This is a genomic window from Croceitalea dokdonensis DOKDO 023 (genome assembly GCF_001306415.1).
In the GTDB taxonomy this organism is placed as follows: domain Bacteria; phylum Bacteroidota; class Bacteroidia; order Flavobacteriales; family Flavobacteriaceae; genus Croceitalea; species Croceitalea dokdonensis.
On record NZ_LDJX01000006.1, the window covers coordinates 1 to 115,343 of the forward strand.

At 42.1% G+C, this 115,343-nt stretch carries 93 protein-coding genes, 2 tRNA genes and 1 pseudogene (1 of these 96 running past the window's edge); 54 read left to right on the plus strand and 42 right to left on the minus strand.

Translation table 11 applies throughout. The features are described 5' to 3' along the window. Positions 1 to 30: 30 nt before the first annotated feature. Positions 31 to 104: transfer RNA gene (locus I595_RS12675), tRNA-Ala, on the minus strand. Between the two features lie 53 nt (positions 105 to 157). Beyond that, a complete protein-coding gene (locus tag I595_RS12680; RefSeq protein ID WP_054559817.1) occupies positions 158 to 955 on the minus strand; it encodes a universal stress protein in 798 nt (265 codons plus the stop codon). 53 nt (positions 956 to 1,008) lie between these two features. On the opposite strand from I595_RS12680, the gene I595_RS12685 reads away from it, so the two are divergent. The 6 genes from I595_RS12685 (at position 1,009) to I595_RS12715 (ending at position 5,747) form a co-directional block, all read left to right on the plus strand. Next, positions 1,009 to 1,509, plus strand: a complete 501-nt coding sequence (locus I595_RS12685; protein ID WP_054559818.1) for a GNAT family N-acetyltransferase — start codon at positions 1,009 to 1,011, stop codon at positions 1,507 to 1,509. Positions 1,510 to 1,513: 4 nt separating this feature from the next. After that, positions 1,514 to 2,854 (plus strand): MATE family efflux transporter, encoded by a 1,341-nt coding sequence (locus I595_RS12690; protein ID WP_054559819.1) that lies wholly within the window; start codon positions 1,514 to 1,516, stop codon positions 2,852 to 2,854. 200 nt (positions 2,855 to 3,054) lie between these two features. Next, entirely contained in the window at positions 3,055 to 3,822 is a 768-nt protein-coding gene (locus tag I595_RS12700; RefSeq protein WP_054559821.1) for an enoyl-CoA hydratase/isomerase family protein, read from the plus strand. Positions 3,823 to 3,856: 34 nt separating this feature from the next. Beyond that, positions 3,857 to 4,333, plus strand: a complete 477-nt coding sequence (locus tag I595_RS12705; RefSeq protein WP_083467600.1) for a DUF4199 domain-containing protein — start codon at positions 3,857 to 3,859, stop codon at positions 4,331 to 4,333. A gap of 186 nt (positions 4,334 to 4,519) precedes the next feature. Further along, on the plus strand, positions 4,520 to 4,942 hold the full coding sequence (locus I595_RS12710) for a DUF3592 domain-containing protein (protein ID WP_054559822.1): 423 nt from the start codon (positions 4,520 to 4,522) through the stop codon (positions 4,940 to 4,942). Positions 4,943 to 4,979: 37 nt separating this feature from the next. Beyond that, positions 4,980 to 5,747, plus strand: a complete 768-nt coding sequence (locus tag I595_RS12715) for a UDP-2,3-diacylglucosamine diphosphatase (RefSeq protein WP_054560073.1) — start codon at positions 4,980 to 4,982, stop codon at positions 5,745 to 5,747. A 481-nt stretch (positions 5,748 to 6,228) separates the two neighbouring features. Here the strand turns inward: I595_RS12715 and ppdK are convergent, their stop codons facing one another. Next, positions 6,229 to 8,955, minus strand: a complete 2,727-nt coding sequence (ppdK, locus tag I595_RS12720) for a pyruvate, phosphate dikinase (protein WP_054560074.1) — start codon at positions 8,953 to 8,955, stop codon at positions 6,229 to 6,231. Between the two features lie 865 nt (positions 8,956 to 9,820). Between ppdK and I595_RS12735 the strand changes: the two genes are divergently transcribed. The 3 genes from I595_RS12735 (at position 9,821) to arfB (ending at position 13,462) form a co-directional block, all read left to right on the plus strand. Next, a complete protein-coding gene (locus tag I595_RS12735; protein ID WP_054559825.1) occupies positions 9,821 to 11,974 on the plus strand; it encodes a prolyl oligopeptidase family serine peptidase in 2,154 nt (717 codons plus the stop codon). A 71-nt stretch (positions 11,975 to 12,045) separates the two neighbouring features. Next, complete coding sequence (locus I595_RS12740; protein ID WP_054559826.1) at positions 12,046 to 13,023, plus strand: ABC transporter ATP-binding protein; 978 nt, start codon at positions 12,046 to 12,048, stop codon at positions 13,021 to 13,023. A gap of 34 nt (positions 13,024 to 13,057) precedes the next feature. After that, entirely contained in the window at positions 13,058 to 13,462 is a 405-nt protein-coding gene (gene arfB / locus I595_RS12745; protein ID WP_054559827.1) for an alternative ribosome rescue aminoacyl-tRNA hydrolase ArfB, read from the plus strand. Here arfB and I595_RS12750 read toward each other — a convergent pair. The 4 genes from I595_RS12750 to I595_RS12765 form a co-directional block, all read right to left on the minus strand. Continuing rightward, positions 13,459 to 13,830 (minus strand): SnoaL-like domain-containing protein, encoded by a 372-nt coding sequence (locus tag I595_RS12750; protein ID WP_054559828.1) that lies wholly within the window; start codon positions 13,828 to 13,830, stop codon positions 13,459 to 13,461. The genes arfB and I595_RS12750 overlap by 4 nt on opposite strands. 87 nt (positions 13,831 to 13,917) lie before the next feature. Continuing rightward, positions 13,918 to 14,361 carry a 3-oxoacyl-ACP synthase gene (locus I595_RS12755; protein WP_054559829.1) on the minus strand — a complete coding sequence of 148 codons (444 nt, stop codon included), beginning with the start codon at positions 14,359 to 14,361 and terminating at the stop codon, positions 13,918 to 13,920. A gap of 7 nt (positions 14,362 to 14,368) precedes the next feature. Further along, positions 14,369 to 15,712: a sensor histidine kinase gene (locus I595_RS12760; protein WP_054559830.1), complete on the minus strand. Its 1,344-nt coding sequence runs from the start codon at positions 15,710 to 15,712 to the stop codon at positions 14,369 to 14,371. Further along, on the minus strand, positions 15,712 to 17,076 hold the full coding sequence (locus tag I595_RS12765) for a sigma-54-dependent transcriptional regulator (RefSeq protein ID WP_054559831.1): 1,365 nt from the start codon (positions 17,074 to 17,076) through the stop codon (positions 15,712 to 15,714). Before I595_RS12765 ends, I595_RS12760 begins: the two co-directional genes overlap by 1 nt. A 307-nt stretch (positions 17,077 to 17,383) precedes the next feature. Here I595_RS12765 and I595_RS12770 point away from each other — a divergent pair, with 307 nt between their 5' ends. From I595_RS12770 to I595_RS12830, 13 genes are all read left to right on the plus strand, one after another. Next, positions 17,384 to 18,727, plus strand: a complete 1,344-nt coding sequence (locus I595_RS12770) for a TolC family protein (RefSeq protein WP_054559832.1) — start codon at positions 17,384 to 17,386, stop codon at positions 18,725 to 18,727. Positions 18,728 to 18,735: 8 nt separating this feature from the next. Beyond that, positions 18,736 to 19,986 carry an efflux RND transporter periplasmic adaptor subunit gene (locus I595_RS12775; protein WP_054559833.1) on the plus strand — a complete coding sequence of 417 codons (1,251 nt, stop codon included), beginning with the start codon at positions 18,736 to 18,738 and terminating at the stop codon, positions 19,984 to 19,986. 58 nt (positions 19,987 to 20,044) lie between these two features. Continuing rightward, positions 20,045 to 20,740 (plus strand): ABC transporter ATP-binding protein, encoded by a 696-nt coding sequence (locus tag I595_RS12780; protein WP_054559834.1) that lies wholly within the window; start codon positions 20,045 to 20,047, stop codon positions 20,738 to 20,740. Positions 20,741 to 20,798: 58 nt separating this feature from the next. Further along, positions 20,799 to 21,584: a GIN domain-containing protein gene (locus I595_RS12785; RefSeq protein WP_054559835.1), complete on the plus strand. Its 786-nt coding sequence runs from the start codon at positions 20,799 to 20,801 to the stop codon at positions 21,582 to 21,584. 40 nt (positions 21,585 to 21,624) lie between these two features. Beyond that, entirely contained in the window at positions 21,625 to 24,024 is a 2,400-nt protein-coding gene (locus I595_RS12790; RefSeq protein WP_054559836.1) for an ABC transporter permease, read from the plus strand. Between the two features lie 314 nt (positions 24,025 to 24,338). After that, complete coding sequence (locus I595_RS12795; RefSeq protein ID WP_054559837.1) at positions 24,339 to 26,717, plus strand: ABC transporter permease; 2,379 nt, start codon at positions 24,339 to 24,341, stop codon at positions 26,715 to 26,717. A gap of 31 nt (positions 26,718 to 26,748) precedes the next feature. Beyond that, positions 26,749 to 29,181 carry an ABC transporter permease gene (locus tag I595_RS12800; protein WP_054559838.1) on the plus strand — a complete coding sequence of 811 codons (2,433 nt, stop codon included), beginning with the start codon at positions 26,749 to 26,751 and terminating at the stop codon, positions 29,179 to 29,181. A gap of 18 nt (positions 29,182 to 29,199) precedes the next feature. After that, positions 29,200 to 31,587, plus strand: coding sequence for an ABC transporter permease (locus tag I595_RS12805; RefSeq protein ID WP_054559839.1), 2,388 nt, complete (start codon positions 29,200 to 29,202; stop codon positions 31,585 to 31,587). Positions 31,588 to 31,745: 158 nt separating this feature from the next. Next, positions 31,746 to 34,130, plus strand: coding sequence for an ABC transporter permease (locus tag I595_RS12810; RefSeq protein WP_054559840.1), 2,385 nt, complete (start codon positions 31,746 to 31,748; stop codon positions 34,128 to 34,130). 123 nt (positions 34,131 to 34,253) lie between these two features. Continuing rightward, entirely contained in the window at positions 34,254 to 36,665 is a 2,412-nt protein-coding gene (locus I595_RS12815; protein WP_054559841.1) for an ABC transporter permease, read from the plus strand. A 49-nt stretch (positions 36,666 to 36,714) separates the two neighbouring features. After that, the gene (locus I595_RS12820) at positions 36,715 to 39,075 is read left to right on the plus strand and encodes an ABC transporter permease (RefSeq protein ID WP_054559842.1); all 2,361 of its coding nucleotides are present in this window, start codon (positions 36,715 to 36,717) and stop codon (positions 39,073 to 39,075) included. A 48-nt stretch (positions 39,076 to 39,123) separates the two neighbouring features. Beyond that, entirely contained in the window at positions 39,124 to 41,538 is a 2,415-nt protein-coding gene (locus I595_RS12825) for an FtsX-like permease family protein (RefSeq protein WP_054559843.1), read from the plus strand. A 15-nt stretch (positions 41,539 to 41,553) separates the two neighbouring features. Next, on the plus strand, positions 41,554 to 42,219 hold the full coding sequence (locus I595_RS12830; RefSeq protein ID WP_054559844.1) for an ABC transporter ATP-binding protein: 666 nt from the start codon (positions 41,554 to 41,556) through the stop codon (positions 42,217 to 42,219). 4 nt (positions 42,220 to 42,223) lie between these two features. Here the strand turns inward: I595_RS12830 and I595_RS12835 are convergent, their stop codons facing one another. From I595_RS12835 to pdxA, 12 genes are all read right to left on the minus strand, one after another. Then, complete coding sequence (locus I595_RS12835) at positions 42,224 to 43,492, minus strand: hypothetical protein (RefSeq protein WP_054559845.1); 1,269 nt, start codon at positions 43,490 to 43,492, stop codon at positions 42,224 to 42,226. A gap of 118 nt (positions 43,493 to 43,610) precedes the next feature. Then, the gene (locus I595_RS12840) at positions 43,611 to 44,435 is read right to left on the minus strand and encodes a LytTR family DNA-binding domain-containing protein (protein ID WP_054559846.1); all 825 of its coding nucleotides are present in this window, start codon (positions 44,433 to 44,435) and stop codon (positions 43,611 to 43,613) included. A gap of 105 nt (positions 44,436 to 44,540) precedes the next feature. After that, positions 44,541 to 45,653 carry an NAD(P)/FAD-dependent oxidoreductase gene (locus tag I595_RS12845; protein WP_054559847.1) on the minus strand — a complete coding sequence of 371 codons (1,113 nt, stop codon included), beginning with the start codon at positions 45,651 to 45,653 and terminating at the stop codon, positions 44,541 to 44,543. Between the two features lie 15 nt (positions 45,654 to 45,668). Then, entirely contained in the window at positions 45,669 to 47,081 is a 1,413-nt protein-coding gene (locus tag I595_RS12850) for a hypothetical protein (RefSeq protein WP_054559848.1), read from the minus strand. A 2-nt stretch (positions 47,082 to 47,083) separates the two neighbouring features. After that, complete coding sequence (locus I595_RS12855) at positions 47,084 to 48,952, minus strand: hypothetical protein (protein WP_157449744.1); 1,869 nt, start codon at positions 48,950 to 48,952, stop codon at positions 47,084 to 47,086. A 7-nt stretch (positions 48,953 to 48,959) separates the two neighbouring features. Continuing rightward, positions 48,960 to 49,649, minus strand: a complete 690-nt coding sequence (locus I595_RS12860) for a hypothetical protein (protein WP_054559850.1) — start codon at positions 49,647 to 49,649, stop codon at positions 48,960 to 48,962. A gap of 166 nt (positions 49,650 to 49,815) precedes the next feature. Continuing rightward, positions 49,816 to 51,171, minus strand: coding sequence for an acetyl-CoA carboxylase biotin carboxylase subunit (accC, locus tag I595_RS12865; RefSeq protein WP_054559851.1), 1,356 nt, complete (start codon positions 51,169 to 51,171; stop codon positions 49,816 to 49,818). 86 nt (positions 51,172 to 51,257) lie between these two features. Beyond that, positions 51,258 to 51,740: an acetyl-CoA carboxylase biotin carboxyl carrier protein gene (gene accB / locus I595_RS12870; protein WP_054559852.1), complete on the minus strand. Its 483-nt coding sequence runs from the start codon at positions 51,738 to 51,740 to the stop codon at positions 51,258 to 51,260. A gap of 23 nt (positions 51,741 to 51,763) precedes the next feature. Then, positions 51,764 to 52,759: a beta-ketoacyl-ACP synthase III gene (locus tag I595_RS12875; RefSeq protein WP_054559853.1), complete on the minus strand. Its 996-nt coding sequence runs from the start codon at positions 52,757 to 52,759 to the stop codon at positions 51,764 to 51,766. 170 nt (positions 52,760 to 52,929) lie between these two features. Beyond that, entirely contained in the window at positions 52,930 to 53,130 is a 201-nt protein-coding gene (gene rpmF / locus I595_RS12880; protein ID WP_054559854.1) for a 50S ribosomal protein L32, read from the minus strand. Positions 53,131 to 53,136: 6 nt separating this feature from the next. Next, a complete protein-coding gene (locus I595_RS12885) occupies positions 53,137 to 53,670 on the minus strand; it encodes a YceD family protein (RefSeq protein ID WP_054559855.1) in 534 nt (177 codons plus the stop codon). Positions 53,671 to 53,776: 106 nt separating this feature from the next. Further along, positions 53,777 to 54,832 (minus strand): 4-hydroxythreonine-4-phosphate dehydrogenase PdxA, encoded by a 1,056-nt coding sequence (gene pdxA, locus I595_RS12890; RefSeq protein ID WP_054559856.1) that lies wholly within the window; start codon positions 54,830 to 54,832, stop codon positions 53,777 to 53,779. Between the two features lie 49 nt (positions 54,833 to 54,881). On the opposite strand from pdxA, the gene I595_RS12895 reads away from it, so the two are divergent. Then, the gene (locus I595_RS12895; RefSeq protein ID WP_054559857.1) at positions 54,882 to 55,472 is read left to right on the plus strand and encodes a riboflavin synthase; all 591 of its coding nucleotides are present in this window, start codon (positions 54,882 to 54,884) and stop codon (positions 55,470 to 55,472) included. A gap of 66 nt (positions 55,473 to 55,538) precedes the next feature. Here the strand turns inward: I595_RS12895 and I595_RS12900 are convergent, their stop codons facing one another. Together I595_RS12900 and I595_RS12905 are read right to left on the minus strand one after the other, a co-directional pair. Further along, a complete protein-coding gene (locus tag I595_RS12900) occupies positions 55,539 to 56,627 on the minus strand; it encodes an acyltransferase family protein (RefSeq protein WP_054559858.1) in 1,089 nt (362 codons plus the stop codon). A 10-nt stretch (positions 56,628 to 56,637) separates the two neighbouring features. Beyond that, entirely contained in the window at positions 56,638 to 58,449 is a 1,812-nt protein-coding gene (locus I595_RS12905; RefSeq protein ID WP_054559859.1) for a sodium:solute symporter family protein, read from the minus strand. Positions 58,450 to 58,521: 72 nt separating this feature from the next. Between I595_RS12905 and I595_RS12910 the strand changes: the two genes are divergently transcribed. From I595_RS12910 to I595_RS17430, 4 genes are all read left to right on the plus strand, one after another. Further along, a complete protein-coding gene (locus I595_RS12910; protein ID WP_054559860.1) occupies positions 58,522 to 59,361 on the plus strand; it encodes a cyanophycinase in 840 nt (279 codons plus the stop codon). Continuing rightward, on the plus strand, positions 59,355 to 60,119 hold the full coding sequence (locus tag I595_RS12915; protein WP_054559861.1) for a sulfite exporter TauE/SafE family protein: 765 nt from the start codon (positions 59,355 to 59,357) through the stop codon (positions 60,117 to 60,119). The genes I595_RS12910 and I595_RS12915 overlap by 7 nt, the downstream gene beginning before the upstream one ends. 44 nt (positions 60,120 to 60,163) lie before the next feature. Continuing rightward, positions 60,164 to 60,394 (plus strand): CDGSH iron-sulfur domain-containing protein, encoded by a 231-nt coding sequence (locus I595_RS12920; RefSeq protein ID WP_054559862.1) that lies wholly within the window; start codon positions 60,164 to 60,166, stop codon positions 60,392 to 60,394. Between the two features lie 165 nt (positions 60,395 to 60,559). Beyond that, positions 60,560 to 60,736, plus strand: a complete 177-nt coding sequence (locus I595_RS17430) for a hypothetical protein (RefSeq protein WP_157449745.1) — start codon at positions 60,560 to 60,562, stop codon at positions 60,734 to 60,736. Positions 60,737 to 60,967: 231 nt separating this feature from the next. Here the strand turns inward: I595_RS17430 and I595_RS12925 are convergent, their stop codons facing one another. Further along, complete coding sequence (locus I595_RS12925) at positions 60,968 to 61,366, minus strand: response regulator (protein ID WP_054560075.1); 399 nt, start codon at positions 61,364 to 61,366, stop codon at positions 60,968 to 60,970. A gap of 6 nt (positions 61,367 to 61,372) precedes the next feature. Then, a complete protein-coding gene (locus I595_RS12930) occupies positions 61,373 to 63,166 on the minus strand; it encodes a sensor histidine kinase (protein ID WP_054559863.1) in 1,794 nt (597 codons plus the stop codon). 266 nt (positions 63,167 to 63,432) lie between these two features. Here I595_RS12930 and I595_RS12935 point away from each other — a divergent pair, with 266 nt between their 5' ends. Beyond that, positions 63,433 to 63,798 carry a DUF7009 family protein gene (locus I595_RS12935; RefSeq protein WP_054559864.1) on the plus strand — a complete coding sequence of 122 codons (366 nt, stop codon included), beginning with the start codon at positions 63,433 to 63,435 and terminating at the stop codon, positions 63,796 to 63,798. 7 nt (positions 63,799 to 63,805) lie between these two features. On the opposite strand, the gene I595_RS12940 is transcribed toward I595_RS12935, so the two are convergent. The 7 genes from I595_RS12940 to I595_RS12970 all read right to left on the minus strand — a co-directional run bounded on the left by I595_RS12940 (position 63,806) and on the right by I595_RS12970 (position 71,339). Then, positions 63,806 to 64,843, minus strand: coding sequence for a helix-turn-helix transcriptional regulator (locus tag I595_RS12940; protein ID WP_054559865.1), 1,038 nt, complete (start codon positions 64,841 to 64,843; stop codon positions 63,806 to 63,808). A 280-nt stretch (positions 64,844 to 65,123) separates the two neighbouring features. After that, positions 65,124 to 66,071, minus strand: a complete 948-nt coding sequence (locus I595_RS12945; RefSeq protein ID WP_083467602.1) for a Na/Pi cotransporter family protein — start codon at positions 66,069 to 66,071, stop codon at positions 65,124 to 65,126. A gap of 269 nt (positions 66,072 to 66,340) precedes the next feature. Further along, positions 66,341 to 67,177 (minus strand): universal stress protein, encoded by an 837-nt coding sequence (locus I595_RS12950; RefSeq protein ID WP_054559867.1) that lies wholly within the window; start codon positions 67,175 to 67,177, stop codon positions 66,341 to 66,343. 21 nt (positions 67,178 to 67,198) lie between these two features. Then, the gene (locus I595_RS12955; protein ID WP_054559868.1) at positions 67,199 to 67,945 is read right to left on the minus strand and encodes a succinate dehydrogenase/fumarate reductase iron-sulfur subunit; all 747 of its coding nucleotides are present in this window, start codon (positions 67,943 to 67,945) and stop codon (positions 67,199 to 67,201) included. Positions 67,946 to 67,969: 24 nt separating this feature from the next. Continuing rightward, on the minus strand, positions 67,970 to 69,880 hold the full coding sequence (locus I595_RS12960; protein ID WP_054560076.1) for a fumarate reductase/succinate dehydrogenase flavoprotein subunit: 1,911 nt from the start codon (positions 69,878 to 69,880) through the stop codon (positions 67,970 to 67,972). Between the two features lie 7 nt (positions 69,881 to 69,887). Continuing rightward, a complete protein-coding gene (locus tag I595_RS12965; protein ID WP_054559869.1) occupies positions 69,888 to 70,541 on the minus strand; it encodes a succinate dehydrogenase cytochrome b subunit in 654 nt (217 codons plus the stop codon). Next, positions 70,542 to 71,339, minus strand: a complete 798-nt coding sequence (locus I595_RS12970) for a universal stress protein (RefSeq protein ID WP_054559870.1) — start codon at positions 71,337 to 71,339, stop codon at positions 70,542 to 70,544. 356 nt (positions 71,340 to 71,695) lie between these two features. Here I595_RS12970 and I595_RS12975 point away from each other — a divergent pair, with 356 nt between their 5' ends. The 11 genes and pseudogenes from I595_RS12975 to I595_RS17435 all read left to right on the plus strand — a co-directional run. Further along, entirely contained in the window at positions 71,696 to 72,838 is a 1,143-nt protein-coding gene (locus I595_RS12975) for a universal stress protein (protein ID WP_157449746.1), read from the plus strand. Between the two features lie 21 nt (positions 72,839 to 72,859). After that, positions 72,860 to 74,605, plus strand: coding sequence for a V-type ATP synthase subunit A (locus I595_RS12980; RefSeq protein ID WP_054559872.1), 1,746 nt, complete (start codon positions 72,860 to 72,862; stop codon positions 74,603 to 74,605). Beyond that, the gene (locus I595_RS12985; RefSeq protein ID WP_157449747.1) at positions 74,586 to 75,917 is read left to right on the plus strand and encodes a V-type ATP synthase subunit B; all 1,332 of its coding nucleotides are present in this window, start codon (positions 74,586 to 74,588) and stop codon (positions 75,915 to 75,917) included. The genes I595_RS12980 and I595_RS12985 overlap by 20 nt, the downstream gene beginning before the upstream one ends. After that, positions 75,910 to 76,509 (plus strand): hypothetical protein, encoded by a 600-nt coding sequence (locus I595_RS12990; protein WP_054559873.1) that lies wholly within the window; start codon positions 75,910 to 75,912, stop codon positions 76,507 to 76,509. The genes I595_RS12985 and I595_RS12990 overlap by 8 nt, the downstream gene beginning before the upstream one ends. Further along, positions 76,506 to 77,084, plus strand: a complete 579-nt coding sequence (locus I595_RS12995; protein WP_054559874.1) for a DUF2764 family protein — start codon at positions 76,506 to 76,508, stop codon at positions 77,082 to 77,084. The genes I595_RS12990 and I595_RS12995 overlap by 4 nt, the downstream gene beginning before the upstream one ends. Beyond that, the gene (locus I595_RS13000; RefSeq protein WP_054559875.1) at positions 77,074 to 77,685 is read left to right on the plus strand and encodes a V-type ATP synthase subunit D; all 612 of its coding nucleotides are present in this window, start codon (positions 77,074 to 77,076) and stop codon (positions 77,683 to 77,685) included. Before I595_RS12995 ends, I595_RS13000 begins: the two co-directional genes overlap by 11 nt. Then, complete coding sequence (locus tag I595_RS13005) at positions 77,682 to 79,529, plus strand: V-type ATP synthase subunit I (protein ID WP_157449748.1); 1,848 nt, start codon at positions 77,682 to 77,684, stop codon at positions 79,527 to 79,529. The genes I595_RS13000 and I595_RS13005 overlap by 4 nt, the downstream gene beginning before the upstream one ends. A gap of 29 nt (positions 79,530 to 79,558) precedes the next feature. Beyond that, on the plus strand, positions 79,559 to 80,026 hold the full coding sequence (locus I595_RS13010; protein WP_217997194.1) for a hypothetical protein: 468 nt from the start codon (positions 79,559 to 79,561) through the stop codon (positions 80,024 to 80,026). A gap of 81 nt (positions 80,027 to 80,107) precedes the next feature. After that, positions 80,108 to 80,788 carry a response regulator transcription factor gene (locus I595_RS13015; RefSeq protein ID WP_054560079.1) on the plus strand — a complete coding sequence of 227 codons (681 nt, stop codon included), beginning with the start codon at positions 80,108 to 80,110 and terminating at the stop codon, positions 80,786 to 80,788. Next, positions 80,785 to 82,047, plus strand: coding sequence for a sensor histidine kinase (locus tag I595_RS13020; RefSeq protein WP_054559877.1), 1,263 nt, complete (start codon positions 80,785 to 80,787; stop codon positions 82,045 to 82,047). Before I595_RS13015 ends, I595_RS13020 begins: the two co-directional genes overlap by 4 nt. A gap of 197 nt (positions 82,048 to 82,244) precedes the next feature. Next, positions 82,245 to 82,409 (plus strand): annotated as a pseudogene (locus I595_RS17435) (slipin family protein); the annotation flags it as partial. A 411-nt stretch (positions 82,410 to 82,820) separates the two neighbouring features. Here I595_RS17435 and I595_RS13025 read toward each other — a convergent pair. The 5 genes from I595_RS13025 to mce form a co-directional block, all read right to left on the minus strand. Further along, positions 82,821 to 83,924, minus strand: coding sequence for an MBL fold metallo-hydrolase (locus I595_RS13025; protein ID WP_054559878.1), 1,104 nt, complete (start codon positions 83,922 to 83,924; stop codon positions 82,821 to 82,823). 3 nt (positions 83,925 to 83,927) lie between these two features. Beyond that, positions 83,928 to 84,515 carry a hypothetical protein gene (locus I595_RS13030; protein WP_054559879.1) on the minus strand — a complete coding sequence of 196 codons (588 nt, stop codon included), beginning with the start codon at positions 84,513 to 84,515 and terminating at the stop codon, positions 83,928 to 83,930. Further along, entirely contained in the window at positions 84,494 to 85,144 is a 651-nt protein-coding gene (locus I595_RS13035; protein WP_157449749.1) for a hypothetical protein, read from the minus strand. Before I595_RS13035 ends, I595_RS13030 begins: the two co-directional genes overlap by 22 nt. A 176-nt stretch (positions 85,145 to 85,320) precedes the next feature. Next, positions 85,321 to 85,394 (minus strand) — tRNA-Ile (locus I595_RS13040). 50 nt (positions 85,395 to 85,444) lie between these two features. Beyond that, a complete protein-coding gene (gene mce / locus I595_RS13045; RefSeq protein ID WP_054560080.1) occupies positions 85,445 to 85,852 on the minus strand; it encodes a methylmalonyl-CoA epimerase in 408 nt (135 codons plus the stop codon). A gap of 89 nt (positions 85,853 to 85,941) precedes the next feature. Here mce and rbfA point away from each other — a divergent pair, with 89 nt between their 5' ends. Both rbfA and I595_RS13055 read left to right on the plus strand, forming a co-directional pair. Further along, positions 85,942 to 86,334, plus strand: coding sequence for a 30S ribosome-binding factor RbfA (gene rbfA, locus I595_RS13050; protein ID WP_054559881.1), 393 nt, complete (start codon positions 85,942 to 85,944; stop codon positions 86,332 to 86,334). A gap of 1 nt (position 86,335) precedes the next feature. Then, a complete protein-coding gene (locus tag I595_RS13055; protein WP_054559882.1) occupies positions 86,336 to 87,550 on the plus strand; it encodes an ABC transporter permease in 1,215 nt (404 codons plus the stop codon). A gap of 71 nt (positions 87,551 to 87,621) precedes the next feature. Here I595_RS13055 and dusB read toward each other — a convergent pair whose 3' ends face one another. The 4 genes from dusB to I595_RS13075 form a co-directional block, all read right to left on the minus strand. Then, positions 87,622 to 88,614 carry a tRNA dihydrouridine synthase DusB gene (dusB, locus tag I595_RS13060; RefSeq protein ID WP_054559883.1) on the minus strand — a complete coding sequence of 331 codons (993 nt, stop codon included), beginning with the start codon at positions 88,612 to 88,614 and terminating at the stop codon, positions 87,622 to 87,624. Positions 88,615 to 88,665: 51 nt separating this feature from the next. Then, the gene (locus I595_RS13065; RefSeq protein WP_054559884.1) at positions 88,666 to 90,069 is read right to left on the minus strand and encodes a purple acid phosphatase family protein; all 1,404 of its coding nucleotides are present in this window, start codon (positions 90,067 to 90,069) and stop codon (positions 88,666 to 88,668) included. 145 nt (positions 90,070 to 90,214) lie between these two features. Beyond that, positions 90,215 to 90,766: an HNH endonuclease gene (locus tag I595_RS13070; protein WP_054559885.1), complete on the minus strand. Its 552-nt coding sequence runs from the start codon at positions 90,764 to 90,766 to the stop codon at positions 90,215 to 90,217. 137 nt (positions 90,767 to 90,903) lie between these two features. Next, entirely contained in the window at positions 90,904 to 92,136 is a 1,233-nt protein-coding gene (locus I595_RS13075) for a M28 family peptidase (protein ID WP_417926341.1), read from the minus strand. A 24-nt stretch (positions 92,137 to 92,160) separates the two neighbouring features. Between I595_RS13075 and I595_RS13080 the strand changes: the two genes are divergently transcribed. Then, positions 92,161 to 93,270 (plus strand): TolB family protein, encoded by a 1,110-nt coding sequence (locus tag I595_RS13080; RefSeq protein WP_054559886.1) that lies wholly within the window; start codon positions 92,161 to 92,163, stop codon positions 93,268 to 93,270. Positions 93,271 to 93,394: 124 nt separating this feature from the next. Here the strand turns inward: I595_RS13080 and I595_RS13085 are convergent, their stop codons facing one another. Then, positions 93,395 to 95,809 carry an outer membrane beta-barrel family protein gene (locus tag I595_RS13085; protein WP_054560082.1) on the minus strand — a complete coding sequence of 805 codons (2,415 nt, stop codon included), beginning with the start codon at positions 95,807 to 95,809 and terminating at the stop codon, positions 93,395 to 93,397. 99 nt (positions 95,810 to 95,908) lie between these two features. On the opposite strand from I595_RS13085, the gene lepA reads away from it, so the two are divergent. After that, the gene (gene lepA, locus I595_RS13090) at positions 95,909 to 97,705 is read left to right on the plus strand and encodes a translation elongation factor 4 (RefSeq protein ID WP_054559887.1); all 1,797 of its coding nucleotides are present in this window, start codon (positions 95,909 to 95,911) and stop codon (positions 97,703 to 97,705) included. Here the strand turns inward: lepA and I595_RS13095 are convergent. Both I595_RS13095 and I595_RS13100 read right to left on the minus strand, forming a co-directional pair. Next, the gene (locus tag I595_RS13095; RefSeq protein ID WP_054559888.1) at positions 97,702 to 97,965 is read right to left on the minus strand and encodes a hypothetical protein; all 264 of its coding nucleotides are present in this window, start codon (positions 97,963 to 97,965) and stop codon (positions 97,702 to 97,704) included. The genes lepA and I595_RS13095 overlap by 4 nt on opposite strands. A gap of 52 nt (positions 97,966 to 98,017) precedes the next feature. Next, on the minus strand, positions 98,018 to 99,850 hold the full coding sequence (locus tag I595_RS13100) for a cation:proton antiporter (RefSeq protein ID WP_054559889.1): 1,833 nt from the start codon (positions 99,848 to 99,850) through the stop codon (positions 98,018 to 98,020). 188 nt (positions 99,851 to 100,038) lie between these two features. Here I595_RS13100 and I595_RS13105 point away from each other — a divergent pair, with 188 nt between their 5' ends. The 11 genes from I595_RS13105 to I595_RS13160 all read left to right on the plus strand — a co-directional run. Continuing rightward, positions 100,039 to 100,899, plus strand: coding sequence for an MBL fold metallo-hydrolase (locus I595_RS13105; RefSeq protein WP_054559890.1), 861 nt, complete (start codon positions 100,039 to 100,041; stop codon positions 100,897 to 100,899). Between the two features lie 109 nt (positions 100,900 to 101,008). Further along, positions 101,009 to 102,658 (plus strand): S8 family peptidase, encoded by a 1,650-nt coding sequence (locus tag I595_RS13110; protein WP_054559891.1) that lies wholly within the window; start codon positions 101,009 to 101,011, stop codon positions 102,656 to 102,658. A 2-nt stretch (positions 102,659 to 102,660) separates the two neighbouring features. Continuing rightward, positions 102,661 to 104,520, plus strand: a complete 1,860-nt coding sequence (locus tag I595_RS13115; protein ID WP_054559892.1) for a M1 family metallopeptidase — start codon at positions 102,661 to 102,663, stop codon at positions 104,518 to 104,520. A gap of 69 nt (positions 104,521 to 104,589) precedes the next feature. Beyond that, positions 104,590 to 104,976 (plus strand): ribonuclease P protein component, encoded by a 387-nt coding sequence (gene rnpA, locus I595_RS13120; protein ID WP_054559893.1) that lies wholly within the window; start codon positions 104,590 to 104,592, stop codon positions 104,974 to 104,976. Continuing rightward, positions 104,960 to 106,585, plus strand: a complete 1,626-nt coding sequence (locus I595_RS13125) for a S41 family peptidase (protein ID WP_054559894.1) — start codon at positions 104,960 to 104,962, stop codon at positions 106,583 to 106,585. The genes rnpA and I595_RS13125 overlap by 17 nt, the downstream gene beginning before the upstream one ends. Positions 106,586 to 106,728: 143 nt before the next feature. Next, complete coding sequence (locus tag I595_RS13130) at positions 106,729 to 110,745, plus strand: chemotaxis protein CheB (protein ID WP_054559895.1); 4,017 nt, start codon at positions 106,729 to 106,731, stop codon at positions 110,743 to 110,745. Beyond that, on the plus strand, positions 110,735 to 111,127 hold the full coding sequence (locus tag I595_RS13135) for a response regulator (RefSeq protein ID WP_054559896.1): 393 nt from the start codon (positions 110,735 to 110,737) through the stop codon (positions 111,125 to 111,127). Before I595_RS13130 ends, I595_RS13135 begins: the two co-directional genes overlap by 11 nt. Positions 111,128 to 111,251: 124 nt before the next feature. Continuing rightward, positions 111,252 to 113,093 (plus strand): PAS domain-containing sensor histidine kinase, encoded by a 1,842-nt coding sequence (locus I595_RS13140; protein WP_054559897.1) that lies wholly within the window; start codon positions 111,252 to 111,254, stop codon positions 113,091 to 113,093. A gap of 266 nt (positions 113,094 to 113,359) precedes the next feature. Beyond that, the gene (gene dcm, locus I595_RS13150; RefSeq protein ID WP_054559899.1) at positions 113,360 to 114,586 is read left to right on the plus strand and encodes a DNA (cytosine-5-)-methyltransferase; all 1,227 of its coding nucleotides are present in this window, start codon (positions 113,360 to 113,362) and stop codon (positions 114,584 to 114,586) included. After that, positions 114,586 to 115,191, plus strand: a complete 606-nt coding sequence (locus tag I595_RS13155) for a hypothetical protein (protein WP_054559900.1) — start codon at positions 114,586 to 114,588, stop codon at positions 115,189 to 115,191. Before dcm ends, I595_RS13155 begins: the two co-directional genes overlap by 1 nt. A 69-nt stretch (positions 115,192 to 115,260) precedes the next feature. Further along, positions 115,261 to 115,343, plus strand: partial view of a hypothetical protein gene (locus I595_RS13160; protein ID WP_054559901.1) — the start only. The gene runs 292 nt beyond the window's last position; 83 of the gene's 375 nt are visible here — the first part of the coding sequence; its start codon is at positions 115,261 to 115,263; the stop codon falls past the right edge of the window.

Below are 115,343 nucleotides of genomic sequence, written 5' to 3' on the forward strand. Positions count from 1 at the left end.
CCACATCTGTGAAGGCCTATGATTATTAAGTGGAGAATACCGGAGTCGAACCGGTGACCTCTTGCCTGCCAGGCAAGCGCTCTAGCCAGCTGAGCTAATCCCCCATTTGGCTTGCGCAAAGGAAATACATTTTAACGCAACTTCAAAACATATTCCATTAGTCTTTTTTTACGCTCAACACCAAAACAGGTATGGTGGCATGAAATTCCGATTTAAGAATGGTGCTCTTTTCCCATAATTTTTTAAAAAAGCCCCGTTTTCTTCTAAAAACACAAAGCATATCCGGATTTTTACTTTGAAAATGTTCCAATACCCCATGGTAGGTGGTGGCGTTTTCTGAAATGATCAAATTTCTGCTAACATCCAGTAAAGCCGTGTTTATCTTTAAATCGTCTTCCGTATATCCCGGGGTTTTCACCAGCAGTAAGTTTACCTCAGATGCATATTTGTTTTTAATCTCGATCAAAGGAAACAAGATTTTAGACCGTTTTAATATTCCGGACTTAAAAGCGGTTAAAATACTTTTAATGGGTTGGTGAACGGTTCCCTTGGGAACGATTAAGGTAGGGATATCCGTTTGCTTCACCATTCTGCCAGTAGTATTGCCCAAGTACATCTTTTCATCACTATCATTGCTCTTGGGGGCAATGATCATTAAATCTATCTGAAGCTTTTTGGAGATGTCCTTTAAGCCGTCGATAATGTCACCATTATAGGAGGCTATTTTAATGTCCACACCTTTGGTCTCCATCTCTGCCACAATGCCCTTAATTCTTTCCGTATTGGAGGCAAGCACCTTCTTCTCCACATTTCCAAGGCTGCCAGCTGTGCCCACTATCTGGTACACATCCATTATAAAAACCTTGGCCCCAAAGTCAGCGGCAAAATCTACGGCATATTGTAATGTTTCTTTTGAATCTGGCGAGGTGCCCAAAGGAACCAATATATTATTCATGGTATGGTTATTAAGTTAATCTTTTAAATTTACAATTTAATCAAGTTTTTCCCATGATTAGACTGGCAAAGTTACCGGAAATAACCCAGATTGTTTCCATTACCAAGGCATGTGCCACATTTATGCAATCCCAGGGCATCTACCAATGGAATGAACATTACCCTTCCGAAGCTGCTTTTTTACGGGATGTGGACCGGCAAGAACTGTATGTTTTGTTGGAAACAGAACGTATCATAGGCGCAGTGGTGGTTTCTACCCAAATGGATACGGAGTACCTTCCTATCCGTTGGTTAACACCATCCATAAACAACTACTACATCCATAGGCTTTGCGTACATCCAGATGTACAAGGCCGTGGCCACGCCCGCAGATTAATGGATTTTGCGGAGAACATGGCCAAAACAAATAAGGCTGCCTCTGTAAGATTGGACACTTTTTCCCAAAACAAACGAAACCAAAGGTTTTATGAAACCAGGGGCTACCAAAAGTTGGGGGACATTTATTTCCCCAAACAAAGCCAAGACCCCTTTCATTGCTATGAACTAGTTTTGTAGCCTAATGATTTCAAAAACAGCGGTCACTTTTAAAAACATCAATAGGCTGGCCATACCTGCCACCATCTCCGGGATTGCGGAGCCCATTTTGTCCATAACGGATACGGCCATTGTAGGGAACATTCCGGTGGACGGACTGGAATCTTTGGCTGCCGCCGGTATAGTAGGTTCCTTTCTTTCCATGTTAATTTGGGTCTTGGGCCAAACAAGAAGTGCCATTTCTGCCATAATCTCCCAATACTTGGGCGCTGGTAAAATCAAAGAAGTTGAGGATTTACCGGCACAAGCTATTTTTTTAAATCTATTGTTAAGCTTGGTCTTACTGCTCGGCACTATTTTTATCGTCGAGGAAATTTTTATGCTCTTTGAGGCAAGCGGTAAAATTTTGGAATATTGCATTTCTTACTATTCCATAAGGGTCTGGGGGTTTCCGTTGACCTTGTTCACTTTTGCGGTATTCGGGATTTTTAGGGGGTTGCAGAATACCTTTTACCCTATGATCATTGCCATTGTGGGTGCTGTTTTAAATATTGTGCTCGATTTTATTATGGTTTATGGGATAGATGGCCTGGTCCCTGCCATGTATCTAGAGGGGGCTGCCTGGGCAAGTCTCATTTCCCAAGGCGTAATGGCCTTTTTAGTGTTTTTTCTACTTAATGCCAAAACTGATATTAAACTTAAACTACGGCTGCCTTTTAATAAGGAGTTGAGGCGGCTGATCTTTATGAGCCTCAACCTCTTTGTACGCGCATTGGCCTTGAACACTGCCCTGATTACTGCGGTTAGGGAAGCAACGGCACTGGGGGACCGTTTTATTGGCGCACATACCATTGCGATAAACTTATGGTTGTTTTCTGCTTTCTTTATTGATGGTTATGGGGCTGCCGGCAACAGTATGGGAGGTAAGCTATTGGGGGAAAAAGACTATAAGGGTCTTTGGGAGCTTGCCAAAATAATTGTCCTATACGGAATGGCGGTAAGCCTCTTTTTAATGCTAATCGGGTTGCTGTTTTATCATCCATTAGGCCGTATCTTCTCCAACGAAACCATCGTCCTAAAAACCTTTTACAGCATCTTTTTCATCGTTATCCTAGGATTGCCCATAAACACCTTGGCCTTTGTTTTTGATGGACTTTTTAAAGGTTTGGGAGAAATGAAATATCTAAGAAATGTGCTATTGTCCGCAACTTTTTTGGGCTTTTTACCCGCACTTTACCTAGGGAAGTGGGCAGGTTTGGGTTTTTATGCCATTTGGATCGCATTTGTGGTTTGGATGGCAATTAGAGGCGGTGCCCTAGTCTGGAAGTTTCGCAAAAAATTTAAACCCTTGATTCAAAAAGGTTAACTTAGACCGGTTCTGAAACAACCAACAACCAACAACCAACAACCAACAACCAACAACCAACAACCAACAACCAACAACCAACAACCAACAACCAACAACCAACAACCAACAACCAACAACCAACAACCAACAACCAACAACCAACAACCAACAATCAACAACAGAAAAGGAATACCACTTGGACTATTGAAACGCAAAACATGACAACATCATTAAAAAACGGAAGTTTATACACCGCCATTAACAATAGGGTTGCCACCATAGAATTTGGCCATCCTGCCAGTAATTCGTTCACCTCAGTACTTTTAAAAAGATTGACGGATGAGCTTTTTAAGGTTTCTGCCCATAAAGATGTAGCCGTTATTATTTTAAAGTCCGAAGGGCAGCGGGCCTTCTGTGCCGGAGCGTCTTTTGATGAGCTGCTGGCCATTTCGGACTTGGAGACAGGGAAGGCATTTTTTAGCGGCTTTGCCCATGTGATCAACGCAATGCGCAGCTGCAAACAACCCATTATTGGCAGAATTCAAGGGAAAACCGTTGGTGGTGGCGTAGGACTGGCATCGGCCTGTGACTATGTCTATGCCACAGTAGAGGCGTCCATTAAATTGTCCGAAATTTCCATTGGCATTGCTCCCTTGGTCATTGCTCCCGCCTTGGAACGCAAAGTAGGCACATCCGCCTTGGCAGAAATGGCACTGCATCCCACAGAATGGAAAAATGCCTATTGGGCCAAAGAAAAGGGATTGTATTCAAAAGTATATGACTCCATTGCGGAAATGGACAAAGAATTGGAGCATCACGCCACCAAACTGGCATCATTTAATGCAGAGGCATTGGCCGTAATGAAATCTGCGCTTTGGGAAGGAACAGAACATTGGTCTGACCTGCTGATCAAGCGTGCGGCACAGTCTGGTAAATTGGCCATGTCCCAGAACACCAAAGAAGCTCTTGCGGCATTTAAAAAGTAATTTTGTTACCTTAAGGTCCATTAATGAAAACATCATGAAAAAATTTAAAACCGAAATAAAATGGGGCATACTGTTCACCCTGGCCCAACTGGCATGGATGTTTCTAGAAAAGGCCCTTGGATGGCATGACACCCATATAGCCAAACATGCCATATACACCAACTTTTTTGCCATCATTGCCGTGGCCATTTTTGTTTTTGCACTTTTGGAAAAACGCAACAAGGACCTCAACGGTAAAATGACATGGACCCAAGGCTTTGTCTCTGGTATTGTCATAAGTGTGGTCGTTGCTATTTTAGCACCGCTTGCCCAGTACCTTACCCATGAGTTCATCACCCCCAATTTTTTTAAAAACGCCATAGAACATGCCGTCAACACCGTAGGAATGACACCCGAAAATGCGGAAGCCTGGTTTAATTTTAATAGCTATGTGATACAGTCCACCTTTGGCGCTTTGGCCATGGGCGTAGTGACCGCTGCCATAGTTGCTTTGTTCGTTCGCAAAAAATAAAGCTTAGTATCTGCCGTTGTTAGTATAGCGAACATACTACGTCCAAAACGGCAACCAAATAAAAACTATGGAGATCTTATCGGTACTCAATAGCGACCTTATGCTGCCCATGCTGGCATTGCTGGTCATAGGCGTTTACATTTTTACCCGTATCAGAAACAACAGAAGGTTTAAACGCTAAACCCCATGAACAGCATAAATTGGTGGCTATTATTTTACGGTCTCTTATTTGCCATAGGTATTCTCTTGGCGTATACCGCTTTTGGGCAATTGCAGAAAACCCATAGCCTGTTAAAAAATGGCATCAAAACCACGGCTACCATTAAAGAGTTTGTGGTTACCCGAGGCGAAAACAACAACATGTACGCCCCAGTATTTGAGTATATGGACCGCAGACAAGATCTAAAGAGGTATACCAGCAAGGTAAAATCTTATCCAGCGCCCTATGATATTGGTGAAAAAGTAAAGATTGTCTATGATAAAAGCGATTCTTCTAAGATGAAGGTGATCTCCTTCTGGGGACTCTATAATGGCAGTGTTATTTTAGGCATGATTGCCGGACCATTTTTGGTCATCGGTGGTGCTTATTTAGCCTACCAGCTTTTCTAATGGTTTCATTGGCTATATTTGAAACGGAATGAAAACCATGACCCTTGAACAAGGCAAAAAAGTCTATTTTGCCAGCGACAACCACTTAGGCGCACCCACCAGTGCCCAAAGCCTTCCCCGTGAGAAAAAGTTTGTGGCATGGCTAGACAGGATTAAAGCGGATGCGGCTGCCATTTATTTGATGGGAGACCTGTTTGACTTTTGGTTTGAGTATAAAAAGGTGGTTCCAAAGGGTTTTACCCGTACATTAGGAAAGCTGGCGGAGCTGTCTGATGCCGGTATCAAAATCACTTATTTTGTAGGCAACCATGATCTGTGGATGAATGGTTACTTTGAGGAAGAGCTAAACATTCCTGTTTTTCACGCCCCACAACGGATCACCATTAACGATACCTCTTTTTTTATAGGACATGGAGATGGTCTTGGCCCTGGGGACAAAGGATTTAAACGCATGAAAAAGGTGTTCACCAACGGTTTATGTAAATGGTTGTTCCGGTGGTTACATCCAGACCTAGGGGTACAATTGGGACAATACATGTCCGTAAGCAATAAAATGATATCTGGGGATGGGGATGCTACATTTTTGGGGGAGGACAAAGAGTGGTTGGTCCAGTATGCCAAAAGAAAACTGGAAACCCAGCACTCCGATTATTTCGTGTTTGGCCACCGCCACCTTCCCTTGGAGATTCAGCTCAATGAAAGGTCCAAGTACATTAATTTGGGGGATTGGATCCATTACTATACCTATGCAGTCTTTGATGGGGAAAAACTTTCCTTGGAAAAATTGGATGTCCAAAGCCATTAGGCTGATGAAAAACAGTACAACTTTCGGCAGCTGACCCAGATAAATGAATTTCCTTTTCATTTACGGTCGGAGGACTGTATTTCTGTGATAAACGATAACGGTTGCCCTAAACATGTAATTTTGTTTTTTGTGCCAAGCAGAGGAGAAAACATTTGATGTTGCTAATGGATTGCTCCCCTAATCCTGCCGTACCTTCCTAAAACTATGCTTTAAATCACCTAAACAATTACCCTCTTCTAAAAAGGGGTGTCCCCATAAGGCGGCATATTGCCCTTAGTCTACCATAGGTTGGCAAGCCTATACATGGTGATTTGGAACTTCTGAAATAAATATGGTCTTTAATCCCTACCTACTCCCTTTACATGAAGTCTATTCTCCCTATCATCAAAGATGGAGAATAGGGCTGGTACCATGTGAACAGATAAAAAAAACAACCCCTGCAAGGGATGTCTTGCAGGGGTTGTTCAGAAATTTTGTATGATTATTGGTTTTGAATGGCGGCTTGTGCCGCAGCAATTCTAGCAATGGGCACCCTAAAGGGAGAACAGCTCACATAATCCATTCCTGTATCGTGACAGAATATCACGGAAGAAGGCTCACCGCCATGCTCTCCACAGATACCCACTTTTAAATTGGGCTTGGCACTACGGCCACGTTTGGTGCCTAAATCCACCAATTGTCCCACTCCCTCCCTATCCAAAACCTCAAAGGGGTCGTCCTTAAGGATACCATTTTCTAGATAAACAGACAAAAACTTGCCAGCGTCATCCCTAGAGTATCCAAAGGTCATTTGGGTAAGGTCATTGGTTCCAAAGGAGAAAAAGTCTGCCTTTTCGGCGATGGCATCGGCCATTAAGGCCGCCCTTGGCACCTCAATCATGGTACCCACGGTAAATTCTACGGTATCGGCATTTTCGGCAAAGACGGTCTCTGCGGTATCCCTGATCAACTTGGCCTGACTCTCAAACTCTGCCACAGCACCCACCAATGGCACCATGATTTCTGGTTTGGTCTCTATTCCCTTGGATTTAAGGTTTAAGGCCGCTTCCATGATGGCACGGGTTTGCATTTCCGTAATTTCTGGATAAGTGATGCCCAAGCGACAGCCCCTATGGCCCAACATGGGGTTGAACTCCTGTAGCTCTGCCACTTTATTTTTGACCGCTGCCAAGGATATGTGCAAGTCTTCGGCCAGCTCTTTTTGCGTGGCCAACTGGTGAGGGACAAATTCATGCAATGGGGGGTCTAAAAGCCTTACCGTTACAGGGTAGCCCTGCATAGCCTCAAAAATACCCTCAAAATCTTGTCGCTGCATGGGCAACAATTCTTCCAAGGCCAGTTTTCTGCCCTTAACGGTATCCGCTAAAATCATTTCGCGCATAGCCCTAATACGGTCTATCTCAAAGAACATGTGTTCCGTTCTTGTAAGTCCAATACCCTGTGCACCAAAATCCCTTGCAATCTTGGCGTCTTTTGGGCTATCCGCATTGGTGCGTACCTGCATGGTGGCGTATTTATTGGAAAGCTCCATGAGCTCGCCAAACTCACCACTTAAAGACGGTTGCATTGTGGCTACCTTACCTTCAATAATATGGCCTTTGGAACCGTTAAGGGAAATCCAGTCTCCTTCTTGGTAGACATGGTCCCCAACGGTCATGGTGCGTTTTTTGTAGTTGATTTTCAATGCGCCGGCCCCAGAAACGCAACATTTGCCCATGCCACGGGCAACGACGGCCGCATGGGAGGTCATCCCGCCCCTAGCGGTCAAAATACCCTTGGCCACGTGCATTCCCTCTAAATCTTCTGGCGAGGTTTCAATACGCACTAAAATAGCGTTCTTGTACTTGGCGGCTTCATCTGCAAAGAACACAATCTGCCCTGTGGCCGCACCCGGAGAAGCAGGCAAACCTTGTGCAATGATATTAACCCGTTTCAAGGCTTTGGTATCAAAAATAGGGTGCAACAATTCGTCCAATTTATTGGCTTCTATTTGGAGTAGAGCTTCTTTTTCCGTAATCTCTCCCTCTTTAAGTAAATCCATGGCAATTTTTACCATGGCAGCACCGGTACGTTTGCCATTCCGGGTCTGTAAAATCCAAAGTTTTCCATTTTGAATGGTAAATTCCATGTCCTGCATATCATGGTAATGCCTTTCCAGCTTTTCTTGATAGCCATAAAGCTCTTTATACATGGTGGGCATCAGTTCTTCTAGAGAAGGGTAATTGTTCAACCTGTCGGTTTCTTCGATCTGCGCCAACTCGGCCCATCTTCTAGAGCCTATTTGGGTAATTTGTTGTGGGGTACGTACACCGGCAACCACATCCTCTCCCTGTGCATTGATCAAGTATTCCCCATTAAACTCGTTCATACCGGTTGCGGCATCCCTTGTAAAGCAAACGCCCGTTCCTGAATTCTCTCCCATGTTACCAAAAACCATGGCCTGTACGTTCACCGCAGTGCCCCAGTCCGCTGGATAGCCATTTAATTTTCTGTACACCACTGCACGATCACCATTCCAGCTATTAAACACGGCAATTACCGCCCCCCACAGTTGCTCCCAGGGATCGGATGGAAAATCATGTCCTGTGCTCTTTTTCACGGCATCCTTAAAATCATACACCAAATCCTGCAGGTCTTGGACCGTAAACTGGGTATCTAGCTTAATGTGTCTTTTTGCTTTTAGGCGGTCAATAATTTCTTCAAAAGGATCTTCATCTTCCTTGGTTTCTGGTTTCATTCCCAAAACCACACTACCGTACATCTGTACAAAGCGCCGGTAAGAATCCCACGCAAAACGTTCATTCTTGGTACGCGCTACCAATCCTAAAATGGAATCGTCGTTTAAACCAAGGTTCAGCACCGTATCCATCATACCCGGCATGGAAACCCTTGCGCCTGAGCGGACAGAAAGTAACAAAGGGTTCTTGTTGTCTCCAAAAGTGGTTTCCATTATATGTTCAATCCCAGCCACTGCGGCCTCCACTTCCTCCTTTAATAATTGAATTACACCGTCCCGTCCAATCTCATTATAGGTGGTACACACCTGCGTGGTTATGGTAAATCCTGGTGGTACGGGAATCCCCAGGTTACTCATTTCGGCAAGGTTGGCCCCTTTGCCGCCCAATAGGTTCTTCATGGTTCTATCCCCATCGGTCTTTTGGGTGCCAAAATGGTAGACTTGTTTTTTGGTGTTTACTATTGTTTCCATATTTACGGTTTTTGTCATTTACTTATCCGTCAAAATTAGAAGCTATCCAAAGGATATTTTATGACATTGGTCATATAATGGCATTACTTTCAATACTTTAGATAGAAATAGCTATAGCCTTGGCCATCCGTTTTCCGGCTAGGATTATTTTTTGGATGTCTCATCCAAATCACGGAACCTATCCCTAAAGTTTGTACAAAAGGTAGAGGGTGATCTTTGTTGGCCCCGGTGATGATGTGGGGAAATCGCTGCTTGGAGGCAATACCATAATCTCTGGGGACGGAACGCTATATTTCTTGGGGCGGATAAAGAGTGGTTGGTCCAGTACGCCAATAGAAAACCAGGAACACCACACTCGGACAATTTTTGGCTGGACGCCACTACCTTCCTTTGGAAATACAGATGAATGAAACGTCCAAGTACATTAATTTGGGGGATTGGATCCATTACTATACCTATGCGGTCTTTGATGGGGAAATACTTTCCTTAGAAAAATTGGATGTCCAAAGCCATTAGGCTGATAAAAAACAGTCCACCTTTCGACAGCTGACCCGGATAAATGAATTCCCTTTCCGGTTACGATTGGTGGACTGCTTCCCTAAGCTAAAGAGATCGCAGGAGCCAACCAAAGGTATTTTCTTTTATTCGATGAAGTGCGAAACGGGGTTGCCCCGGTTAATTATGTATTGGAAAATGCATTTAAAACGGTCTGGCAACGTAATGAACCCCTCTTGGGATTTAAACCCTAACCAAGAGAACCAAAAACTAACCAAAGACCCAGAAACTAAAAAAACGTTAAGCCTTGAGCATCCCTGTAACTATTCCCTTGTTTTCCATTATTTTCGGGAAATTAAAGAACTTGAAAATGAAAAAAATCACCCTGTTTTTGATAGGGGTAACTTTTATCGCCTGTCAAACCAATAAAAAAAGAGAACCTATTGTTGTGAATTATCCTACTACACAAAAAGTTGATACCGTAGATACCTATTTTGGAACGGAAGTGCCAGATCCTTATCGTTGGCTAGAAGATGACAGAAGTCCAGAAACCGAAGCCTGGGTTAAAACACAGAACAAAACTACTTTTGGATATTTAGATAGCATTCCTTTTCGTGAAGACATAAAAAACAGATTGGAAAAACTGTGGAACTATGAAAAATTGGGTTCCCCGTTCAAAGAGGGCAACTACACCTATTTTTATAAGAATGATGGATTACAGAACCAATATGTGGTCTATAGAAAAAAGGGAAATGGGGAGCCAGAGGTATTTCTAAACCCAAACACCTTTTCCGAAGATGGCACCACCTCACTGGCCGGCCTAAGCTTTACAAAAGATGGTTCCATGGCCGCCTACCTCATATCAGAGGGTGGGAGTGATTGGCGGAAGGCCATTGTAATCAATGCGGAAACCAAAGAACAGGTAGAAGACACCTTGGTAGATATAAAATTCAGCGGTGTTTCCTGGAAAGGCAATGAAGGATTCTATTATTCCAGCTACGACAAGCCGGAGGGAAGTGAGCTTTCTGCCAAAACGGACCAGCACAAATTATACTTTCATAAAGTTGGCACGCCCCAATCAGAGGATGAATTGATTTTTGGTGGCAGCCCGGAAGAAAAACACAGATATGTTGGTGGATACCTAACGGAGGACCAACGTTATCTGTTGATCAGTGCCTCCATATCAACTTCAGGAAACAAACTGTTTTTAAAGGACCTGTCTACACCAAACAGCGAGCTGGTCACTATTTTAGACCATACTGATTCTGACACGTATCTGTTGGAGAACGAAGGGTCCAAATTGTTTCTGGTCACCAATTTAAACGCACCCAACAAAAAAATTGTGGTTACGGATGCCTCTAATCCCAATCCAGAAAACTGGAAGGACTTAATCCCGGAAACCAAAAATGTTCTCACCGCTGGTAGTGGGGGCGGCTATTTCTTTGCAGAATATATGGTTGATGCCATTTCAAAAGTATTTCAGTATGATATGGACGGAAAACAAGTTCGTGAGGTAAAGCTTCCCGGAGTGGGTAGTGCAGGCGGTTTTGGTGGTAAAAAAGAGGATAAGGAATTCTATTTTTCGTTTACCAACTACAGCACACCGGGCTCCTCTTACAAATACAATGTGGAAACAGGGGAATATGAGCAGTATTGGAAACCAGAAATAGATTTTAATCCATCGGATTATGAGTCCACCCAAGTATTTTATGAATCTAAGGATGGCACCAAAGTACCTATGATCATTACCCATAAAAAAGGTATTGAACTCAACGGAAAGAACCCCACTATTCTTTATGGTTATGGCGGGTTTAATATCAGTTTAACGCCCTCTTTTAGCATCACCAATGCAGTCTGGATGGAGCAAGGGGGGGTGTATGCCGTGCCCAATCTACGCGGAGGTGGGGAATATGGTAAAAAATGGCATGACGCCGGTACAAAAATGCAAAAGCAAAACGTATTTGATGATTTTATTGCCGCGGCGGAATATCTTATTGAAAACAACTACACCTCAAAAGAATACCTTGCCATCCGCGGAGGCTCCAACGGGGGCCTTTTGGTAGGCGCTACCATGACACAGAGACCAGATTTAATGCAAGTGGCCCTACCCGCTGTTGGCGTGTTGGACATGTTGCGCTACCATACCTTTACCGCAGGTGCGGGATGGGCCTATGACTACGGTACTGCAGAGGACAATAAGGAAATGTTTGCTTATTTAAAGGGATACTCTCCCGTACACAATGTAAAACAAGGCGTGGAATACCCTGCCACCTTAATCACCACCGGTGATCATGATGATCGTGTTGTGCCTGCGCATAGCTTTAAATTTGCTGCCGAACTACAGGCAAAACAGGCAGGCAAGAATCCTACGTTGATACGGATTGAAACCAACGCAGGCCATGGGGCTGGAACCCCAGTAAGCAAAACCATTGAACAATATGCAGATATCTTTGGGTTTACCTTATTCAATATGGGTTTTGATCAACTGCCAAATCAAGCGGTCATTAAGGAGTTCAAAGATTAAAACCATCAGTTACCGAGTACAGCGCAAAAATCCGTTTCTTTGGGAACGGATTTTTCTTTTATCCGTTTCCTATGCTAGCAGTAGATTCCATCAGCTTTTCCTATGCAAACAAACCTATTTTAAAGGACGTCTCGTTCTCCATTGAAAAAGGGACCCACCTTTCCATTATGGGAGAGAGTGGCTCTGGCAAGAGTACCCTGCTCAAAGCCATCTATGGATTGCTGGAATTGGAAAAAGGCACGGTTTTTTGGGGAAAAGAACAGGTTTTAGGGCCCAACTATAATTTGGTCCCGGGGGAAAAATACATGAAATATGTAGCCCAAGACTTTGATTTAATGCCCTTTACCACAGTCACCGAAAACATAGCTGAACATCTTTCCGCTTTTGAAATGGACAGCCACCAGGCCCGTATTACCGAGCTGCTCCACATTATTGAAATGGAAGAATTTGCCCATGTTAAGGTAAAAAACCTAAGCGGCGGACAACAACAACGGGTGGCACTTGCCAGGGCCTTGGCACAAGAACCGGAAGTGTTGCTCTTGGACGAGCCCTTTAGTAGTATAGACCAATTTAAAAAAAATGAACTGCGCTATAAGCTTTTCCCCTATTTGAGGGAAAAGGGAATAACGGTAATCAATGCAAGTCATGACCCAAATGATGTGCTTGCTTTCGCCGATGAGACCATTGTACTAAAAAATGGGGAAATCCTAGCCCATGAGCCAACGGTACAATTATACCAAATACCAAAAGAAAAATATGTTGCATCACTCTTTGGTGTGGTGAACAAGGTTCCCATTACACTACTGAAGGAATATAGTGAAACAGATAAATCCATCCTCATTTACCCGCATGAATTTATGATTTCCCCCAACCAAGGTTTTGAGGTTTATGTGGTAAACAATCACTTTAAAGGGAGCCATTATTTGATACAAGGATTATCTAATACCGGTTTTAGCGTGTTTTTTACCAATAGGAATGCGCTGCAGGTAAACACACAGGTTTTTTTAAATGTATCCTTACAATTGGTAAATAAGCGATTGAACCCTTAGCCCAATTGTGCTTAACTTTAGACAAAATTCATTTTTGAACAAAGAAATCCTTTTAAAAGAACTAAAATACAAAGCTATTAGAAGCAGTGGTGCGGGAGGACAGCATGTAAACAAGGTTTCTTCAAAGGTGGAACTCAGTTTTAATGTGGGAAATTCCTTGGTGTTGTCTGAGCAACAAAAAGAACGGTTGCTAATGAAGTTAGGAAATCGGATGACCAAAGATGGTGTTTTAGTCTTACAATGTGATGAAGCCAGAAGTCAGCACCAAAATAAAGCCTTGGTCATCAAACGTTTTTTTCTGCTGCTAAAAAATGCCTTGACCGTCCCCAAAAAAAGGAAACCTACAAAGCCTTCTAAAAGTTCAATTGAAAAGCGGTTGAAGTCCAAAAAGATAGCTTCATCAAAAAAAGTGAATCGGCAAAAACCTGATTTGGATTAGCCCATTTCGGGCACCTCATAAAAGTACTGTGCCTGTTTGATTTTACCGTTCTCCACTTGGTACATACAAAGCTCGTCAAAAGCCCAGCGCCCTCCTTCTTTAAAGGTAGCATCCATTGACATGGGTACTACAAAATGATTGGCTGCAACTATTGGGTCACCAACTGAGCCTCCATGCACTTCTACTATGCCCTGTGCCCATTGAAGGTAGCCATTCCAAATATTCTCTTTGCCCTTAGTAACAGTTTCCCCGGGCGCACCCTCCATTTCAATGCTCACCGCATCATCTGCGTATAGATTATATGCTTCTTGGTACTTCTCTTCACGACACAGTTTAACCAACTGGTCCGCGACTTCTTGTGTTGTCATGATTGTCTTATTTAAGGATTAATATTCCTAAAAATAAAGAAGATTCTTATATGTCCGTTAAAAATGGTTAAATAATAACAGCCATATTTATTTGATTTCCATTATTTTAGAAGCTATTCCGTTAAAATTTACTGTTTCGTTTACAGACTTGCCCAAAAGTACTTTAGCTATAGGGGCATTCGGCGAGATACAGAATATTATGACCTCCTCCTCTTCAAATTTTCCGGCGGAAATAGCAATATAGTAAGACGTCTTATCTGTAATGACCAGGGTACCCAAAGACACTTTTTCAGCGTTACTTTTTAAAGGGACTTTATGCAAAAGCTGCTGCATTTTTTCAGCTTCTAGGAGCTGTTGACCCAATTTTTCCCTTTCTAGTTGCAGCATGGCCCTACCAGTTTCATGTTTATCGCCTGCCGTACTTTTGGATTCTGATGTCAATGATAATATCACTTCCGCTATTTGACCTTGAATTCGGTTGATTCTTGAGTTGATGTACCCTTGGCAGAATTGATAGAGTGCTTTTTTCATTGCAAGATTAAAAAGTCATGGTAAATGTGGTCTCTTCATTAGGTTTGGAGTATAATTTTAAAGTGCCTCCATGTAGCTGCATGATTTGTCTGGAGAGGCTCAGTCCAATTCCAGTTCCCTTTTCTTTAGTTGTAAAAAACGGGATAAATATTTCATCCAACATCTCTTCCGGTATTCCAGGGCCATCATCGCGTACCATGATATATTTTCGCCGCTTCTTATCAATTCCCGAAATCACCTCAATACATCCTGAGTTTTGATTTTCCAGCGAATGAACGGCATTTTTCACTAAATTGATAAGTACTTGGGTCAACTGTTTTTCATCAATGAAATAGTCAAGTTCTTTCACCGTCTGAATCCATTGGATTTTGATACGCCCACTAACATCAAGCTGCATTAAAACCTTCACTTTTTCAAAAAGCTTTTCAACCGGCACCAAGGTTCTATCCGGCTTGGGTACATTAAGAAAACTTCGATATCCTTGTACAAATTCCATTAGGTCATGCCCTTGGTTTTTGATTACTTCCAGCCCTCTTGCCGCACTGGAAATCTTATTCTTTTCCAATTGTTCAACTACTTCTCCATCGCTTTTATGATAATACTTAAGAATAGACTCTGAAATAGAAGTGATTGGCGTAATCGTATTCATGATTTCATGGGTCAGTACACGAATCAGTCTAATCCAAGAATCCGTTTCCTTTTCATCCAGTTCCTCATTGATATCTTGCACCACAACCAATAGTAACGGATTCTCATCTAAAACCACCGGAGTCGATTTTAAGGCCAACTGTGTCTGCTCACGTTCATTCGTCAACTGAAACAATTTTCGCTCAAAGGGCTGGAAAGACTCAAAAACGGCATACAAATTTGGGTCTATTTGCTTTAGCTGTTTGATGTGGTTTAAAGGCTTATAGTTCAATAACCTTTCTAACGTAGGGTTTGAAAACAAAATATGCCCCTTATCATTAAAGGTCATGATACCAATATTGGCCTGTTTTAAAATTTCCTGGTAGTACTTCTCACGTATTTGCAATTGTAAATGTACTTCCTGAATAAGTCCATTGACCCTATTCAGGCTTTGATTCAATTCCTTAAAAGATTTTATGGTAACCCGCTCAGGAAAACGTAACGTAAAATCTTCATTTTTAATAGCATCAAAGAAATAAGCAATCTTTCTGTTTGTACTGTTGATAAAACGAATAAGATCATAGACTTGGGATATTAAGGCGATAACCGCAACGAACAAAATGAGATACCATCTTTCTACGACTGAAAAAGCAATTAAAACCGCCGTAGCCGTAATTAACAATACCCTGATGATCAATTGAATATAAAAATTTCTACTTGCCATTACTTATTGAGCTTCTTCATTTTATTGTACAGGGTCTGTCTTGAAACTCCCAACTGGTCTGCCGCAGCACTATAATTGCCATCATGCAGTTCAAGTGCTTTGGTAATCATATGGTGCTCCATTTCATTTAAGGTCGTCAATTCTGTCTCAAACGAATTTGAAGATTTTGCGTGCAATAAAAAATCGGTTGGCTTTAAAATAGCACCTTCAGATAGAATTACAGCACGCTCTATGGTGTGTTGAAGTTCACGAATATTGCCGGGCCATTGGTACTCCATCAATTTTTCTTGAGCCAAATTGTTAATTTTTAACCCTGGTTTATCATATTTGCTCGCAAACTTATTCAAGAAGAAATCTGCCAACACCAATATATCTTCTTCTCGCTCTCTCAATGGTGGTACTTCTATATGAATGGTATTGATACGATACAATAAATCTTCTCTAAAAAGACCTTCATCAACCATTTTTTCCAAATTACAATTGGTAGCGCAAATAAGCCGAATATCAACACTCATAGCCTTATTTGAACCTACCCTGACTACCGATTTATTTTGAATTGCGGAAAGCAATTTGGCCTGCATTTGCAAGGATAGGTTGCCCATCTCATCTAAAAATAGACTTCCTTTGTTTGCTGCCTCAAACTTACCTGCCCTATCTTCTTTTGCATCGGTAAAAGAGCCTTTTACGTGACCAAATAGTTCGCTCTCAAATAAACTATCCGAAATAGAACCCATATCCACATTGATAAAAACCTCATCTTTTCTAATAGAAAGCCGATGCACTTCTCTTGCTATCAATTCTTTGCCCGTTCCATTCTCACCCGTAATTAAAACGTTTACGTCAGTCTTTGCGACTTTCTTTACCAAATTCAAAACATTGATCAAAGCTTTTGAATTACCAATAATGTTGTTCTTATCTTCATTAATGACTTGTTTTAGACTGCTCTCTTTCTTTTTCAGTTGATTGATTTCTTGTTTGGACCTACGAAGTTCAAAAGCAGACTTAACCGTTGCCAACAACCGCTCATTGTTCCATGGCTTTAAAATAAAATCTGAGGCGCCTTGCTTTAAGGCTTTTACGGCTAAATCAACAGCGCCGTAAGCGGTCATCATAATCACCGAGGTGTTAGGCGATTTCTTCTTGATTTCATTCAACCAGAACAACCCTTCATTACCCGTATTTACCCCTGCCGAAAAATTCATGTCCAACAATACAATGTCAATATCCTTTATGTTCGGAAAAGATGAAATCTGATTTGGATTAAATAAGGTCTGGACACTTTTATATTCAAACTGTAGTAAAATCTCTAAAGCGCTCAAAACACTTTTATTATCGTCTATTACCAGAATCTTTGCGTTGGTCATAATTCCTGTTTTTAACCTATCTGTTCGGAAACAAAATATATACCGTTTTTATAAAGCGTCTACTTTTAAGAAATCTAGGTGTCAACGTTACCTTTAAACAAGGCACTTCAAGACTAACACGCAAATTTTTAAAATTATAAATTGATTGTTCGCAATTCATTACGATGTAAAATTATTTTACACTTTTTGTATAAATATTTTACACTTCAAAAATACTTGATTTTATCTTTTGATTTTAATTTACTGATATTCAGCGTTTTATTTTTATGGCATGAGAATAGCTTACATTGTGGCATAGTAGTTTTATATGAGCTTACAGAAAATCTTTTTTATTCTATCGGTATCAAGTTGTTTGACCATGTCGGCACAACAGGTGTGGACTTTAGAGGAGTGTGTGGATTATGCGATTGAGAATAATCTTCAATTGAACGATTTTGAATTTACGGAACTGTCCAGTAAAGAAAGCTACAGACAATCCATAAGGAACCTACTGCCCAACGTGAATGGTTTTGCGGATTACGGAATTAGTTTTGGTAGACAGGTTGACCCTAATGATAATAGCATTGTGGTGACCGATTTATTTTCTAACAACTATTCGCTCAGTGCATCTTTTGATATATTTCAAGGTTTTCAAAAAATAAACAGTATAAAAGCCTCAAAATTTCTGTACAAGGCCGCAAAAGAAGAAAGTGTTCAGCAGAAATACCTCTTGGCTTTTCGAGTCATGAGAGCCTTTTACGATATTCAATTTATTGAAGGGTTGATAACAATTTCAGAGGAGCAGGTTGAAATTTCACGTACAAATTTTGAACTGGTCAAAAAACAGATTGAGGTTGGTTTAATGGCAGGGGCAGATTTATATGAGGCAGAATCTTTACTGTTGGCCGATGAGTTACTTTTGACCCAAAACAGAAATAGGCTTATTGCGGCAAAATTGGCCCTTACACAGGCCATGAACTTAGAAGGCGAAACTGATATTTCAATTCGCCCTGACATGGACAAATCGGAAGAAAAAGAGGAGGACAAATCTATAACTTCAGACGATGTTTTCAACACGGCAATGGAATTTATCCCATTGATAAAAGCGCAAGAACTTCGGGTCAAAGCCGCTAAAAAACAGGTTGCGGTCGCGCGAGGAAACCTTGCGCCAAGACTGGCCATTCAAGGCGGTTATGGTACTGGATATTTTGAAACTATTACCGATTCCTTGGGGGTTACCATTCCGTTTAGAACGCAGTTCAGGGATAATACAAATCAATTTATTGGGATGTCCCTCAACGTTCCAATAAGTAATGCCTGGTCTGGTCGTTCAAGGGTAAAACAACAAAAAATAGCATTGGCCAGAGCCAAAAACAACTTTGAAATTCAAGAACAAGAACTGTATCAGCTCATACAGCAACTCGTACAAGAATACAATGCCTTAACTACAGAGGTGCTCCAGACTGAAAAAAGGAGCAAGTCGCAAGAACTGGCATTTCAAATTGCCCAAAAACGATATGAAAAAGGATTAATAAACGCTATAGAATTAGGTAGGGCAAAAACACTTTTTGCAACCGCTCAAAATGAAAATCTGCAGGTAAGGCTTCGTTTGAAAGTAAATAGAAGTACCCTGGATTTTTATAATAACTTACCTGTTTTCAATATTAATTAAATACAAAAATGGATATACAACTCGAAAAGAAAAAAGGATTGCGGCCAAAACATTACGGCTATATCGCCTTGGGCCTACTTTTATTATTTGTTGGTTGGAAATTACTGTTTGGCTCATCAGTATCTACCTTTAGAACTGAAAAAGACCGTCTTTCCATTGCCCAAGTTTCTGCAGGAAAGTTTGATGATTATATTACTATTAACGGTAATGTTGCACCAATAGCCACTATTTACATGGACGCTTATGAAGGCGGAAGGGTTGCCGAAAAATTGATTGAAGAAGGTACCATGGTCAAAAAAGGCGATATCATTCTAAAGCTCGAAAACATGAACCTTTATGAGCAGATTTTAGCCAGCGAAAGCAACTTGGCCTTAAAGCAAAATGATTTAAGGTCTACGAAACTGACCTTTGATTCAAGACAGGTAGAAGGAAGACGATCGTTAGCTACCGCAAGCACCGATTTACAACGCTTAAAAAGAAACTTTGAGCAAAATGAAGCTCTGTATGCCGATGAGCTAATCTCAAAGGAAACATACTTGACCTCAAAAGAGAATTACGAGCTAGCGCAAAAACAGTATGACATCGTAAAAGTACAAACAGAGCAAGATGATGAATTGCGTAAAACCTCACTTTCAGGTTTGGATACCGACTTAAATAGAATGCAACAGACCCTATCCATGGTTTATGAGCGTTTAGATCATTTAAACGTAAGAGCTCCTGCAGATGGGCAATTAGGATTTTTAGATGCTGAAATTGGTCAAAATATTGCTCAAGGGCAAAGAATTGGACAAGTTAACGTGCTTACTGATTTTAAGATTGAGGCTGAAATAGATGAACACTATATTGATCGGGTAAAAAGAGACCTATCGGCCAGTCTTGAAAGAAATGGCAAAGAATTTCCATTACGTTTAAGAAAGGTATATCCTGAAGTTCGAAATGGTAGGTTTAAGGTTGATTTGGTTTTCACGGGTGAAAAACCAGAAACCATAAGGGCAGGTCAAAGCTACAATATCAAGTTACAATTAGGTGCCTCAAGTGATGCGCTACTATTACCTAAGGGTGGATTTTTCCAAAGTACGGGCGGACAGTGGATATTCGTAGTGAACCCAACTGGAGATGAAGCTATCAAGAGAAACATTCGCGTCGGCAAACAAAACTCCAGATACTATGAAGTGTTGGAAGGATTGGAAAAAGGAGAACAAGTTATTACTAGCAACTATGATAGCTTTGGCGAGGCCGAAAGAATTGTATTAAAATAAAACTGTAACACATAGAGATATCTAGATGTCTTTAACTATTAGAAATAACAATTACGAAATGATCACAATCAAAGATTTAAGAAAAAGCTTTAGAACCGAGGAGGTGGAAACCTTGGCGTTGAACAATGTAAACCTTCATGTTGAAAATGGGGAATTTGTCGCCATCATGGGGCCATCGGGCTGTGGAAAATCCACATTGTTGAATATTATCGGAATGCTCGATAATCCGACTGAGGGCAGCTATAATTTTGCAGGCCATGAAGTTGCAGGTTTAAAAGAAAGCCAAAGAACGCAGCTGCGTAAAGGAAATCTGGGCTTTGTATTCCAAAGCTTTAACCTTATTGATGAGCTTACTGTTTATGAAAATGTAGAGCTGCCTTTGATTTACCTAAAAATGGGTAAAGCAGAACGTAAAGAAAAAGTGATGCAAGTCTTAGAACGTATGAAAATCGCCCATCGAGAAAAACACTTTCCACAACAACTATCAGGAGGTCAACAACAACGTGTGGCCATTTCAAGAGCAGTAGTCACAAATCCGAAATTGATTCTTGCGGATGAGCCTACGGGTAATCTGGATTCTAAAAACGGTATCGAAGTCATGAACCTTTTAACAGAGCTCAACCAAGAAGGCACTACTATTGTTATGGTAACACACTCCGATAGAGATTCGCATTACGCGCATAGAGTAGTTAATTTATTTGATGGTCAAATAGCCACGGAAAGTCAAAATAGAGCAATAGGAGCGACAGTTTAAAAGAGTTTATTCACTTGCCCTGAGCAGCGTCGAAGGGTCAATCAAAAAACAATACATCATGAAATCATCAACCCGTACTGAGCGTAGTCGAAATTTCAACCTATTTAGTGCAAAGCTCTTCATCACGGTTTTTGCACTATGTTCAATAAACGCTTTCGGACAGTTAAAAACGATTCCCGTGGAAAACTATGACAAGGTCATTGTAAGTCCTCATATCGCAGTAACTTTTGTGGCGGGAGCATCAGAATCCGTAAGTATTCATACTAGCACTGAACCATTGGATAAATTGACCATTGAAGTTGTTGGGAACACCCTTCGACTTTATTTAGAGGGCGCAAAAACCTATACCGATACTGAAAAAGTAAAAGGAGATCAATATGAGTATAATAACCCTATCTATAAAGGAACAGTAGTCACGGCAACAGTTACCTACACCCAACTGAAAGAACTCTCTTTAAGGGGTGAAGAGAAATTCACCATTGAAGATAGATTGACGGCCGAAGACTTTACCTTGAAAATGTTTGGAGAATCCCAAGTGTATTTTGATGAGGTTGACTTTGATAATTTGAAGACCACGATCTATGGAGAAAGCTATTTAGAACTTAAAAAAGGTCAAATCACCAAACAAAAAATCACCGCCTATGGTGAAACTACCATAAATACCTTGGGGGTAGAAACCCGTACTACAAAAATTACTGTTTTTGGCGAGGGAAGTTATCGGATAGCCGTTGAAGACAAACTAAAAGTTACTGCTTTTGGTGAAGCAACCATAGCTTACAAAGGTTCTCCTGATATAAGTAGGGGTATGGTAATTGGAGAGGCGAAAATCCAACAAATTGACTAAGCCATTTTCAAAAACAATCAAATCAATCTAAAACGAAATCATGTTCAAAAACTATTTCAAAATCGCATGGAGAAACCTTTTAAAAAACAAAGGATATTCTATCATTAATATTGGAGGTTTGGCCTTGGGTATGGCTGTAACGCTGATTATCGGTCTTTGGATGCAAGATGAGCTGACCCATAATGATAATTTCAAAAACAAAGACAGGTTTGCGCAAATATTCCAGTCACAGACATTCAATAATAGAACCGGTACTGGTCCTGCGATACCCTTGCCACTTGAGCCAGCGTTACGGGACGGTTATGGTGATAGTTTTAAGTATTTGGTGATGTCATCTTGGACCAATGATTCTTATATAAAATATGGAGAAATTAATCTTTCACGACCTGGGAATTATATGCAACGTAAAGCGCCACAATTATTGGGCTTGAACGTTTTAAAAGGTGATGAAGACGGCTTGCGCGAAATGAACTCCATCATGCTTTCAAAATCTACAGCGGACGCCTTCTTTGGAAACGTAGACCCTATAGGCAAAACGGTTCGCATCAGCAACGAACATGATATGATGGTCACTGCGGTATATGAAGACTTGCCCTATAATTCTTCATTCAGTGAAACCGATTTTATCATGCCATGGGACCATTATTACAATACCCAAGAGTGGATGCAAAACTCTAAGGACAATTGGCAAAACAATTCGTTTCAAATGTTTGTTGAAATTGCTGAGAACACCTCTATGGAAAGTATTACCAATGCCATTATTGATGTCAAAAAGAATGCCGATGAAGACGTGGTGCAATACAACCCACGTATTTTTCTATTTCCAATGGAAGATTGGTACCTGCGCAGCAATTTTGAAAATGGGGTGCAAACTGGCGGGCGAATCAAATACGTCTGGTTATTCGGAATCATAGGTGCTTTTGTGCTCTTGCTGGCTTGCATCAATTTTATGAACCTCAGCACAGCACGTTCTGAAAAACGGGCAAAAGAAGTAGGAATAAGAAAATCCATCGGTTCACAAAAAGGACAGCTAATCTATCAATTTTTAAGTGAGTCTTTTTTAGTGGTACTATTTGCGTATTTGATGGCACTTATTATCGTATTGCTTTGTTTAAATGGCTTCAATGAACTCGCTAGAAAGGAAATAGAATTTCCTTGGGGCAGTGGTGGCTTTTGGCTGATTTCAGTAGGGTTTATATTATTTACGGCACTTTTAGCAGGTAGTTATCCTGCACTTTACCTTTCATCTTTTAGACCTGTAGATGTCTTAAAAGGAACTTTCAAAACCGGTAAATATGCAGGGCTGCCCCGAAAGATTTTGGTAGTACTTCAATTCACGGTTTCAGTGGCCTTTATTATAGGTACCGTAATCGTTATGCAGCAGATCAATCATGCCAAAAATAGACCTATAGGCTATGATCGAGAGGGTTTGATACAAATACCCACTTTTAGTCAAGATTTTACAGGTAAATCTGATTTGATGCGTGAACAATTTATCAAATCTGGTGCTGTAGTAGAAATGGCTACCTCAAGCAGTCCAACCACTAGAATTTGGTCCAATAGAAGTGGTTTTACTTGGGAAGGCAAGCCCGAAGGGTTTCAAGAAGATCTTGCATGGACCGAGGTTTCATCAGAGTATGCCAAAACAATAGGTTTAAAAATTGTACAGGGACGTGATTTCTCACGTGACATGGCAACGGATTCCCTTGGCGTCTTGATCAATCAAACCGCCGTAAAATATTTCGGATTTGAAAACCCTATTGGAATGCTTTTAAAAGATAGCGATGTAGAAGACCCTAATCCCCCTTTAAAAATAATTGGTGTCGTTGAAGATATGATTGCACAATCGCCCTATGAGCCGGTTAAGCAAGGAATGTACGTTTATGATAGGCATAACAATTTTAGTTACTACAACTTACGATTGAATCCTAACCAAAGTGTTAACCAAAACCTTGCCATTATTGAGCGGGTTTTTAAAGAGAATTTCCCCGCCATACCATTTGAGTATGATTTTGTAGATGAGGAATATGCCGCCAAGTTCGCCGCTGAGCAACGTATCGGCACGTTGTCTGGCATATTCACCGCACTCGCCATTTTGATAAGTTGTCTTGGTCTATTTGGGTTGACCTCCTTCGTTGCCGAGCAGCGGACCAAAGAAATCGGTGTTCGTAAAGTGTTGGGTGCCTCTGTGTTCAATGTATGGAACATGCTTTCTAAAGACTTTTTAAAATTGGTGGTCATCTCTTGTTTTATAGCGGTGCCAATTGCTTACTATGTGATGAACGGTTGGCTGCAAGAATACCCGTATCGGGTCATCTTAAAATGGTGGATTTTCGCTTTGGCCATGTTAGGTGCTATGGGCGTAACGGTTTTGACAGTAAGTTTTCAAGCTATTAGAGCAGCAAAACAAAACCCTGTTAAGAGTTTGCGGACGGAATAAAACTCCTCCCTTGTTTTAAGGGAGGTGGCACTAAGCGAAGCAAAAGTGACGGAGGGATTAAACATACTACTTTAGAACAACACTTAACCAAGTTTACTGTGGAATCCCCCCGTCAGCAAACTAACACCTCCCTTTAGTAAAGGGAGGTGCTGAAAAAAGCAACCGCTATTATGTGTAAATAAATTATACATGGTCTGTCTAAGTATTTGACAGGTTAGTATTGTGGTTTTATGGTAAAGTTCTTATTGTCAGTATTTTATGATACTGGCATGATTATAGGCTCTTAATTGGTATCAATCAAAAAACGAACTGTCATGTTAAAAAATTATTTAAAAATCGCTTGGAGAAGCCTTTGGAAAAACAAAGGATTTAGCGTTTTGAACATTTTTGGATTGGCCATAGGAATTACCTGTGCCTGTCTCATATTGCTTTGGGTTGAAGATGAGGTGAATTACGATAGTGTTTTTCCAAAACAAGACTTACTATATTATGTTCCCACAAACCAAACTTTTGAAGGGGAAGTTTATACTTATAATGTTACCCCTGGACCCCTTGCCAAAGATTTAAAAGAAGAAGTGCCCGGAATTGCAAAATCTGCCGCAACCTTTGGCGAGGAGATGTTGCTCACCAACGGGGAAACGGTAATCAATAGATTTGGAAGGTACGTGCAACCTGATTTTCTCGATATGTTCAATTTAGAATTTTTGGAAGGAGAAAAGGACAAAGCGCTTTCAACCCCTGACGGAATTGTGTTGACAAAGAAAACCGCAATAGCGCTTTTTGGCACCGATAAAAACGTCTTGAATAAAGTACTACAGTTGAATAGTGAGTTTTCCTTTACCGTTAGGGGTATCATAAAAGATTTGCCAAGTACCGTCACTTATAAATTTGATTGGCTTATTCCCTTTCAGCGTTTCCAATTGGGACAAGACAATATGGCTTGGGCCCAACAATATGGTGGAAATTTTGCTGATACCTTCGTAGAACTTACTCCAAATACCGACTTTAAAACAGTAGATAGCAAGGTCAGGAAAATGATAGCTTCCAAAATAGAATATGATACCGAAGTTCCAAATGAGGCGTTCTTACATTCCATTAAGGATTGGCATCTACGATCAGAGTTTAAAGAAGGTAAAATTGTTGGTGGCAAGATTACTTTAGTAAGGTCACTGGCCTTCATAGCTTTAATCATTCTATTGATTGCCTGTATCAATTTTATGAACCTCTCAACCGCTCGAAGTGGTAAGCGGGCCAATGAAGTTGGGGTTAGAAAAGTATTGGGTTCAAGCAAAAAAAGATTAGTAGGTCAGTTTTTAACGGAGTCTATGATTTTATCCGCTATGTCGGCGATGTTAAGTGTCGTTCTTGTAGTGTTATTACTCCCGTCCTTCAACACTTTGGTAGAAAAACAGATTGAACTGAGACTATCTGAACCTATTCATATACTTTCACTTTTAGGTATTACGTTAATTTGTGGTCTCTTGGCGGGCTGGTATCCTGCGCTATATCTTTCCTCCTTTAGGCCTGCCCACGTGCTTAAGGGGGGCGATAAAAATCAAGGCAGCGCAACGATTATTAGAAAAGGTCTTGTGGTTGCCCAGTTTGCCGTTTCCATAGTTTTTATTATTTGCAGTACGATCATCTATCAACAGATACAACATGTAAGCACTCGGGATGTAGGTTATAGCAAAGGAACATTACTAAATCTACCCGTAAGCGGTAATATGATTGAGAAATTTCAACCTATTAAAGAGGAAATGATAGCATCAGGTCTAATACAGAACGTGGCGCTGACCAATGCAAACATGCTCACAGGTGGTTTTAATGGGCAAGGATATCGATGGCAAGGGGATCAGAATACCGAGAATGTTTTGATAAGATATAGGTTTGTAAGTCCAAACTTTTTTAGTACCGTAGGATTAAATTTACTTGAAGGTCGTAGCTTCAACAATGACGTTACAATAGACAGCACAAATGTTATAATAACCCAATCTTTTGCGAAATTGATGGGAGAAGATAGTGCTATCGGAAAAACTATTACAGAGGAGGATATCAACTATAATGTAATAGGTGTAGTAAACGATTATGTCTATGGGGATGTATATGGTAATAACAATACAGGACCAGTCATTTTTTATAGTTATTCGGATAATGCGAATACGATGTATGTGAACCTAAAAGCAAATGTGTCATCAGCTGATGCCTTGGCCGTGGTACAAAACGTACTTAAAAAATATAACCCTGCATTTCCATTTGAATATCGTTTTGAAAACGACCTCTTTAATTCTAGGTTCAGAAACGAAGAATTGGTTGGGGATCTGGCCAAGATATTCGCTATTCTAGCCATTATTATTTCATGTTTGGGTCTCTTCGGTCTGGCAGCATACACGGCAGAGCAACGAAAAAAGGAAATTGGGGTAAGAAAGGTGTTGGGGTCTAGTGTTTCCGGTATTGTTCGGTTACTATCAAAAGATTTTATGCGTCTAGTGCTGATTGCCCTTTTTATTGCGATTCCTTTAGCGTGGTGGTTTATGAGTAAATGGTTGGAAAGTTTTGCCTATAAGGTCACCATTGATTTATGGGTCTTTGCAATAGCTGGGGCGGTTGCGATAAGTATTGCATTATTTACGGTAAGCTTTCAGGCCATAAAAGCTGCAGTGGCTAATCCCGTAAAAAGCCTAAGAACAGAGTAACTTTTTACATCAATCAAAAAACGAAATCATCATGTTTAAAAATCATATCAAAATAGCTTGGCGAAGTCTTAAAAGACAGCCCTTTTTTACTTTCTTAAATATTTTTGGATTGGCAATCGGTATGGCTGGGGTTATACTGATTACTTTATACATCCGTAATGAATTGAGTCATGACAAGATGTTCGCCGACGCTGATAGGATACATAGGATAAATGCAGATGTCAAATTTGGGGGCGATGCAGCCAAATCTGCAGAAACTGCAGCACCTATGGCGGCAGTTTTAGAAAACGATTTCTCTCAAGTTGAGATGGCGACCAGAATCAGAAATCTAGGAGGCGTTCTTATCAGAAAAAGTGACGCCAAAGAAAATACCAAAGAACTCCATACTGCTTTTGCAGACGACAATATCTTTAAAATGTTCGGTCTAGACCTCTTGGTAGGTGATACCGAAACTGCTTTAAAAGAGCCCAATACTTTAATACTGACTAAAACTGCTGCCTTAAAGCACTTTGGCGTTAACAATGCCGTTGGTCAAAAAGTTCTGCTCGACAACAACGATACCTACACTGTTACAGGTGTCATAGATGATTTGCCAAAAAATTCCTTATTAAGAAATCATAGTGTTTTTATGGCCATGTCGGGGTATGAAGATGCACAACAAAATGAATGGGGTAGTCATAATTACTTTACTTTTATTAAACTAATCCCTAGCGTTCAAATTGAAGATTTTCAAGCTCCCCTTCAAAGTATTGTCGGTGACTATTTAATACCATGGGTACAACAAATTTATCCAGGAATAACGGAAGAGGGATTCACAGCGACCGGAAACTATGTAAAGTATTATTCCATCCCACTTACTGATATTCACTTGTACTCTGAGGCTCGCGTGGAGCTGAGTTCTAACGGATCTATCCAAAATATTTATATCCTGTTTTTTATAGGATTATTCTTAATACTTCTCGCCAGTGTTAATTTCATGAACCTTTCCACAGCGTATTCGCTTAAGAGGGCGAAAGAGGTAGGTATCCGAAAAACCTTGGGGTCTAATAAATCGGGCTTGGTAAGGCAGTTCCTTACAGAATCAGGACTCATCTCTTTTTTATCACTTTTAGTGGCTTTTACAATTGCGTTAATAGCTATGCCCTTTTTTAACGATTTGGCAGGTACGGCGATCCAAATCCCATTTACAAATTTTGTTTTTTGGATTGTGCTTTTACTGGCCACATTGGCCTTAAGTTTGTTCGCTGGCTGGTATCCTGCTTTCTTCATGTCTAGATTCATTCCTGTAAAAGTGCTAAAAGGCTTAGGAAAATCAAGTGTAGGTGGTGGTAATATTAGAAACTCTTTGGTTGTATTTCAGTTTGCCATTTCGGTTTTTTTAATCGTCGGAACACTTGTTGTTTTCAAGCAGCTAGATTACATACAGAGTAAAGAACTTGGGTTTTCAAAAGAACAAATTTTATTAATTGAAGATTTTTATGGTGCCGGAGAAAAAAGCCAGTCCATTAAACGGCAAATGGAAAGTTTGGCACAAGTTGAAAGCGCAACTATTAGCAGTTTTCTGCCAACTCCCTCTTCCAGATCGGACTATACCTTTTTTAAGGAAGGTTTTTCAGACCAAGAAGACGCTGTTAATATGCAACGATGGCTGGTTGATCATGATTATTTAAAAACCCTAGATATTAAGCTAAAAGCAGGAAGAGGCTTCAAAAAAGAACGTGTTAACGATTCTACAGCAATTATAATTAATGAAACTGCTGCTACTCTTTTTGGGATGAGTCCTGAGGAAGCATTAGGGGTAAGAGTTTCAAGTGATCTCGGTGACGAAGACGGAACTTTTTATACGGTTATAGGTGTTGTAGAAAATTTTCACTTCAAAACACTGCGTGAAAATATTGGTGCTTTAAGTTTCAGGTTAGGCAATTCAACAGGGAATATGGCTCTAAAAATTAATACGGCAAACATTTCAAGCACAATAACATCCATTGAAAATATTTGGCAAAAAAGTGTCCCAGAACAACCTTTGGTCTATAGTTTTATGGAAGATTCTTTTAATACCACGTATCAAGCCGAACAACGCCTAGGCCGTATTTTTATGGTTTTTACTATTCTCTCAATTTTCATTGCCTGTTTGGGATTATTTGGTCTTGCTGCATTTAATGCCGAAAAGCGTACCAAGGAAATCGGTGTTAGAAAGGTACTGGGGGCTAGTGTGGGTCAGATTTCATATCGCCTTACTTTAGATTTTTTAAAATTGGTGGGGATAGCTATTTTCATTTCATTGCCTTTAGGATGGTACGCCATGAACAAATGGCTTGAAGACTTTTCTTATCGCATAGAAATTGGCTGGTGGGTTTTGGTATTGGCAGGAGCATTCGCCATTGCAATAGCGATTATTACAGTTAGCTACCAAAGCATAAAGGCTGCTATTGTGAACCCTGTGAAAAGTTTGCGCTCTGAATAAAAGCTCTAATTTTAGTATATGCTTATAAAATATGCCTATAGAAACTTAAAGAAAAGACCTATACTAAACGGGATTAAAATTGTTGGGCTAGCACTTGGGCTTTGTGGAATTCTATTTATCGCCCTTTTTATAAAAAACGAACTAGGTTATGACCAGCACCATACAAGGGCTGACCAAATTTTTCGGTTAACGGTAACCACACCCAATGTATTCGAGGATAATCATTTTGCTCGTTTCTATGCTTCTGAAGAATTACCTTTTTTAACCGACCCACTACCTGAAGTCAAAGGGTTTCTTAGATTGGCGCCTGTGCGAGGAAACTTAGTCCAATATCAAGAGCAATTTTATGGCATTAGTCAAGGTTTTGTGGTCGATGAGACCTTTTTTGATTTGTTTGATATCAAATTGTTGAAAGGAAATACCAATACGGTATTTCAGAACCCAGAATCGGTTGTGGTTTCTAAAACACTTGCCAATAAGGTTTTTAAAAATGAAAATCCAATCGGTCAAATCATTTCACTACCAAAAGGACATTTTAACGAAAATCGGACTGATTTTGAGGTTACCGGAATTATGGAGAATCCTGTGCAACAAAGTCATATACATCCTGATATTTTGTTTATGCCCGGCAAGGACAAAATTAGAGGTTGGGCCTATCAATATCTGTTATTGGATGAAAATGCAAATACAGCAGCCTTGGCCGCTAAATTTTCAGCCGCTCTCTCAGAACTATTCACTCTTGATGGTGCTGAAGAAAAGGTCAATGTAACTGCACATTTAATGAATATCAAAGACATTCATTTAAAATCGGACTTGTTTCGTGAAATAGAACCAAATGGTTCCATGTCCAATATTTGGGTGTTGGTATTGGCTGGCGTCATACTCATTTTAATAGCCATCAGTAATTTTGCCAGTCTAAATTTAGGTATGGCGGGTTACCTGTCCACCTTTTTGGCACTCAATCAAATTCTTGGTGCTGAGAGACGCATTATGGTGAAATACTTTAGTATTGAAAGTGGAATCATCATCCTTTTGGCTATAGGGCTGGTTGTTTTAGGAATGTTTCAGTTCAATGCGCTAATCTTGGAGAACTATCAGTTGAATTTGCTTCAGGGCAACGGGTGGTTTGCAGTGCTAACGATTTTTGCAACGGCACTTTTAATGCTCATGGCAGGATTACAACCTATTATCAAAAACCGTTTTGAGCATTTGAGCCTAAACCAAACCTTGCAAAAAGCAGGTAAGGTTAAAGGTCATAACATACTTTTGGTAACTCAATTTACGCTAGCCACAGTTTTATTAATAGGAGTGGTCGTAATTTCAAAACAAACCAGTTTTGCCTTAGATAAAGGCTTGGGAGCGCAAGAAAATATCATTTGTTTGCCGTCGGTACATTCCGAAGTACAGAAAGACTTCACTCTTTTTAAAAATAAACTTTTAAAACAGGCTGATATCACCTCGGTATCTGCAATGATGGATAGACCCGGTAGCGAGACCCATGATATGTTCGCATATAACATAGAGGGTGTTCCTGAGCCTGAACCCGGTTCAAACCTGATAGGCGTATTTGCCGCAGACTATTCTTTCGCTGATGTGTTCGGACTCCAATTTTTAAGTGGGAAAAACTTCTCTGAAGAGGCTACCGATGAAGACGGCAATGGCGAATACCTTATCAACGAAAGTGCCCTAAAACATTTAGGATTTCAAGATGCCGATGCTATTGTTGATAAGGGTTTCGGTATTATATCACCAGTGCCTGAGGTAACACTGCCCAAAGGAAAAATCATCGGGGTGGTAAAAGATTTTCATCTCTCAGGCCTACAAAATAAGGTGGAGCCTTTGGTGCTTTTTAAGCGCGCAGACAGTTGGTTGAATAGCGTTGTAATTTCATATAACGCCACTTCTAAAAAAGAAGTTACCCAAAAAATTGAAACGATTTGGGACAGTATGTTTCCAGCGTACCCCTTGGATTATGTAGCCGTAGATGCCATTTACCAAAACGTTTACAAAACTGAAATTCTTCAAAAAAGATTGATTCTCTTGTTCGCGCTAATATCCATTTTTGTGTGTACCATGGGTGTTTTGGGTCTTGCATTGATGGTGGCTCAAAGCAGGTATAAGGAAATAGGAATACGAAAAGTTAATGGCGCTAGCAAATCTGAAATCTTGGCCCTTCTTAACCGTGATTTTGTAAAATGGTTGTTGGTATCCTTTATACTGGCAATGCCGCTGTCTTATTTTGCCGTTACCTCTTGGCTGCAAGGCTTCGCCTATAAAATTTCTTTGAACCCATGGCTATTCCTTTTTTCCGGTGGCGCAGTGGTGCTAATAACATTGCTTACCGTAAGCTGGCAAAGCTACAAAGCGGCTAACCAAAATCCCGTTAAAAGTCTTCGCGTACAGTAATCTTCCGCCTTTGAAAACGGTGTCAACAAATTATACATAATCTGTAAAATTATTTTACACTTTCTTGAAAAGGATTTTATTTAAGTATTTGCTGGTCAATTGTTTACATTTTGGCACAATAATTTATATGCTATATGTAAATCAAAAAACGAGCAGTCATGCTTAAGAATCATATCAAAATCTCTTTAAGAAACCTCTGGAAAAACAAGACGCTCTCCTTATTAAATCTTGTTGGATTGAGCATAGGGGTTGCTAGCGTACTGACACTATTGTTTTCGGTCTATGCTTATTATACTGCGGACAACCCCATACCTAATAAAGAAAATATAGTTTACCTCAAAACAATTCTCGAAGATGGTAACGACTATCGAGAAGCGCCTTACCCATTGTTGGACAAGGTGGTCAATACCTCACCTGATGTTATTGCCGGAACCCATTTGCATGGCTGGGGCAATATCTGGTTGGAACATGGCGAAAAAGAATTTCAACACCGCACGGATTATGCTGAACCAGAATTTTTTGAAGTTTTTGAACTTCCCTTAAAATATGGAAATCAAGAAACCGCATTAAAAGAAAAATATTCCATCATCTTGACCGAAAAAGTAAGTCGGCAAATTTTTGGTGATACCAACCCAGTAGGTAAAACTTTAATAGGAGCAGACACGCTGAATCTAAAAATCACTGGGGTTTTTGAACCTATTAGTCCATATTCCTCATTTAGACTCGGGGTGGTTTTGCCAAATACTCTCTTAAAAGATAATCCAACTTTCATAAAGCAAACCGATTGGTCCAATAGTTTTTCACCTGTATATTTTAAGTTACGTCCTGATGCGAATCGTGCTAATTTAAAAACCCTAATTAATCAATTGGTCCAAGAAAATTATAGTGATCCCTCGCTTATTGCCGGACTAGAAGTCATGCCCTTTACAGAAATGCGCACCGATATCATCCCGGTTGTCGACACCATTATTGGAGGGTCTATCGCAGCTTCCTTTTTTGTATTGCTGATCATATTGGTCAACCTTCTCAACTTGAATTCTTCTACCATGCTAAGGCGAACTAAAGATATCGCAGTCCGTAAAGTTTTGGGAAGCAGCAAAAAAAATGTTGTTGTTCAGTTTTGTATTGAAAATGGGATTTTGGTATTTGTCTCTATAATCATTTCTCTTGTACTGTTTCTATTGGTAAACTTACCACGCTTGAACAACACCTTTGGTGCTGAATTTGGGCGTATTTCGTTTGACTTAACAAAAGACTACCCGGTTATCGTTGGAATCGTAGTTGTAGGTGTTTTGGCAACATTAATGGTAGGTATATTACCTACGCTTCGTTTTATCAAGGTGCCGGTTTCTCTTGGTATTAAAGGTAAAATGAATCAAATCAAAAATAACTTTCTATTGCGGAACTCTTTTATCATCCTGCAATTTACCATCGCCATTCTTTTTATTTCAATCGCAGTAATCTTAAACCAACAAATCGGGTTTATGAAAAATGCCGATTTAGGTTTTGAACGGCATCATGTTTTGGTCGGTAATATTGATTTAGATTATAAAGACCTTGATGCGGCAAAGTCTAAATTCAATGCGCTAATCAATGATTTGGAAGCCAACCCTTATGTTCAAAGTGTTGCTACAAGTGAGGGCGTACCTTCGGATTATTATTTTAACTATACCACTTACTCTGATCTAGAGACCAAGACAGATGTTCGCTTTCGAAGATCATATGCCGATGATGGGTACTTTGAGGCCTTAGAGGTACCTATTGCCATGGGACGAAATTTTGACCGAAATCGGGATAATCTCAAAGAATACCCCGTCATTATCAATGAGGCTGGCATGAAGGCATTTGGCTGGACAAGTATTGAAGGCAAGCGGTTAAAATTCAAAGTTTCAGACGATGAAGGTCACCCCATAGTTGGGGTCATCAAAGACTTCCATTACCAAGACCTACAGAATGCTGTGGAGCCTTTGGTACATATCTATCGTGACAAAAGCGCATTGAACCGACACCGTTTTCTATCAGTTAAAGTAGTTGAGGGACAAGAGCAACAGATTTCTAATATGATTACAGCAGCATTTAATGGTATTAGCTCAAGACGCGGCTATGAGCAATTACAACTGAATGATAAAGTAAGTGCACAATATCAATTAATAGATGGCATTTTAAAGTCTGTGAACGTCACGGCCATTATTACCATATTTATTTCTTGTTTGGGCATGTTTGGTTTAATCTCCTTTTTGGCAAAACGTAAGGTCAAAGAAATAGGTATTCGTAAAGTATTAGGTGCTGGCGTTGCTAAAATTGTAGTGCTGCTATCTAAAGATTACATCATACTGGTAGGTATTGCGGCTATTATAGCTTTCCCTATTGCTTGGTATGCCATGAATGTGTGGCTCGGAACCTTTGCCTATAGTATTTCCATTAGCTGGTGGATGTTCGCCGTTGCCGGACTCATTGCCTTCTGTATTACCGCATTCACCTTGGGCTTGCAGGCGGTAAAATCGGCCATGGCGAATCCTGTAAAAAGTCTAAGAACGGAATAAGCCCCCTCTGCCTGCCATTGGCAGGCATCTACCCCAAAAGGGGAGAAAAAATAGATTAAGTAACAGTCTAACCTGTTCCCCCTCCTTGGGAGGGGGTTAAGGGGAGGCCAAAATGGAAAAATCATGTTTAAAAACTATTTGAAAATTGCTTGGAGAAATTTGATGAAAAAGAAAGCTTTTTCATTGGTGAACATATTTGGCTTAGCTACTGGACTGGCTGCCTGTATGCTACTCATTTTATATGTGCTTGATGAGACCAGTTATGATAGTCATCATGCAGAAGTTGAACAAATTTATAGAGTGGCAACCCAAGTTGAAGACAAAAAATGGGCGGCTACGCCCGCCCCATTGGCGCAGGGTCTAAAAACTGATTTTCCTGAAGTTGAAACTGTAACGCGTATTCTTAATTTTCCAAATACAGACAACTTACTTTTAGAAAACACTGAAAAAAGCAGAAAGTTTTATGTCAATAAAGGGTATTATGCCGACTCCACTTTTTTTGAGCTATTTACTTATGAATCTAAATATGGCAATCTTTCTAAAGCATTAGCTAGCCCAAATACAGTAGTGCTTTCTGAAACAATTGCCACCAAACTTTTTGGCAGCGAAAACCCGTTGAACAAAATCATTTCTGTTGAAATACCTTTTGGCAAACTTGATTATACCGTAAAAGCTGTTTTTAAAGATACTGGCACAAAATCCCATTTGTCACCAAATCTTCTTCTTTCGATGCAGAATGGAGATATTGGACAATGGGTTATGAGCCAGAATAGTTGGGCAAATAATAATTTGTTCCATACCTATCTCAAACTCCAAAAAGGAAGTAGTACTGCTAATTTTCAATCTAAATTACCCGCATTTTTCGAGCGTTATGCTGGCGAAGAACTTAGTGCCTACAGCATCAAAAAAACACTTTTTTTACAACCTCTTCAAGATATTTATTTGAAGTCAGACATTGGCAACGAAATAGCTCCTAATGGCAACATGACCTATCTCTATATTTTTAGTGCAATCGCCTTCTTTCTTCTTCTTATCGCCTGTGTTAATTTTATGAACCTATCTACGGCTCGTTCTGAAAAAAGGGCAAAAGAGGTCGGTGTTCGTAAGGTAATGGGGGCAAACAAAGATTCTTTGGTCTATCAGTTTTTAGGAGAATCCATGCTTTTGAGCTTACTTGCCTTACTTCTTTCTATAGTCATTGTTGCAGCGGTTTTACCAGCATTTAATGCCTTTGTGCAAAAAAGTCTTAGCCTTTTTCTTTATCCAAAAGCTACTTTATGGATTATGGTTATCACAGCAATGACAGGAGTTTTATCTGGACTATACCCCGCTTTTTATCTGTCTTCTTTTAAACCCGTGACTGTTTTAAAAGGTAGAATAAAAAATAATCTCTCTGCCACCATCTTACGTAAAGGATTGGTTGTTTTTCAATTTGCAGTTTCCGTTTCATTGATTTTGGTATCCGTTGTTATTTGGAAACAAATGGATTTCATTCAAAATAAAGATTTGGGTTTCAAAAAAGAACAACAGCTTGTGATACCATTTCGAAGCGAAAATACCGTTAAGAATTATACTGCGCTAAAAAATGAAACTCTTAAAAATTCAAATATTGTTACTGCGACAGTCGGTAGTACCTACCCCGGTTTTGAGTTGGTCTCTGATATGTCTTTTTATGCCGAAGGAAAAACAAAAGAAGAAAATGTTTACATGAAATTTGCTCAGGTTGACCATGACTATATTGAAACGCTGGAGTATAACTTATTGCAGGGGCGAGACTTTTCACAAGGCCAGGATACTGATATTGAATCCATCATTATAAATGAAACTGCTGCTAAAAACTTTGGCTACGATATTGATAAAGCCGTAGGTCGTCAAATAACTTATGAATTTGGAGAGGAAAGTAATTCACTAACCATTATAGGGGTTGTCAAAGACTTCAATCACCAGAGCCTTCATGAAACCATATCTCCTTACGGGATTGTTAAGCTAGACCAGTCGCAACCAAGTTATTTTATAGCTAATATCAATGGTGATTTAGATGAAGCATTGGCCCATATCGAAGGCGTTTGGAATACTATAAACCCCAAAGTACCCTTTGAATATTCCTTTATAGGAGATGATTTTGACAAAAACTACGCTACTGAAAAAAAGACTTCTACCATTGTATTCATTTTTATGTTCATAGCCATTTTTATAGCATGCATAGGACTTTTTGGTTTGGCTTCTTTTAGTGCCGAGCAGCGTAAAAAGGAAGTGGGTATAAGAAGGGTTCTTGGTGCAAAAATTAGTGAAATCACCCTAATGCAATTAAAAGATTTCTTAGTACTGGTCATTATCGCAATTCTAGTTGCAAGTCCGCTTGCATATTATTTTGGTGAAACTTGGCTCCAAAATTTTTCATATCAAATAAGCATTAGTTGGTCTTTGTTCGCTATTACTACTTGCGCAACCCTTTTGATTGCCTTGGTTACAATTAGCGCTCAAGTCATAAAATCAGCTACGGCAAACCCTGTAAAAAGTCTAAGAACGGAATAATTTATCAACCTGTGCTGAGCGCAGTCGAGGCATCAAAAAACAACCAATCATGTTTAAAAATTATTTGAAAATTACTTGGAGAAATTTAGTTCGAAACAAAAGCTTTTCGGTGTTGAACATTCTAGGACTATCCATTGGTTTAGCGGTTACAGGCCTTATTCTGTTGTGGGTCAATTTTGAAGTAGGCTTCGACCAATTTCACGAGAAGAAAGACCGTATTTACCAAGTGTATAACAAGTATAATGTTGATGGTGAAATCTGGACATGGAACTCTACCCCTAAGGTGATGGCCTCGGTCATTGAAAAAGATTATCCCGAAGTAGAAGAAGTGAGCCGTTATTTTTACGAAAACACCTTTTTATTCAGTCAAGGTGACAAAAACATAAAATCGAACGGTACTATTGTTGACCCAAGTTTTCTTGAAATATTTAGTTTTCCGCTTATTGAAGGGAATATTAAGACGGTGCTTGAAGATGTCAATTCACTGGTCGTAACCGAAACTTTTGCTGAAAAGATGTTTGGTAATCAACCGGCAGTTGGCCAAGTTGTGAAAATGGACAATGCGGATACTTTTAAAGTGACTGGTGTCTTAAAAGACCTTCCCAATAATACAGAGTTTAATTTTGAATATCTGATTCCTTGGGCATATTTAAAACAAAAAGGATATGATGATAAAAATTGGTCAAACAATTCTATAGCTACCTACATCTTGTTGAAAGAAGGAACCAATTACACGGCATTTTCAGAAAAAATCGAAACGCTCCGCGAAGCCTATGACAAAGAAGCCCCTGATATGGTCACCTATTTGTATCCACATACGCGCACTCACCTTTATTCTGAATTTGAGAATGGTGTTGAAGTCGGCGGATTAATAGATATCATAAGGCTATTCATGATTATTGCCATCATTGTATTGATTATTGCCTGTATCAATTTTATGAATCTTAGTACTGCCCGAAGTGAAAAACGGGCAAAAGAGGTTGGGGTCAGAAAGGTGGTCGGAGCCAGAAAAAAAGCTTTGGTTTGGCAGTTTCTTGGAGAATCCGTTTTAATCTCTTTGCTCGCTGCGGTAGTAGCCTTGGCCGTAATCGTACTGGCACTGCCATCTTTTTCTACTTTGATTGATACCGAATTACGAATTGACTGGTCAAATCCTTTGTTTTGGGGGGTAACTCTGTCCATAATTCTTTTTACGGGGTTGCTTGCTGGCAGTTATCCTGCGCTATATCTATCTGCATTCAAGCCTTCAGCAGTATTAAAGGGAACTTTCAATAAGATCAACACCCTGGTTACACCACGTAAGATATTGGTTATTGTGCAGTTTTCCGTAGCCATCATTTTAATTACTGCAACTATTGTGGTGAAGGAACAAATTAGCAGCGTACAGAACCGTAAACTAGGCTATAACAAGGAACACCTTATTTACGTGCAAATAGAAGGTGATGTAGAAAAGAACTATGCCAGCATAAAGTCTGAACTTTTAGATGGGGGTATCGCCTCATCAATTTCTAAGACAAATTCACCGATTACAGAAAGTTGGAGCAACAGCTGGAATATTGAATGGCCAGGAAAAAGTCCAGATAATAAAACCTTGGTTCACCGCATGCCCGCCGACGACGCAATTGTTAAAACTATGGGGCTGCAAATAAAGGAAGGTCGCGATTTTGACTTGAAGAAATATCCTACCGATTCAACAGCAATCATTCTGAATGAATCAGCGGTAACCTTGATGGGGTTTGATGACCCGCTGAACCAAATTATTAAAGACAATGGGTTAGACTGGCATGTTATTGGCGTGGTAGAGGACTTTGTGTTCAACTCGCCGTTCCAAAAAATTGAGCCCATGGTCTTTGAGGGTGCAAAGGCTTGGTTCAACATGGTTCATATCAAATTTAATGCGGATAACAGCATCGCATCGAATTTAGCATCCACAGAAAAAATCTTTAAAAAATATAATCCCAATTACCCTTTTAACTATGATTTTGTTGATCAAGACTACGCCAAAAAATTTGTGGGCGAACAACGTTTTAAAAACCTTGCCAGCCTTTTTACCGTATTGATTATCCTAATATCCTGTTTGGGCCTTTTTGGGCTGGCCAGTTATATGGCGCAAAATAGAATCAAAGAAATAGGGGTTAGAAAAGTATTGGGGGCTTCGGTAAGCGGTATTACCACCTTACTTTCTAAAGACTTTTTAAAGTTAGTGGGTATTTCGCTCTTGATTGCCATACCGATTTCTTGGTATGCCATGAACCAATACCTTCAAGACTTTGCGTACAGAATAGAACTGTCATGGTGGATGTTTGGCCTTGCCGGATTATTGGCGCTCTTTATTGCTTTTATTACCGTCAGTTACCAAGCCATAAAAGCCGCTAAGTCTAACCCGGCAAAAAGTTTACGAACAGAATAATTCATCAATCGGTGCTAAGCGAAGCCAAAATATCAAAAACGAACCATCATGTTTAAAAATTATGTTAAAATCGCCCTGAGAAACCTTTGGAAAAATAGGGTGTTTACCGTTATAGGAATCCTTGGACTTTCCGTGGCCTTTGGTGTGGCCACATTGCTGACCACAGAATCGTTGCAAGAACTATCTTACGACAAATTCCACGCAAACGGCAATGCTTTGTTTAAGGTATACATTACTTGGCAAACGCCAGAAGGAACTGAGGTCGGAACCAGTCAACCGACCCCTTTTGCCGAGGCACTGTCCACCGAAGTGCCGGGAGCGGACAAAATCACCCGATTTTTAGAAGAAGAGGCCCTTACCATGTACAATGACAAAGAATTGGGTCTTGACGCCATCTATGCGGATAGCGATTTTTTTGAAATGTTTAGCTTCCCCATCGTTCAAGGAACTAAGAACAATGCTTTGGCCGACGTGTCTTCGGTAGTCATAGCAAAGAATACGGCAGTGAAGTTGTTCGGTGAAGAAAATCCTGTAGGTAAAACGGTAACCGTTTTAATCAATGGAACAAACGAACCTTTCATAGTTAGTGCCGTTTCTGAAAATGCCCCTGAACAAAGTTCGATTGAATTTGATATCGTACTACCCTTTCAGAAAAATCGTAATTATGAGCCTACAAAAGAGTTGTGGAATGCCCAGTACCACGAGGTTTATGTGCAGTTACAAGAACAGGTTTTGCCAAAGACCTTCGAAGAGAACAGCCGTAGTTTTACCAATCTCCATTATGAAGGGGCCGTTGAAAGCCTAAAACGTGACGGTGCCCAACCCAATGCCCACGGCAACTTTATGCAATTGGGCCTACTGCCTATTAAAGATGTGCGCTTTGCCAGTTATGATGAAGGCTACCTTGAGGTAAGTCGCTCAAAGGTGTATATCGTACTTGGTGTAGCGTTTCTGATTTTGTTCATTGCCTGCGTGAATTTTATCAATATGAGCATCGCAAAAAGTGCACAACGATTGCGTGAAATAGGCATGCGAAAGACCCTTGGGGCCCAAAAAAACCAGCTCTTCTTTCAATTTTGGGGAGAAAGCCTAATCGTATTCTTGATTTCCATTACCATTGGTATTGTTTTAAGCCTCTTGCTCAAGGATGGATTTGAAACTTTGTTCCGCACCACCGTTTCGTTTGATATCCTGCTTTCCCCTAAGACCATAGTATTTGCAGTTTTATTCGTTCTGCTCATTTCCCTTTTAGTCGGGGGCTATCCCGCGGTTTTGCTCAGTCGCCTATCCACCATACGCTCATTAAAGGGAAAATTGGAGACCTCTGGGAAAAACCGTCTTCGTGATGCGTTGATTGTCGTTCAATTTGGCATCGCAATTTTGTTGATCAGTGGAACCTTTGTCCTCAGGGAACAAATTGATTATATGCGAAACAAAGACCTGGGTTTCAATAAGGAACAAGTGCTTTCTTTTCCTTTAAATGGAAAGAAAAACAGTTATGATGCTGTAAAGCTGTTACGGGAAGAATTGGCAGGTAATCCGAATATTTTGGGGGTAACGGCCTCAGACAACAATCTGGGCAGGGGTAAAGACGGCAGTCAATACTCCAGCGTTTGGGGCTTTGATTATAAGGGCAAAAGCGTACGCACCAATACGCTTATCGTCGATTATGATTACATCGAAACATTAGATCTACAACTGATTGAGGGGAGAACGTTTGATAAGGCAAGAGAGGGCGATACCCGTGCGGTCATTATCAATGAGAGTATGGCTAGAGCCTTAGGCGAGGAAGACCCATTAGCGGCTATGTTACCCGGAAATGATAGCTTGACCTCTCCAATAATTGGGGTGCTAAAAGACTACATTTTCCAGGATATTTCAAAAGCGATAGAACCGCTGACCCTTTTCTTGGACCGAGAGCAAGGGCTTACCTACGCCTATGTAAAAGTCGCTTCATCAAATATGGCCAAATCGTTTGCTGCGGTAGAAACCGCTTATAAAAGCATAGAACCAAATGCTGAATTTTTGGGGTCTTTTTTAGATGAAAATGTAGATAGGACCTTTAGGCGAGAAAAAAGTATGGCCGCCCTGATTACAAGTGGTTCGATCATCGCCATTTTATTAAGCTGTATCGGCCTTTTTGCCATGTCAATACTGATTACATCACAACGCACAAAGGAAATCGGGATTCGAAAGGTCATTGGCGCCAGTGTGGCCTCGGTTACCTATCTAATCACCAAGGATTTTTTGAAATTGGTTTTCATTGCTTTTGTGGTAGCCACCCCCATAGCCTGGTGGTTTGCAAAACAATGGTTGGAGAATTATACCTATCGCATAGAATTGAGCTGGCACCTCTTTGCCATTGCCGGCTTGCTAGGGTTGGTCATTGCTGTTTTGACCATAAGTGCGAGGACAATAAAGGCAGCAACCGCAAATCCCGTTGAATCATTACGAGATGAATAAACTAACTTTACTATTATGTTATTACAATTAAACAATATTTTCAAATGGGTCAACTCAGGTGGCCAACGTATATTTTTATTAAAGGATATCAATCTAGATGTTGAAGAAGGGGAGTTTATCTCTGTTATGGGGCCTTCTGGTTCTGGCAAATCCACATTGCTTAATGTAATCGGTATGCTTGATACTTTTGATGAGGGAGAATACAATTTTCTTCATGAATGTGTTCATACATTAAAGGAAAAGCACCGTGCTAATCTGTATAAAGAATACATCGGTTTTGTATTTCAATCGTATCATTTGTTGGATGATCTAACGGTACAGGAAAACTTAGAAATGCCCCTGCTCTATAAAAAATTCAAGGGTTCTGAACGAAAGGCTATGGTTGCCGATATGTTAGACCGCTTCAATATTGTAGGTAAAAAAGACCTGTTTCCTGTCCAATTAAGTGGTGGTCAGCAACAATTAGTTGGTGTGGCCAGGGCTTTGATTGCCAACCCTAAATTGATTCTAGCAGATGAACCAACAGGAAACCTCAACAGTCAACAAAGTGAAGAAATCATGCAGCTTTTTAAAAAACTGAACGAAGAAGATGGGGTTACGATTATTCAAGTCACCCACTCTGAAAAGAATGCGGCCTATGGGTCAAGAATCATCAATTTATTGGATGGGAGAAAGGTGTGACGGACTATAGTTCTTGATACCTTTTTGAAGTGGTTTTAAACATACGTCCAGGATAGACAATCAGCTGAATAAAATTAAACTCAAGATTACTGAACGAAATAGAATTGGAAGGGGCTACCTCTAAATTAAGGGAAGGGTACCACCTTAGATTGGTTCTCAAAATCCAACTTGTTAAACGGTTAGGGCGAATATCCCAACCGAAGGTAAGCCCCAAAGCGGTTTTATCTTGATTGATGTCAAAACTATTCTGGCCTTCAAAGAATTCCGTAAAACCTAAATTCTCCCTACTGATTATAGGCCCAATAAAAGGCACAAAACCGTTATAATCAAAAAGGTTTTTGGTAATCTCGAATCCAAAAGATTGCCGGTCTATAAATTGGGCAGCGCCAAACGCGTCTGTTGAAGAAGACATATTTCTATAGTTAAGTGCAATATTCAAATCCCAATGATGCTGGTGATACCCCACTGTGAAATCTGGCAAAATAGAGGTAGAATATTGTGTCAAGTACTGCCTATTATTGTTATTGTAACTGCTATCGCCCAACCAAAAGGCCGACGACAGTCCAGCTCCCACAAAAAACGCATTCAATCCTCCATTTTTCTCTAAGGTTTCCGTCATTTTCTTGGTCTTGCCAGATTCCCAACTACGTTCTGCACCTATGGAAGTATCAAAAAAGTATCGGTAAGATAAAGAAAGCTGTAAGGGTGGGGTTTCTATGGAAGTTTCCACATCCCTTGATACAAAATAGTCTTGAGAGTTACTATAATTCCAACCTAAGCCCAATTCAAAAAGATGGTTTTTACTGTTGAAGGTAAACCCAGTTTGTAAAGGGAAAGAAGTGTGGTTTAAATCGGGGCCATCACCAAACGAAACAGCCGTATTCTCTTGCTCAAAATAAAAGGGAGAAAAACTGAAGCCAACAAAAGGCCTCAACTTATTGTGTTCTATACGCCATGGGTAATATTTAAATACGGTTTCCACCCCACTGAGGTGAAACAGTTTCTGGTCATTGGTGGTATAAGATGGATTACCCAAGGGAAAAGCGATATACACATCGGCATGTCCCCAGAAATGGGTGCCACCCAATAAAAACCGAGGTGTAGCAGAACGTTGCAAATCAAAAGACTCCAAAGTGCCCGAAGCATTTAAAAAGCGGGAGCGTCCACCAATACTTGTTGCGTAATCAAAGCCCATGGCCAACTGTGCAAAACGATGTCTGGTCTGCTTTTCAACATAGACTTGGGCTTGCGCTGTTTCTGTGAAGCCAACCATCAAACTACACGCTAAGAGTAACCCGAACCAAAAAGTAATTCTTGCATTCATACCTTCTAAATTCGTAATTAAAATAAGTAACGTTATTCCAAAAAGGCTGTTTTGTGGTTAAACCTATCTATTTTGTGGTAGATTCCAGCTTGGTTCTCACCATCTGTATATATGATTTTGATATGGGAATCATGCTGCCATCACTTAACCGAAGAAAATTTCCTTTTTTTGTTGTCTTAAAGCTTCTGAAATGTACAGGGTTAATTAGATAGGAACGATGTACCCTAATCAATTCTGGATGGTTTTCAGCAAGCTTTGATAGTGTAATACGAAGGACTAACGGACTATCTTTCTGGCTTGATTTTGTGATAATTTCCACATAATTATCAGCAGACTTCAAATAGAATACTTCGTTTATGGGTAATTGCACCAAATCTGATTTGCCCTTGCCCTGAAAACGGATGCTATCTGGTTTTGCTTTCCTTTTTGTTGGCTTGGAAAAAAACATGGGCAGGGCCAAACGTCCTAAAACAATGGCTGGCAATACCATGATGTGTACAGGAACAAACACCAAGTATAAATACGCCAACGGCGTGTATACGTTGCTGCTAAGACCAAAGGTTAATCTATAGTATAGATATAATAACAAAAAGGAAAGGGTGAGCCCTATCAGTAGAAAAGAAAGCTCATTTTTAACGGTCCAGCGCTTGTTTTGGTTTAAAATATGATTTTGAAATACTAAGGCGATGCTAAAGCAGCATCCTCCCATAAGAGCTGAAATCGGAACGAGGCGCAGCTTTGATACGGCACCCAGTTCATTTATATCAATAGGCTCAGAAAACCAAAGAAAGACCAAGGACCAAGAAACCAAAAATAAGGCCAACAAAAGGTGCCTTTTTACATTCTTATCTATTGGATAGTTCTTGTTGAAAAAAGCTATGTCTGATATCATACACAGGAAAAATACAACAGCTTGCAAAAATTATAAAATTGATTTTGGTTCTTTTAAGAACCCAATCCATTTAAGGTTAGTTTCCACCTTAAACGTACTAATGATTTATAATAAATCTGCCAGTTCCTTTCCCACCAAACTACCAATGGCAATACCCATGCCGCCTAGCCGTACACCATAATATACATGTTCCGTAACCTGCTGTACGACTGGTTTTTTCTTTGGACCAACACCCATAATACCGCTCCAACGGTGCTCAACCTCAAAGGGTGTATGTGGCAGGATAACTTCCCTTAACAGGTTTTCCAATTTGTTTTGTACCAAGGCGGTCTGCCCAAACTCCATGGTTTCCTCTGTTTTAAAATCCAAGTTGCGACCTCCCCCAAATAGGATGCGATCATCAATGTTTCTGAAATAATAATACCCTTCATCAAAATGAAACGTGCCTTGGATGGCCAAGTTCTTAAGCGGCTTGGTAATTAAAACCTGGGCGCGTGCAGGGAGTACTTCACTCTTGCCAAATTGTGAGGTAAAACCGTTGGTGGCCACCAATAGTTTACTGGTTTTAAATTCAAACCTATCCGTGGACACATGCACCGCATTTGCATTCTCTTGGAAAGAATTAACCCTTACGTTGTTTACTACCTGAATCCTTTTTTCACTGGCTTTTTGTAGCAGGGAGCCCATCATTCTACCCGTATCTATTTGGCCCTCTAAAAGTTGGGTAAGGTACTTGTTTTGGATGCTTTTAAACCCAAAAGTGTTAGGAGTGGTTTTAAATACCGATGTGCCAAAAACTGGCCTTAACAACTGGTTCAACCTAGGTATTGCCGCTAAGCAGCTTTCAAAAAGCAATTGGTCTTTTTTAAGAAAAAGTTCATGCCCTCCAAGCTGCTGAAAACCTATGGCTTTATCCCCAAGAGTCTTACGAAGCAATTGGATTCCATTAAAACGCTGTTGGACCAATTGTACCACCTCTTCCTCCGTATGGGCGCCCAAATCCGATAACACCTCTGAAATGCTTCCAAAACACGCAAAGCCAGCATTTTTAGTGCTAGCTCCTTGCGGCAACATCCCTTTTTCGATTATTAGGATTTTAGCATGTGGAAAGCGTTGCCTTAAACGCAGTGCCGCACTTAAGCCTACAATACCACTGCCAATGATGGCAAAATCTACATTGGAAAACCAAGATTTATACTCCCAATAACTAAATTCCATGACACTAAAATACTGCTATAATTCGGCTTGAAAAGAATCGTGATCATTGTGCCGTAAACCAAAGAATATTTGGGAAAGGATATTCACCTCTGGGTTTCTCCCGCTAACCGTACCTTCTATCCGAATATTATTTTCTTGTGGTTGCCATGCATGAATATCCATGTTGTCCAATAAAGAAAACAGTGGTTGCGTTTGTGGTATGGCCAAATCTTCCTGTAAATTTTTAAAATTGGCCCGTATTTGAAAAAAATAAGAACTTCTCTTGGTTCCCATGTCCTGCGCTTGATGATCCGTACTTATATCCACATGGCCCTCATACTCACGGACCTGTAATTGGTACAATGGAAAAGGGGTGAAAATTTGTTCTGCGGTCAAGGTCTGGGTACGGTCCAAATACGCCAATACCCCTTTTGCCCTGGTCTGTGCCCGTATATGGACGCGGGGCACTTGGTTTTGGGTTTCTGTCTTCTGGGGTACTTTTTCAAAATTATCGTTGTAAGCATAGGTGATGACGGTATCCGTTTGCAGGACCCTGCCTTTGATGGCCATACTTATAGCACCGTTCAACGGATTTGCAATGGAATCCCAACTTAAGTTATTTTTGGCAAAAAATGAGGCAGGGCTTAAACGCTTTGCCAACCCCTTTCTTTCTTTTTCACTTAAAAACTTTTGGTGGTAATGAACGTTAAAGGACGCCTTATCAAATTCTGGAATTAAAGCTTCAGTGGGAAAGGAGGTATCCGTGGTATGGCTGCCGACAACTACTGCCCTCCCGTCTACAAAACGAATGGACGTTGCGCCTGTGCTATCTACAAAGACCAAATGACCCTCCGTTTCTTTTGCCTTTTCCAGTAGTCCTTCATTAGTATCAACACTAAATTTTCCTTGGGTTAAAAGCTCCTCAAAAACGTGTGCCACCTGTTCCATAACCAAGGCCGGACCAACGGCCACTATGAGTTTTTCCCCGTTCCATCCCAAAAGCGATCTACTGGAGTTTTCTTTTGCCATAGTAAAGGATGCTTTAGTCTTAACCAAGGAAATCCTTTCTTTAAACCTTTGTTGCAAATAGTCCTCAAAGGCACTTTTATCCTGAATGGTTAAGGTGGTGAACCAGGTGTTAGCAATGTCCGGTAACGAAAACAACAACAGATTGTGTGGAGTAAGTGCTACACCCATTTCCCTGTCAATAGTTTCATTCTCCGTGGTGGTCTTACGTCTTTTACTGTTTTTTAAGTAATAGTTTGGGGCCGTAAGGGCATCCAAGGCCAGGGTTTCGGCAATATCTTGCAGGCCAATTTTAAGAATAGCGTCCGCATCTTGGTGCACAACGCCCTTTACCGATGCCGTATGTTGATAGGTGGCATAAGCATAATACCCCAATGCCACCGCTACTACCAAGAAAAAAACAATTTTAAGGGCTTTTTTCATGCTTAGTCCATCAGCTGTTCGATCATGTTTAAAAAGTACTGCAAGCTATTCTTGTGACCCTCCACTGGCGTTTTTAAGACCATTTCACCAGACATGCGGTTGCCTTTGATCTTAGAAAAATTGATGCGCATATCCTTAGTGTTCTTGGTCAAAAACTCCAAGTTTCCCTGTAGCTCCCTTGGGAAAGCCTCTGTTGGGATTTCACTGATGATATTTTTGCCGTTTACATAAAGGCTCATGGCATTTTTACCCATATCCTTTTTTAATTGGGGAGACGATTTGGAAATATAGGTGCCTTGCCTTATCTGGGTTAAATGTACTTTGGAACTTCCAAAAAACACGGTGTTGTCATGGTACATGGCATAAATATCAAAAGGAGTGGAACTGGAGCCGGGAATGGAATAAATACCGTTCTGGTGGGTGACTTTACCCTCTTGTACCCCAATTTTCATAAAATTATGGAACATTTTTACCTCATCGGAAGTAAATAGGAATAAGAAATCCGGGACGGTTTCGGTCTTAGTCTTGGTAACCTCCTTATAATTGTAGTCCTCATCGTATTCATAATCAGTATACGTGACCTCTTTTTCCCTTAAATCTGTCAACAATAACAACATATCCCCTCTAAGGATTTTTGCTGCACCCTCTTCATCAATCAACAAAGAAAACAATCGGGAAACAGATGTTACCGCTGCTGAAATGGTTTCCGCATTAGTGTCACCAGTATTGGGAACATTGGAAAACATACGTTCCATTAATGTAGGATAAGCCTCCAAAATGCCTTGGGTACTTAAGTTTATGCTCATATAACCCAAAAGCCTATCTTCATTAAAGTAGTTTAGGAAGTTTTTGTTAAACTTGCCATCATACATGGGCTTATAAGTTTTGGCCATAAGATCGTTCATGATATAGTCCAAATCTAGGACCGCCTGGTCTTTTTCAAAATTAAGCCTAGCCGTAATGGCCATATCGCTATAAAGTTCCTCTAGGTTTAAATACTCGTAGGGGTTGGATGGCCCCATTAAACTTGCTGGGAGTGCATTCTTATAGATTTCGGAAAAATCGTTCATCCAAACCATCATTTCATCTTTGCCCTTACCAAGGCTCTTTTTGTAGGCGGGATTCTGTAAAATGTTGGTTGCCGATGTCTCGGTAAGCACTTTCTTGGCATAGGCAATGGTGGATTCCTTTAAGGCGCGTTTGGCCTCTTTTCTTTTGGCCCTGCGTTCTTGGCCTCTTTTTTCCCGGGCCTCTTGTTCTTTTTTATAGGCGTCGGACTCGTAATAATTTTCAGGTGCTACGGCCTCCTCGGCCACGCCTTCCGCTCCCTTGCCCGTTGGGCTATTTTCTACAGCGGGTGGGATATAAGGCTCATAGTCATAAAAGCCATAATCATCATACGGTTCCTTGTTTTGGTCGCTTGGAATTACGACCACGGCATTGGTGCTGTCCCACATCAACACAACATCATCATAATCTTCTTGAAGGTAGGAAATATTGCCTTCCGTGATAATCCTGTCCCGTTCCCTCCGCATCAAAGTATTGATGCTGGAAGTATTTGTAAAAGGAATTAAAAACACATTGTAAAAAACGCCTTTTTTGGTCTCCAAATAATAGTAAAAGTTCTTGGTTAAATCTAGGTTTAAATCCCAAATAGCGGCAAACTCCCCTTTGGTATCCCTCTTAAGCTCGTCTCCCATAATGGTACCGATCTTACTGTTGGAGAACTCTTCCAAGGACATCAGATCCAATACGTTTTCACCTTTTATGGTGACCACGACCTGGGCGTTACTTGGTATCTTTTTAGCTAAATCTTGGGCGTGCATGGCCAGACCTGCACAACAGATAAACAGTAGTCTTAGTATTTTCATAACTATTTTAATTGGATAATTGTATGGTATTCTGTATCGTTTTTTCCCCTTTGATAAAGGACATGGCATCAATTTTTAGCATTACCGCCTTCTTTGATGGAGCCACCCTGGAAAGGGTATTGGATACTGATTGTACCTTTTGGTCATTAAACCTGTAAATGGCGATAAAAGCAGCATCTTCAAAAACTTTTTTGTTCTCGTTTTCCAAATAATCAAAGGATTTTTTTATGCTTGGGTCATACGTAAACCTTCTTTCAAAAATTTTTGAATTGGGCAAGTAGCCAAAATTTTTGGTGTTGAACTTGGTCTTTCCCTTTTGATTTTGCTTGCTAATGAGTTCTGCCGTAATACCATTAAGGCTTTCAATATCCTTAAAATCACAAGAAATGGAAAATATGTAATTGTCAAAATCCTTGGTAGTCTTGATATTACTTATACCGTTAGACTTTTTTAAATGGGCCACCGCATCGTTCAGCGCTAAATCAATATCATCCCTAGAGGGTATTTTATAGCCATTGACACTATCCAACAACATGATGGATGCCAACTTGGTCTTGCTCTTGCTCATATTCACCGTTAACACCATACTGCCACTTCCATCTTTGTTAAGGTTAACCTCTTCCAAAACATCAAAACAACTGCTGGTGAGCAATAGCAATAGGGCCAAACTACAGGTGGCTATGGGTTTTTTGGGCATATGTAGTATTTTGTGTCAATTACATAACCTCATATCGGGCTTAAAATTGTCTTTTTTAATACGATTCAAAATTATTTGTTTTTGTTTCTGTTTTTCTACCTGAAAACCGTGATTTATTTTTTTAAACCCGTGGCCCATAAAAAAAGCCCCTAGGTAGGGGCTCGTTTTATTCGTCTTTATACTTCTCATCCATGACAAAATCTTCCATGAATTTTGTGGTATAGTTGCCCGCAAGGTAATCTGGATGATCCATAAGCTGCCTATGAAAGGGGATGGTAGTCTTAACACCTTCTATGATAAACTCATTTAAGGCCCTCCGCATTTTGTTGATGGCCTCTTCCCTGGTTTGGGCAGTGGTGATCAACTTGGCAATCATGGAATCATAATTTGGCGGAATGGAGTACCCACTGTACACATGGGTGTCCATTCTTACCCCATGACCGCCAGGCATATGTAATGTGGTAATTTTTCCCGGGGATGGTCTAAAGCCGCTATACGGGTCTTCAGCATTGATCCTACACTCAATGGAATGTAGTTTAGGAAAATAGTTCTTCCCAGAAATTGGGACTCCAGCGGCAACAAGTATCTGTTCACGTATTAGGTCATAGTCTACCACTTGTTCCGTGATGGGGTGCTCTACCTGTATCCTGGTATTCATTTCCATAAAGTAGAAATTCCTGTGCTTGTCCACTAAAAACTCTACCGTTCCCGCTCCCTCATATTTGATGTATTCTGCCGCTTTAACAGCCGCCGCGCCCATTTCTTCCCTTAATTTGTCTGTCATAAAGGGTGATGGGGTTTCCTCCGTCAATTTTTGGTGGCGGCGTTGTACGGAGCAATCCCGTTCCGATAAATGGCAGGCTTTTCCAAACTGGTCTCCCACAATCTGGATTTCTATGTGTCTGGGCTCTTCTATGAGTTTTTCCATATACATGCCACCATTGCCAAAAGCGGCCGTAGCTTCCTGCACCGCGCTTTCAAACAGTTCCTGCATATCATTTTCACTCCACACGGCGCGCATTCCCTTTCCGCCTCCACTGGCCGTTGCCTTTATCATGACGGGATAGCCCATTTTCTTGGCCGTTTTCTTGGCGTCTGCCACATCTTTTAATAGACCGTCTGAACCAGGTACGCAAGGTACCCCAGCTTTCTTCATGGTTTCCTTGGCGGTGGCCTTGTCTCCCATACGGTCTATCTGTTCCCCAGATGCTCCAATAAATTTTATCTGGTGCTCTGCGCAGATTTTGGAAAACTTAGAATTCTCCGAAAGGAACCCATAACCGGGATGGATGGCGTCCGCATTGGTAATTTCCGCGGCGGCGATAATATTGGGTATTTTCAAATAGGATTCACTACTGGGTGCTGGGCCAATACACACGGCTTCATCTGCAAAGCGCACATGAAGGCTTTCCTCGTCGGCCTTGCTATACACGGCAACCGTTTTTATTCCCATTTCCCTACAGGTACGAATGACCCTTAACGCGATTTCGCCCCTGTTTGCAATTAGTATTTTTTTGAACATTGTACCTAGGTTTACAACTCAAATTCCAAGTGCCACATTCCAACTTGCTTTTTTTGGATGCTGGGATTTGAATTATTGAAGTTTAATTAGGATGGGTCTACCAAGAATAAAGGTTGGTCAAATTCAACCGGTGAGGAATCGTCTGCCAGAATTTTTACAATTTTACCCGATACTTCAGATTCAATATCATTGAATAGCTTCATGGCTTCAATGACACAAAGTACGTCCCCAGTATTGATTTCCTGGCCTACCTCCACAAAGGCAGGTTTATCCGGTGCTGGTTTGCGGTAAAACGTACCTATGATAGGGGATTTTATGGTAATGTATTTTGCGTTGTCCTCCGCCGCTGTGGCAGGTGTTGCCGGTGCAACAGGCTCTGCTGCTGGTGCGGGAGCTTGGGCCATTGGCGCTGATGCCATTGGGATTTGCTGTACGATGGTGGTTTCAGGGTTTGGGGATGAGCTACCTGTACGAATCGTAATCTTGATATCTTCCATCTCCAACTTTACCTCACTTGCCCCGGACTTGGCCACAAATTTTATCAAGCTTTGTATTTCCTTAATATCCATTGAATCTGATTTAGTTTTGTTAGTTAAGAGTTATAGGCCCATTTTAAATAAATGGAACCCCAGGTAAAGCCACCACCAAAGGCAGCAAATACTAGGTTATCACCTTTTTTGAGCTGTTTTTCGTAATCAAACAATAATAACGGTAAGGTTGCGGAAGTGGTGTTTCCGTACCTATGGATGTTCATCATTACTTTATCATCCTCCACGCCCATGCGCTTGGCCGTGGCGTCTATGATGCGTTTGTTGGCTTGGTGCGGTACCAACCACTGCACATCATCATGGCTTAGGTTGTTGCGCTCCATAATCTTACCGGAAACATCTGCCATGTTGGACACTGCAAACTTAAACACGGATTTACCATCTTGGTATACATAATGCTGGTTGTTCCTTACGGTCTCCTCCGTAGCGGGCAAAATAGAGCCCCCAGCATCCATTTTTAAAAAGTTTCTCCCAACCCCATCTGATCGCAGATACTCATCCTGGAATCCAAGTCCCTCATGATTGGGCTCAAACAAGGCTGCGCCCGCGCCATCACCAAAAATGATGCAAGTGGCCCTGTCCGTGTAATCAATGATGGAAGACATTTTGTCCGCACCGATGAGCAATACTTTTTGATACCGCCCAGACTCTATGTAACTAGAGGCCGTGGACATGCCATATAGAAAGCTGGAACAGGCCGCGGACAGGTCATAAGAAAAAGCATTGATCGCACCAATTTCCGAAGCGACATAGGCAGCGGTAGACGCCACTAACATATCTGGGGTAGCCGTGGCCACTAACACCAAGTCTATATCCTCAACATTAATCTTGCTTTTTGAAATAAGGTCCTCAGCCGCTTTTATCGCCAAAAATGAAGTGCCTTTGCCCTCTTCTTTCAAAATCCTACGTTCTTTGATTCCTGTTCTGGTGGTAATCCATTCGTCATTGGTCTCCACCATGGTTTCCAACAGTTGATTGGTGAGCACATAATCTGGAAGATAGCCTCCCACAGCGGTAATTGCTGCTGTTGTTTTATTCATTAGAAAGTGCGTTTTTGTTGAAAAAAGCTTTAAAATGACCTCAAAAGTGAGGAAAAGTAGTGATTTTTTGCGACTTTGAGGCAAAAAACACCTTTTCCAGTTACAAAGGATGGCATAAAAAAACTCCCGTTCCAAATGAAACGGGAGTAGTTATGACAATTTTACGACCTTTAGGCCGCAGTCTCTTCATCAGTGGCATCAACAAGTACTTGGCCTCTGTAATACAATTTGCCCTCATGCCAGTGCGCCCTATGGTACAAATGCATTTCTCCAGTAGTGGAATCTTTGCCAAGGGTAGGGGCCACCGCTTTATAGTGCGTGCGCCTTTTATCTCTTCTTGTTTTTGATATTTTTCTTTTAGGATGTGCCATTGTTCCTTATTTATCCGTTAATAATTTCTTTAAACCATCCCACCGGGGATCTGTATTTTCTTTGTTGCTTCTTGTTTCCTTTGGTTGTAGCTCCTCTAACTTATCTAAGGCCTCTGATTGCAAAGTGCCATCTTCAACCCCTGGGTGCACCCGTTTCTGGGGCACTGCCAAGACCAGCATTTCATAGATATATTGCGCTATGTTCACTTGGTGTTCCCCGTGGGGCAGGATCAGGATTTCATCATTATCATCATTAAATTCCGCTCCAAACTTTATGACCAATTGCAAAGCCCCGTCTACCTCTTGTTGGTAAGGCTCATTGGTAACATCACAATTAACGTTTACCGTTCCTGTTGCCGTTAAATCTAGCTCCATCATGGTGCTTGTCTTATTTAAACCCGCCAGCACCTGAATGTCCGCTTCGTTAAACTCGTCATAACCAAAATCATCAAAGAACGTATTGTCTACATCGTACTCAAACTCATGTTTTCCCATCTTCAATCCTGAAAAAGGAATAACAAACTGCTTCAACTTCTTCATTTTTGCACTTAAGGTTTGTGTACCAGCCTTTAAGGCGGGTGCAAAGATACTATTTATTTGTAAAAGCCCAATTGTTTATAAAAAATAAACAACTTTTTAGGGCGGGCTATTTTCTTTGCTTTTGTTTTTTGAGTGGATTTTTGGTGAGTTCCTTATGCTCCTCACGGTTTCTATAAATCTGTATGGCGGCAAAAACAGCTTCTTTAAACGATCTGGGGTCTGCCTTTCCCTGCCCTGCAATCTCATAGGCCGTTCCATGGTCCGGTGATGTTCTTACCTTGCTCAGGCCTGCGGTATAATTCACCCCCTGTCCAAAAGATAAGGTCTTAAACGGTATAAGTCCTTGATCATGATAAGCAGCCAATATGGCATCAAAATTCTGATGGGTGTTGCTACCAAAAAAGCTATCGGCAGAATAGGGCCCGTACACCAAATTTCCTTGGTCAAAAAGTTGTGCTATGGCCGGTTTTAAAATCTTATCGTCCTCTTGTCCAATAGTTCCGTTATCGCCACTATGTGGGTTAATGCCCAACATGGCAATTTTTGGCTTTCGCAAGCCAAAGTCTACCTTTAAGGAATTCATCATAGTCATAATTTTGTCTTTGACCAATTTAGTGGTAATGGCATTTGCCACATCTTTAACCGCAATATGATCGGTCAATAAACCAATGCGCAAGGAATTGCTCACCATGAACATTAAGCTTTCCCCTTCCAGTTCTTGCGCTAAAAAATCCGTGTGGCCTGGAAAATTAAAATCTGCTGCCTGAATATTGTTTTTGTTAATGGGCGCTGTTACCAAAACATCAATATCCCCTGCTTTTAAAGAGCCTACTGCCGCCCTTAATGATCTAATGGCATACGTTCCACCTTCTTCCGTGGCCTGCCCAAACTCGCTTTTTGGGGTTTCTTTCCAAATATTGACAACATTTATTTTTCCATCAATGGCCTTTGCGGCATGTGGAACCCCATTAAAGGATATTTGGATTCCCAAGGTTTGTTTTTGATGCGAAATGGTTTTGTTTGATGCAAAAATTACCGGGGTGCAAAAATCCAACATGCGGTTATCCTCAAAGGTTTTTAGCGCAACCTCACAACCAATTCCGTTTAAATCCCCAACGGAAATGCCCAACCGTATTTTTCCTGCGTCTTGTTTAGAATCCATATTTGAATACCTACTTTTACATTGCAAATCTAGCTAAATTAAAAAAGAGATGTTTACAGGTATTATAGAGACCTTGGGCAAGGTGGTGGCCTTGGAAAAGGAAGGTGAAAACCTTCATATTAGCGTACAGTCGGCTATTACGCCGGAACTAAAAATAGACCAAAGCGTTGCCCATAATGGGGTTTGCCTTACCGTGGTGGCGATTAAGGACCAAGTATATACCGTGACCGCCATCCAAGAAACTTTGGACAAAACAAGTTTAGGCACGCTAAAAACGGGGGATGTGGTTAATCTAGAGCGCGCTATGGTGTTAGGGGCCAGATTGGATGGGCATATTGTCCAAGGGCATGTGGATCAAACCGCGACCTGTACCCGTATTTCTGAAAAAGATGGCAGCTGGTTTTTTGGGTTTGAATACGATGACTCCCTACACAATGTGACCATTGAAAAAGGATCGATCACCATAGATGGGACAAGCCTCACCGTTGTGGATTCCAAACCAAATGCCTTTTCCGTGGCCATTATACCCTATACCTATGAAAACACCCGCTTTAACTCATATACCCTTGGGAGCAAGGTAAATTTGGAGTTCGATGTCATTGGAAAGTACGTGGCAAGGCTATTGGAAAAAAGGCTTTAGGGTTGGGATGGGATGATAACAACAAAAAAAACCTTGACGGTTAAGGGCGATTTTGAAAAGCGAACATTATACCTTAATGAAAATCTTCTTTTTGTACAGCACATAAGCCAACAAACAATAAAAGGCAACAACACTGAGCCCATAAAGCAAGGACGATAGTTCCAAAGACAAAAACCCCTGCACGTAAATGGTATTAAATAGCCAAGAGTGGATGGAGTTATCTGCGTTCACCTTAATCAAATAAAAAAGCTTGCTGATAAAGCTCGATAAAAAATACACCACAATGGCATTGGCGCCGGCATACCTAAAAATGCTGCCAAACGCTATTTTTTTTACATCCGTAAAATAATGGATAAGGGCTAAGAAAATATTTGCCCAACCTGCGGTGACCAAAACAAAACTGCTGGTCCATAGTGCTTTGTTGATCGGAAAAACCATATCCCAAAAATGGCCAACCAGTAACATGGCCCCACCCAGACCAAATAAAATAGTCGCTTTTTTTTCTTGTTTTGACAGTAAGATGAAGCCAGTAAAAATACCTAACAATGAACTGGCGATGGAGGGGATTGTGCTAAGAAATCCTTCTGGGTCGTAATCCGCTTTATAGTTGTGTGTGCCAAAAATTTGAACATCCAACCAATTGGCCAGATTATGGGGCGCCCTGTCCAAGGTAGGTTCCATCCCGTTAACGGGAATGAGCGTCATCATCAGCCAATAACCAACAAGCAATACTAATGTGATGCCCACCAAGGTTTTCCACCTAAAGTTAAGAAAGAGCACTGCCGCAAAAAAGAATACCACACCTATACGCTGCAGCACCCCGGGAAAACGAATGTCCGCAAAATCCTTGACAAAGGGAAAACTCACGGTAAAAGCCCCCAGAAACAATCCCAATCCCACTAATTTTAGCGTCCTGACGACTATCTTTTTGTAAGTGCTGGAATCTATGGTTTTGTTACTGTAGGCAAAGACAATTGAAGTGCCCACGATAAAAAGGAAAAAGGGGAAAACCAAATCTGTTGGGGTGTAGCCGTGCCATTCTGCATGGAGCAAAGGAGGAAAAACATTTGACCAGGTTCCAGGGGTATTTACCAAAATCATTAAGACAATGGTGGCCCCCCTAAAAATATCCACCGATAAAATTCTATCCTTCATCACGCTGTATTTATAATATTTCTTCTTTCAGGCTGTTCCAAACTTTAATCAATAAGAGCCCTGAAATCAAGGCAATGCCTGCGGCAATACTGGCGTTGGTATTTTCACCGTAAATCCAAAATCCCGTGGCAAACATGGAGGCATAAACCAAGGCCACCCCTAAAAGCATCGCGGTTATCCCGGCGGGAACACTCCATTTTTCCTTGGGATGCGAAATATCTACCTTGGCAAGTATAGCCTTGTCCACAACTTTGGCCCAACCAGGCCCGCCTGGCTGAATTTTTTTATAAAACGCCCGTAAGGTCTGATCTGATTCTGGTTTGGTGCACAGGGTTACGGTAACCCATATAGTGGTGGTGACCAGGACTACAAAGGGGTAATTGGCCCACTCTGGAAACACTCCGGTCATAGGGTCAAAAAGGATATGGCCCAAACTTGTTTTTACCAAGACAATGGAAATGATTCCAGAAACGAACATGGCGGTTATTTCGCTCCATGCGTTAATGCGCCACCAAAACCAGCGCAGGATAAACACAAGGCCAGTACCCGCCCCAAAGGTTACCAAAAGATCAAATACCTCAAAGGCGTTCTGCAAGGTCAGTGCCAAGAGCGCACTTAATAGCATTAACCCTACCGTGGCCATTCTTCCCACCGCAACCATTTGTTTTTCCGTGGCATTTGGGTTGATCTGTTGTTTATAAAAGTCAAAGACAATATAGGAAGAACCCCAATTCAACTGGGTGGAAATGGTGCTCATGTAAGCAGCGACCAAAGAGGCCAGAACTACCCCCAAAAGCCCGCTTGGTAATTTTGTAAGCATGGCGGAGTATGCAAGGTCTTGGCCTAGTTTGTTCTCTGCCACATCCGGGAAAGCTTGGGCAATACTGGCCACATCCGGATAAACTACCAAAGATGCCAAAGCTACCAGAATCCAGGGCCAAGGCCTAAGCGCATAATGCATAATAGTAAAGAAAAAGGTGGCCCCTATGGCATGGTTCTCATTTTTGGCGGCCAGCATCCGTTGGGCAATATATCCGCCCCCACCAGGTTCCGCGCCTGGGTACCAAGAACTCCACCATTGCACTGCAATAGGGATGATAAACATGGTAATAAGCACATTGGTGTTGTCAAAATCTGGAAGGATATTGAGTTTATCCGATACATTTTCATGTGCGATCAACGCCTCTATACCCCCTACTTCGGGAATATTTACCAGATAAAATGCAGCCCCTATTGCCCCGGCCATAGCAACAAAAAACAGCAGAAAATCAGTGTACACCACCCCTTTAAATCCTCCTAAAGCACTAAAAACAACAGTAATCAACCCTGCCCCAACAACTGTTTCCCAAGGCTCAAGTCCCAACATGATACCACCTATTTTTATGGCGGCAAGGGTTACGGAAGCCATGGTAATAATATTAAATAAAGCACCTAAATATATAGACCTGAACTTGCGTAGAAAACTAGCCGGCTTTCCACCGTATCGTAGTTCATAAAACTCAAGATCTGTTTTTACATTGGATTTTCGCCAGAGCTTGGCATAAACAAATACAGTTAACATTCCAGTTAAGAGAAAACACCACCATACCCAATTGCCAGAAACACCGGAGGTGCGCACAATATCCGTGACCAAATTTGGCGTATCCGTGGAAAATGTGGTCGCTACCATGGATAGGCCCAACAACCACCAAGGCATGGTCCTGCCAGAAAGGAAAAACTCAGAGGAGTTCTTTCCAGATTTCTTGGACACATAAACCCCAATACCTAAAACAACGGAGAAAAAAACAATGATAAAGCTAACATCTAGCGTACTAAGTTCCATAGTTAGGGTTTGGTTGATGCTTTAAAGATAACTTTTTTGACCTATTTTAGTCGTAAAAGAGTTGACAGTCCTATGTTATATCTAAAGTGTACCGCCAAGCTACTCCTTATCCTAAGTTGCCTTTTTACGGGTTGCTCCACCCAAAAAAAAGAAGATGGCGAGCCGCCCACCATACAAATTCCAGTGACCAGTTTTTATACCGGAAACCCAAATATCACAACCAGTCCTTTGGGGGGCATCTGCATGATGGGCGGTAGAACTGAAAACGACAATGCGATGCGTTGGTTCTTAAACCGTGCACAAGGTGGGGATGTGCTCGTAATGCGTGCCTCCGGCTCCGATGGGTACAATGACTATTTCTACAGTGAGCTTGGTGTAAACATCAATTCCGTGGAAACCTTGGTGTTTAACGCCCTTACCGAAGACGCCTCCATCATAGATAAAATTAACCAAGCCGAAGCTATTTGGTTTGCCGGTGGCGACCAAGGCAATTATGTAGCCTATTGGAAAGATAACGCGATAGAAGACGCCCTCCAAAGCGCCATAGACAGAAATGTGGTCATTGGTGGTACAAGTGCGGGCATGGCCATCTTAGGAGACTATGTTTGGACCGGGGACGCCATTGTAACCGATTTTTTAGACGTACCTTATCTCCATAATACCCTAACCGATACGCATTTTAGCGAGCGTAACCGTATGGATCGCTTACAGGATTTTATTGGGCAAACTGGGGCAAAGGGCATTGCGGCAGATGAGTATACTGCCATCTGCGTAGATGAAACAGGCTTGGCCAGGGTCTTTGGGACAGATGGGGAAGGAGATAACGCTTTTTTTATTACCCCGGAATTACAGATTGAAACCGTTACCGGGAGTGCCAACGGAAACAACTCCTTTAACTTGGCCAATTGGTAGTTGCCCTTGCCACCACTTTTTCAGAACCAAGCACTATAGGCTGGGTTTTGGCCTTTACCGCCGCTTTTTTAATGGGCATTGCCAAAGCGGGATTAAAAGGACTGTCCATCTTTAATGTTACGTTAATGGCATTGGCCTTTGGGGCCAAGCAATCGACGGGCTTTATAATTCCGTTGCTATTATTTGGAGATGTATTTGCCGTCCTGTACTATAACAGGCACACCAAATGGCCCTACATCCAAAAACTTTTGCCATGGATGGTTATGGGCATACTCATAGGGGTGGTCATTGGCAAGGACATGCCAGAACACCAATTTAAAATAGGGATGGTATTGCTTATTATCATTAGTCTGGCCATTATTGTCTATTGGGATAGACGAAAATCCCAGACAGTGCCTACCCATTGGTCTTTTGCCGGAGGTACTGGTGTTCTTGCAGGTATCTCCACCATGGTGGGGAATTTGGCCGGTGCGTTCACCAACCTGTTTTTTCTAGCCATGCGTTTGCCAAAAAACGAATTTGTGGGTACCGCGGCATGGTTGTTTTTACTGACCAACCTTTTTAAACTTCCCTTCCATGCCTTGGTCTGGAAAACCATAAGTACGGAATCTTTGCTATTAAACCTTAGGTTGCTACCGGCCATGGGAATAGGTTTATGGGTGGGGGTACAGCTTGTTAAACGTATTAACCAGAAACAATACCGCCGCTTTATTATCATCGTTACGTTTATAGGGGCCCTGGCCATTCTATTTAGATAGGTTCTAGCTATTTGTTTCCCTATTTTAGGTCTAAAATCAGTGATATGGAACCTAAAGACTACAGCCCTGTTAAAGTGAATTTGGAAAAGGACAAAGGTTACGCTTGGTGTACCTGCAGCCATAGCAATAACCAGCCGTTTTGTGACGGTTCGCATCGAGCTAAAAACGCTACACCATCCATGGGTTTTACGGTAACGGAGGACAAAGACGCTTACCTCTGCACCTGCAAGCAAACCAAGAACCCGCCCTATTGTGATGGCTCACACAATGCCTAAGCGGCATAAGGACCAATACCCCCACAGGAAGGGCTTATCCACTACAGTGCCATTGGCATAGGTTTGTCCGGGCGTTGTACTTCCTGAGGGCCAGTGAAACGCGTGTATGTTAATGGTTTGTTAATTAAACAGGGTTGTTGTATCTTTAAGACATAATAACCAACTATGAAACCATCAACACCACTACTTTACGCGCGTATCCTCATCTTGTGTTTTGGGGCAAGCCTTTTGCTTTTAGGGGTTGTAGCTTATGATGCCTATTCGGCAGATATCCAACAAAAAATTACACAGGTGGTCTTAAATGCCCTTCCTGATTTGGACCATAGCTTAGCACAATTGTAGGGATACCCTTTTAGATATTGCTACATCTAGGCATTGGCCATTGAGCTATTTTGGGATACTTACGTTAGTTGCCTATAAATAAGCATCATAAAATCTCTTCAACAGACTATAGCGAACAAACCACAAAAATCACATCACGGTCACTAACGATGTATCCTTTGTGCAAACTACCTTGAGCCTTCTTTAAAGGCTAGGGCATCATGTGCCTTACTTGTATGTGCGGATGTTAGTTTATTCCAAAACTTCCTTGATGTTATCAATATCATTTGTCGTAAGTGGTTTGGTAATATAACCGTTAATAAAGTCGTAGGTTTTGGAAAGGTTCATATCCTCAGGGGCAATGGAAGAGGTTAAAATGTAGATTTTTATGTCTTGGCATATCTTGGGCAAGGCCGTTTTAAGTTCCTCTAGCACCTCCCAACCATTCATGACTGGCATATTAATGTCCAGGAACATAAGCTCTGGCAAGCTTTCTTTGGATTGTGTTAAGGCGAGGAGGGCATCGCATACTTCTTCTCCATTTTCAAAGGGTACCGACCCGTAGTCCGGTAAATTTTGCTTAAGCAGTATGGAGGAAGCGGTTCTAAAAATAACATCGTCATCCACTAAAAAAATCTGTTTGCTGCCCATTGTCATTTAATTGGCTTGGTTTATAAATTGTAGGTGGAAAAGAGTTCCTTCATTTACCGAACTCTCCAGCGCTATACTCCCCTCCATGGCTTCCATATGGTTTTTGGTGATAAATAGCCCTACCCCTTTGGCGTCTTTGTTGTTGTGAAAGGTCTTATACATTCCAAATAGCTTGGAGCCGTGTTTTTTAAGATCAATACCAAGGCCGTTGTCCTTGAACTTAACCATGGTCTTTCCCTTTGCTACTTTGGCAGAAATAGAAATTTCAACGGGGACATCCGGCCTTTTATATTTGATACTATTGGTCACCAAATTCATGAAAACACTTTGAATATAGGGCTTAATGCCCAAAACCGTAAGGTTCTCATCCACGTCTAGGTTTACCTTGGCGTCTGCCTGGAGCAGCAGCGCATTTACACTTTGCAAAACCTTTTCCACAGTTGTTTTTATGCCTACGGGCGCCATTTCACTGGTATCCGTTGCCTGAATCTTTACAATTTCGTTTAGTTGCACAATGGTTTCATCCAAGCGTTCTGCGGAGGTCTTGATCATATCAATAAACTCCGTTTGCTGCCCAGCGGACAGGTCTGTATCCAACATACCGGCCAACATGGAAATATTGCTGGAATTTGATCTTAGATTGTGGGAGACGATATTGGTAAATTGCAACAGCCTTTGGTTCTGTTTTTCGGTGACATTCAGTAATCTGCGAAGCCTGTTGTCTGTTTGTTTTATATTGGTCACATCGGTATTTGCACCGATCAACCGGTATGGTTTTCCGTTTTCGTCCCTAAACACCTTGGCTTCCGCATGGATAATAGCCATGGAACCATCTTTTTTTAAGATACGGAACTCTGTATTAAAGTCCTTCTCACCGTTTATGGCCATGGTCACCTCTTTGGCGGCCCTTTCCTTATCATGGGGGTGTATGGTGCGCTCCCAAGCATCGTAGACAGCATCAAAATCTTCCTTGTCCACACCGTACAATTGATACATTTTATCATCCCAAAACAGCTCATTGTTAATCAAATCAAAATCCCAAACCCCCACATTGGCGCTGTCAATGCCAATTTTTAAGCGTTCACTGAGTGCCTCGTACTTTAAACGTTCCCTTTTTGCCTCATCGATATCTTGAAAAACCCCTGAAAAAGCTATGGTCTTACCGTTGATTTGTTCTGCATGACCAATGGATCGCACCCACTTTTCATTACCTTTTGCCGTGATAATGATCAGCTCCAAATCAAAGGATTTTCCCGTGGCTATACAGTCTGATACCGCCGCTATAATGCGTTCCCTGCTTGTGCCCTCTTTATAAAAATTAATCCCTTTTTCCAGATTGGGCACAAAATCTTGGGCAACCTCGTGTATGCGCTTGGTCATGCTGGACCATACCAAGGTATTGGTAGTGAGATCTACCGTCCAACTGCCTACCTTTGCAATTGTCTTGGCCTGCAAGGCCAGATCGTACCGCGTCTTGGTTTGGGTCACATCCTCAAAGAGAATTTGAATATGGCCGTTCCCATCATTCAGGGGGTGGGCACTGGCCTTGATCCAGCGTTTCCTGCCCGTATCACAAAAAAGGGGCAACGTGGTCTCCAATGGGTCCTTAGCCTTAAGTTTTCCTCCAAAAGCTGCCATATAATTGGGCAAAAGGTCATTTATCGAGGTTGGTCTTTGTTTACTGTTCCGCTTAAAAAAAGGAGATACAGAGGGAGAAATTGCGCATACATCTCCCGTTTGGTTTACTGTAATTACAGGAAATGCAATTCCTTCCAAGGTGTTTTCTTGATATGCTTTCAATGTATCAGTTTTAAAAATAACGTAGGAATTTTCTTATTATTTTTGAATTGTAGAAATTTATTGTCGTCCTGTCACCAATTTGGGTTAAACTGTAGTTTTTCCGTTTTTAACCTACGTACTGCACCAACCATCAATGCAGCGTATTGGCCCTTAGACAACCCTAGAGGCCAATTTGGTCCACAACCTAGGAACAGCAACAAAGCACTATATGATAACGCGCTTTCAATTGGCCATAAATTAATATCTTCATCTAAAATACCAACCCGATGAAAATTAGGATAAAAGACAATTCCGTACGCTTTAGATTGACTAAGAGTGAAGTGGCCAAATTTTCGGAAACGGGCCACATTGAATCCTCCACCTCTTTTGCGTCCAGCACGTTTTACTATGCCTTACAGGGCAAGGCGGACATTGCAGAATTACAGGCAGACTTTGCCCTTGATCGCATTACCATTTACGTCCCAGAACACCTACAAAAAGAGTGGGCCACCAACACTAAAGTGGGTTACAGCAACCACTTTTCGGCGGAGGGGCCCAATACCCTTTCCCTCTTGATTGAAAAAGACTTTACCTGTATGGACGCTACCACGGAAGACCAGTCTGATCATTATCCCAATCCAAAACTGGGCTGAAGAGGGACTAGAACACCGTTTCTCTGGGCGGCATCCCCTTTTCATATTTTGTCAATGCCCTTTTAAGCTTAATATACAACCGCTTACGTAGCCGTTTTGGTTGTAAAACCTCGATAGATTCGCCAAAACCCAATAGCAGCCGCTCCAACTCATAATTTAACTTCACCAATAAGGTAAACTCTGCACTGCCATCTTCCATCTGTTTAATGAGCCTTTGGGAGTGGTGCAAGGGCTTGGTCAAAACATAAGGGGCATTGGCCCCATCTACCCAAAGCTTTACCACAGTTGCCCTTTGGCGGTTTACGGTGACCCCAACCACATCCTTGTAAAAAGTGTCCGGGTCAAAATCCGTTTCTTCATAGGTGGTCCTAAAATCATACTCCACCGCAAATATGCGATCTAGGGCCAGGTTAAGAATGATTTTGTTCTTATGGTTCCTACCTATTAAAAACCAACGGTTATTAAATTCCTTGAGCAGGTATGGGTGGTATTTTACCACATTGGGCTTGCTCGCCTTAAAGGATTGGTAGGTAATGTCCAAGACCACATTTTTCTGTATCGCCCTGTAAAGGTCATCCAACCAGTGCAGGCCCTTTAGGTTTTCATTTTTATCCAAGTGGATGATGGAGCTGCCCTGGGTCTTTTCTGCATACACCTTGTCCTCTAAGCGTTGGATGATGCCTCCTAATTCCGTAAAGAGCGAAAAATCCTTAAACTGCTTCAACATTTCCACGGTTTCCATAAGTACGTTCATATCATTTTCATTCAGGGGGATATCTGTCATGGAATAATCTTGATGGGCATACCGGTAATACTTTTTTTCATATACCTCTATGGGGGCATTGTACCCCAATTTATCACTGCGCATCATTTGTATATCTAGTTGTACCGTTCTTTTGCTCACGTTCACATCCCTTCCCTCATACTCATAGAGCGCATCGGAGCAGGCTGCAATGAGGTCTTGCAATGTCCATCTTCTATTGTGGTTCTGTAAGCATTTATCTATGGTCTTGTACCGGATCAAGGCATTTTTGTTCAGGGCCATCGCATCTATTTTTTCTGAAAATAATGATTTCTTTTAACTGCGCAAAAAGATTGCGCAGGCATGGGGCCATCTTTGTATGGAATCATAAAGGAGCCACTTGCCGGGCTTCATGTAGTGCCCCGCCGAACACCGGAGTCGGTGGGGCTCGCCAAAAGGAACCTCAACCAAAACTAAAGCGCAGTGCCAACGGATTATCATGGGTAATAAATGCGTATGGATAGTTTTACCCTATCATTTTTTCAAACTTTCCTTGTAAAATGCTTTATCATTTTTAAAAGCATTAAGCTTTTGTTAGTTTTTCGGGCAACAAATAATCAAGTAATTTTTCTGTCAGATTTACAAATGGAAGAAAGGCAAGCACACCAACCAAATTAAAAATCATATGGGCATTGGCGATTTGATTGTTAAGGGGTTGCCCTTGGGATACCAACAAGACGAATTGAAGGAAATAATCAAAGACCAACAAGCCCGTTACGATGGTTATAAAATTGAATAAAAGATGAAAAAGTCCAGCCTTTAAAGATTGTCTAGTGCCCTTTATGGTGGCTATCAACGTATCGGAACAGGTGCCCAATTCGGATCCCAGCATAATGGCCAAACCCCCTGCCAACGAGATGAGGTTTTGCTTGCCCAATACGATAGCCATACCTACGGTAGCACTTGAAGACTGCACAATAAGGGTAATGAGTCCGCCTATAAGTGTACCCTGAATCAGATTTTGGTCAATTCTGGTAATCCACTTTTCAAATAAAGCACTATCTCGTAGAGGCAACACTGATTGTTCCATGATAAAGAGTCCAAAAAATAGCATTCCAAAATAGAACAGCGCATTCCCATATTTTTTGATGGTTTCCCTTTTGGCAAAAAAATCGATACACAATCCTATAATCAGCGGAATTACCGCGTATTTCCCTACATCCAAAGCAATCAATTGGCTGGAAAAGGTAGTGCCGATATTGGCCCCCATGATAATACCAATTGCCTGTCTAAAGCGCATTGTACCTGCATTGATAAAAACTATGGCAAGGATGATTACTGCGGATGAGGAGCCCAAAAGAATTGTGAGTGCCATACCTACAAAAATCGATAGAATAAGGTTTCCAGTGTATTTGGCTATCATCCGTTTGGCCTTTTCAGTTGAAATATCCTCCATCGTCTTTGAGAGTCGGGATATCGCATAAATGAAGAGCAAAAGACCGCCCAATAAAATAGGGAGTATTTCTATCATTAAAAAAGCTTGTTTTCAAAGGTGAACTGCACCTGCCATAAAATTAGTTCAGCAGGAATCCAAGCCCTACTAAGAAAACGCTAGCAAATGGTTAATTTTTTGTTTTCATCATCACGACCATTATTGATTTTGCAATGATTACAAATAAGATAATAACCAATCTTTCCTAAAAACAATTCCAATCTTTATGTTTTGCTGTCCCCTTGGTCCTTGAGGTATTTATTTATCCAAGCTGCAAGCCTAATGGGTTTATATTGATTCTTCACCTATCAAAAAACCAGCATCGGGGTGTTGGTGTGGTATACCATCCTTTTTGTGAGGCTCTTGCCAAAAAGCCGCTCAAAGAACCCAAGTTTACGAGCTACCATGGCCAATAGGTCGGCCTCGGACTCTTTCAACAACACCTCCAGACGCTCGGCAACATCAGAGGCTTGTAAAAATGTAAAGTCGATGTTTTTATACCCCGTGCTTTTAAAGATTCCTTCCTTTAAACGGTTCATTTTAGTTTCGTAAACAGCTTTGTCAAAGTCGTTATCCGCAATATGCACCACTTCAATAAAAGCTTTAAAGTGTTTTGCCATTTCTACCACAAATTCAAGATTTTTGACATCATCTGCTTTATAATCCGCCGCGAAGATGATTTTCTTAATGGTCTTATATACGGCCATCTCAGGTATGGCAAGTGTCGGATACCTACAATTCTTGATTACTTTGTAGGTTTCGCTGCCTAGAATCTTATTTTCGGTAGCATTGGCCCCCTGTGTACCCATAACCACCATACTGGGTTTTTGTTCACCAACATAATTGGTAAGCCAAGAAAACCTATCCGCTTTTAGGATGTCATAAACACAAGAAACATCACGGTCAAGAATTTCTTTTTTTCGTGACCTTAACCTTTGCTCGGTTTTTAGCTCCAGGCGTTCCAATTCCTGCATCACCCTAATGGGGTTTTCGTCATATTGTATGGTTTCCTCTGTATCTAGAAAGTGTACCGTTCTTATGCTACACTGCAAAGCCTTGGCCATTGCCACGGCATAATCAAGGGCATTCTCCGCACAAACGGAGAAGTCTGTAGGATAAATTATGGTTTTTTGTCTTGCTTTCATCTTAAGTTAATTTAAAATATCTTACAAATTGTGCCATTTGGCCATCGCCCTACGGGCGTTCATTTCGGCAATATTGGTGATGGAGATGCCTTCTGGACATTCCACTTCACAGGCACCGGTGAACGTACAGCTTCCAAATCCCTCCAACTCCATTTGGCGGCTCATTTCCAAAACCCGTCTATGGGCCTCCTGTTTTCCTTGGGGAAGGCTGTTCATATGATTGATCTTGGCTGCGGTAAACAATGCTGCCGATGCATTCTTACAGCTGGCCACACAAGCCCCGCAACCAATACAAGCGGCGGCATCCATGGCCTTGTCCGCTACGTCCTTCCCCACCAAAATGGCATTTGCCTCGGGAGCCGTTCCCGTTTTTGCGGAGATATAGCCCCCCTGTTCCATGATGTTGTCCAAGGCAGAACGGTCTACCACCAAATCCTTGATGACCGGAAAGGCTTTGGCGCGCCAGGGCTCTACCACAATGGTTTGCCCATCCGTAAAACTGCGCATGTGCAACTGACAAGTGGTTATGTTATCAAGGGGGCCATGGGCCCGTCCATTAATGAATACCCCACACTGGCCGCAGATACCCTCCCTACAATCGTACTCATAGGCGATGGTCTTTTGGTTTTGACCTACCAGAATTTCGTTAAGATGATCTAAAGCCTCCAAAAAGGACATGTCATCCGTAAGTCCGTCCACCTCATAAGATTGAAAACCTCCGTTGCTCTTGGCATTTTCTTGTCTCCATATTTTGAAAGTGACCTTCATAATATCATCTTAACTTTTACTATTCTATTTATAACTGCGCACCGTGGGTTGCACATTTGCAAACTCCAGGGTTTCTTTGTGAAGTTTGAAATTACCGTTGTGATATTCCCATGCGGACACATAGGAATACTTCTCATCATGGCGAAGGGCTTCGCCGTCGCTAGTCTGGTGTTCCTCCCTAAAATGTGCCCCACAGGACTCCTCACGCTCTAGGGCATCGGTGCACATTAACAGCCCTAATTCGATGAAATCGGCCAAGCGCAGGGCTTTTTCCAGTTCAGTGTTCATTTCATGGTGTCCACCAGTTACGTTTACTTCCTTCCAAAAAGCATCCTTGATTTTCTGTATTTGCGAGATGGCTTTCTCCAATCCTTCTTTATTTCTACTCATGGTACATTCTTGCCACATGACCTTGCCCAGTTCCCTATGAAAATGGTCCACCGTTTTATCGCCTTTGATGAAAAGCAGCTTGTTAATTTGTGCTGCCACTTCCTTTTCCACTTTTTCAAATTCCGGATGTTCCGTCGTTGGGTGGTCTTCCTTCAAGGCATTGGCCAGATAGTTATTGATGGTGTTGGGCAGTACAAAATAACCATCAATACTGGCTTGTAGCAATGAATTGGCCCCCAAGCGATTGGCTCCGTGGTCGGAAAAGTTGCATTCGCCTATGGCATATAAGCCCGGAATGGTGGTCATCAATTCATAATCTACCCATAGCCCGCCCATGGAAAAGTGGGCAGCCGGGGAAATCTGCATGGGCTCTTCATAGGCATCTACCCCGGTAATCTTTTTGTACATCTTAAATAGATTGCCATAACGGTCCTTTATAATTTCAATACCGAAACGTTCTATGGCGTGTTTAAAGTCCAGGTACACGGCATTTTTTAATCGGCCCACCCCATAACCGGCATCAATACGTTCCTTTGCTGCCCGAGAAGCGATATCCCGAGGAGCGAGATTGCCAAAACTGGGGTAACGGCGTTCCAAATAATAATCGCGTTCCTCTTCGGGAATAGCGTTGGCGTTTCGGTCATCATCTTTCTTTTTGGGCACCCAAATCCGGCCATCATTACGCAAGGATTCCGACATTAAGGTGAGTTTGGACTGTGCTTCACTGGTCTGTGGTAAAGCTGTGGGGTGTATCTGTGTAAAGCTCGGTGCGGCAAAAAAGGCACCCCGTTTATGGGCCTTCCAAATAGCACTGCCGTTGCAGCCAATGGCCAAGGTGGATAGTCGAAAAACCCTAGAATAGCCGCCAGTTGCCAGCACTACGGCATCAGCGGCAAAACGCTTTAATTCGCCTGTTGTCAAATCGCGAACGACAATACCTTTGGCCTTTCCTTCAATGACCACTAAATCCAACATTTCGTGGCGAGGGAACATCTGTACTTTTTTGGCCCGCTTCATCTTATACAATTGGGAATATGCGGCCAATAACAACTGTTGTCCGGTCTGCCCGCGGGCATAAAAGGTGCGTTGTACATGTACGCCCCCAAAACTACGATTGACGAGCACGCCACCATACTCACGGGCAAAGGGCACGCCCTGCTGCACGTAATGGTCTATTAAAGGTGCCGAGAGTTCCGCAAGGCGATACACATTGGCTTCCCGTGAACGGAAATCACCTCCCTTGAGCGTATCATAAAACATTCTCCATACACTGTCGCCATCGTGCTGATAGTTCTTTGCTGCATTGATACCCCCTTGTGCGGCCACGGAATGTGCCCTGCGGGCAGAGTCCTGGTAGCAAAAACATTTCACATCATAGCCCAGTTCCGCAAGGGTAGCTGCGGCCCCTGCTCCGGCCAAGCCGGAACCCACCACGATAACATTTAATTTTTTCTTATTGGCAGGATTGATCAATTGCGATGTAATTTGATAGTTACGCCATTTGTTTTCCAAGGGCCCATTGGGAATTTTTGCGTACAACACCATCATTCCATTATTTAAGGTAAACCATTAGGGGTATGATGCCAAAACCAATGGACATCATGCCCGCATAGGCCAAGGAAATCTTGGCGAGGATGTTTAACCCTTTTTTATGGTAAAAGCCCAGGGTCATAAAAGCACTTTTAAATCCGTGGTGAAGATGCAATCCCAACGGAACCATCAAAACGGTATAGAAAAAAACATAGTAGCTATTTTGAAAAAGGCTGTAGGTCACCTCATAGACATCTACATGGCCGTTGTCATCCAGGCGCACCCCTTCACCTAGGCCCAATTTAATACGGGCCCAAAAATTGGCCAAATGAACTACAAGGAACAGCAAGATGGCAACCCCTAACAAGCCCATATTTTGTGAAGCCCAACTACTGTTTTGCCTAAGCTTGTTCTCTAGGTATTTTTTTGGTTTTGCCCTTCGGTTTTTGAAGGTTATCTGTATAGCGTAAATAACATGTAGGATGATGGAGAGGTACAAAACATAGGCCACGATCTTGATCAAAAAACTTTCCCTAAGGGTTGTTGCGTAAGCATTGTACAATCCCCGAGCAGTCTCTTGGGGCAGCAATAAAATGATATTCGCCGAAAGGTGCACGATCAAAAAGATGCAGAGGAAGAGTCCCGTTAGTGCAATAATGGATTTTCTGAGAAACATCTAATCATGGAGTATGAGTAAAGGCACAAGGCTGTCAAAAGTCTGTTTTAGGGTAACACTGCCATCCAATAGGCGCTCCAACATCCCTTTTTTCTCGCGAACCATACAAAGCAACCCAGAATAATCCTTCATCAGATAATCGTTCAAATCTTTGTGGATATTTCCAGAACCAAAGGTATACTCTACCGACGGGTTTAGATCCTCTATACCAATAAGGGAGGTTTCTATCTTCTTGGCTTTCCCTTGTGCTACGTGCAGCACCTTTATTTTGCTCTTGTGCAAAGTGGCAATCTTGCGCAGGGGTGCCACTATTTTGGGGTCTGAAAGGAGTTTGTCGCCCACTGCGTATACAATTTGGTCAAGTTTGCGAAAATGATGGTTCCCAGGAACTACGATAATAGGGGTTGAAGATTTTGAGACTACGCCTCCGGCCACACTGCCCATAAAGACTTCTTTTAGTCCACTCGCCCCTTTGGTGCCCATTACGATGAAATTAAATCCTCCTTCCTTGGCAAGGCTTACAATGGTGGCAACGGCGGACCCTTTAACGAGTTTTGTATGTAATACCACATCGGGAAAATCCTCCTTGCTCGCTTTTAAGAGGTTGTTCATTTTTTCTTTGGCGTCCTTAAGCAAAACACCATCAATATTTTTCATGAGAAGGGCGCCAGAAGATTGCACTCCATAGGTGTGAAGAAGTGTAATCTCCATGGGAGAACCTGCAAAAAGCTGGGCAGCGTACCGTAACGCATTGGCCGAAGTATCTGAGAAATCTACGGGAACAAGAACTTTATCCATTTTCTTTTAATTTGGCTCGAACAATGATTGTTCTAGGTTGTTTTTTAAGAATCGATGATGGTATAACGATTTGAAAATAGAAACAGATTCTTTAGCAAAACTTTAGTAAGCGGTAAAAGACCAAAAACTGCTTATAGTCCCTCTTTCGCTTAAAGGAAGGTTGATGGCAATTATCTCCAGAGCGTCGTGGTTTTCCTAAAAATAGGCCAACCTCCTTAACTTAAGTTTCTCTTAAGAATTGATCAATAAATTTATAGAGTACAAGCATATTGAGTGTTTAAATTCTTGTTATATGGGTGTTTAGACCTTTAGTTGGGTTTCCGAACAAAATAAAAATCTACCAAAAACAGCAGTACATGAAACTTTTAGAAAAAATTCTTTTGGCAGTTGATTTTGGAAAATCTTCCCAAAACTTGGTGCAGAGTGCCATAGAACTTGCCAGGATATTTGAGTCAGAAATTATTCCCATATATGTATTGCCTGATGATGTCACGAATGAAAAGGTAAACACCCTGCTCGGCGAAACAGCCTTGACCAAACTGAAACAAACAGCCGCGCACATTGAAAAAGAGGGGGTGATGGCACACGAACCTGTATTGGAACGTGGCACTGCCCATGAACAGATTCCAAAAATGGCCGTAACCACAAATGCCAATGTGATTTTGACCGGATCAGGGGAAACCCATAAAAACGACACCTTTAGATTGGGAACCACCACCGAACGCATCATACAAAAAAGTGAAAAGCCCGTCTTTGTAATCAAGGAAGGGGTTTTGCTCAACGTACACCATATTTTATGTCCCATAGATTTTTCAGAAGCATCACAGCGGGCATTGAAGAATGCCATTACCATGGCAAGACGTTTTAAATCTGAGCTGACGATTCTCAATGTTTGTGAACTATCAAAATCCACATGGTTTTCTACGGACAACCTATTGGAAGTAGCCAATGAAGAAAAATTCAGGGAGGAACGGCAAAAATTCGAAGATTTTTTGAAAGAGTTCAATTTAAGCGATTTGAATTGGACCAAAGAAATGCCCAAGGGCAACCCCTCCGAGGAAATCCTGAGTACGATTTCCAAAAAAATGATCGACCTGCTCATTATGGGCACAGCTGGCAGAACGGGCCTTAACCGCATGCTCATGGGCAGTGTCACGGAAAAGGTGGTGCGCGAAGTGCCCTGTTCATTTCTTACCCTAAAGTCAGAAGATATGATTTCATTACAATTTAAAAACCATATCAATGATATGGAACAACTGCACAAAACGGCCGTCCAATTAATGAACGATGGCTTCTACGAAGAGGCCAAAGATCATTTAAAAGCCTGCCTTGCCCTCAACGATATGCACGTACCTGCACATAAAACCTTGGCCAAGGTATATGACAAACTCCAACAACCTGAAATGGCACGGATGTGCCAAAAGAATGCCAAGGATATCATGGATAAAATCTGGTACCAAAAAATAGAGGAAGAAGTAAGAAAATTGCGCGGTAGCTAACAAATAGCCCTACACTAAACTATGCAAAAAGCCAAAGGAAACGTAACCAGCGTCAATGAGTCCCTTGTTGGGGTACAAGCCACAGATGGGGCCATCATGAACGGGGAGGTGGCCTACATCACCATCGAAGATGGTAAAAGGTTGAAAGCTGAGGTGATTGACGTGAAGGAGGGAGATAACGCATACCTGCAGGTCTTTGAAGATACCAGTTGGATGAAGGTAGGCGACCCGGTGGAATTTACAGGGCTTCCGCTGGCCGTAAAATTGGGGCCCGGCATTCTGGGATCTGTGACCGATGGCCTACAAAACCCCTTGTACGAATTGGGAAAAATCGAATGGTTTTTGGAAAGGGGTCTGGAGGTAGCCCCGCTTGATACCGTCCAAAAATGGCATTTTACCCCAAAAGTGAAACCGGGAGATGAGGTAACGGGCGGTTCCGTTTTAGGTTCCGTGCCGGAAAAACTGTTCGAGCACAAGATTTTCGTGCCATTTACACTTCAAGGGAATTATACGGTTGAACATATCGCGGTAGCGGGTGAATACACCGTTGATGAACCCATAGCGACCGTCACCGATAGCACAGGTAAAAAAATGGAGTTGAAAATGGCTTTTGAATGGCCTGTAAAAAAACCCATGCCCTTTAACGAGCGCTCCGTACCGGTAAAGCCGATGCCTACCGGAATCCGCATTTTGGATGCGTTATTTCCCATTGCCCAAGGTGGCACGGCCTGTTGTCCGGGGCCCTTTGGGGCTGGAAAAACGGTATTGCAACACAGTTTGGCAAAACATTCTGAGGCCGATGTCGTCATTATCGCCGCTTGTGGTGAACGTGCCGGGGAGGCGGTGGAAGTCTTTAAGGATTTTCCCGAACTTATCGATCCCCGAACGGGTAAATCGCTGATGGACCGTACTTATATTGTGGGCAATACCTCATCGATGCCCGTGGCCGCTCGGGAAGCCTCCGTTTATATGGCCACCACGGTGGGTGAATACTATCGCAAGCAAGGGTTGAACGTTCTCATTTTGGCAGATTCTACCTCGCGTTGGGCACAGGCACTGCGTGAGACTTCGGGCAGAAAAGAGGAAATTCCCGGTCCGGAGGCCTTCCCTATGTATATTTCCACCTTGATATCCGCCTTCTATGATCGCGCGGGGGTAGAAATTTTGGCGGATGGCCAGACAGGTTCCCTCAGTATTATCGGTACGGTTTCCCCGGCAGGCGGCAATTTTGATGAACCCGTTACCCAGGCCACATTGTTAAGCACGGGAGCCTTTTGGGGCTTATCAAGGGCATTGTCCGATGCGCGGAAATATCCGGCTATAGACCGTATCGACAGCAATTCAAAATATCCCTCATTATTGGAGGAAAACGAAGTTGCTTACTTATTGGAACTGTTACGCGATGGCAAAACCATTGCCTCCAACATCATATTGATGGGTGAAAAGGGCATCACCGACGAGTCTTACATTCGCTACCAAAAAGCAGAGCTGCTCGATGCGGTATTTCTACAGCAGAACAGTTTTCACGAAGTGGACGGGGTGACCCATCCCCAAAGGTTGCGCCAAATGTTCACTATGGTCAAGCAAATCATTGATGCCCCTGTTTACATTCAAGGAAAAGAAAAAATACGGTCGCACTTCAACTTTTTAAGACAGGCCTTTCTCGATTGGAATTATATGAGGCCCGATGAAGAGGGCTTCGAAAAACAAAAAACAACATTGTTGAACTTGGTGAAACAGCGCGGACATGTTGCAGAAAACGTATGAGAACATAGACAGTATCGGACGGGCCATTTTAACCATCAAGGCCCAAGGGGTCCACAATAAGGAACTTGCCGAAGTGATCTATCCCAACGGACAAAAAGCCTTTGCCCAGGTTATTGCCTTGAATGGTGACCAGGTGACCCTACAACTTTTTGGGGGTGGATTTGGTGTATCGACGGACTGCAAGATCCGTTTTCTGGGAAAACCCATTCAAGTAGGATTTTCTGACGATATGTTGGGTCGTGTCTATTCGGGCAACGGCCAGCCGATTGATGGCGGTCCTGAACTGCTTTCGGATAGGGTTCGGGTCGCCGGGCCCTCCATTAATCCTGTAAAACGCCTTATTCCGAAGGATATGATTCGTACAGGGGTGCCCATGATCGATGTGTTCAATACGCTGGTACGCTCCCAGAAGATACCCATTTTTGCCAAGGCAGGAGAGCCCTACAACCGCCTATTGGCCAATATTGCCACCCAGACCGATGCCGATGTCATCATTATCGGTGGGGTCGGTCTCAAATACGATGAGTACCATTACTTTAGGCAACGGATTGAGGAAGCGGGCAGTAAAAACAAGACCATCATGTTCATACATACCCATCGCGATTCCATCGTTGAGGGATTGATGGTGCCCGACTTGGCCTTGGCGGTGGCAGAGCAATTTGCGCTTCAGGGAAAAAATGTATTTGTGCTGTTATCCGATATGACCCAGTGGTCCGATTATTTGCGGCAAGTGGCCAATGCCCAAGACCAGATTCCGGCCAACCAGGGCTATCCGGGAGACCTGTATTCCCAATTGGCCAGTCGTTATGAAAAGGCCGCCGATATTGAAGGTGCGGGCAGCTTGACCATTCTCGGGGTTACCACCATGGACGATGTGACCCACCCCGTACCCGACAACACGGGCTATATCACCGAGGGGCAGTTCTTTATGAAAGATGGCTATCTGGAATTGTTTGGTTCCCTGAGCCGTTTAAAACAACAAGTAAATGATCGTACCCGCCCCGACCACCGAAGCATCATGAACGCCATGGCACGCCTGCTTTCCGAAGCGGAGGAGCGGGTAAAAGCGCAAAAATTCGGTTCGGTCAAGGATGATTATTCCCTGAGGTTGTTAGCGTATAGACAGACCTTTCAAAGGGAATTGATGGATCCGTTCCGCTATTTGGAATTGGAGGATGCACTTGATCTCTGCTGGGACATCCTTGCCCAACATTTTAAGAAGGAGGAAGTAGGACTGTCCTCTACTATGATGGAGGAATACTGGCCTAAAAAAGGGGAATATAAAGTTTTAAAAGTATTGGCAGATGAGTGAGAAGACCTTGGATAAATTAATTGCTACCCTGAAAACTGAGGCCATAGAGGCCGCCGACAAAGAAGCGGGGCAAATCGTGGAGCAAGCACGTACTCAAGCGCAAAAGATTCTCAAGGAAGCCGAAGTCAAAAAAGACGAGCTTTTCGGTAAGGCAAAAAAAGAGGCACAGGCCACCCGTGAGAAAGGGGAAGCTGCCCTAAAACAGGCGGCGAGAGATGTTACCGTTTCCGTACGCAATGATTTACTCAAACTTTTCAAAGCCGCACTGGAACGGGAAGTGGATGCCAATTTCAGCCCAGATTTTATGGAAAAGGCCATTCTGAAAGTCGTCGAAAATGTGGGCAGCGGGGCGGCATTGAAACTTCCGGAAGGGATGGAGGGGAAACTGGCCGATAAAATACAGAAGCGATTGCAGGAATCCGATAATCTGGAAGCCATTACCAAAGATGCAAGCTTGCCCAACGGATTCGTCATTAACAAGACCGACCAAGGGTGGAGCTATCACATCTCGCCCGAAGAGGTAGCAGAATTATTGAATGAACACCTCAGCCCGAAATGGGTCGACATCCTTACTAATGAATCGGACACATGATTAGCGGGGACTTGGAATATACCATAAGCAGCTTGCCCTATCTGTCGTTTCAAGATACGGCGGAGGAACGTTCCAAGGTACTTTCCATCCTAAAAAAATATGCCCATCCATCGGAGTCGGAAAAAGATTTGATTACCATTTTGGATGGGGAAACCAGAAAATTTCTACCTCAAAAGGCCTACGAGATATTTCAACAGATCGAACTGAATACGATTCATTCAGAAGCATTTCAAAAAAGTGGCAACAACGTGCTGGCCGCTTTTTCGAGCTATATGCATTCCCTTAAAAAAGACGTGCAACAGCTACGGATTTTCCGACGAAATGAATCTGAGTCCACCACAAAAAAACTACCACTGCCCTTAGTGCCCGGCACACCTTTGGAGGAGGAAATCCAGCTACTGCAATGGCAATGGGATAAACTGGAAGAACTTTCCCTAGGGCATTATGCCGATTTTGGTGCCTTGGTCATTTACAAATTGAAATTGCAGCTATTGTTGCGATGGTGGGGCTTTGACCAAGAACAGGGTTTTGAAAATTTTCTGAACACTACAAAAAGGATGGAAGATGGCCGATAAGATATTAATGAACAAAAACACCTTGGCGGCCCTAAAGGTTGAACTCAAGGAATACCATACGGCACTACCGGTCTTTGAGATGAAAGAGCAGAAGCTCAAAGAAGTGGTACAGGCCACTGAAAACAAGATTGCGCGATTAAAACAGGCCATTGACGAAACCAACGAACAAACCAAGGAATGGGTGGCCGTGATGGCTGAGGAAAATGTTGCCCTTCCCGAACTGGCAAAAGTGGATCGGGTCGTCACCGAAACCAAGGAAATCGCAGGGGTGAGCATTAAAGTATTTGAAGACATCGTCTTTGAAGACGATGAGGTCGACCTTTTTAACACCCCACTTTGGATAGACAGGGCGCTGGACGTGATACGCGAACAAAAGACCAACCGTACCCTGGTGGAAATCGAAAATAGCAACCTGAAACTGCTCTGGGAAGAACTGGCTGAGGCCCGAAGGATGAAAAATGCCCTGAAAGAAGTGTTCATTCCCGAAACACAGGAGAACATTCGAAAGATTGAAATCTATTTGGGCGATGTAGAACGCTTGGCGATAGGATGTGCCAAACTGGTCAAAAAGAAAAAGGAGGGAAAAAAGGCCACGGTATGATTGTACGGATGAAGGAAATACTGCTCTTTACCACCGCACGTTCGGTAGACGATTCCATTCTGCAATTGGGCAAACTGGGCGTGGTGGACATTCAGGAAGTCAATGGTTCAAACAATGGAACTTTGGAAAGACGCTTGGAAGCGGTACAGCGTGCCGAAAATGCCATTTCCATCCTTAAGCAATATGCGAAAAGGAAAAATGAAGATGATAGCCGTACAAAATATACTGTGAATGATCCCAAACAGTTGGTGGACCGCGTCTTGCAAACGGAGGAAATCAGGCAAAAAGCCCAAGAAAAATTGGATACCCTAAACCTGCACTTGCAGTGGTACAAAACCTGGGGCGAAAAGGTAAACATCAAAGATATTACCGATTTGAAGCAGCATGGGATTCACCTTAAGCTTTACCTGCTGGACAAAGCTGTGGTGGCCTCTTTGAACGAAAATCATACTTTGGTAAAACTTCCCGAACGCCAAGGCAAGATTCCCGTGGTGTTGGTGGCCCGAAACGAATCGGAAAAACTGAACCGTAAGGAAAAACCCCTGCCTCAGCAATCCTTTGAAGACATTAAGCAACAGATTGAAAGAAAAGAGCGCCAACTGGCCGAGGTGGACCTTTTTTTGGAAGACCAAGCCGAGAATATCGCATGGCTTGAAGACTTCTTGCTACTCGCGAAAGACCGACTGGGCATGCAAGAAGCCTTTGAGGGTATGGGCGACATTGAGGGAAAGCTGAAATACCTAAAAGGATACATTCCCCGAAATACCGTTGATGATTTTATGGCCGCTGCCGAGACGAATCGTTGGGGCTATCATATTGCAGATCCCGAAAAACCTGAGAATGTACCTGTTTATATCAAGAATCCCAAATGGATCAGTATCATTAATCCCGTAATGAAATTCATCGATATTGTCCCAGGATACAAGGAAGTCGATGTCTCCATTTACTTTTTGGTGGCCTTTGCTCTATTTTTTGCCATGTTGGTGGGTGATGCGGGCTATGGATTGATTTTTCTGTTGGTCACTTTTCTGTTTCGTAAAAAGATGACAGGCCAAATGCAGGTTTTAATTTACGTATTGAGTGGGGCGACCATTCTCTGGGGGGTATTGAGCGGCACTTATTTCGGATCCGAACAAATCGCGGCCCTCCCATTTCTCAACAAGTTGATAATTCCTGAAATCGCCAGTTTTGGGGTGGACAATATTTCGTTTATGATGCACCTGTCGTTTTTGATAGGGGCCATTCATTTGACCGTCGCCCATGCCATTCGAATAGTTCAGTTTATCAATTCCATAAAGGCCTTGAGCGAGGTGGGCTGGATTGCGTTGGTCTGGGGTCTCTTTTTGATTACCGAACAACTAGTGCTCGGAAAGCCCATGCCCGCTTGGGTCCTTTGGTTGTTTGTAGTCGGGGCAGCTTTGGTAGCCCTCTTTTCCGTTGAAAGTAAAAACGTTATCAAAAGCATGGGCATATCCCTTGCCAACCTGCCTTTGAGCCTGATAAGCGGATTTTCGGACATTGTTTCCTATGTACGGCTTTTTGCCGTGGGGATGGCCACTGCCGCGGTCGCATCTAGTTTTAACAACATGATATTGCCCGATGGAACCGCTGGTATGGGTTTGATCAACATCGTATTGGCGGCCATTGCCCTGCTTTTGGGCCACGGTCTTAACATTGCCCTGGCGTTAATGGCCGTGATGGTGCATGGCATACGCTTGAACATGTTGGAGTTTGCAGGGCATCTGGGGGTACAGTTTTCGGGCGAGGCCTATACCCCTTTTAGGTTGATTTCCCCAGAAAACGGAGCCAAGAACAACATGGGGGCAGCGACTACCAAAACATAGAAGACAAAATCACAATAAAACTCAAGATTATGATGGATATAGCACTTTTAACAACAACGGTAAGGGGGCTCGGCGATATGGGAATGTCCCTCGCCATCGCTTCAATTGGTTCTGCAATAGGGACGGGAATAGCCGGTATGGCGGCCATCGGGGCATGGAAAAAAATGATCGTTGGCGGGCAGAAGGCAGCGACCGCCCTGCTTATTTTCGTAGGGGCACCACTATCACAGGTCATTTACGGCATGATCCTTAAAAATGCCATAGCCGATGCCAACCTCGCACCAGATTCGTATATCTGGCAGATTATCATTGGACTGGTGGCGGGGGCGGCCATGGCAGGTTCAGCCATCTTTCAGGGAAAAACCGGAGCCCGGGCCTGTGACGCCATAGGCTCTGGGGCCAACGACACGGCCAAATACATCATGGTCATTGGTATTGTGGAAACGGTGGCCCTATTCGTAATGATATTTACCATGACCGGATTGCCCACGGCCTAAAGCTGTCAGATATCATGTTTTGTTCCATGCTTAGTTGATATCTTCCATTTGCCGTTTACGAATGGCAAAAAAACCTCCATCATGAAAATTTTGGTCATTGAAGACAATAGGGAACTGCTAAGAGACATTAAAGGTTTTCTGGAGGGGGAAGGGAACATCTGCGAAGTTGCTGCCAACTATTCAACGGCTCAAGACAAGGTGGCCTTTTTTCCCTACGACATACTGGTCGTTGACATTACCTTGCCTGACGGTAACGGGTTGGATATCATCAGGGCCGTGAAAAAAGAAAACATTGACGCGGGCATCATTATTATTTCTGCCAAAAACGCTTTAGGTGATAAAATACAGGGTTTGGACATTGGGGCTGACGATTATTTGGCCAAACCTTTTTATCTGGCAGAGCTCAATGCGCGTATTAAGGCGATTTACAGAAGAAAGGTATACCAAGGCAATAGCGAAATTTTTTTCAACGAGATTAAAATAAAACCCGATAGCCATGAGGTTTTTGTCAATGACCACTTGTTGAACCTCACCAAAAAAGAGTTCGATATCATTCACTTTTTTGTGGTGAACAAGCATCGGCTTTTGACCAAGGAGGCCATTGCGGAACATCTATGGGGCGATCACATTGAAATGGTGGATTCCTTTAAGTTCATCTACACCCATATGGCCAATTTAAGGAGAAAAATAACCGCCGCAACCGGTAATGATTACATTAAATCCATCTATAGCGTGGGCTATAAATTCACTGATCGCGAATGAAACTCGTCAAAAAAACCAATACCTATTATCTCATTTTTCTGGTTTTGATTTTTCCGGTCATGATCACGGTAGACTATTATTTGATACGCTATTTGGTGAACCTTGAGGTAGAAGAGGTTCTGCTCCATGAAAGAGATCGTATTGAATTCCAATTACGGGAGAAGGGCAACTTGCCCACATCATCCTATGTGTTGGACACAATGGTTCTAAAGCAGGTTTCCGGTCCCGTAGCCTCTTTTGGGGACACCATTATTTATGAGGCCTATGCAAAAAAAACCGTCCCGTATCGCACCTACACTTTTAATACCGAGATGGACACTGAAACCGTACAAATTAGATTAAAACATGTGTTATTGGAAATCAACGAATTGATATGGCTTCTTTTTATCGCCACAAGTTTTATCATTCTCTTGTTGTTCTTGGGCCTTTTCTTTATCAACAGAAGTATTTATAGATGGGCTTGGAGCCCTTTCTTTAACAACCTGACCAAGCTCAAAAACCACAACATCATTCAAACGGACGCCATTCAATTGGAACCCTCTAGCATTACCGAATTCCAAGAATTGAACCAGGTAATCACCGCCTTGATGGAACAGGTTCGCAAGGATTTTCAGAACCTCAAAGAATTCAATGAAAATATTTCCCACGAAATACAGACCCCACTTGCCATTATTAGAAATAAGGTGGTGCTTCTTATGGAAAGCACGCATCTTGATAAAAAGGATCAAGAACGGGTACAGGCCATCTATCAAGAAACCAACAAGCTCTCCAAAATAGGCAAAGCCCTAACGCTGATTTCACGTATTGAGAACCAAGAGTTCAAACGGTCGGATGCAGTAGATGTCCACATCATGGTTGGTAACATCTTGAGCAACATGGAAGAAATCATCAAGTTCAAGGAGTTGGAGGTATCTGTAGCAATATCTTCAACTGTGATGGAATGCGATCATATCTTGGCCGATATCCTTTTGACCAATCTCATTAAAAATGCAGTGGAACACAATGTGCAGGGCGGGATGATACAAATTGTGTTGGAAGACGGTAGCTTTAAAATATACAATACGGGAGAAATGCCGGAAGTGGCTTCCGAAAAGTTATTCGACAGATTTCAAAGGGGCAAGGCAAAGACCGACTCCTTGGGTCTGGGCTTGGCCATCAACCAAAAAATATGTGAAATCTATGGTTTTAAATTGGAATATGAGCAGGTAGGTGAAATGCACATCTTTTCGCTATTCTTTTCACCATCTAATCAGGCATAACTACAAATTATACGTACACTAAAGGACCTTTCTAATACCTCTAATTCAATGGATAAAAAAGGCACTGAAACTTTAAGGGTAACAAAAATAAATTTTAATTGTTTGATATAAGCCAATAGGGAACTATTGCAATGCATTGGGGAACACTTTATTGACCATTCTCCCAAATTTGAGCTTACAGAACTTTTTAATTTCTGAGCTTTTTGAACACAGCAAAGCTGATGGAAGAAAACGAGAGGCTCTTCAAGTTAAAGGAGATGGAATATGTTGAAAAAATAGCGGAGAAAATAGGTGGGATTACTGTCTCCGGAAACGGGGGTATGGTTGAGCAATTGGCAGCGGTTTTCTCGGTCAATAAATAGGAGTTAAATGCGCCAATGGGAGTTGGCGCATTTTTTATGCAAGAAAATCTTCTAGGTATGGGGTCTAAACACCTCAGTCTTGTTACTTTAAACATCGCCACCTAGTCAACTTTTTACTGAAAATAATTTTTGGAAGGGGGCGGGTTATAGAGGGTGAAATGATATGAAAAAATATTTAATAGGTGACAAAAACCTCGAGTTTATCAGACCAATAGTGCAAAGGAGAATTGTTTAGCAATGTGAAAATCGCTTATTAAAATTAAAAGAAAAATGCCTGGTGATTCCGGAGGTCGAAATTAAGGTGACGATAGAACAGGAGGTATGCTGTCGAAAAAAACCGTCTTGGCTCCATAAAGTCAACTTTTTATAAAGGGTGAAAATTATTTAGTGAATCATGGAAGGAATGACTTTCTAATTAATCTCAAGTGCAGTTCCTTGTATATCAATTTTCCAACTTGCTTTTTTGTCAAGTAAATCAATCCTGCATGTAATTTGTCCGTATTCAAATTTTTGCTCCTCTATTTTTTTGGCAAACCTATTAATTACTTTCTCAATTCTCTTTTCTCTCTTTTTAGGCTTTCCCAGCCTTTGACCAATAACTGGAGATGTTATAAAAACCCTGTCTGAATTATCAGTAAATAGACCCAACATATTAATTGAGGGCAACTTAGTGCCTTTATTGTAAGGAGTAATCTCGGTTATAGGATTTTTGATCAGGAGCTCGTCCCAGATACGTTCATGATTGCCATTTTCAGAACCATGGTGGGCAGGTTTAAATAATGAAGATGCTTTATCTTTATTTTGAGAATGGTCTAAAATGTTTAACCACCCCAGTCTATTATCGTTTGAAGTCTCAAGGTCTGCCCCCATAAGTGCAGTATGCTGTCCCAAACGAATTACAGCCACCACAGAATTATGATTTGGAGACTTTTTCTGGAATTTAACATTGGGATTGTGTCCATACTTCTTGATAAGATTTGCTAAATTTTTTTCGAACGTTTCAATTGCAAAATCAGAAGGTGATAAAGCATTAATATAACTAAAAGTATCGTCAGAAAGTTTGGTAGTATGCAGATTTCTATCGACCACCGCTTTTTTTAGTTGCCCTTTACGTGATTTAAGGATTTTAACGCACTCGGAAAATTCGGTTGTGGAGGCAACCGAATTGTGTGTTTGTGCCTTCTGTAAATCAAATCCAACAAAAGTAAAAAATAACTCTTGCTGAATTATTTGGCCCGCAAAAAAATTTGCTGATTCAGCTTTTTCAAATAAGCTAGAAATACCTTTTATATGATCATTGTGCCAATGGGTAATCAAAATACATTTAACATCCTTTGAAACATCAACGCCTATTGAATTCAAGTACTGTAGCGGAAGACATTCTTTGGTATTAGGATTAATGCAAGAATCAATTACGGCCCATTCATTGTTTCCCAAATGAATAACTATACTCTCACCGTAACCGCCGCCAGTTCCTAAAAGAGTTATTTCACCAACATTTTGTCCTAACTTCATCTATCATTTCTCCAAATCAAGACCTTCCAATAATGCTGCTCCTGTATCAAAACCCTTACCAAAATAATTATCTGTTTCCAACGATGCAGTCCTTTTGAACCGCAGGATTGATTGACCCTTCCTTTGGCCATTCACCATTTCGTAGCCTACGCTCCAATAAAAAACACCACCTTGAATTAGAAAGTCCTTATCATCAGGGGAAACGTCTTCAATATCAAATTCTCCTATTTCAAATGTTCCTTCTCTAGATTGGTCAATGAGTTTGGCCTTGAAAGTATCTAGGAATATTTCCTCAATAATTCCAATCCATTTTTGAGATGAAATCGAATAATCCCTAGCAGTCAAAATATTGAATTTGGAATGATAATTTTTGAGTTCTATTTCAGAAATTTTATGTTCATTTCGCTTAGTGCTCTTAAAGGTTGACTCCTTATCTTCTTGGTCTTCATGAAAATTTTCAATTTCATCAGAAACCGACCTCAAGAATAAGCTGGTAGCTTTTGCAACTTCTTTCTCTTCACTTCTGGTCAATTCATTGTTGCCCGCCCAATGGTCGCTCAGAGTTGTGTCTATTGCTTGAATTTCTTCCATAAATCAGTGATTATATCTTTATTGAAGTCGAAGGATGATTGCCAATTCTCTTTTAATAAACCAACCATATCAAGTGCCCTGTTTGATTTCACGTTAAGGTGATTGTTCAAATTTGTAGATACGCCATATGGTCTTATCATATCTGATGGCTGTACACGAAATCTATATAGTCCATCTTTCTTGTCACTCCTGTCAGTCTCTAATATTTCCATAAGCAACAACCTAGGGTCATTAAAAGGGCCTATCCAATGAGGACGTGGTGCCAAAAAATCTCCAAACGCAATATAATCATCAGGATTCAAACGAAAATGCATGGTTGTATTAATACCAAAGGCTTTAACCGGTGTTTCTTGCAAAATGTTAAATATTGATTCAACCAAATCTCGGGATGGTTCGAAAAATGCATCTTTTGAGGATTTAATATGGAACCTTTCCGGAGTAACTTCTATCTCTGCCCAATCTATATTAAACCTTACTAAATCTTTGTGGATAACGTCAACTTTTGCCCCTTCGGCTTCAGCTTCCCCAATAATTCCTTTCATTGCCATCCATGCGGGCTGAAAAATAATTGGGTTAAAATCACCAAGCACTGCTATGGTGCAAACATTAATCTGTAAAAGGTTCAACATAATCCAATGATTATAGACATAACCTAAGTAATGAGTTTTTATTTTCTCTAAATATACTCCATTGTCGCATAACAATTATGAAGAAATTTAAATTTCAAGGTTAAATAAAGTTAAGATGTGCCCCCTTAACGTGTCCCCTAAAAACACAAAAACCCCCGAAAAACGAGGGTTTAATGTGGTCCCACCTGGGCTCGAACCAGGGACCAACTGATTATGAGTCAGCTACTCTAACCAACTGAGCTATAGGACCTATTTCTAGGGGTGCAAAATTATACTTTATTTTGGTATATCCCAAAGGTTTTATGTATTTGAAATCTCTTGGCAAAGTTCTACCAAAACCCCATTGGTTCCTTTGGGGTGCAAAAAGGCTACCCGCTTATTATCTGCCCCGTTTTTGGGAAAACCTGGCAGCACCACAAATCCTTGGTCCTTCAACCGGTTTAATTCGGTGGGCAAGTCGGCAACGGCAAAAGCGATATGGTGTATGCCCTCGCCTTTTTTTGCAATAAACTTGGCAATGGCACTGTTTTCCGTGGTGGCTTGCAACAGTTCTATTTTATTGGGTCCCGTTTTAAAGAAAGAAGTACGCACCCCTTCAGAGGCCACTTCTTCCGTCTTATAGCTGGGGACACCCAGTAGTTTTTCAAAAAGCAGGTTGGATGTTTGTAGATCTTTTACCGCAATTCCTATATGTTCTATTTTATCCATCATCACATAATTTGAGCGACACATGCAAAATAAGCCTTCTAAAATTAGCAAAACATGAGGTTGGTCATTAATTGCGTTATTTTTGCAGTATGGAAACACAACGGCAAAAAAAGATAGCAGGAATCATTCAAAAAGATATGGCAGAGGTGTTGCAGCGTGCGGCTACCGATGGCGGCCTAAAGGGTACCATTATTTCCGTATCCAAAGTACATGTAACCACGGACCTTTCCATTGCCAAGGTATATGTAAGTATATTCCCCAATGACAAGGCCCAAGAGTTGGTAAAGGGCATGGCTTCCAATGAACCCCTTATTAAACATGAGCTTGCACAGCGTACCAAAAACCAATTGCGCCGGGTACCACAACTTAGTTTTTACTTGGACGACTCCTTGGATTATATTGATAAAATAGAACAATCCTTAAAAGGAAAGGAGAACCCGATAGAAAATCGGGATTTATTGGACAAAAGAAAGAAATCATAAGTTGAATTTTTCGTTCTACATCGCGCAGCGGTACATAAGGTCCAAAAGCAGTCAAAACGCCATCAACATTATCAATTTTATTACGTTTTTGGTCATTGTCATAGGTGCTGCTGCCTTATTTATTGTGCTATCTGCCTTTGCGGGACTCAAAACCTTTAGCCTGCAGTTTACCAATACCTTTGACCCAGACCTAAAGGCCACCCCAGCCACCGGTAAGTTTTTCTCGATTTCTGCGGAACAAGAGCGGCTCCTGGGTGAACTTGACGGGCTTGCCCATTTTGCCAAAGAACTGGAGGAACGGGTATATCTAAGCCATAACAACAAAAACGCCATTGCCTTTATCAAGGGCATAGATAGTGACTACAGTAAAGTGACCGGCCTAAAGAAGGCCCTATATTATGGGGAGTGGAACAGCAATCCCCAAGAAGTGGTGGTTGGGCGCGGTATTGTGAACCTGTTGGGGCTCAGTATTGGCACTTTTCAAAAACCACTTTCCATTATCACCCTAAAGGGCGGTACGGGCTCCATAACCTCTGATGCCCTTAACTCCAAAAGCTTTTACGAGCAAATGCGGGGAATTGTTACCGGGGTATATGCTGTTGAGGAGAACTTGGACAAGAGCTATGTTTTTGCACACTTAAACACGGTAAGGGAGTTTTTGGATAAAACGGAAAATGATGTCTCCGCACTAAGTTTTAAGTTGGAAGAAACGGCCGATCAAGAGCGCATTAAGGCAGAAATAACCCAGATTATGGGCAAGGGGCTTGTGCTCAAGACCCGTAGAGAGCTCAACAGCACCCTTTACCGCATGCTCAATACGGAAAATTTGGCCACTTACCTCATCTTTACCCTGGTCTTGGTCATTGCTCTCTTTAATGTTGTTGGGGCCATTATCATGATGATACTGGATAAACAACAGCACTTAAAGACGCTCTCCGCCCTTGGCGCCACTCTTAAGCAGTTACGGCGCATTTATTTTTTACAAGGTTTGTTGGTGTCCGTATTCGGCGGCATTATTGGTGTTGCCATCGGGGGGCTTTTAGTGGTTTCACAACTTTGGTTGGAGTGGATTAAAATTACCCCTTCTTTAGCGTACCCGGTAGAATTTAAAATCATGAACGTGCTCACCGTATTGGCCACTATTTTGATTTTGGGTTTTCTGTCCTCTAAAATTGCCAGTAGCAGAATTTCCCCAAAATTAGTACAACAGCTTTAAGGTTTGGTTGTAAAGGTTGCGTTAGGTTATTGAACTTGCAGTTGGTCATTGTCCACTAACTGACTTGCAAATTAAGCAAACTGGAAATCACCAAATTTTTCCAAGACCTCATCAAAGGCGGCAAAAACATCGGCGGCATCATCACTGGTCACCATTTTCATACGGTACTCCTTAAAATGGGGAATCCCCTTAAAGTAATTGGTGTAGTGCCTCCTTGTTTCAAAAACGCCCAATTTTTCGCCCTTCCAATCAATGGCCATCTGTAAGTGTCTGCGTGCAGCTTCTACCCGCTCTTCCATGGTAGGGGGTGCCAAATGTCTTGCTGTTTTAAAGTAGTGCTTTACTTGCTTAAAAAACCAGGGGTTTCCAATACTAGCCCTACCGATCATGGCGCCGTCCAGACCAAAATCATCGCGCATGCGAACCGCAGCTTCGGGGGTATCCACATCGCCATTACCAAATACGGGAATATGCATTCTAGGGTTGTTCTTAACGGCGGCAATGGGCTTCCAATCGGCCTCACCCTTGTACATCTGTACGCGGGTCCTTCCGTGGATGGATATCGCCTTAATACCAACATCCTGCAACCTTTCGGCAACTTCCACGATCTTAATGGAATTGGTGTCCCATCCCAAACGGGTCTTTACGGTCACTGGCAATTTGGTGCGTTTCACCATGGCCTCCGTCAGTTTTACCATTAACGGAATATCCCTTAGGATACCGGCACCCGCATTCTTACAGACCACTTTTTTTACAGGGCACCCAAAATTAATGTCTATGATATCCGGGTTGGATTTCTCTACAATATCAACGGCCTGGAGCATGGAATCCAGTTCGGCACCAAAAATCTGGATGCCCACGGGACGTTCCTTCTCATAAATATCCAGTTTAATGACGCTTTTGGCAGCATCCCGTATCAACCCCTCTGAAGAAATGAACTCTGTATACACCACGTCTGCCCCCTGCTCTTTGCACAAGGCCCTAAACGGTGGGTCGCTCACATCTTCCATGGGAGCTAGTAAAAGAGGAAAGTCCGGAAGCGCTATGTCACCAATTTTAGGCATAGTGCAAAATTAGGGTAAATGCTGCACTTGGTCAAACCTGCAATGATTCGGCTATTCCTCAACGAAATCCTTTTTAAGCCGCATGGGAAAGTTCTCTGGAACCCTATTGGTCAAGGTTTTGTTGCCCTGATCATCTTTTATAAGGTCAAAAGCGTCATAAAGACTGCCCAAAGGAGTGTAGGATTCGTATTTGATGGTGTCCTTTGTTACGGAAATGATTTGAAACAATTGAGTATACTCCGCTCGGCGTACCATCCATGCTTGGTCTTGTGACTCATACATTTTGGGGCCGCTCACAGATACCGCGTAAACCGCGCCCGCATCTTGTACAACAGTTTTGCCTTCTGCATTGTTAGAGGCATAGCCCCGGGCATAGGTGTGGTCATGGCCTTGCAATACCAAATCTACCCCATACTTGTCAGTTAGGGGTTTAACCCCTTCGCGTAACGCCTTATTATCACGGCCCTTTGCTGTAGAATAAATAGGATAGTGCATGAACAAGGTTATCCACTTTTTGGTGTTCGATGCCAATACGGAATCCAGCCAATTTAGTTGTGCTGTCCTATACTTCGGGTAGTCTTTGAAATATTTCGCGTCAAAAGAAATCAATTTCATATTTCCATAGTCCAACGTATAACAGGTTTCTTTGATAGCGTTCAAGGGCCCATTTCTAGGGAGGTTAAATTGCGGTTTCCAAAGTTGCGACAGTGTTCCGTTTTCATAATTATATTCATGGTTTCCTGGGGTCATGATGCTGGGTACCGTTGCGTGAATATAACTACCGGCGTAAAACCATTCGCCCCACTCCCGGTCAGACTCACTGTGATTTATAAGATCCCCCGCGTGCAACATAAAATCAACTTCGGGCATCATTTGGTACGATTTTCTTATCACTCTTGACCACATCGACTTAACATCATTCTGGGCATCGCCAAAATAAATAAAACTAAAAGGGGTGTTTTCATCGGAACCAGGGGTTTCTATTTGAAACCATTCGCTCCAATTACCATCGCTGTCAGAACCATCACCCACCCTATAAACATAGGTGGTTCCGGGCTCTAAAGCGTCAATTAATGCGCTGTGGTAGGCTGCTTTTACCAAGGGTTCTTTATCTGCCGTGTTTTCATTTTCAAAAAACTGGGTGTTTGCCAAAAGTCGCCTCCGGTTCTTTTGTAACCGTAAATCTGGGCCGTGGGTTTCTTTGGCCACTTCAATATAAGCGGTATCAATCCTTTGGTCCGTGCGCCAGTTTACAGCAAAACTGGTTGTTGGGTTTTCCGTTAGGTGTATAATAATCCGGTCCGGTGCTGCGGAGGGAAAAATAAGTTTATGCTGGGGAATATCAGATTTGTTTTTATAATGGGTATGACCGTGCTCCAATTCTTGGATTTGTGCTTGGCAGGAAAACGAAATTACAACTGCGAAATAAGCCAATATTAAGGTGCTTCTAGTCATTGCCTTTAAGTTTTAGTTTAAAACTACCAAAACACCTCTACATCAGCAATCTTTCCTGCACGGGTTAACCTAAATTTCATCTTGGGTACGTCTGATAAATGATTATAGTGGCCTGTAAATGATTCTTAGGTAATTATTGAGGCCGTTAATACTCCGTGACAGAACCCCAATTTTCCCCAGATTTAATGCGGTACAACTGCATTTCGGAAATGCCAAACTGCTTGGCTATCATTTTCATACGGGTACGCCTATTGGGATCGTTGATTTTACGCTTGATCAATTTTACCTTGGTCTCCGTTAATTTAGAATAGCAGCGCTTCCTAGGGGTATTCAAATATTCGGGGTTGGTGAATTGATGCACTTCTTTCTCACGCTTTGTGGCCCACTTTAGGTTGTCTACATGATTGTTCTTTTTGTCATAGTCCAGATGTATCACAAAGCGGTCTCCCTCCTTCTTTTCTAAAAAATGTTCAGCAACCAACTTATGAACGTAACGGCTGGTAGTTTTGCCATTGCGTTTCTGCTTTAGTGGAAGGTTTTGATAACCGTTGATATAGTATTTCTTCACTAAGGTTTCTTCTGGCCCGTTACAATTGATAAGCCTGCCGTAGTTAGAAATCTTGAATTTTGCGCCCTCGGCAATCTTATCATCAAAAACCACGTCCTTCCATTGCTCTTTCCAAAAATTCCTGATCATAACCAATGTATTTAAGTCAATTAAGCCTATTTATTGTTATCCTGTTTTGAAGCAGATTAGCCGGCAGTACTATAATATTATTTATCCTAAACGGGAAAAATACAAAAGATGTAGCACTTATTAATGGGGAAATTGGGTTAAAACCTTACCTCCGCGGTTACCTTTTCTCCCTTACGGTCTACCACTACCTTAGCAGTGCTGCCCTCTTCAAAAGCGGACAGGGCCCGCATATAGCTCATCATATCCGTTACGATACTATCTCCCAGTTGAACCACAATGTCTCCCTTTAAAAGCCCTGCTTTGGAGGCGGGCCGGTCCTTGGTCACCCCATCAATACGCATACCTGCTCCATCAAAAAGGTAATCTGGCATTACGCCCAACCCTACCTTAAACCTTGGCACCTCCTCGCTCTCGTTCTTGGTGATTCTGAAGCCAAGCTTTGGAGCATCATCCAACTCTCCAATGACCGCCACGATATAATCTTTAATCTGCTCCATGCCCTGGTAGTTTAATTTTTCAAAGTCGTCCGTAGGTTTATGGTAGTCTTCATGCTGGCCCGTAAAAAAATGCAATACCGGAATATCCTGTAAATAGAACGAAGTATGGTCGCTTGGCCCCATACCAGATTCACTCAGCACCAACTTAAACACCTCATTGCTGCTGTTTAAGACCTGTGGCCATACCGCCGCCGTACCAGTGCCGCTAATGGCCAAGGTTTTATCTTCCTTTAGACGGCCCACCATGTCCATATTGATCATATAATTGGCCTTCTTAAGGTCTATTGTGGGGTTTTTACAAAAGTAATTGCTTCCCAAAAGTCCCATTTCCTCCCCAGAAAATGCCATAAACAAGTAATTGCTTCCCGTAAGGGTGTCCTTTAATTTTTGCGCTAACTGAAGCATCACCCCTACCCCGCTGGCATTGTCATCGGCTCCGTTATGTATGGCTTCACCTTCAGCATATAGGGAGCCTTCCCCACCCATGCCCAAATGGTCATAATGCGCTCCGATGATGACCGTTTTTTCCGCTTCATTGTCAATGTAACCAATTACATTAGTGCCCGTTATGGTACCGTCGCCGTTCACAAATTGCACTTCGGAATGTGGGTCCGTCTTAGGTTTAAAGGTAAAGGTCTGAAAAAAGGTGCCTGCGTTCCCTTTGGGCAAAAGCCCGATGCTCTTCATCCGTTGCTGTAGGTACTCTGCCGCAACGATTTCCTGTGGCGTACCGGTTTCCCGCCCCGCCAGACTATCATTGGCCAAAAAAGCGATATCTTCTCTTAAGGATACTTTTTGTTGCTTTTCTTTTTTGCAAGAGGAGAGAACAACAAAAATTGCGAACAAAACCGTAAGAATACGAACCATAGCCATTATTTTTATCCAAAAATACATCAAATGAAAAATCTTTTCGTCGCGCTCTTCCTTGTCCTACTTGCAAGTTGTAAAACCGATACTAAAAAAACAGCACCTGCTAAAGAAGGGAAGACCACCTCTCTCATGGCAGGGAGCGATACGCTTATTTACCCGGAGGAAAAATATTTTAAGAGTATTCGGCAAATTACTTTTGGTGGTGACAATGCCGAGGCGTATTGGAGCTGGGACGATAAACAAATGATTTTCCAGTCCAACAATGAGGCTTGGGGCATGGAGTGTGACCAGATGTTTTTAATGAATGTGGAAGAAAGTTTTAAGGACAGCAAGCCTCCCATGGTAAGTACGGGCTTTGGCCGTACCACCTGCGCCTATTTTTTGCCGGATAACCAACACTATGTATACGGTTCTACCCATTTGGCCAATAAGGAGTGCCCAGAGGTGCCGCTACGCCGCAATGGTGCCTATGTATGGCCAGTCTATGATTCGTTCGATATTTTTGTGGCGGACCTAGAAGGCAACATCACCGCACAATTGACCAACGAACCAGGGTATGATGCCGAGGCCACGGTGTCTCCCAAAGGTGATAAGATTGTATTTACCTCAGATCGTAGTGGCGACCTGGAATTGTACACCATGAACCTTGATGGCACCGATGTAAAACAAATTACGGATGAACTAGGGTACGATGGGGGTGCATTTTTCTCCCCGGATGGCAGCAAACTTATCTTTAGGGCCTCAAGACCAAAAACTCCCGAAGCAATCAAAAAGTACAAAGGCCTATTGGCCGAAGGATTGGTGGAGCCTACGGATATGGAACTCTTTATCTGCAATGCAGATGGCTCCGACCTAAAACAGCTCACCTTTTTGGGCAACGCCAATTGGAGCCCGTTTTTTCATCCTTCTGGGAAAAAAATCCTCTTCTCCAGTAATTTTGAAGCAGAAAAAGGGTTTCCTTTCAACCTTTATTTTATTGATATAGATGGTAAGAACCTAGAACGGGTGACCCACGGAAAAACCTTTGACGCCTTCCCCGTATTCTCCAATGATGGCAAGTATTTGGCCTTTTCCAGCAACCGCAACAATGGCGGAACAAGGGATACAAATCTTTTTATTGCAGAATGGCAGGAATGAATTGCTTCAAAGATTTAATCATCGGGCCGTTCTCTAAAACAAAAGAGGTTAAAAGATACGAGTCTAATGCAAAATTAAGGCCAATGAAGGGGCCCAACTTTGGGTCAGATTCCAACAGAACACATCACTCCTTAGGCTCTAAACGTTCCCGCTCTTTTTTGTCAATTGCCTTTTGGTTGTCCTCTAGCCTAAAGTTCCCAAAATTATAGGTAAAGCCCAGCCTTATGAATTGCGTTTCTGGTTGGGCAAAAAAGCTGTTGTCCTGATTTAAGTACCTAGAAGTGTACCTAGGGTTGGCCTTGCCCAGCAGGTCTTCCGCACTTAGGGAAACCACCGCCCTATCTTCCCAGAAAGATTTTCTAAGCCCAAGGGTAAGATTGGTGGTTGGGCCTTGCACATAGGACCCAAATAAGTAATTGGACATATGGGTAAAGGTTAGCTCACCAGTGAGCGAGCCATCCCCGCTTAGGGTCAAATAATTGGCCAAATACACATAAAAACCTTCTATTTGATTCGTAAATTCCTGGTTTCCGCTCTCTACGGCCAAAAAGGTTTCGTCCTCATAAAACAAAGAAGTGTAGGCATACAGGAACCATGCGTCCACTATACTTTTGCTTACGGTAAAGTCCAATCCGTAAGAGGTGCTGGACAAGACGTTCTGGCGAAGCTCCCTAAGGGTAAGCGCCGTGTTGTCCTGAAAAGAAAGCTCGCTGATGTACCTGCCATTTTCGCGGTAATAGACATCAAAGAAAAACTCACTGTTCCAAGTATAGTTCACGTTAAAATTGTGGGAAAAATTAGGTTGCAACCTAGGGTTGCCCTCTTGAAAACTGTTTTCATTAAAGAAGAAACGAAACGGGTTGAGGTCATTGTACCTTGGGCGTTCTACGTTTCTCCCATAATCAAATGAAAAACTATGCGCTTCTGATGGCGCATAGAGCAGATAGGCCGTAGGAAAAGGCTCAAAAAATTGTTGGACGTTGGTCTCCCCCAAGGTCAATGAGGTGCCCAAGGCATCCGTATATTCTCCCCTTACCCCTAATTTAAGGGACCATTTGTCCCAGTTTTTGACCCAACTGAGATAAGCGGCATAAATGTTCTCATCGTACAAAAAATCATCGGATAGGCCCGCATTCACGTTAGGGTCCGTTCCTAAAAAGTTAGAGTACCCAATACTGCTTTCAGAATTTATAACGGAGATTTTTGCGCCGGTCTCCATGGAACTGCTCCCCAATGGCATGGAAAAATCCACTTGGCCGGTAATAATATCGATATCCTGAAGGGCATCTGTCCTAAACCCAAAATTGCGCAGTGGGTTTTGGGCCACATCCACATACTCAGAAAAAATACTCTGTTGCAAGTTTTCCCTGTAATTGGTGTAATGGCCGTTAAAGCTAAGCTGCGCTCCAGGTTTTTTTAATTGCCGCACGTAAGAAAGGTCAAAGGCAAGGTTGTTCTTGTCCAAGAAAGCCCCATTGTCCGTAGTAAAGGTAGAGTCTAACTGGCCTAGGCCATTTTGTATGTCGGTCTGCAAGGTACGCTGCCAATCTTGGTTCTGGTTAAACAGTAGATTGGTGGTTAGGCTAAGGGTATTTTTATCGTCAATGGCATAATCCAAAGCAGTGTTAAGACTATGGGGCTGAGACCTTTTAACGGCATCTTGATCCGTGTCCCACCTAGAGAAAACAGCATTGGAACCATCTATGAAATTAATTTTTTGGTCAGACCTAATATTATCCTTTCTGGGGTTGTACGTGTAATTCGCAAAAATGTTGAGCTTTTCCGTCTTGTAATATTGGCTGGTGCCCAAGTTGTACTTGGAAAACACCCCTTGGGTAAAGGTGCTGTTAACACTGCCCTTGTAGCCCGGTAAAATATTCTTACTGGTCACAATATTTAAAATGGGACCGGACTCTGCGTCATAGCGCGCTGGTGGGTTGGGAATGACCTCAACGGACTTAATATTGACCCCAGAAAGACCTTCCAAAAGGTCTTGCACCTCTTGCCCAGAAAGTTGCACTTTACGGTCGTTCATATAAACACTGGCATTTTGCCCTCTAATTTGCAGATTGGATTGGTTAACAATGACCCCGGGCGTGCCCTTTAGGATATCCCAGGAGGAACCTTGGGAAACTACCGTATTTTCTACATCAAAAACCAAACGGTCTGCCAAACGTTGTACCACGGGCTTTTTTGCCGTTACCGTAACCTCTTCCAAACTCTCAACGGTTTCCGGTATCCGGAGGGCACCTAGTTTAATATCCTTTCTTACATCCAGTGCCAGGGGTTTGGATCCATTGCCCAGATAACTGGCCTGAAGCAAATACAAGTCTGGAACAATGTCCGTTAAGGTGAACGTTCCATTGTCATCTGCCGAAGTTCCCTTGACAAAGGTAGAATCCGTGGCATTTAACAACAGCACGTTGGCAAAAGGAATACTGGTGTTGTCCTCTGTGACCACCTTGCCCGTAATCTGAAAAGATTGGCCAAACAGCAGGGTCGATGCCATAAAGGCAATGACAAATAAGAGGTTTTTCATTGAATGATTGGGTTCTTTCCCAAAGCTATGAAAATATTTGACACCGGCCGGTTGTAAATCTTGAGGCAACTTGCTAAAAGACCTATATTTGCAAGTTCTATGGAAAAGATTAGAAATTTCTGCATCATTGCACATATTGACCACGGTAAAAGCACTTTAGCGGACCGTTTGTTAGACTTTACGGGATCGGTGACCGAACGTGAAAAGCAAGACCAATTGCTGGATAATATGGATTTGGAACGCGAACGCGGAATTACCATTAAGAGCCATGCCATCCAAATGGAGTATGTACACCAAGGGGAAACCTATATCCTTAACCTTATTGATACGCCAGGGCATGTAGATTTCTCTTATGAGGTGTCCCGGTCCATTGCTGCCTGTGAAGGGGCGTTATTGGTAGTAGATGCGGCCCAAAGCATACAGGCCCAGACCATCTCCAATCTTTATCTGGCCCTTGAAAACGACTTGGAAATTATCCCGGTATTGAACAAGGTAGACTTGCCCAGTGCCAACCCGGAAGAGGTTACTGATGATATTGTAGATCTCTTGGGCTGCACCCCAGAAGAGGTGATTCCTGCAAGTGCAAAGACCGGGATTGGTATTGAAGCCATCCTAACAGCGGTGATTGATAGAATACCGGCCCCCAAAGGCGTTAAGGACGAACCCCTACAGGCACTGGTTTTTGACTCTGTATACAACCCGTTTCGTGGGGTTGAGACCTATTTTAGGGTCATCAATGGCGAAATAAAAAAAGGCCAGCGCATTAAGTTCGTAGCCACCAACAAGGATTATTACGCCGATGAAATTGGCACCCTAAAACTAAAACAACAACCAAAACCACTCATTTCCACGGGTGACGTTGGCTATTTAATAACGGGTATCAAAGACGCCCGTGAAGTAAAAGTGGGAGACACCATTACAGATGCGGCAAAACCTACCAGCAATGCCATTGCAGGTTTTGAGGATGTAAAGCCCATGGTTTTTGCTGGCATTTATCCCGTAGATACAGAAGATTTTGAGGAACTGAGATCTTCCATGGAAAAACTACAGCTAAACGACGCTTCCTTGGTGTTTACACCAGAAAGTAGTGCGGCTTTGGGCTTTGGTTTTCGCTGTGGGTTCTTAGGGATGCTACATATGGAAATTATCCAGGAACGGTTAGAACGGGAATTTAACATGACCGTCATTACCACCGTACCCAACGTAAGCTATCATGCGTTTACCACTAAAAATACGGAAGACATTGTCATTGTGAACAATCCGTCCGATTTGCCAGACCCTTCTACCGTTGATCGGGTAGAGGAACCCTTCATCAAAGCTACCATTATCACCAAATCTGATTTTGTAGGTAATGTGATGTCCCTATGTATAGAAAAACGGGGGCAGATTACCAACCAGACCTATTTGACCACCCAACGGGTAGAACTAAGCTTTGATATGCCCTTGGCAGAAATTGTGTTCGATTTCTATGATCGGTTGAAAACGGTTTCCAAAGGGTACGCTTCTTTTGACTATACCCCCATTGGCATGCGGGCCTCCAAATTGGTTCGCGTGGATATTCTGTTAAACGCCCAGCCTGTGGACGCACTCTCTGCATTGGTGCATTTTGATAATGCCCACACCATAGGAAAAAAGATGTGCGAAAAACTAAAGGAACTGATTCCTAGGCAGCAGTTTGATATTCCTATACAAGCGGCCATAGGCTCCAAAATTATTTCGAGGGAAACCATTAAAGCACTTCGTAAAGATGTTACCGCCAAATGTTACGGGGGGGATATTTCCCGAAAACGAAAACTGTTGGAAAAACAGAAAAAAGGTAAGAAACGTATGCGCCAAGTGGGTAATGTAGAAATTCCACAACAGGCGTTTATGGCCGTTTTGAAGTTGAATGATTAAAATACAAAAAGCCAACTATAAAATAAAGTTGGCTTTTTAATTGCTGTAATGGTTACCGTTGCTTTCACTGCCCATAAAAATCCCGGAAACGGTAAATAAATAGTCAATACACGCTTCTGGGACAATGAGGTTGTACCGGCGGCCTCCATATGACTATCTCCTATAAAAAGGTTTCGGCCGTAATCCACCCATGCTTTTAAAAAGCTTCTAATAACTACTTCACGGCTTGGAATGCTAGGACCGTTTATATGAGCGGGCATCTAACTATTTTTTTGACAAGGGAATGGATGCATTCTAGGACAGGGTATGGCCTTATGCTTGGTCGGTATCAAAAACCTTGCCCAAATACACGAGCTTATACCCTGCCTTTATATCGTAGTTGGCCTTGTCCATGGCAGAAATGATTTTTAAGTCACCACGGTCATCCTTTAGAAAGAGCGGAATAATGTCCTCATCGGCCTGGGAGATTTCAATTAGGCTCTGGTATTGTTCTTTATCGGTCAATGCAATCTCATTAATGGATGGGTATTTTCGTGCGGCATCAGTCAGCTTTATAAAGTCATCCGTATGTGAAAACAGGCCTTCCTGTGGATTGTTTTCAGGGTCGTTCATCTCTTCAACATCTACGATACGGAACGCTCCATTTTCACCGAACTGATGTTTAAAGGTTTCAATGGCGTACTTATTGATATCGGAATTTCCGGTGAGCGCCATGAGGTAGCCCATATCGTTCAATTCAATATTATCTGCTAACGAATCTGAATAAATATTGGCGGTCATGGCTTCAATGCCCAGTTTTTTGGCCTTGTCTATATTGGTCTGGTTGTTGTCTATGACTACCACGTGCCTATTGTTTTTGCGCAGGTAATTGGCAATCAAACGGGAGACTTTTGAGGCCCCGATGACCAAAATGCCCTCGGATTTGGTCAAAAACACCCCCACCAGTTTGGCAAACAACCTGGCGGTAGTGGCATTGAGCAATACCGTTCCCAAAACAATCATAAATACCAAGGGGGTAATGTACTCTGCCCCTGGCTCCCCTTTGGCCAGTAGCTTGGAGCCAAATAAGGAGGCAATACCGGCGGCCACGATACCACGGGGCCCTACCCAGCCAATAAAAAGTTTTTCGTTGATTTTTAATCCAGAACCTTGTGTGCTCAACAAAACCCCAAGCGGACGGATGAGAAAGACCACAATGGAAAATAATACCACCGTTTGCCAATTGTACAGCAGTTCAAGGTCCGAAATATTGATGTTTGCCGCCAATAAAATAAAAAGGATGGATATTAAAAGAACGCTCAGCGATTCCTTGAAGTAGAGCAGCTCCTTGATGTTTGGCAAATTCATGTTCCCCATGACCATGCCCATCACCACAACCGCCAATAGGCCTGACTCGTGTGCAAAAATGTCGGACTCCACAAATACCAGCAATACTACGGAAAGGGATACCACATTCATTAAATAATGAGGTATAAAATTCTTTTTTATGGCAAAGGCAAGGGCATGCGCAAAAGTAAATCCAAAGGTAGTGCCAAATAACAGGATTTTACCAAACTCTATGAGCGCTGTCTGTGTAAAGGCACTTCCTTCTCCCACGCTAATAAATTCAAACACCAATACCGCCACTAGGGCGCCAATGGGATCAATAAGGATTCCTTCCCATTTTAGTACGGCGGACACATCTTTTTTAAGTGGTATGTTTCTAAGGATAGGGGTAATCACGGTGGGTCCGGTTACGATGATTAAGGCAGAGAACAAAAAAGAAATTTGCCAAGACAAACCAAAGATATAATGCGCGGCTATGCCCGCGCCAAAGAAGGTTACCGTAGAACCCAAAGTAATAAGCTTGGTGATAACAGGGCCTACATTGGCAATTTCTGAACGTTTTAAGGTGAGTCCGCCTTCAAAAAGGATAATGCTAATGGCAAGCGACACAAAATAATACAGCCCATCACCGGGAAACAAGCCTTTGGTCCCATTCCAAATAGGTTCAATAAGCTTGCTCCCGTCCTCCGTGTACAATGTTGCAATAGGCCCAACGATCAAGCCAATGAGTATCAAAGGCAAAATTGCGGGCAATTTTAAACGCCAGGCCACCCATTGGGCAATAATTCCAAGTATGATGATTCCCGCTAGTTCGAGCATGGTTGATTTTTTGGGAAATTACATTTTTTATTCCATTTCAGCCACCCTTACGGCCCAAGACTATCGAAATTTATGGGCAAACCCTAGGGCGCCCGAAGCTTCTCTTTGTTAAAAACTTCCAATAATTTTAAGACAACTTCCCATTTGCATTTTGGTTTTCTTAATTTGTGCGTCATTTTGTTGTTGACATGACCTTGTACCCCATTGAGACTGGAAATTTTAAATTGGACGGCGGCGCTATGTTTGGCGTGGTCCCCAAGACCATTTGGCAACGCACCAACCCCGCGGACGCCCACAATCTTATAGATATTGGTGCCAGAAGTTTGTTGATAGAAGACGGCAATCGCTTGATTTTGATAGATACCGGCATGGGCAATAAACAATCCGATAAGTTTTTTGGCTACTACCATCGGTGGGGGGAGGACAATATGGACAAATCATTACAAAAGTTTGGTTTTCATCGTGATGATATTACAGATGTGTTCATGACCCACCTCCATTTTGATCATTGCGGTGGCAGTATCCAATGGAACAAGGACCGAACGGGATACGAGCCCGCTTTTAAAAACGCCCTTTTTTGGACCAATAAAGACCATTGGAAATGGGCCACAGAACCCAACGCTAGGGAAAAAGCCTCTTTTCTAAAGGAAAATTTGTTGCCCATGGAAGAAAGTGGCCAGCTGAGATTTCTGGAACGCAACGGCCAACACTTTATTAAAAACACCGAGCTTGGTTTTGATGTGTTGTGTGTTGATGGCCATACGGACAAGCAGATGATTCCCCATATCCATTACAAAGGAAAGACCCTGGTCTACATGGCTGATCTGTTGCCCACTGTGGGCCATATTCCATTACCTTATGTGATAGGTTACGATACAAGGCCACTGATCACTTTAGAGGAAAAGGCACGTTTTTTAGAACAGGCAGTGGACAAGGAATACGTGCTGTTTTTTGAACATGACGCGCACAATGAGCTATGTACCCTACAAAACACGGAGAAAGGGGCAAGGCTTAAAGCTGTTTTCTCCTTTGATGAGCTTTTTAATTGACCATCACCCTGGGCACCCAAGGACTAAGATAGGGTCTCGAACATCAGCATCGGACACTAAACAAAAAAGAGTATAAAACGATAAATTCATTAGCTATTAAACTTTACCTATGACAATTCAAATTTCAAAAACAATTTTTGGCCTCTTGGGAGGCTCATTCCTCTTGTTAGGGTGTGGCGCCACCACTTTGGTTTCCACCCCAATAGAAAATATTGACACCATCCCCTTAAAAGTGACAGAACTTACGGAGGCCCAACTAAAATCATGGGGGCATGCAGATCTTCTCAAGGATACCATACCTGGCATGAGCGTGGATAAGGCGTACGAGGAAATTATTAAAAATAAAAAAGGGGAAACCGTTGTGGTTGCCGTATTGGACTCCGGGATGGATCTGGACCATGAAGACCTGGACGGTGTGCTTTGGGTAAACAAGGATGAAAAGCCAGGAAATGGCAAGGATGATGACAACAACGGCTATGTGGACGATATCCACGGCTATAATTTTCTTGGCGAATCTTACAACGAACAGCTGGAATATGCCCGTATGTTGCGTTTAAATATCGGGGGGGCTGCAATGCTTGCCAAGGCAAAAGCAAAACTTGACAGTGAATACCCACAGACGCTGCAGAACAAACAACAGTACGAGCAGATATTACAGGCAGTAAAAAATGCCGATGCCGCTGTCAAAAAAGAACTGGGTAAGGACAGTTATACCAAAGCAGACCTTCTGGCGATGAAACCTAGCTCTGAGGCCATGCAACAAAATGTAGGCATATTAACGCAAATGTACCAATATGCCGACTCCATAGATGAAGTAATTTCAGAGGTTACAGACGGTTTAACATATTTCACGGAGCGAGCCAATTACAACCTTAACAAAGATTTTGACGGCCGGGCCGTGGTAGGAGACAATCCCTATGATTTTAACAGCAGGGGCTATGGCGACGGAAACCCAAACCACCGGGTAGATGATGAAAGCCATGGTACCCATGTGGCCGGAATCATCGCAGCGGAACGCAATAACGGTATTGGCATCAACGGTGTTGCCAATAACGTGCAGTTAATGAGCATACGAGCAGTGCCCAATGGGGATGAGTACGATAAGGATATTGCCTTGGGTATAAGGTATGCGGTGGACAATGGCGCTAAAATCATTAACTGTAGTTTTGGTAAATCTTTCTCCCCAAATGCAGAATGGGTTTATGACGCTATCGGCTATGCCGCATCCAAAGACGTGCTGATCGTACATGCCGCCGGAAACGACGGAAACGATCTTGATGACAAAGAAAATCCCAATTTTCCCAATGACCATAAATTTCAGGGCAAGGAAATTGCGGACAACGTAATCACCGTTGGGGCGTTAGCGCCTTCCTATGGGTCTAAAATGTTGGCTACCTTCTCCAATTATGGAAGCAACAACGTGGATGTTTTTGCTCCTGGCGATGATATCTATTCCACTATGCCCAATAACAAATACAAGTCCCAAGGTGGCACTTCCATGGCGGCTCCCGCAGTTGCCGGTATTGCTGCGTTGATTCGTTCCCACTATCCCAAACTAACGGCATCACAGGTTAAGAAAGTATTGATGCAGTCCGGCCTTCCTACCAAAGCACAGGTAGTGCTTGGTGGCAATCCAGAAAACGCAAGGCCCTTTTCAGAAGTATCCAAATCCGGAAGGATGGTGAACGCTTATAACGCGCTGCTACTGGCCGATCAATTGAATAATGGAAAAATAACATTTGACCCAAACGCTGAATAACGATGTACAAACTCGCAAAAAAAATGGTATATGGCCTATTGCTGGGGCTTAGTACCTTAGTTGCCCAAAACAACAACACCTATTGGCAGCAGCATGTGGACTATACCATGGAAGTGCTCATGGACGTGGAAACCTTTACCTACGAGGGCACCCAAAAATTGGTGTATACCAACAATTCTCCAGACACCTTGGACAGGGTGTATTACCATTTGTACTTTAATGCCTTCCAGCCAGGAAGCGAAATGGATATCCGCTTGCAGACCATCAAGGATGGGGACAAAAGAATGATGAACGAGGGCAAGAGTAGGATCGCCTCGCTCACAGAAAGTGAAATAGGTTACCTACATGCCACCTCACTTACCCAAGATGGACAGCAGGTAACCTATAACGAGGAAGAAACCATCTTGGTGGTAGATTTGGCAACACCCCTGTTGCCCGGGGCTAAAACCGCCTTGGAAATGAGCTTTAAAGGACAAGTGCCCCTACAAATTAGACGTTCTGGCAGGAACAGTTCCGAAGGGGTGGCACTATCCATGAGCCAATGGTATCCCAAATTGTCCGAATATGATTTTGAAGGATGGCACCCCAACCCCTACATCGCTAGGGAATTTCATGGGGTGTGGGGCAATTTTGACGTTAAACTAACCTTGGACAAGGATTACGTAGTGGGAGGTACCGGATACCTGCAAAACCCCAATGAAATTGGCCACGGTTACGAAGCCCCGGAAACCAAGGTCAAAAGACGCGGTAAAACCCTCACTTGGCACTTTAAGGCACCCAATGTGCACGATTTTATGTGGGCAGCAGACCCAGAATACGTGCACGATACCTTACAGATGGAAGACGGTCCTACCTTACACTTTTTTTACAAAAACAAACCAGAGCTAGCGGAAAATTGGAAGAACCTACAACCCAAAACCAAGGCGGCAATGGAGTTTTTTAGCAACAATATCGGGAAGTACCCTTATGATCAATACTCTGTAATTCAAGGCGGAGACGGTGGTATGGAATACGCCATGAGTACCCTTATTACCGGAGAACGGAAATTTGGAAGTCTTGTAGGGGTAATGGTGCATGAAATGGCACATTCTTGGTTCCAACACATTTTGGCCACCAACGAAGCCAAGCACGAATGGATGGATGAAGGCTTTACCTCTTTTATCAGCAGCCTTTGTATGAACCAGATTATGGAACAGAACAAAGAAAATCCCTTTGAGGGCTCCTATCGCGGCTATTATAACTTGGTTAAATCCGGTAAGGAACAGCCACAAACTACCCATGCAGACCGTTATGACCTTAATTTTGCGTACGGAATTTCCGCCTACAGCAAAGGGGCTATTTTCTTATCCCAGTTGGGTTATGTGATTGGGCAGGACAAACTGATGCAGACCTTGAAGAAATACTATGAAGACTTTAAGTTTAAACATCCCGTGCCCAATGACATCAAAAGAACGGCAGAAAAAGTATCTGGAATAGAACTGGATTGGTATCTTACGGATTGGACACAGACCACCAACACCATTGACTACGGCATCAAATCCGTTGCAGAGGAAAACGGAAAGACCAAGCTGGTGCTAGAGCGTATTGGTCTAATGCCCATGCCACTGGATATTTTAGTGGTTGATAAACAGGGTAATCAAGAAACCTATTACATACCCTTACGGATGATGCGAGGTGAAAAGGACAATCCGTACGAGGGTATTAAAAGAACCGTAAAAGAAGATTGGGCCTGGGCGTTCCCTACCTATGAACTGGTTTTGGATATGCCCTTGAGCCAGGTGGCAGGAATCATGATAGACCCTTCTTTGTTGATGGCAGATTGCAACCCAGAAAACAATGTATACGAGCCAAACGCGGAATAACCCTTGCGTTTACGGTAAAAGCGGCATCCGTCACACCATAGTGTAGGGCGGATGCACTATTTTTAACCTATGGATTTTAGCTTTCCCAAAAAAGAGCGGCTTAAGAACAAAAAGCACATAGAGGCGTTGTTCTCCAACGGAAAGCACCTTAACAACTATCCGATAAAGCTCATCTACCTAGAAACAACTTTTTTGGAAGACACCGCTTTTAAGGCCATGGTCATCGTTCCCAAGAAAAGTTTTAAAAGTGCGGTAAAAAGAAACCGTATAAAGCGCTTGCTCAGGGAGTCTTTACGGCTAAACAAACCGTTGGTTTTTAACAACAATGGCCAAAGTTTTGCGTTGGCTATTTTATATCTTGGCAAAGAAATGCCAGACTACGCTACGCTCTCTAAAAAAGTAATTGGCGTGCTTCAAAAATTCAACAACATACTCAGCAATGAAAAAGTCCACTAAAACCCGTTTTCTGATTCCCATTTTTGCCCTTGGGGTACTTTTTACCACAACGGCCTTTAAAAGTGATTTTTTTGAAATTGCCAAACAGATAGAGATCTTCACAACCCTGTTCAAAGAACTGAACATGAACTATGTGGATGAGACCAACCCGGCCGAATTAATGGATGTTGCCATTAAGAACATGCTAAACGGCCTGGACCCGTACACCAAGTTTTTGAACGAACAGGACGTTGAAGAATATAAAATAAAGAATGCCGGGGAATACTCGGGCATTGGGGCATTGGTCAGGTCTTACATCGATAAATTGGTGATTGTGGAGCCCTACAAGGACTATCCGGCAGATAAGGCAGGCCTCAAGGCGGGAGATGAAATTACCCAAATAGGGGATATTAAAGTAGCGGATTTTGACGATAACGCCAGTGAATTGTTAAAGGGAGCCAACAACTCCACCGTGGACATCACCTTTGTAAGGCGGGGAAAATCACAACGGGCCACCATTAAAAGGGAAGGTGTGGAGGTTGATGCCGTACCTTACTCCCAAATGGTGGACGAGAAGACAGGATATATAGTTTTGTCAAGATTCAATAGAAAAGCATCTGGGCAGACCAAGGAAGCCTTAATTTCATTAAAGGAAAAAGGGGCAGAACGCATTATTCTGGACCTCAGGGGGAACCCTGGTGGCTTACTGTCAGAAGCTATTAATGTCTGCAACCTTTTTGTTCCAAAGGGCGAATTGATCGTCACCACAAAATCCAAAGTAAAAAAGTTTAACAAGGAATACCGTACTAAAAATCAACCGGTAGATCTTGATATTCCTCTAGTGGTTTTGGTAAACGGGAGCAGTGCCTCCGCCAGTGAAATAGTTTCTGGTGGCCTTCAAGATCTAGATAGGGCCGTCATCATTGGCGCTCGGAGTTTTGGAAAAGGTTTGGTGCAGCGCCCCTTAAAACTAACCTACGGTACCCAACTAAAAGTCACCATTTCCAGATACTACACCCCTTCTGGCCGTTGTATACAATCCTTGGACTATTGGAACCGTGACGGGGATGGCAATGCGGTAAGGAACACCAACTTTAAACAATTTAAGACCAAAAACGGTAGAACCGTAGAAGATGGTGGGGGAGTGATGCCAGATGTGGAAATCAATTCCCTACAATCCAATGCACTGACCAAGGCCTTGGTCAACGAAAACATCATTTTTGACTTTGCCACTGATTTCTATTACAACCATTCCTTTTCCAGCTTGGAAGAGTTCACCTTTACAAAAGCGGATTATACTGCGTTTAAAGCACATTTGGAGACCAAGGGTTTTGATTTTAAAACAAAAACGGAAAAACTTTTGGAAACCGCCCTTAACGAAGACGAAAGCTTGTTGGGCAAAAACGTACAAGACTCTTACAAAAATTTGGTGTTAGCCGTCAACAAAGAAAAAATAGCGGCCTTGGACACTTATGAAGATCAAATCAAAAAACAATTGACAGATGAAATCATTAAGCGCTATTTCTACAGACAAGGGCTTTATGACTATGCCATTACCCATGATGACGCCATAAAAACGGCTGTGGAACTTTTGGGGAACGCACAACGCTACAAACAAATACTAGAGTAGGCCAAAATGGAGCCAAGTTTTGATCTCACCATAGTTTAAAGGGTATCATCTGTACCTACATACAGCTTATATGTAAGGGGAACCTTATTTGTTGTTAAGATTATGCCTATCTTTCTGCTGTCGTTTATCACATCTCCCTGTCAATGGCAAAACGAAAAGAGCTTGTTTCTCCGGGTATTCCTTCTGAACCTGAAAGTCAATTTTCCATTATTGGAATTGGTGCCAGTGCCGGTGGCCTAGAGGCGCTAAAACTGTTCTTTGACCACGTGCCCTCCAACTTTCTCCACAGCTTTGTTATTGTACAACACCTAAGCCCGGCCCACAAGAGTTTGATGAAAGAACTGTTGGAAAAAAACACCTCTTTGCCCATTTTTGAGGTAAAACATGAAATGCACCTTGCGCCAAGAAGTGTTTATCTTATTCCGCCGGGAAAAAATATGATCTTAAAGGACAGGGCGCTGCTGTTGTCCAACAAGCCGGACAGCAGAGAACTGAACATGCCCATCAATATTTTCTTTGATTCCTTGGCGCAAGAGGAAAAAAGCAATGCTATTGCCGTTTTGCTTAGTGGTACTGGAAGTGATGGTACAAAGGGCGCACAGCGGATACATGAACTTGGCGGAGTGGTTGTGGCCCAAAGCTCAGAAGAGTCCAAATTCAATGGCATGCCTATTTCGGCCATACAGACTGGAGTTGTAAATTATGTAACGTCTGCTGCCAAAATGCCAGGCATTATTGCACGTTTTGTGAATGAACAGAGAAAAACTACCATTGAGCGAGAAATTGATCGTAAACCACAATTGCTGGAAAAATTACTGCATCACGTAGAAACCATTACCCTATTTAATTTTGGTTACTTTAAAAAACCAACCTTGATAAGGCGAATCGCAAAACGCATCAGCTTAGGGGGTTTTCAAGGTTTTGAAAACTATTTTTCACATGTGCTGGAACATAAAAAAGAATCCCTGTTATTAAAAAGCGAATTTTTAATCTCTGTAACAGAATTTTATAGGGATAAAGAAGTTTGGTCCTACCTCAAGGGAAAAATAGTGCCGGACATCATTAAAAAGAAAAAAAAGGGTGACACTCTAAAGTTTTGGAGCGTAGGTTGCAGCACGGGACAGGAAGCCTATAGTTTAGCAGACATGGTGAGCCAGGAACTCCTATTGCAGCGGCACACCACCTTACATGTCAAAATTTTTGCCTCGGACGCCAGTCAAGAGAACATCAATTTTGCAAGTAAAGGATATTACAGTAAATCGGCTGTTAAAAACCTTAGTCAAGCCCAAATAGGGAGAATGTTTGATAAAATAGATGGCAAATACCTCATCAACGACCATTTAAGACAAATGGTGGTGTTTAGTGTGCATAACGTCCTGGTTGATCCGCCATTTGGAAAAATGGATTTGGTAATGTGCAGAAACTTGCTCATTTATATGAACAAAGAAGCGCGCGCCAATATTATTGGTACGCTGCAATATTCTCTAAACATTGGGGGTATTATGGTGTTGGGGAAAAGTGAAAGCATAGGTGTACACAAAGACTCTTTTCAGGAACTAAACAGTAAAAATCGGGTATTTAAAAACTTAAAAGTGTCCAAGTCCCTTTACGCACAAAAAGTAAGCCTGGAAGGTACCCGCTATAATCCCACCGTGAACCATGCCGTTGGGCCGTCTTCCAATACATTTGCCAAATATGAACTTATTGAGGTCTTAAACAAGTGCTTACCACAGATATTGGACCTTTCTTTTCTGTTGATCGACCAACACTTTAAAATAGCGGAAGCCGTAGGGAATTTCAGCAAATATTTACAGTTGCCCCAACAAGGGTTCTCCACAGATTTATTTGATTTGGTTCCTGAACATATGCGAGCGCCTTTGAACGTTGGTTTTAACCGTGCCATCCAAACTGGGGAAAAAGTAAAGGTAGAGGGATTAAAAACCCTTTCCGATGATGCAAAACTGATAACGGATATCCTTATTTTCCCAAAAGCGGCGCTCACGGATGAACCCAACAATAAGCACTTATTGGTATTTATGCCAAGAGAGCAAAAAGAAACAGAAGCCCATGTGATCAAAGGGCTTATGGAGAGCACCAAAGGCGAACACATTACCCACTTGGAAACTGAGCTCAAGGACGCGAGGCACGCCTTGGTAAGGCTACAACATGAGCTGGAAATAAGAAATGAGGAGCTACAAACATCTAACGAAGAACTTTTGGCCACCAATGAGGAGCTACAAAGCACCAATGAAGAACTGCAAAGTGTAAATGAAGAGCTCTATACGGTAAATGCAGAACTCAACCAAAAAGTGCACGATTTAGCGGAAGCCAATGCACATATCAACAATATTCTCAAAAGCTCCAATGTGAACACGCTGTTCCTGGATAGCGGGTTGAACATTAGAAAGTTTACCCCTGGCATCTTGGAGCATTATAATATTTCCATAGAGGATGCAGGCAGGCCACTGTCTGCCTTTACCCATAATTTTGGAACGATTGGGGACGATCTTTTAGAAAATTCCAAGGAGGTCATGAAAAGAGGTGTTCCTTTCCAAAAAGAAATGAAAGATCTAAAAGGACGATGGTTCTTAAAGCGAATCAGTCCTTTTTACGATGCTAAAAACAGCATTACGGGGGTAGTGATCACCTTTGTAAACATTACTGGCTTAAAAGTTGCCGAACAAGCCCTTAGAGATAGTGAAAAAGAATATAAAGAACTGTTTGATAATGCGCCCGATATGTTCGTTGCGGTGAATGAAAACGGCCATATCACAAACTGCAACAATGAGGTTCTTAGAAAATTAGGGTACGATACTCTTAATGACGTCATAGGTAAACATTTGTTGGACATACACCATGTAACCGATGTTGAAAAGTTCAAAAAAGATTTTGAAGAAGTAAAAACCAAAGGGTACCTAAAAGATGTTCTCTATCTTCTAATCAAGAAATCTGGGGGAAAATTTCCCGTTAGGGTGAACGCAAAGGCCTTGTTTTATGAGGATGGAAGTTTAAAGACTATTTATGGCAGTTGGCGGGATGTAAGCCGCCTCCTAAAAATGGAACATCAGATAAAGGATAAGAATATGGCCTTTGAACAGGTCATTGAAAATACAATGGCTGGCTTTTGGGACTGGAATATCCCGGAAAATACGGAGTATTTAAGCCCGTCGTTCAAAAAAATGTTTGGGTATGAAGACCATGAAATGGAAAGTTCCCCAGAATCATGGCAAAAAATTATCCATCCAGATGACCTGGATGGCGTTTATGAGGTTTTTGATAAGCACGTAAAGAGCAAGGGCAAAATTCCGTATGACAATGAGGTACGGTACTATCACAAAAACGGCAGTATTGTTTGGGTTTGGTGCAAGGGCAAGGTTATTGAGTGGGACAAAGATGACAACCCCGTGCGTATGGTAGGGAGCCATATTGATATCACTGCACTAAAAAATTATGAAAAAGAACTTAGACAAAGCAATCATCAGCTAGAGCGTTTTGCCTACGTGGCAAGCCATGATTTGCAAGAGCCGCTGCGTACCATAACGGACTTTACGGGACTGTTACAAGAAGAGTATCAAGAGGTCTTGGACGACAATGCGGAAGTTTACATGGATTACATCATCCAAGCATCCAACAGAATGGGGCAACTGGTCAAAAGCATTTTGGCGTACTCTAAAATAGGAAACAAGGGCAGTTTTGAAATGTGCGATTTAAATGCGATCGTTAAAGATGTAAAGAATGATCTTTTACTGCGGATTAAAGAGTCCAATGCAACCATAAGGTTACCAGATTTCCCCATGGTATGGGGAAATGCGGTGGAACTTCATTCCCTTTTCCTTAATCTTTTGGGCAACGCCTTAAAGTTTATTGATAAGGATAGAATTCCCCAAATCAACATCTCCATTAAACATCTTTCACATAAGGTAGAGGTTAGCGTCATGGACAATGGCATAGGGATTGCCCAAGAGAATCAAGAAAAAATATTTGATGTGTTTAAACGGCTACACAATCCAGACGAATATGAGGGTACCGGAATTGGCCTTGCCCATTGTAAAAAAATCGTGGCGTTACACGGTGGTAAGCTCTGGCTTACTTCCGACCTAGGGAAAGGCAGTTCCTTTCATTTTACGCTCCACACCAAACCCATAAAACATGTTGCATAAAATTATGTTGGTTGATGATAATGCAGCAACCAATTTTATCCATAAAAAATTTTTAGCCAAAAATGCCTGCACGGAGCAGGTGGTAGACTTCCAGGTAGGCCAAGAAGCACTTAATTATCTGTCCGATACCTCCAACAGTTTTCCGGAACTTATTTTGGTAGACATTAATATGCCCACTATGGATGCCTGGGAATTCCTAAACCAATATAAACGGTTGCGACACCCGGACAAAACAAAAGCTAAAATCATTTTGCTGACCACCTCCTTAAGCCCAGAGGACAAGGAGCGAATTGCCAACTTTCCCTTAGTGCAAGAAATTAAGTTAAAGCCATTGAACACCGCTACCATACAAGAAATAATGAGCACTCATTTTGATCGATGAACTGCACTTTTTTGTGGGCCATACCACATAAACCGATACATTCACCACAATACCGGCTTTTCTTACAACAAATATAATTTTGTAGGTTTATTCTTACTTTACCTTCAACGTAAATTCGGGATAAATGAATACGTCTATAAGCAATCACCCATCGGCCATTCAATGGGTAAACCAATTACCATCTGCCAGCGTACTACTGGATAAGGACTGTACCCTTATCGATGCCTCCAATTCTTGGTTCCAAGAATTTGGATTGAATCGGGACAGCACCTTAAAAAAACCTTTTCTACAATTATTTCCAAGATTAGATGAATCCTGGCAAGATAGCTTTGAATATGCCCTAGAAGGTCTCAAAGATATTAAAATGGTAGATAAATATGTGGACGATCAACAGCATACCAAGACCTTTCTTTGGCACATTAACCCTTGGATGGATGGCTATGGAAAAGCTGTTGGAATCATCTTAAACGTAAAAAACCTTACCCAAGACACCGCTTTGGAGCTTGAGGTAAAGAACAGTCCGGCATTATTGACAGAAAAATGGGAATCCAGTTTTGGCAGTTGGGAGTACAACGTTAAGGATAATACGGTATACTGGTCAAAAGAGCTTAAAGCCTTATTTGGAGTTCCAAAAACCTATGAGCCTTCCTTAAAAAAATCCATTTTACTGTTTGGTACCAATCCGGAAGGGAAGTCCTTAAAACACTACCTTGATGCTGCAATTACCACCGGCCAACCCTGGAGCGTAAACCTACCCTTGGCGGAAAAAAATAGGGCTGGTGATCTAATGCATATTATTGGAAGGCCAAAATTTAAAAATGGTAACTGTACCAGAATCATCGGTACCATTCGCAAGGCTCAAAAGCATAGTCCAAAAAAACCGTTGTTAAGCCCAAACACAAACAAGCCCAGAACGGATACCTTGGTATTATTGGAAGATGTACCGGCGAGTATTGGGGCCATAGCATTAAAAACAGGAAAAATAATAGGTGCCAACCATGCGCTTTTAGATTTGCTAGGACTAGCAAAAAAAGATGTCGTCGCAAAACATTTGGAAGATTTTCTTTGGTTTACCAAGGAGGAGCGCATACAATGGTACCGCTCCATTAAAACCAATTCCTCTTTTCAAGGGCTCCAAAAAGAAGTGTTTCACAAGCAGATTGGACAAAAGCTTATTCTCCGGTTTAGCGGTAAGGTTATTGGCCAGAACCTTGTGGTAAGTTGTGAAGATGTCACCTCTTTTCACCTCAAAGAAGCCGCAACCGAGGCCCAATTGGCCTTGGCCAACGAGGAACTTAAAAGGATTACGGATTTTACGCATATGGCATCGCACAACCTAAAGGCGCATGCCACCAACTTTGATTTGCTGCTTAATTTTCTTCAAAATGAAAAATCAGAAACGGAACGCGCTAATCTGTTAAAAATATTGTTCCAATCCGCTGAAAATTTGGCTACCAGTATCAAGGGGCTTCGTGAGCTAGTGACCATTAGGCAACAGATGGACTCTCAGAAAAAACTGGTAGACCTCAGTGATGTCATATACCGTTGCCTCCAAAACAACAATGGTCTTGTTAAGACGTACAACGCCAAAGTCCATAATGAAGTATTGGATGGGTATCACATCCAAGCCATTCCGGTTTATTTGGAAAGTATCGTTTCCAACCTCTTGGTGAACGCCATTAAATTTAAAAATGAACAGGAGCGGCCTATCGTTTTTATAAGTGTGGAAGAGACCAAAACCCATGATGTACTGCTTATAGAGGACAATGGGGTTGGGATGGATTTGGAAAAACAAAAAGACAAACTTTTTGCCCTTTACAAAACATTACAGAACATGGACAATGCCAGTGGGGCTTCATTGTATTTGGTAAAATACCAAATAGAGCTTCTTGGTGGTAAAATTCTAGTAGAAAGTAAAATAGGTAAGGGGAGTGTCTTTAGGTTATTTTTTCCAAAAAATAGGTAGTTCCCCAAATATATCAACTTGCATTACAAACATCACTATTTTGATGCGGCCAGATTGCACCTTTATTCCAATGCTTTTTGGCCGCCTTGTGATGTGGTGAAATCCCCTTGTTCAAGTCAAGTCTGCGGATTTCCTTGTCCAAAACATCTTTCCTTTTTATATCCCTTTTAGCGATTACCTTATACTCATCCTCCAATATTGCCAGTTAATCAGATAGGCTTTGCAATACCAAGCTGTTTATTCCGCAAATGCCTTATTTTTAACCCATGCATAAACTTAAAGTTTGCGAACTGTTTGCTGGGGTTGGAGGTTTTAGGTTAGGACTGGAAACCACGGGAGAATTTGAGGTGGTCTGGAGCAACCAGTGGGAACCCTCTACCAAAACCCAGCACGCCTCCAAGGTCTATGAGGCAAGATTTGGCTCAAAAGGACACAGTAACCAGGACATTGCCCAAGTGCCTACCGATAGCATTCCGGATCACGATGTTCTTGTAGGTGGCTTTCCTTGCCAAGACTATTCCGTGGCTACCACCTTAAAAAACGCTAAAGGGCTTATTGGCAAAAAAGGCGTGTTATGGTGGTCTATTCACCGTATTTTAGAAGAAAAGAAAAACAAGCCCAAATATCTGATTTTTGAGAATGTGGACCGGCTACTTAAGTCTCCTTCCAAACAACGCGGTCGTGATTTTGCCATTATGTTAAGCAGTTTGTCACAATTGGGATATGCCGTAGAGTGGCGGGTCATCAACGCAGCAGATTATGGGATGCCACAGCGGAGGAGGCGGGTATTCTTTGTGGGCATCCACAAAAGTACCCCATTGTATCAAAAAATAACGAACCAAGCTGCTGAGGATACCATTACGGCAAATGGCGTTCTGGCGGAGGCTTTTCCAGCGACACCCATAGAAAAACCCGCTGGAAGCTTTACATTGGACAAGGATTTAGTAAGCCTTTCTGAACAGTTTAATATTGGTGGGGGCCTATCTCCGTTCCAAAATAGCGGTCTATGTTTTGCCCATACCGTCAACTCCATAAAAGTGGCCGCCGCTTATGATGGGCCAAAACAAACCCTGGCAGACGTTTTAGAAAAGCGAGCCGTAGACCCTGTATTTTATATTGATCAAGCAGCTTTGGAAAAATGGGAATATCTCAAAGGTTCCAAAAAAGAGGTGAGAACCACTAAGGATGGTTTTAAATATCATTACGCGGAAGGCGCCATGGTGTTCCCAGATGCAGTTGACAATGCGTCAAGAACCATTATCACCGGAGAAGGGGGGTCTTCCCCTTCCCGTTTTAAACATGTGGTACGTACACCACATGGGCTAAGAAGATTAACCCCATTAGAGTTGGAGCGTTTAAATATGTTTCCTGATAATCACACCCAACTTGACGGAATAACGGATACCAAACGCGCCTTTTTTATGGGCAATGCCCTTGTTGTAGGTGTGGTAGCAAACATAGCGAGGTCCCTTTTAGCCCAAATACAATCATAATGGCTCTTTACAGCGCTTTTAAGAACGATTTAAACAACGAACAACGCTTAATGCCCTTGTTGGATACTTATTATAAAACATATTTGAACCAGTATACCTTTGTGCGCAGTACCTCTTCCAAAGAGCAGTTCTCTGGTATCGACTTAATTTTGACCCGAAAAAAATCCAATGCTGTTTTTTATGTGGATGAAAAGGCCCAGCTAGACTATATCAATGAAGATTTACCCACATTCGCCTTTGAACTTTCGTATATCAAACATGGACTCCTTAAAAAAGGATGGTTTTTGGACAGTTATAAAAAAACCCATTTTTACGCACTTGTTACCGGTATCTATGCAGAGAATAACGAATATACCTCTTGTAAAATAACCATGGTAAACAGAAAAAAATTACTGACTAAAATCCATACGCTTCAATTGCCACAAGAAACCCTTATTGACCGCCGTGATCGCTATGCCCACGGCAGAACGGAACTTCCACAACTTCACCCAAAAAATGAAGGGTATCTGTTCTTTTCTAAAAACAACAAGGCAGAACAGCCCTTAAACCTTATATTAAAATTAGACTGGCTTATAAGGGAGGGGATTGCCAAAAGATTGGTTTGATTTTGTTAACGCCCTGTTAAGCTGCCCTAATTCCTTGGATTTAAGCCCGTAAATTTTATTTTAAAGGGTATGGTAACTAAGAACAAGCAGGAAAACAGCGAAATTATAGAAAAATCCATTCAACACTTGGAATACAAGGGGTTTGAGAACAT

Excerpts from the sequence above, each read along its gene's own strand:
- I595_RS12970 (WP_054559870.1), bottom strand. The coding sequence starts at position 71,339 with ATGGATAAAGTTCTTGTTCCCGTAGATTTCTCAGATACTTCGGCCAAT.
- dcm (WP_054559899.1), top strand. The coding sequence starts at position 113,360 with ATGCATAAACTTAAAGTTTGCGAACTGTTTGCTGGGGTTGGAGGTTTT.
- I595_RS12895 (WP_054559857.1), top strand. The coding sequence starts at position 54,882 with ATGTTTACAGGTATTATAGAGACCTTGGGCAAGGTGGTGGCCTTGGAA.
- accC (WP_054559851.1), bottom strand. The coding sequence starts at position 51,171 with ATGTTCAAAAAAATACTAATTGCAAACAGGGGCGAAATCGCGTTAAGG.
- I595_RS12910 (WP_054559860.1), top strand. The coding sequence starts at position 58,522 with ATGTTATATCTAAAGTGTACCGCCAAGCTACTCCTTATCCTAAGTTGC.
- I595_RS12795 (WP_054559837.1), top strand. The coding sequence starts at position 24,339 with ATGTTAAAAAATTATTTAAAAATCGCTTGGAGAAGCCTTTGGAAAAAC.
- I595_RS12830 (WP_054559844.1), top strand. The coding sequence starts at position 41,554 with ATGTTATTACAATTAAACAATATTTTCAAATGGGTCAACTCAGGTGGC.
- I595_RS13015 (WP_054560079.1), top strand. The coding sequence starts at position 80,108 with ATGAAAATTTTGGTCATTGAAGACAATAGGGAACTGCTAAGAGACATT.
- I595_RS13155 (WP_054559900.1), top strand. The coding sequence starts at position 114,586 with ATGGCTCTTTACAGCGCTTTTAAGAACGATTTAAACAACGAACAACGC.
- I595_RS13100 (WP_054559889.1), bottom strand. The coding sequence starts at position 99,850 with ATGCTCGAACTAGCGGGAATCATCATACTTGGAATTATTGCCCAATGG.
- I595_RS13065 (WP_054559884.1), bottom strand. The coding sequence starts at position 90,069 with ATGACTAGAAGCACCTTAATATTGGCTTATTTCGCAGTTGTAATTTCG.
- lepA (WP_054559887.1), top strand. The coding sequence starts at position 95,909 with ATGGAAAAGATTAGAAATTTCTGCATCATTGCACATATTGACCACGGT.
- I595_RS12810 (WP_054559840.1), top strand. The coding sequence starts at position 31,746 with ATGCTTAAGAATCATATCAAAATCTCTTTAAGAAACCTCTGGAAAAAC.
- I595_RS12825 (WP_054559843.1), top strand. The coding sequence starts at position 39,124 with ATGTTTAAAAATTATGTTAAAATCGCCCTGAGAAACCTTTGGAAAAAT.
- I595_RS13035 (WP_157449749.1), bottom strand. The coding sequence starts at position 85,144 with ATGTTGAACCTTTTACAGATTAATGTTTGCACCATAGCAGTGCTTGGT.
- pdxA (WP_054559856.1), bottom strand. The coding sequence starts at position 54,832 with ATGGATTCTAAACAAGACGCAGGAAAAATACGGTTGGGCATTTCCGTT.
- rbfA (WP_054559881.1), top strand. The coding sequence starts at position 85,942 with ATGGAAACACAACGGCAAAAAAAGATAGCAGGAATCATTCAAAAAGAT.
- I595_RS13070 (WP_054559885.1), bottom strand. The coding sequence starts at position 90,766 with ATGATCAGGAATTTTTGGAAAGAGCAATGGAAGGACGTGGTTTTTGAT.
- I595_RS12820 (WP_054559842.1), top strand. The coding sequence starts at position 36,715 with ATGTTTAAAAATTATTTGAAAATTACTTGGAGAAATTTAGTTCGAAAC.
- I595_RS12800 (WP_054559838.1), top strand. The coding sequence starts at position 26,749 with ATGTTTAAAAATCATATCAAAATAGCTTGGCGAAGTCTTAAAAGACAG.
- rnpA (WP_054559893.1), top strand. The coding sequence starts at position 104,590 with ATGGATTTTAGCTTTCCCAAAAAAGAGCGGCTTAAGAACAAAAAGCAC.
- I595_RS12815 (WP_054559841.1), top strand. The coding sequence starts at position 34,254 with ATGTTTAAAAACTATTTGAAAATTGCTTGGAGAAATTTGATGAAAAAG.
- I595_RS13075 (WP_417926341.1), bottom strand. The coding sequence starts at position 92,136 with ATGGCTATGGTTCGTATTCTTACGGTTTTGTTCGCAATTTTTGTTGTT.
- mce (WP_054560080.1), bottom strand. The coding sequence starts at position 85,852 with ATGGATAAAATAGAACATATAGGAATTGCGGTAAAAGATCTACAAACA.
- I595_RS13000 (WP_054559875.1), top strand. The coding sequence starts at position 77,074 with ATGGCCGATAAGATATTAATGAACAAAAACACCTTGGCGGCCCTAAAG.
- I595_RS12885 (WP_054559855.1), bottom strand. The coding sequence starts at position 53,670 with ATGAAGAAGTTGAAGCAGTTTGTTATTCCTTTTTCAGGATTGAAGATG.
- I595_RS12835 (WP_054559845.1), bottom strand. The coding sequence starts at position 43,492 with ATGGTTGGCTTCACAGAAACAGCGCAAGCCCAAGTCTATGTTGAAAAG.
- I595_RS12850 (WP_054559848.1), bottom strand. The coding sequence starts at position 47,081 with ATGAAAAAAGCCCTTAAAATTGTTTTTTTCTTGGTAGTAGCGGTGGCA.
- I595_RS12785 (WP_054559835.1), top strand. The coding sequence starts at position 20,799 with ATGAAATCATCAACCCGTACTGAGCGTAGTCGAAATTTCAACCTATTT.
- I595_RS13010 (WP_217997194.1), top strand. The coding sequence starts at position 79,559 with ATGATGGATATAGCACTTTTAACAACAACGGTAAGGGGGCTCGGCGAT.
- I595_RS12955 (WP_054559868.1), bottom strand. The coding sequence starts at position 67,945 with ATGAAGGTCACTTTCAAAATATGGAGACAAGAAAATGCCAAGAGCAAC.
- I595_RS13105 (WP_054559890.1), top strand. The coding sequence starts at position 100,039 with ATGACCTTGTACCCCATTGAGACTGGAAATTTTAAATTGGACGGCGGC.
- I595_RS13125 (WP_054559894.1), top strand. The coding sequence starts at position 104,960 with ATGAAAAAGTCCACTAAAACCCGTTTTCTGATTCCCATTTTTGCCCTT.
- I595_RS13080 (WP_054559886.1), top strand. The coding sequence starts at position 92,161 with ATGAAAAATCTTTTCGTCGCGCTCTTCCTTGTCCTACTTGCAAGTTGT.
- I595_RS12690 (WP_054559819.1), top strand. The coding sequence starts at position 1,514 with ATGATTTCAAAAACAGCGGTCACTTTTAAAAACATCAATAGGCTGGCC.
- I595_RS13115 (WP_054559892.1), top strand. The coding sequence starts at position 102,661 with ATGTACAAACTCGCAAAAAAAATGGTATATGGCCTATTGCTGGGGCTT.
- I595_RS12760 (WP_054559830.1), bottom strand. The coding sequence starts at position 15,712 with ATGGCAAGTAGAAATTTTTATATTCAATTGATCATCAGGGTATTGTTA.
- I595_RS12685 (WP_054559818.1), top strand. The coding sequence starts at position 1,009 with ATGATTAGACTGGCAAAGTTACCGGAAATAACCCAGATTGTTTCCATT.
- I595_RS13130 (WP_054559895.1), top strand. The coding sequence starts at position 106,729 with ATGGCAAAACGAAAAGAGCTTGTTTCTCCGGGTATTCCTTCTGAACCT.
- I595_RS12925 (WP_054560075.1), bottom strand. The coding sequence starts at position 61,366 with ATGGGCAGCAAACAGATTTTTTTAGTGGATGACGATGTTATTTTTAGA.
- I595_RS12845 (WP_054559847.1), bottom strand. The coding sequence starts at position 45,653 with ATGGAATTTAGTTATTGGGAGTATAAATCTTGGTTTTCCAATGTAGAT.
- I595_RS12985 (WP_157449747.1), top strand. The coding sequence starts at position 74,586 with ATGTTGCAGAAAACGTATGAGAACATAGACAGTATCGGACGGGCCATT.
- I595_RS13085 (WP_054560082.1), bottom strand. The coding sequence starts at position 95,809 with ATGAAAAACCTCTTATTTGTCATTGCCTTTATGGCATCGACCCTGCTG.
- I595_RS12950 (WP_054559867.1), bottom strand. The coding sequence starts at position 67,177 with ATGAAAGCAAGACAAAAAACCATAATTTATCCTACAGACTTCTCCGTT.
- rpmF (WP_054559854.1), bottom strand. The coding sequence starts at position 53,130 with ATGGCACATCCTAAAAGAAAAATATCAAAAACAAGAAGAGATAAAAGG.
- I595_RS13020 (WP_054559877.1), top strand. The coding sequence starts at position 80,785 with ATGAAACTCGTCAAAAAAACCAATACCTATTATCTCATTTTTCTGGTT.
- I595_RS12715 (WP_054560073.1), top strand. The coding sequence starts at position 4,980 with ATGACCCTTGAACAAGGCAAAAAAGTCTATTTTGCCAGCGACAACCAC.
- I595_RS13025 (WP_054559878.1), bottom strand. The coding sequence starts at position 83,924 with ATGAAGTTAGGACAAAATGTTGGTGAAATAACTCTTTTAGGAACTGGC.
- I595_RS12710 (WP_054559822.1), top strand. The coding sequence starts at position 4,520 with ATGAACAGCATAAATTGGTGGCTATTATTTTACGGTCTCTTATTTGCC.
- I595_RS12735 (WP_054559825.1), top strand. The coding sequence starts at position 9,821 with ATGAAAAAAATCACCCTGTTTTTGATAGGGGTAACTTTTATCGCCTGT.
- accB (WP_054559852.1), bottom strand. The coding sequence starts at position 51,740 with ATGGATATTAAGGAAATACAAAGCTTGATAAAATTTGTGGCCAAGTCC.
- I595_RS12900 (WP_054559858.1), bottom strand. The coding sequence starts at position 56,627 with ATGAAGGATAGAATTTTATCGGTGGATATTTTTAGGGGGGCCACCATT.
- I595_RS12700 (WP_054559821.1), top strand. The coding sequence starts at position 3,055 with ATGACAACATCATTAAAAAACGGAAGTTTATACACCGCCATTAACAAT.
- I595_RS12980 (WP_054559872.1), top strand. The coding sequence starts at position 72,860 with ATGCAAAAAGCCAAAGGAAACGTAACCAGCGTCAATGAGTCCCTTGTT.
- I595_RS12995 (WP_054559874.1), top strand. The coding sequence starts at position 76,506 with ATGATTAGCGGGGACTTGGAATATACCATAAGCAGCTTGCCCTATCTG.
- I595_RS12775 (WP_054559833.1), top strand. The coding sequence starts at position 18,736 with ATGGATATACAACTCGAAAAGAAAAAAGGATTGCGGCCAAAACATTAC.
- I595_RS12940 (WP_054559865.1), bottom strand. The coding sequence starts at position 64,843 with ATGGCCCTGAACAAAAATGCCTTGATCCGGTACAAGACCATAGATAAA.
- I595_RS12755 (WP_054559829.1), bottom strand. The coding sequence starts at position 14,361 with ATGAAAAAAGCACTCTATCAATTCTGCCAAGGGTACATCAACTCAAGA.
- I595_RS13135 (WP_054559896.1), top strand. The coding sequence starts at position 110,735 with ATGTTGCATAAAATTATGTTGGTTGATGATAATGCAGCAACCAATTTT.
- I595_RS12920 (WP_054559862.1), top strand. The coding sequence starts at position 60,164 with ATGGAACCTAAAGACTACAGCCCTGTTAAAGTGAATTTGGAAAAGGAC.
- I595_RS12965 (WP_054559869.1), bottom strand. The coding sequence starts at position 70,541 with ATGTTTCTCAGAAAATCCATTATTGCACTAACGGGACTCTTCCTCTGC.
- I595_RS12905 (WP_054559859.1), bottom strand. The coding sequence starts at position 58,449 with ATGGAACTTAGTACGCTAGATGTTAGCTTTATCATTGTTTTTTTCTCC.
- I595_RS12780 (WP_054559834.1), top strand. The coding sequence starts at position 20,045 with ATGATCACAATCAAAGATTTAAGAAAAAGCTTTAGAACCGAGGAGGTG.
- dusB (WP_054559883.1), bottom strand. The coding sequence starts at position 88,614 with ATGCCTAAAATTGGTGACATAGCGCTTCCGGACTTTCCTCTTTTACTA.
- ppdK (WP_054560074.1), bottom strand. The coding sequence starts at position 8,955 with ATGGAAACAATAGTAAACACCAAAAAACAAGTCTACCATTTTGGCACC.
- I595_RS12855 (WP_157449744.1), bottom strand. The coding sequence starts at position 48,952 with ATGAAAATACTAAGACTACTGTTTATCTGTTGTGCAGGTCTGGCCATG.
- I595_RS12875 (WP_054559853.1), bottom strand. The coding sequence starts at position 52,759 with ATGAATAAAACAACAGCAGCAATTACCGCTGTGGGAGGCTATCTTCCA.
- I595_RS13030 (WP_054559879.1), bottom strand. The coding sequence starts at position 84,515 with ATGGAAGAAATTCAAGCAATAGACACAACTCTGAGCGACCATTGGGCG.
- I595_RS12740 (WP_054559826.1), top strand. The coding sequence starts at position 12,046 with ATGCTAGCAGTAGATTCCATCAGCTTTTCCTATGCAAACAAACCTATT.
- I595_RS12680 (WP_054559817.1), bottom strand. The coding sequence starts at position 955 with ATGAATAATATATTGGTTCCTTTGGGCACCTCGCCAGATTCAAAAGAA.
- I595_RS12990 (WP_054559873.1), top strand. The coding sequence starts at position 75,910 with ATGAGTGAGAAGACCTTGGATAAATTAATTGCTACCCTGAAAACTGAG.
- I595_RS12770 (WP_054559832.1), top strand. The coding sequence starts at position 17,384 with ATGAGCTTACAGAAAATCTTTTTTATTCTATCGGTATCAAGTTGTTTG.
- I595_RS12945 (WP_083467602.1), bottom strand. The coding sequence starts at position 66,071 with ATGATAGAAATACTCCCTATTTTATTGGGCGGTCTTTTGCTCTTCATT.
- I595_RS13110 (WP_054559891.1), top strand. The coding sequence starts at position 101,009 with ATGACAATTCAAATTTCAAAAACAATTTTTGGCCTCTTGGGAGGCTCA.
- I595_RS12750 (WP_054559828.1), bottom strand. The coding sequence starts at position 13,830 with ATGACAACACAAGAAGTCGCGGACCAGTTGGTTAAACTGTGTCGTGAA.
- I595_RS12960 (WP_054560076.1), bottom strand. The coding sequence starts at position 69,880 with ATGGTGTTGTACGCAAAAATTCCCAATGGGCCCTTGGAAAACAAATGG.
- I595_RS12805 (WP_054559839.1), top strand. The coding sequence starts at position 29,200 with ATGCTTATAAAATATGCCTATAGAAACTTAAAGAAAAGACCTATACTA.
- I595_RS12790 (WP_054559836.1), top strand. The coding sequence starts at position 21,625 with ATGTTCAAAAACTATTTCAAAATCGCATGGAGAAACCTTTTAAAAAAC.
- I595_RS12840 (WP_054559846.1), bottom strand. The coding sequence starts at position 44,435 with ATGATATCAGACATAGCTTTTTTCAACAAGAACTATCCAATAGATAAG.
- I595_RS13140 (WP_054559897.1), top strand. The coding sequence starts at position 111,252 with ATGAATACGTCTATAAGCAATCACCCATCGGCCATTCAATGGGTAAAC.
- I595_RS13005 (WP_157449748.1), top strand. The coding sequence starts at position 77,682 with ATGATTGTACGGATGAAGGAAATACTGCTCTTTACCACCGCACGTTCG.
- I595_RS12975 (WP_157449746.1), top strand. The coding sequence starts at position 71,696 with ATGAAACTTTTAGAAAAAATTCTTTTGGCAGTTGATTTTGGAAAATCT.
- I595_RS12705 (WP_083467600.1), top strand. The coding sequence starts at position 3,857 with ATGAAAAAATTTAAAACCGAAATAAAATGGGGCATACTGTTCACCCTG.
- I595_RS12765 (WP_054559831.1), bottom strand. The coding sequence starts at position 17,076 with ATGACCAACGCAAAGATTCTGGTAATAGACGATAATAAAAGTGTTTTG.
- I595_RS12860 (WP_054559850.1), bottom strand. The coding sequence starts at position 49,649 with ATGCCCAAAAAACCCATAGCCACCTGTAGTTTGGCCCTATTGCTATTG.
- I595_RS12935 (WP_054559864.1), top strand. The coding sequence starts at position 63,433 with ATGAAAATTAGGATAAAAGACAATTCCGTACGCTTTAGATTGACTAAG.
- I595_RS17430 (WP_157449745.1), top strand. The coding sequence starts at position 60,560 with ATGAAACCATCAACACCACTACTTTACGCGCGTATCCTCATCTTGTGT.
- I595_RS13095 (WP_054559888.1), bottom strand. The coding sequence starts at position 97,965 with ATGCCCGCTCATATAAACGGTCCTAGCATTCCAAGCCGTGAAGTAGTT.